This window comes from Pseudoalteromonas sp. TAP-3C (genome assembly GCF_059888565.1).
This window is the reverse complement of sequence record NZ_CM187618.1, coordinates 1,960,832-2,076,174: the sequence shown is the minus strand read 5'-3', so window position 1 is coordinate 2,076,174 and position 115,343 is coordinate 1,960,832. Positions and strand designations below refer to the sequence as shown.

Sequence of the window (115,343 nt, the reverse complement as noted above, 5' to 3'; positions counted from 1 at the left end):
GGCAAATCTATCTATGAAAGGGCTGCGCTCGCAAACAGGTTGGCAACATGGGCCTGTAATTCGTTTACACATTGGTTTAGAAGATGTTGAAGATTTAATTGCCGACTTACAGCAAGCATTAGCAATCTATGAGCAACATTTATAATTAACTGCTTAAATTACATTCTTTGTTACAAAGCCTGCCTCTGAGTAGGCTTTTTTTGCTAGCAATTCAACGCATTTACACTTAGTGTTGTTAAATAACACTTATTGTAGAGCATAAACAACGTCATTAAGGATAGTCAATGGCAACACCATTATCAATGAACGTAGGGCGCTTAACTCAAATTGCGGGTTTTGAGCTGGTACGACTGTTTTTAACTAAACGAGGGCTTATTGCACTGGCAGCTTTTGCGCTCGTGTGGCTTGTTATTTTACGTTACCCCATAGGGCAGGCTGTTGGCATAATCAGCTCGCCAGATTTTGCACAAATAGCCCGTGATATTTCTGGCTCTATCGGATTAAGCAAGTTACTTGATTGGCCTGAAGCCGAATTTGCTATGTATTGGCTTATTGCTTTGTATAGTTTTCCAGTTTTTAGCTTATTTATTTGTAGTGACCAAACAGTGGGCGACAGAGAGCGCGGTACGTTAAGGTTTTTATCATTGCGCTCAACCCGTTTTGAAATACTCTTTGGTCGGTTTTTAGGGCAATTAGCGGTATTGACCTGTTTAGTTGGCATCACACTGGTAGCGACATTGGCGGTGCTTGGGATTCGCGATCCGAGCTTACTTGCCGGTGGCGTTGGTCGTGCTATTTCAATATTTTTAATCCTTATTGTTACTTTTACACCGTTTGTTGCCTTAATGAGTTTAATTAATACTTTTGCACGCTCGTCTCGTTTATCAATCGTATTAGCCATTTTATATTTTACAGCGGGTGGCATTATTGTTGGTTTGCTTAAGTGGCAAGTGCCCGCATTAAGTGTGCTTGATTATTTATTCCCAGGTGTGCAAATAGAGTTATTAGCTGGACAAAACTTACCGTTATTGAACGCATTCGCTATTCCTCTTGTGCAAACAGCGGTGTTACTTGCAGTTGCTCAACGTATTTTTGCAAGGAGCTCACTATGAAATCAATAATAACAGGGCGTAATTTAAGTAAATCGTATGGCTCAAAACTGGCTCTTAATAATGTGAATTTTGAAATTCAAAAAGGCGCGCCAGTTGCCCTTGTTGGCCCTAATGGTGCAGGGAAAACCACTTTATTTAGTTTGCTGTGTGGCTATATCGCACCTAGCATGGGTGAGCTTGAAATACTTGGCCACAAATCAGGCAGCGCTGCTTTATTCAATAAAGTGAGCGCGTTGCCACAAGATGCGCAGCTCGACCCGCGTTTTAATATAGATAAGCAACTTAGTTTTTATGCCAAGCTACAAGGCATGAGTACTAAACAAAGCCAAGTAGAGGCACTGCGTGTTCTTGATTTAGTTGGCCTTAGCGAAATTGCAAAAAATCGTGCAGGGGATTTATCTCATGGTATGCGTAAACGTGTCACTATTGCGCAAGCATTAATAGGCGAGCCACAAATAGTGATGCTCGATGAAGCAACCGCCGGGCTTGATCCTATTCATGCCAGAGAAGTGCGCGAGCTGGTATCTCAGTTAAGTGAGCAGGCAACGTTTATTTTAAGTTCTCATGATTTAACTGAGCTTGAGCGCTTATGCTCACACGTGCTGCATTTAGATAAAGGTGTATTGAGCGAACATCAAACTAAAGCAGTGAATACCGATAAGCACTTTTATACATTAATGCTCAGCGAAGCGTATCAAAATGTGGAGCAACAAATTCAAGCCGTTGAGGGTGTGAGCCGCGTTTATATGAGTCAACACAAAGAGTACGTGATTGAGTATCAACCAACCAGTGAACCACTCGATGTAGCACTATTGCAATTTTGCCACCAACATAATTGGCACTATAGGCAACTAGTAAATGGACACACTTTAGAGAATCAAATATTTAAACAGGAGATAACATAAATGATGTTTATCGAATAATCAGCCAGTATTCATTATAAAAACCATCCAAAATAGCCTATAAATAAAAGTAATTGTTTACAGCTTGTTGCAATTACTTTAATGTAAATGACTTCAACACTTTCTTACAATTTCCCTAACAAATACAATTGCTTGGTTCAGTTTTCGTTCAGTTTCACGGCGTTAGCATACCCCCACTTTAGCAATGTAGTTAAAGTACAAAAACAATGTACATAGGGATGTTTCATAATGAAAAAATTAGCAATTATTATTTCAGGTATTTTATTATCAAGTGCTGCACACGCTGCTGATAGTTATCAATCAATTAGTAACCTTGGTTACAAAGACAGTGATAACAACGACACAGTTAGCGTAGACTCAACTTATTACTTTTCTCCAAAGAGCACACTAGGTCCATACGACCAATTCGAATACATCAACAAGCAAAGCAATGTGTTTGGCAACTATGCTGACGATGATTTTGGTGATGTAACAGCTATTGGTGGCGAGTATTTCGTTGAAAACTTTGTGGTTGGTGCAGATTATGAAAATGATGACTTTGGTTCTAACAACGAGTCTTACGCATTTTCTGCTGGTTACTTCTTCAACCCAGACTTACTTGCAAAAGTAAGATTTGTTAATACGGACGGTGACGATAATTACACATTATTTTCATTAGCATACAACCATATGCTAAATGCTACAGATTACGTTGGCGTTACCGTTGAATCAGATGATGACTTTGATTACCGTTCAGTAGCGGCTAAATACTTTGTTGATTTACAGCAAGGTAACTACTTAACTGTAGAAGGTACATTTTTAAGCCTTGAAGAAACAGATGATCAATGGAACGTTGAAACAAACTACTATTTCTCTAAAGCGACGTCAGTATTTGCTACATACGACAAGCAAGATACTTACAGTTTTGGTGCTCAGCACTTCATCAATAAAAACATTGGTGTAAAAGTGGGTTACGAAAACAACGCTGATGACTCTGACTACGATGCTTACTTTGCAAATATGCGTTTTCAGTTTTAATTAAGCGTTTAATCGCATAAATTAAAATCAGTTAAGTAATAAAAAGCCCACATTTTGTGGGCTTTTTGCTGTGTGTAAAAAATCAGTAGTTGCACTTCTGTTTTAGTTGAAATGCAATATGCTCGTCATTTAATAGCACTCACCTGACTACCCATTGTATTTAAATTAAGATCGGTCATAATTAAATCAATGTTTTTATAACTGTAAAAAGGAATGTGCTCATGTCAGTATTTATTATATTACTGGTTGTGGTGGTTGTGGTGTTTGCGATTAAAGATATTCGCCTTAATTTAATTACTCGACCTACCTTTAAGATGTTTAAAAAAGTATTACCCCCATTATCGCAAACTGAGCGAGAAGCAATGGAAGCGGGGGATGTTTGGTGGGATGGCGAGCTATTTAGTGGTGAGCCTGATTGGCAAAAGTTACATAATTACCCGCGCCCACAATTAAGCGAAAAAGAAACAGCCTTTATTGAAAATCAAGTTGAAACATTATTAGCGATGCTTGATGACTATAAAATAGTACAAAAAGATAAAGACTTACCCAAAGAAGTGTGGGACTTTTTAAAAACCGAAGGCTTTTTTGCGATGATCATCCCCGAAAAATTTGGGGGATTAGAGTTTTCAGCCATTGCAAACTCGACGATAGTGTCAAAAATCGCTACCAAAAGTTTAACGGCCGCGGTAACAGTCATGGTACCTAATAGCTTAGGCCCAGGTGAGTTACTTTTGCATTATGGCACCACAGAGCAACAAAACCGCTGGTTACCTAGCCTTGCAAAAGGGGATGATGTGCCTTGTTTTGCATTAACTGGCCCTGAGGCTGGCTCAGATGCAGGTAGCATCCCCGACTCTGGTGTAGTTTGCAAAGGTGAACACAATGGTGAAGAGGTGTTGGGACTTCGTTTGAATTGGTCAAAACGCTACATTACTCTAGCACCTGTTGCGACTGTGCTTGGCCTTGCATTTAAAATGTACGATCCGGATGGATTGCTTGGTGATGAAAAAGAGCTTGGTATAACCTGCGCACTTATTCCTACCGATCATCCGGGTGTTCAAACTGGTGAGCGTCATTATCCACTCAACATGGCGTTTATGAATGGCACAACTTATGGTAAAGATGTATTTATTCCACTTGATTGGATCATTGGTGGCGTGCAAGGCGCAGGGCGTGGTTGGCGAATGTTGGTTGAATGTTTAAGTGCCGGTCGTGGTATTTCCTTACCGGCATTAAGTGCTGCAACAGGGCATTTAGCCGCTAGAATGACCTCGGCTTATACCCTTGTACGCCAACAGTTTGGTGTATCGATTGGCCAGTTTGAAGGGGTACAGGAGGGATTAGCACGTATTGGCGGCCTTACTTACGCGCTTGAAGCGTGTCGTTTAATGACCGCCGGTGCTATTGATTTAAAACTCAGTCCATCGGTAGTGACCGCCATTGCAAAATACCACATGACTGAAATGGGACGAACGGTAATGAATGATGCGATGGACATTCATGCTGGTAAAGGCATTCAGATTGGCCCTAATAACTATTTGGCTCATGGCTATATGGGCATTCCTGTTTCAATTACCGTTGAAGGGGCTAATATTCTTACTCGTAATTTGATGATATTTGGCCAAGGCGCGACCCGTTGCCACCCTTTTGTGTTAAAAGAAATGGAAGCGGCGGCCATGGAAGACGATGATGCGGCACTTGAGCAATTTGACGGCTTATTAATGAAGCACATTGTATTTGCTTTGAGCAATGCAAGTATGGCTTTAGTACACGGTTTAACTCGTAGCCATTTTGCCAAAGCGCCCGTATGCGGAGAAACCGCAGCGTATTATAAACAGTTAGGTAGAATGAGCCGAGGGCTTGCGTTTACTACCGATGTTGCAATGCTTATGCTCGGTGGCGAGCTTAAGCGTAAAGAGATGATATCAGCGCGTTTAGGCGATGTATTAAGTCATCTTTATATTGCATCCACGGTGTTGAAGCGTTTTGAAGATGAGGGGCGCCAGCAGGCTGATTTGCCTTTCGTTAAATATGCAATAGAGACATCACTGTATGAAATAGGCCAAGCATTTGATGGTTTCTTTAAAAACTTTTCTAACCCAGTAGTTAACTTTGCGCTTAAACGCATTGTGTTTCCGTTGGGAAATCATTACCACAAACCCAGTGATGCAATTTCACAACGTATTTGTGAGCACATGACTCAACCGGGTGTATTTAGAAATAGGCTTACTCATTTGTGTTACGTCGATGAGAATGCTGGAACAGGAATAATGGAAAATGCCTTTTTAGCTATGCACGACATGCATGATCAATTTAAACAACTAAAACAATGGCAACGAAAAGGCAAAGTACCTGCCACTTATGATATTGAACATGCGGTTACCTACGCCCTTGAGTACGAGCTATTAACTAAGCTCGATGCTGAAGCGATGCAGCATGCTAACAAATTACGAATGCAGGCTATTGCGGTTGATAACTTTAAACCTGAAGACATTTAACACGGTTTTACAGTAAAAAGAAGATAGCAATAAAAAAGCCTTAAACTTATAATTTAAGGCTTTTTATTGCATCAATTTATTCTTTTGAGGTACTTGCAGATAAAAAATTAATCTTGATTAGCGTCCGTAAGGGTCTGCTACAATTTTATCTATATACCACTTGCCCTTCACTTTTTGCATTTCTACGGTGCGATAATCATCAATTTTTTTACCATTAAAGTATCCTGTAAATACAATATTTATTTTAGCATGATCACCATACTGCTCGCGTAAACTTGCATTGGTCATATCAACTTCCATAATGACTTCATCATATTGTAGATTTATAAGACTGCGGGCAAATTGTTTTGCCGTACCATATGATTTCATTATGCGAGCTAATTTTGGGGTTGCGAAGTTGCTTGCTTTCTCTAGGTTGTGCTGATTGTAGAGTGCGTCAAAATACACTGTCGCGGTATCGCCGGGGCGATCATTGTTGATGTACTGCTCTTTTGGTTTAGTATTTTCATTACAGCCAAGGATAAAAACGCTAAAAATGAGCACAAAAGTGATTAGAATTGATTTCATATTTTATCAGGTTGATTACACATCTATAAAGTGTGTGATGTAATAGAGCAGAAGTAAAGGGTGTAGCACTAAATAAGCGTTAACGTATTAAAAAAACTATAAAAAAGGATGTTAAAAAACATCCTTTTTACAGGGGAGTTTTATTACTGAACAAGTTCTTGCTCAGTAAATTCTTCATCAAACATAGGGCTTGATAAATAGCGTTCTGTGGCACTAGGTAAAATGACCACAATGTTTTTATCTGCATTTTCAGGTCGTTCTGCTATTCGTTTTGCTGCAACCACCGCTGCTCCCGATGAAATACCGACTAAAATCCCTTCTTTTTTCATCAGCTCATGACACATTGCGATACATTCTTCATTAGATACTTGTTCTACACCATCAATTAATGAAAGGTCTAAATTACCAGGAATAAAACCTGCACCAATGCCTTGTATTTTATGTGGCCCAGGTTTTACTTCTTCACCAGCAAGTGTTTGGCTGATAACCGGTGAATTACTTGGCTCTACGGCTATTGACTGTACATTAAGGCCTTTTTCGTTTTTAAGGTAACGACTAACGCCTGTAATAGTACCGCCGGTGCCAACACCTGCTACAAAGAAATCGATCTTGCCATCCAGTGCATTAAAAATTTCAGGGCCTGTTGTTTCAAAATGAATTTTAGGATTTGCAGGATTTTCAAATTGTTGTAACAAAATAAACTTTTCAGGATCGCCTGCTTGAATCTCTTTTGCTTTAGCAATGGCACCATTCATGCCTTTAGCGCCGTCTGTTAGCACTAAATTTGCGCCAAGTGCTTTTAATAGTTTACGACGTTCTAAGCTCATAGTATTGGGCATGGTAAGTGTTAACTTGTAGCCACGAGAGGCAGCAACAAACGCCAATGCAATACCGGTATTGCCTGATGTAGGCTCTATAAGCTCTTTGTCTTTGGTAAGTTGACCTGATTTTTCAGCTTCCCAAATCATCGATGCACCAATGCGGCATTTAATACTAAAGCTTGGATTACGTGATTCAACTTTAGCGTATACATTCCCACCTGTAACACGGTTAAGTTTTACCAGCGGTGTGTTACCGATGCTTAGTGAGTTATCTTCAAAAATAGTAGACATAATGTTCCTTAAGGTACAATCTGATCAACACGTTAACAGCTATTATGTTAACTTTATACAGCCTACTTTACTGCGAGATAAAAAAAGTTAAAGTAAGCTTTGGCTATAACATATATTAATTACGCTTATAACGGATTAACCTAAAAATACAAACTGCTAATTTTTTAGTTATTAAAACCGTAGGTTCGAACTAGTTCAGTTTATTGAGTTGCACATATTACTCGTTATTTTTATCTAGTCCTTATTTGAACTAATCATAGTTACAAACTAGTTATTTGTTGGATAATTGTGCAAATGAACTGAGGTTGAACAGTTTTATGACACAAACTATTCAAAACATGATAAAAACACATTATTCAAATTCAACAAAGTAATTACCATGAAGTTAATCTTAAAATTAATTGCCGGTATTGTGGCCGGTATTTTAGTAGGACTCTACATTCCCTTAACTGGCGTTGAGCTTTTATACACAGTAAAAGAACTTATAGGCCAACTTATCAGTTTTACAATTCCGTTGATTATTTTGTTTTTTATTACCTCGGGCATTGCAGGTTTACCTAAAGGATCAGGCCATTTATTGGGTAAAACGGTTGGCTTTGCATATGGCTCAACAATTATTGCTGGAACCCTAGCCTTCCTGTTAGTGACTGCGGTTATTCCGCTTTTAAGTGGTGGTATTTCATTTGAAGCCGAAGTGGCTAGTGAAGTAGGCAGCTTTATTGATATAGAAATCCCACCATTAATGGGTGTAATGACTGCGTTAGTAACTGCATTTGTATTTGGGATTGGTATAAGCCAGCTTGGCTTAGAAACACTAAAAAACGTATCAGATCAAGGTCGTGATATTATTGATGGTTTATTAGCGAAAGTGATTATTCCACTATTGCCGTTTTATATTGCAGGCGTATTCGCTGAAATGACGGTGGCTGGCACAGTGGTTGATACATTACATGCATTTGGCGTCGTACTTATTGCTGCATTAGTTATGCATTGGCTATGGTTAAGTGTATTATATATTGTCTCAGGTTTATTACTTAAGCGTAACCCAATTGAACTAATAAAAAACATGTTACCTGCGTATTTTACTGCGCTTGGGACTATGTCAAGTGCGGCAACCATTCCAGTGTCGTTACAATCGAGTAAAGCAAATAACGTTAAAGAAGATGTAGCCAACTTTACTGTGCCTTTGTGTGCCACGATACATTTATCGGGTTCAACAATTACCATTGTTACTTGTGCTATGGCCGTGATGTTTTTATCGCCTAGTATGGAAGTGCCTTCGCTTATTGCGATGCTGCCATTCATTATGATGCTAGGTGTGGTGATGATTGCGGCCCCAGGTGCGCCCGGTGGCGCGGTAATGTCGGCATTAGGTTTACTTACCAGCATGCTTGGTTTCAATGAAGGCGCAGTGGCATTGATGATTGCACTTTATCTAGCTCAAGATAGCTTTGGAACAGCGTGTAATGTAACCGGAGATGGTATCATTGCTTTATGGGTAGACCGTTTTAGTGAAAAAGCGTCAGCATAAATCACTGGGGCGTATTTACCTGCTAGAGGTAAATGCGCTTTTAATCATATCGGTCATGCTGACCAACGATGAAACCCTAATAGTGTTATGGTTTCGTATTATCTATGCTAATGTTAAAAATTAATTTTGTTAACTTGCATCTTATTAGGCTAATGAGGGTGTTCCATTGATTAATGTACTTTTAGTTGATGACCATGAACTTGTGCGTACAGGGATCAGACGTATTTTAGATGATATACGTGGTTTTAAAGTGGTAGGTGAGGCTAAAACAGGCGAAGAGGCTGTTCAGTTTTGTCGTCAGCATGCGCCAAATATAGTCTTAATGGACATGAACATGCCAGGTATGGGCGGGCTTGAGGCAACTAAGAAGATTTGCCGTTATTGTCCTGATGTTAAAATTATTGTGCTTACCGTAAATTGCGAAGACCCGTTTCCGAGTAAAGTAATGCAAATTGGTGCCCAAGGTTTTTTAACCAAAGGCGCAGGCTCCGATGAGATGGTTCGCGCTATTCGTTGCGTTCATGCAGGGCAACGTTATATTGCTCCAGAAATAGCCCAACAAATAGCACTTGCCCAGGTAACCGGTAGAACTGATGAAAATCCATTCCAAAGTTTATCTGAACGCGAATTACAAATTATGCTGATGATCACCAAAGGTGAAAAAGTACAAAACATTGCTGAGCGCTTAAACTTAAGTTCTAAAACTGTCAACAGCTACCGCTACCGTATGTTTGAAAAGCTTAATGTAGGGGGGGACGTAGAACTTACGCATTTAGCAATACGTTATAAAATGATTGATATAGATATTTCTTACTAGTCGGTGTTTATGTCTGAATTTGATTATCCCCGGTTTTTAAAAACATTATCGAGTGAGCCTGGAGTTTACCGCATGCTCGATAATGACAACCAAGTAATCTATGTCGGTAAAGCAAAGAGTTTAAAAAAACGGGTCAGTAGTTACTTTCGTAGTAATATTACCGACAGTAAAACCCGCGTTTTAGTCAGTAATATTTGTAATATTGAAGTCACACTTACTAATACAGAAACAGAAGCGTTATTGCTTGAAAACAATCTCATAAAAAAATATCAGCCACGTTACAATATTTTGTTACGTGATGATAAGTCGTACCCATACATATTACTCACTAATCATAAGCATCCTCGCTTAGCCTTTCACCGAGGTAGCAGAAAAGTAAAAGGCGAATATTTTGGCCCTTTTCCTAGTGCAGGTGCCGTGTCAGAAAGCTTGCGTTTAATGCAAAAAATATTTCCGGTACGCCAATGTGAAGATGCTTATTATCGTGCGCGCAGCCGCCCATGCTTGCAGTATCAATTAAAACGTTGCTCTGCGCCATGTGTAAGCAAAGTTTCTGAAGATGAATATGCTCAGCAAGTTGACTATGTACGTAAATTTTTAACGGGTAAATCCCATGAAGTAATAGCCGATCTTATTGCTAAAATGGAAAAAGCCAGCGAACAACTTCATTTTGAGCTCGCCGCTAAAGTGCGCGACCAAATTATGCTATTGCGTAAAATGCAGGAACAGCAATCTATCTCAGGTAACTTTGCTGAAATGGATGTTGTTGGTTTTGCCCATCTAAACGGGTTAAATGGCATTCATTTATTAATGATCCGCGATCATAAAGTGCTGGGTAGTAAAACTTATTTTCCAAAGGTGCCTAAAGACTCACAGGAGCAAGAAATTCTTACCTCTTTTTTAGGTCAGTATTATTTAGCACCTGGGGCAACAGGACGTATTGCCAAAGAAATTATATTACCGTTTGCCATCGAAGAAAGTGAGGCGCTTAGTGAAGCACTTACGCAGATTAGTGAACGTAAAGTATCATTGAAAGTTGTTACCCGCGGTGAGCGAGCGCAGTACTTACAGTTAGCCAATAAAAATGCACTAAATAGCATTACAGTAAAACAGAGTACGCAAGATTCGATAAACAAGCGTTATGCACAGTTAAAAGCCACTTTACGGCTTGATGATATTAACCGTATGGAATGTTTTGACATCAGCCACACCATGGGCGAAAACACCGTAGCCAGTTGTGTTGTATTTGATTCTCAAGGTCCCAACAACAAAGAGTATCGCCGCTATAATGTGACCGGTATCACTGGGGGGGATGATTATGCGGCCATGGAATTTGCACTAAACAAACGTTACAACAAGTTAGTGGATGAAGATAAAATTCCCGATGTTATTTTTATTGATGGTGGCAAAGGGCAATTAGGTAGAGCAGAGCAGTATTTTGAAAATTGGTCGCATGCTAAAATGCCGTTATTAGTTGGGGTTGCAAAAGGGACTAGTCGTAAGCCTGGCCTTGAAACTTTACTTATTGACGGCGGGCGTAAAACAATTCCTATGGATTCTGATGCGCCAGCGCTGCATTTAATTCAGCATATTCGTGATGAATCACATCGCTTTGCTATTGCTGGGCACCGTAATAAGCGCCAAAAACAACGAACTCAGTCGTTATTAGAAGAAATAGATGGCGTTGGATCAAAACGCCGACAAATATTATTAAAATATTTAGGGGGCATGCAAGGCGTAAAAGCTGCTAATATAGAACAGTTAAAGAAAGTTCCTGGGATCAGTCCTGACATGGCTGAGAAGATATTTAACCATTTGCATGACAAGGGCTAGCCCTATATGCGAATACAAAAAAAAGACATATCCAAGTAGTTATGTGGAATATTCCAAACACACTCACAACGTTTAGACTCTTTCTTATCCCCATTTTTTTGGTGATATTTTATATGCCTTATTCATGGGCATTTTTTGTTGCCGCCTTTATTTTTTGGTTGGCTTCAATTACTGACATACTCGACGGCTACCTAGCCCGCAAACTTGAACAGTCAACGCCTTTTGGTGCATTTTTAGACCCTGTTGCTGATAAAGTGATGGTGTGTGCTGCATTAGTTGCTTTATCAGAGCATTATCAATCTTTGTATATGACTATTCCCGCGCTCATTATTATAAGCCGTGAAATTGTTATTTCAGCGCTACGTGAATGGATGGCTGAGCAAGGTAAGCGCGGCAATGTAGCTGTGTCTGATATGGGTAAGTTAAAGACAGCGGCGCAAATGCTAGCCATCATTGGTTTGATTTGGCAGTACGATAGCTGGATGATGTATTTAAGCTATGGCTTACTTTATATAGCAACCTTTTTAACGCTTAGTTCTATGGTGCAATATTTACGTGCAGCATGGGAAGAATTGACCAAAAATTGATTGTAAACGTCTAATAACGCACCATTTTAGATAAAAAATAATCAAACAGTTCAAAACTAGCATTTTTTGTGTTGACGCGTTTAATAATCTCTGTAGAATGCGTCCGTGTTGAAAGGGCATAGCTCTGAAGATAAACATAAAGCGGCACTAGCTCAGTTGGTAGAGCGCGACCTTGCCAAGGTCGAGGTCACGAGTTCGAGCCTCGTGTGCCGCTCCAATTTATTTTTAAGTTAACCTAGTATTGAGGCGGAATGGCAGAGTGGCCATGCACCGGATTGCAAATCCGTTTACCCCGGTTCGACTCCGGGTTCCGCCTCCAAATAATTACTCCACACGCTTTAATTAGCAAACTCGATGCCCGAGTGGTGGAATTGGTAGACACAAGGGATTTAAAATCCCTCGACTAACAAGTCGTGCCGGTTCAAGTCCGGCCTCGGGCACCACTTTGTGGTTTAACTGCATACACCAATATGTATTTTTTAAAAATTTTAGAATTAATATGATGCGGCACTAGCTCAGTTGCCAGAACGTTTTACCGCGACATGGTCGCGCACCAACGTACAAATTACTGACATAGTTTTTATGCGGCACTAGCTCAGTTGCCAGAACGTTTTACCGCGACATGGTCGCGCACCAACGTACAAATTACTGACATAGTTTTTATGCGGCACTAGCTCAGTTGCCAGAACGTTTTACCGCGACATGGTCGCGCACCAACGTACAAATTACTGACATGGTTTTTATGCGGCACTAGCTCAGTTGGTAGAGCGCGACCTTGCCAAGGTCGAGGTCACGAGTTCGAGCCTCGTGTGCCGCTCCATATTAGTTTTATCCACTTGCTTTAATTAGCAAACTCGATGCCCGAGTGGTGGAATTGGTAGACACAAGGGATTTAAAATCCCTCGACTAACAAGTCGTGCCGGTTCAAGTCCGGCCTCGGGCACCACTTTTAATTAATAAACCAAATTAATTAAAAGACGGTAAGAAATTCTTTGTTGAAAAGAATTATATCTAATCATGCGGCACTAGCTCAGTTGCCAGAACGTTTTACCGCGACATGGTCGCGCACCAACGTACAAATTACTGACATAGTTTTTATGCGGCACTAGCTCAGTTGCCAGAACGTTTTACCGCGACATGGTCGCGCACCAACGTACAAATTACTGACATGGTTTTTATGCGGCACTAGCTCAGTTGGTAGAGCGCGACCTTGCCAAGGTCGAGGTCACGAGTTCGAGCCTCGTGTGCCGCTCCAAATTATTTGATACCTTTAGGCGGAATGGCAGAGTGGCCATGCACCGGATTGCAAATCCGTTTACCCCGGTTCGACTCCGGGTTCCGCCTCCAAATAATTACTCCACACGCTTTAATTAGCAAACTCGATGCCCGAGTGGTGGAATTGGTAGACACAAGGGATTTAAAATCCCTCGACTAACAAGTCGTGCCGGTTCAAGTCCGGCCTCGGGCACCACTTCATACCTTTCCTGCAATTTCCAATCAGACTACTGTTATATTAAAATTCTTAATAATAAAAATTCACCATCACTTTATTACTTGCAATAAATCACTTCGTTTTTTAAACCACAAATTCTCGCAACTCTGTTCCAAAAGCTCATATATGCTTAGCTCATAAATATACTTGTTTGAACACCGCAAGCTAAATGCATCGGTATGGTCCTTAGATAATAAATTATACATAAGTAAACCCTGTAACAAGATTTTAGCTGATGATGGTGCCTGTACTTTCTTATTTGAATAAACCAAAATCAGCATACAGATATTTGTACTAACGCCATTAAAAAGCCAAAAGGTTTATTAATAACGTTTATGTTACTGCTTAGATAATTACTTACAGGGGTACTATGTGGCTAATGTGCTTAATAGAGGCTCAATTAGGTGAGTGCTGTTATTAGTTATATGCAGACGAGGCTAACACAATAAAAAACCCGAAATGGCTATGGCCGTTTCGGGTTTTTAACTTAAATAACTTTAAAGTTATTTGTGCCAAATACCTTTTGGAATGGTTTTATTAAGCTTGTCGTTCTTGCTTGGATCAAACGTCGGTAATTTTCCAGCGCGGCGCTGAGCGTTATAGTCCTTGGCAAGCCATACCACAACACCAGAGAGCATAAATAAAGCAATCACGTTTACTATCGCCATTAGGCCCATAGATACATCCGCTAAGGTCCACACGAGTGGTAATTCACCAAGTGCACCAAACATCACCATACCTAATACTAATAGTCTAAAGATCAACATACCCGATGCATGATTATGCTCTAAGAATAATAAGTTCGTTTCAGCATAAGAGTAGTTAGCTACAATTGATGTAAAAGCAAAAAACAAAATAGCGACTGCAACGAATATTGCGCCCCAACTGCCTACATGTTCTTCAAGAGCTGCTTGAGTTAATGCTATACCAGTAACATCGGAGCCTGATACTAACTGGTCCGATAATAATATAAGGGCGGCGGTTGCACTACAAATAATAATAGTATCAACAAATACACCTAGCATTTGTACATAACCCTGAGAGGCAGGGTGAGGAGGGTTTGGTGTTGCCGTTGCTGCAGCATTAGCGGCACTACCCATACCAGCTTCGTTTGAGAACAGTCCGCGCTTGATCCCTTGGATCATCGCTTGCATTACCCCATAACCAATTGCACCGGCACCGGCTTGTTCAATACCAAAAGCACTTCTAATTACATGCATAAACACATCAGGTAATTCAGTATAATTTGCAGCACATATATACAGTGCGACGACAAGATAAGCCGCAGCCATAAACGGCACCGCTAATTCAGCAAATCGAGAAATGGTTTTTAGACCACCGAATATAATAATGCCGGAACCAATAACAAGCGCTATACCTACTATATAGTTAGGAATACCGAAGGCAACTTCAAAAGCTGCAGCGATAGAGTTTGACTGCACAGCGTTAAAAACTAAACCAAAGGCTAAAATTAAACACAGTGAGAATACGACACCCATCCAACGCTTGCCAAGCCCGTATTCCATATAATAAGCAGGACCACCACGAAAGTTACCTTCTTCATCGCGTATTTTATATGCCTGAGCCAATGTACTTTCGGCAAAACTGGTTGCCATACCTATTAAAGCAATTAGCCACATCCAAAAAATAGCACCTGCACCACCTAAGTATAACGCAACTGCTACACCCGCCATATTACCCGTGCCAACACGGGCTGCTAAAGATGTACAAAATGCTTGGAAAGAAGAAATGCCGCCTTCAGAGCCTTGACGACTTTTAAACATTACTTTGATCATGTGCGGGAACTGTACAAATTGAATAAATCCAAGACGTATTGTAAAAAATAGCCCTGCTGCTATTAATAAGTACACTAAAATATGACCCCATAAGAGACCACTTATACTATTTATTATATCTGTCATGTGTGTTGCCTAGTGAACGTGTTGTAAATATGCGGCGCAAGTTACCACAAGCACGGTAAATAGTTTAGTAAACAACGTAAAAAAAAGAGTTATCCACAGGGTTTTGTGGGTAACATGTGTGTCTGGGTGGGGTATCTTTGGGGTAAAAATTAAATGCAAAAAAGCGTTTAAAAACGCTTGCGTTAAAATTGATTCGCCCTATAATGCGTCCCCACTGAGACGGCAGAGCAGGCAACGCTTAAGCTGCACAAGCTAATCAGTTAGTCGAGTAAAACTTGAGTTTAGAATTTTTCGGAAATTTTAATTTAAGTGTTGACAAAAAAAGTGGAAAGCGTAATATGCGCAGCCCTAGCGAGATAAAGTTTAACGCTTTAATCGCAGCGCTCTTTAACAATATAAAGCAATCATCTGTGTGGGCACTCGTACAGATTGAGTTCTAACAGCCAAACTTAGTTTACTAAGTAAGGCAAAAAATTTAGAGTCTCAATGTGTTTTCTCGAAAGAGAAACTGAGTGACCAACAGAAGTAACTTATTTATAAGTTGCTTCGGCACAGTCAATTCAATATCGAAAGATATTAAATAAATTCAGAATTCATTGAGCAGTCTCATCTCTTAATTGAGTGGGAAGAAAAAACTTTTAATTGAAGAGTTTGATCATGGCTCAGATTGAACGCTGGCGGCAGGCCTAACACATGCAAGTCGAGCGGTAACATTTCTAGCTTGCTAGAAGATGACGAGCGGCGGACGGGTGAGTAATGCTTGGGAACATGCCTTGAGGTGGGGGACAACAGTTGGAAACGACTGCTAATACCGCATAATGTCTACGGACCAAAGGGGGCTTCGGCTCTCGCCTTTAGATTGGCCCAAGTGGGATTAGCTAGTTGGTGAGGTAATGGCTCACCAAGGCGACGATCCCTAGCTGGTTTGAGAGGATGATCAGCCACACTGGGACTGAGACACGGCCCAGACTCCTACGGGAGGCAGCAGTGGGGAATATTGCACAATGGGCGCAAGCCTGATGCAGCCATGCCGCGTGTGTGAAGAAGGCCTTCGGGTTGTAAAGCACTTTCAGTCAGGAGGAAAGGGTGTGAGTTAATACCTTACATCTGTGACGTTACTGACAGAAGAAGCACCGGCTAACTCCGTGCCAGCAGCCGCGGTAATACGGAGGGTGCGAGCGTTAATCGGAATTACTGGGCGTAAAGCGTACGCAGGCGGTTTGTTAAGCGAGATGTGAAAGCCCCGGGCTCAACCTGGGAACTGCATTTCGAACTGGCAAACTAGAGTGTGATAGAGGGTGGTAGAATTTCAGGTGTAGCGGTGAAATGCGTAGAGATCTGAAGGAATACCGATGGCGAAGGCAGCCACCTGGGTCAACACTGACGCTCATGTACGAAAGCGTGGGGAGCAAACAGGATTAGATACCCTGGTAGTCCACGCCGTAAACGATGTCTACTAGAAGCTCGGAGCCTCGGTTCTGTTTTTCAAAGCTAACGCATTAAGTAGACCGCCTGGGGAGTACGGCCGCAAGGTTAAAACTCAAATGAATTGACGGGGGCCCGCACAAGCGGTGGAGCATGTGGTTTAATTCGATGCAACGCGAAGAACCTTACCTACACTTGACATACTCAAAAGGCGAAAGAGATTTTGCTGTGCCTTCGGGAATTGAGATACAGGTGCTGCATGGCTGTCGTCAGCTCGTGTTGTGAGATGTTGGGTTAAGTCCCGCAACGAGCGCAACCCCTATCCTTAGTTGCTAGCAGGTAATGCTGAGAACTCTAAGGAGACTGCCGGTGATAAACCGGAGGAAGGTGGGGACGACGTCAAGTCATCATGGCCCTTACGTGTAGGGCTACACACGTGCTACAATGGCGCATACAGAGTGCTGCGAACCTGCGAAGGTAAGCGAATCACTTAAAGTGCGTCGTAGTCCGGATTGGAGTCTGCAACTCGACTCCATGAAGTCGGAATCGCTAGTAATCGCGTATCAGAATGACGCGGTGAATACGTTCCCGGGCCTTGTACACACCGCCCGTCACACCATGGGAGTGGGTTGCTCCAGAAGTAGATAGTCTAACCTTAGGGAGGACGTTTACCACGGAGTGATTCATGACTGGGGTGAAGTCGTAACAAGGTAGCCCTAGGGGAACCTGGGGCTGGATCACCTCCTTATACGATTTAGAACTTATTTGTTCGTAGTGTCCACACAGATGAATGTTTATAAATCTCGCTGCGCGATGCGAAGCAGATTTTATTGCTCTTTAAAAATTTGGAAAAGCTGATAATAAAATTCGTATGAATGACATTTGTTATTTGTACAGAGTTTTCAAAAGTAAAAAACAATGATAGCAGTATCATTCAGTGCCATTTAATAAACGTTTACGTTTGTTGATTGGTATCTACTTTAGTATTCAATATTAACTTCTGGCGAAGTTAAACTGTCACAAAACAAAGACCCGTTTGGGTTGTATGGTTAAGTGACTAAGCGTACACGGTGGATGCCTTGGCAGTTGGAGGCGATGAAGGACGTATTAACTTGCGATAAGCCTAGTCAAGCTAGTAAAAAGCACTTGAGACTAGGATTTCCGAATGGGGAAACCCACCTGCTTGCAGGTATCGTTAACTGAATACATAGGTTAACGAAGCGAACGCGGAGAACTGAAACATCTAAGTACCCGTAGGAAAAGAAATCAACCGAGATTCCGAGAGTAGCGGCGAGCGAAATCGGAACAGCCCTTAAGCTAATTATGTGTTAATGGAAGGTCGCTGGAAAGCGCCACGATACAGGGTGATAGTCCCGTACATGAAAACGCATTTTAAGTGAAATCGAGTAGGTCGGAGCACGTGAAACTTTGACTGAATATAGGTGGACCATCATCTAAGGCTAAATACTCCCAACTGACCGATAGTGAACCAGTACCGTGAGGGAAAGGCGAAAAGAACCCCTGTGAGGGGAGTGAAATAGAACCTGAAACCGTGTACGTACAAGCAGTAGGAGCCTACTTGTTAGGTGACTGCGTACCTTTTGTATAATGGGTCAGCGACTTATATTTTGTAGCGAGGTTAACCGATTAGGGAAGCCGTAGGGAAACCGAGTCTTAACTGGGCGAATAGTTGCAAGGTATAGACCCGAAACCCGGTGATCTAGCCATGGGCAGGTTGAAGATTGAGTAACATCAATTGGAGGACCGAACCCACTAACGTTGAAAAGTTAGGGGATGACCTGTGGTTAGGAGTGAAAGGCTAATCAAACCGGGAGATAGCTGGTTCTCCCCGAAATCTATTTAGGTAGAGCCTCGGACGAATACTTACGGGGGTAGAGCACTGTTAAGGCTAGGGGGTCATCCCGACTTACCAACCCTTTGCAAACTCCGAATACCGTAAAGTACTATCCGGGAGACACACGGCGGGTGCTAACGTCCGTCGTGAAGAGGGAAACAACCCAGACCGCCAGCTAAGGTCCCCAAGTCATAGTTAAGTGGGAAACGATGTGGAAAGGCCCAGACAGCCAGGAGGTTGGCTTAGAAGCAGCCATCCTTTAAAGAAAGCGTAATAGCTCACTGGTCGAGTCGGTCTGCGCGGAAGATGTAACGGGGCTAAACTATGCACCGAAGCTGCGGATTTGAGCATACCACCCAAGCTATTTTGATTAACGTTGACAGCGCGAAGCGCCCAGCGTTCAAGCGTCACCTAAACGTGAGTCGATGATGATAGAGATAGTTTCGGGGTATGCTCAAGTGGTAGGGGAGCGTTCTGTAAGCGGTTGAAGGTGTGCCGGGAGGCATGCTGGACGTATCAGAAGTGCGAATGCTGACATGAGTAACGATAATGCGGGTGAAAAACCCGCACGCCGGAAGACCAAGGGTTCCTATCCCATGTTAATCAGGGTAGGGTAAGTCGACCCCTAAGGCGAGGCCGAAAGGCGTAGTCGATGGGAAACGGATTAATATTTCCGTACTTGGTATAATTGCGATGGGGGGACGGAGCAGGCTAAGCAAGCATGGCGTTGGTAGTCCATGTGAAAGTGAGTAGGGCGTTTGTTTAGGTAAATCCGGACAAACATTAAACCTGAGACACGAGACGAGTCACTACGGTGATGAAGTTGCTGATGCCATACTTCCAGGAAAAGCCTCTAAGCTTCAGATTATACCGAATCGTACCCCAAACCGACACAGGTGGTCAGGTAGAGAATACTAAGGCGCTTGAGAGAACTCGGGTGAAGGAACTAGGCAAAATCGTACCGTAACTTCGGGAGAAGGTACGCTCCGATTGGTGACGGGACTTGCTCCCTGAGCTAATTGGAGCCGCAGTGACCAGGTGGCTGGGACTGTTTATTAAAAACACAGCACTGTGCAAAATCGCAAGATGACGTATACGGTGTGACACCTGCCCGGTGCCGGAAGGTTAATTGATGGGGTTATCTTCGGAGAAGCTCTTGATCGAAGCCCCGGTAAACGGCGGCCGTAACTATAACGGTCCTAAGGTAGCGAAATTCCTTGTCGGGTAAGTTCCGACCTGCACGAATGGTGTAACCATGGCCACGCTGTCTCCACCCGAGACTCAGTGAAATTGAAATCGCAGTGAAGATGCTGTGTACCCGCGGCTAGACGGAAAGACCCCGTGAACCTTTACTACAGCTTGGCACTGAACATTGAACCTACATGTGTAGGATAGGTGGGAGACTAAGAAGCAGAGACGCTAGTTTTTGTGGAGTCGACCTTGAAATACCACCCTTGTAGTTTTGATGTTCTAACGTTGGCCCCTGAATCGGGGTTACGGACAGTGCCTGGTGGGTAGTTTGACTGGGGCGGTCTCCTCCCAAAGAGTAACGGAGGAGCACGAAGGTTGGCTAAGTACGGTCGGACATCGTACGGTTAGTGTAATGGTAGAAGCCAGCTTAACTGCGAGACAGACACGTCGAGCAGGTACGAAAGTAGGTCATAGTGATCCGGTGGTTCTGAATGGAAGGGCCATCGCTCAACGGATAAAAGGTACTCCGGGGATAACAGGCTGATACCGCCCAAGAGTTCATATCGACGGCGGTGTTTGGCACCTCGATGTCGGCTCATCACATCCTGGGGCTGAAGTCGGTCCCAAGGGTATGGCTGTTCGCCATTTAAAGTGGTACGCGAGCTGGGTTTAGAACGTCGTGAGACAGTTCGGTCCCTATCTGCCGTGGGCGTTTGAGAATTGAGAGGGGTTGCTCCTAGTACGAGAGGACCGGAGTGAACGAACCGCTGGTGTTCGGGTTGTCATGCCAATGGCATTGCCCGGTAGCTACGTTCGGAACTGATAAGCGCTGAAAGCATCTAAGCGCGAAGCAGGCCTCGAGATGAGTTCTCACTAGACTTTTAAAGTCTCTGAAGGGCCGTTGAAGACTACAACGTTGATAGGCAAGGTGTGGAAGCATGGTGACATGTTAAGCTAACTTGTACTAATTACCCGTGAGGCTTAACCATACAACGCCAAACGCGTTTTATGTGATAGTGAAACAAGCGAAGAAGTTAATATAACTAAAGTAGATTTACTAGCAGCTGCAAGCGATAAGCTTTCAGCGGTAAGAAAACAATTATCAGCATTTTCAAATTTTAATTAATTGGCTCGAAAGAGCGGATTAATACCAAATTTGCTTGGTGACAATAGCGTTTTGGACCCACCTGATTCCATGCCGAACTCAGTAGTGAAACGAAACAGCGCCGATGATAGTGTAGCATTTGCTATGTGAAAGTAGGACATTGCCAGGCTCCAAATAAGAGAAACCCGTTACAGCAATGTGACGGGTTTTTTGTTGTCTGGAATAAAGTAAACACACCAGGCCAAGAGCCCATGCCTAACTCAGTAATATAATTTTGCTTTGTGAGTGTCTTTGATTTAGGATCAAAACAGTTTAAAACCAAGAATGATTCGCCTGTGTATAGATTATTAATTAGCGCCTTATCGATTTTCTTTTGTGCTTTTGTATCAGCGGTTGAAGTGACTGATTTATATCAAGATATTTTAGTTGTAGATGATAAATCCCGTGATGTACGTTTAGATGCTAGCCGCAAAGCACTACTTAACGTATTAGTAAAAGTGAGTGGTAATAAAAATGCAGATGAAAATCAACTGGCGCAACAACGTACTAAAGACATATCTGACTATATGCTGAAATTTGAATATGATGAACGCATAAATGGAAAGCTCAAATTACTTGTCAAATTTGAGGCACGTAAGATTGATGCGCTTATCAAAGAATTAAACTTGCCTTTGTGGGGCGCTCAACGTCCACTCGTTGCTATTTGGCTCGGTATCGAAAATAACAAGCAACGTGAACTTGTTACGCAAGAAAGTTACCCTCAGCTAGAACAGCTCATTTATGATAAAGCGAGTCGAAGAGGTTTACCCATTATAGTGCCTTTACTGGATTTACAAGACCGTCGTTTGGTTGGAGTTCCTGAAGTTTGGGGTAACTTTTCCGAACCAGTAGAAGAGGCATCTAGACGCTATAGTGCCGAAAAAAGTATCACGGCTAGGATGTATCAAGAGTTTAACTCAGATAATTGGGTATTGGATTGGCGCTTCACAAATGATGATCTTTTTGAATCTAATCGTATTACTGGTGGTAGGCAACAAATTGTTGCGCAAATGATTGACAATCTTGCCCAAGGTCTTGCCAGTGAATATGCAATAGATCCAAATGCCTATTATGAACAACGTACTGCTAATTTAACCTTAAAAGGCACAGATAGTTTTGTTGATATTGAACTAGCTAAGCGTCGATTACTAAATCTAAGTGTCGTCACCAACGCCGTTATTTTAAGGAAAACACCTGATTTAACCGAGTTTGAGCTAACGCATACGGGAACCGTGAACGACCTTAAAAAAGCCCTTGGACTAGACAGTGCCTTTAAGAATTACATTGATCCTCGTGATTTTTATCATATTGTTGATGAGCAAAGCTTAGAGTATCAATGGGTTGAAAATTAATGTCATCTCAAGAGCCAATGCAAATGGCGTTACCGGTTACGTTACCAGATGATGAAACATTTGCCTCTTATTTTGGGGGAGAAGATTCATTAGAGGTAAATCATCTTAAAGATAGCTTTTCTAAGCTTGCTCATTCTTTTCAGTATACTTATTTATGTGGTTTAGGAGATTCAGGAAAGTCTCACTTATTATATGCCACCTGTATTCAAGCCCAAGAGCGTGGTTTATCCAATATGTTACTTTCAATGCGTGAGGTTATTCATTTTGGCCCGATGGTTTTAGATGGCCTTGAAGCATTAGATGTACTATGTATTGATGATGTTCATTTAGTGGCGGGCAATGATGCTTGGGAAAAGGCGTTATTTAATTTTTTTAATCGCTTTAATGAACCCAATAAAATGTTGGTAGTGACCGCTGATTTACTGCCAAATATGCTTAATATTAGTTTGCCCGATTTAGAATCGCGTTTAAAGTGGGGCACGACGTTTCAAATTCGCTCTATGAGTGATGATGATAAAGCACAAGCGCTGGTTAAGCGTGCGAATATGCGTGGGCTTGAGTTAACTGATGAGTGTGCGCGATTTTTATTAACGCGTTTAAGTCGTGATATGCGCGCTTTATTAGACGTATTAGACAAATTAGATCATGCATCCATGGCTGCACAACGAAAATTGACTATTCCTTTTATAAAATCAACGCTAAAGCTCTAGTAGGTCTAGAATCTAGACCCTGCTTTCAGTTATCATTAGCTAACTAAATTGTAATCACCTTCTGTGAAAGATCAGGTATCGAATGAACTTAGAAAACATATTAGCGCAAGCACTTGAGGCGGTGGCCAGTGCCAGTGAAATCGCGCAGCTAGAAGAGATCAGGGTTAACTATCTTGGTAAAAAAGGCGAAATTACCAGCTTACTTAAAACGTTAGGTAAAATTGCTGCTGAAGAACGTAAAGAAGCAGGCCAAGTAATTAACCAAGCTAAGCAAGACGTGCAAGTTGCGATTAATGACAAACGTGAATTGTTAGCAAGTAAAGCATTAGAAGAAAAATTAGCAGCAGAAACAGTCGATGTGACTTTACCAGGTCGTGTTATGCCATCGGGTGGTTTACACCCGGTTACTCGCACTATTGAGCGCATAGAAAGCTTTTTTGGTGAACTTGGTTTTGCCGTTAAATCAGGTCCTGAGGTTGAAGATGACTTTCATAACTTTGATGCATTGAATATTCCAGAGCATCACCCAGCTCGCGCCGATCACGATACCTTTTACTTTAATCCTAAGCTGGTACTGCGTACTCAAACCAGTGGTGTACAAATTCGAACTATGGAAACTGAGCAACCGCCACTGCGTATTATTTCGCCAGGGCGTGTATACCGTAACGATTACGACCAAACACACACCCCAATGTTCCATCAGGTGGAAGGGTTGATGGTTGATACTGATGTAAGCTTCACTGAGCTTAAAGGTATTTTACATGACTTTTTACGTAACTTTTTTGAAGAAGACATGGAAATTCGTTTTCGTCCTTCATTCTTCCCATTTACTGAGCCTTCAGCCGAAGTGGACGTGATGGGTAAAGACGGTAAATGGTTAGAAGTATTAGGTTGCGGCATGGTTCATCCTAACGTACTTAAGTCTGTAGGCATCGATCCTGAAAAATACACCGGTTTTGCTTTTGGTATGGGTGTTGAGCGCTTAACCATGTTGCGTTACGGCGTAAATGATTTACGTGCGTTTTTCGAAAATGACTTAAAATTCCTAAACCAGTTCCGTTAAGAGTGAAGAGATAAAATGAAATTTAGTGAAAAGTGGTTAAGAGAGTGGGTAAACCCTGCAATTGATACGCAAGCTCTTTCGGAACAGCTTTCAATGGCTGGTTTAGAAGTAGATAGCGTTGAGCCGGCAGCCGCCAAATTTAATGGCGTTGTGGTAGGAGAAGTGATTGAGTGTGGCCAGCACCCTGATGCAGATAAACTACGTGTAACAAAAATTAATATCGGTGGCGATGAGCTACTGGATATCGTATGTGGTGCACCAAATTGCCGCCAAGGTATTAAAGTTGCAGTTGCCACTGTTGGCGCAGTGTTACCGGGTGATTTTAAAATTAAAAAAGCCAAACTTCGCGGTCAGCCTTCAAACGGCATGTTATGTGCATTTGATGAGCTAGGTATTAGTGAAGAAGGCGATGGCATTATGGAATTGCCACTTGATGCACCTATTGGTACCGATTTACGCGAATATTTAGCGCTTGATGACAACATCATTGACGTAGATTTAACGCCTAACCGTGGCGACTGTTTAGGTATTAAAGGGCTTGCCCGTGAAGTCGGCGTCCTGAACAGTATTGACGTAAATACATTAAGCATTCCAGCGGTAACCCCGACAATTGAAGACAAAGTATCAATTGAGTTGGTTAACGATGATGCCTGTCCTCGTTATTTAGGGCGTGTTATTAAGGGCATTAACTTAGCCGCTGAAACGCCTTTATGGATGGTTGAAAAGCTACGTCGCAGTGGTGTACGTTCAATTGATCCGGTTGTTGATGTTACTAACTTCGTATTGTTAGAGCTTGGCCACCCAATGCATGCATTTGATTTAAATGCCATTGAGGGTGGAATTAAAGTACGTAGTGCAACCCCTGGTGAAGAGCTGGTTTTACTCGATGGTAATACCGCGAAGTTAAATGAATCGACATTAGTGATTGCCGATCATCACAAAGCGCTAGCCATTGCCGGTATTTTTGGCGGTGAGCAATCAGGTGTTACTGAAAAAAAAACTGATATCTTATTAGAAAGCGCATTTTTCAATCCGGTGGCCATTGCAGGGCAAGCACGCAGCTATGGTTTGCACACTGATGCATCTCATCGCTATGAGCGCGGCGTAGACTTTGCACTACAACACGATGCAATGGAGCGCGCTACAGCACTGCTGCTGGAGATTGTAGGTGGTAACGCAGGTCCAATCGTTGAAGCGGTTGCTGCAGATAAACTACCAAAAGTAACAGAAGTGCGTTTACGTCGTTCTCGTCTAGACCGTGTTATTGGCCATCACATTGACGATGCGAAAGTAACCGATATTCTTACGCGTTTAGGGCTAGATGTTAAATTTGAAAATGCTAGCTGGAGCGCTGATGTGCCAAGTTACCGTTTTGATATTCGCATTGAAGAAGACTTAATCGAAGAAGTGGCTCGTGTATACGGTTATAATAGCATTCCGAATGTGGCACCGACGGCAAAGCTTAAAATGACCACGCATGATGAGTCAACCGTTGCACTGAGCCGTTTTCGTAATGCGCTAGTTACGCGTGGTTATCAAGAAGCCATTACTTACAGTTTTGTTGATCCTAAAGCGCAAGCTATTTTACATCCAGAGTGTAACGCATTGGTATTGCCGCACCCAATTTCCATCGAAATGTCAGCGATGCGTGTAAGTTTAATGCCGGGTTTATTAGCCTCTGTTGCCTATAACCAAAACCGCCAGCAACCACGTATTCGCTTATTTGAACACGGCCTTAAGTTTATCAGCGATGAAAGCGCAGAAAATGGCGTGTATCAAGTGCCGGTCATTGGTGGTGTTATTACTGGGCTTGCGCATGGTGAGCATTGGATTGAAGAAAAACGACACGTTGATTTTTATGATTTAAAAGGGGATGTTGAAGCGTTACTTGCAATCACCAACGATGTTAACCGCTTTGAAATTAAAGCTGAGCAATCAGATGGCCTTCATCCTGGGCAGTCAGCTGTAATTTATGTTGATGGTAAAAAAGTAGGTTTCTTTGGTGCATTACACCCTCAGGCGCAAAAATTATTAGATATCAATAATGCTGCTTTTGTGTTTGAAATTGAAATGTCGGCGTTAGAAAAAAGAAATTTACCGCAGGCTGTTGGGGTGTCTAAATTCCCATCAAATCGCCGCGACATCGCGATTTTAGTGCAAGACAGCGTTAAAGTTGGTGATATTTTAAACGTCATCGGAAAAGTTGGCGGAAATCAATTGGTTGACCTAAACTTATTCGATGTGTATAAGGGCAAAGGTATTGAGCCAAATTATAAGAGTTTGGCGATTGCTCTAACACTGCAAGCGGTTGATAGAACACTCGAAGAGAAAGATATCAATCAGGTAGTTGATAACGTGGTGGCCGCACTGGCCGAACAGTTTAATGCATCGTTGAGGGACTAGATATGGCGCTTACTAAAGCCGACATAGCTGAACACCTATTTGAAAAGCTCGGGATCAATAAAAAAGATGCCAAAGATTTAGTTGAGGCGTTTTTTGAAGAAATCCGCTCAGCGCTCGAAAAAGGCGAGCAGATTAAGCTCTCTGGATTTGGTAACTTTGATCTTCGAGACAAAAAAGAAAGACCGGGACGTAATCCGAAAACGGGAGAAGATATTCCCATTTCAGCACGTCGCGTAGTCACCTTTAGACCGGGGCAAAAGTTAAAAACCCGTGTTGAAGTAGGCACAAGCAAAAAATAAATAAAAAGGCAGCGAAAGCTGCCTTTTTTGTATCCGCAGTATTATTCTTGCGTAAACTTTAGTCTCTAACAGTAGAGAATAAAATGAGATTAAATTAGAATACCCCTGCCCGAAAGAATGCATTGCTCTCAAAATTCGATACATTCTTAGGCTATCCGTTCAAAATTGTTTAATTAGGTAAAAAAAATGACCTCATCTCACGAGTTAGAATACACAAGTAGCTGGCAAGAGCGCCAAGATTACGCTGAAAGTATGCAACCAATTATTGGTAAACTGTACCGAAATCGTGGTATTGAAATTGCGGTTTACGGCCGTCCATTAGTAAATGCAAGCACTATTGATATTATCAAGTCTCATAAATCAGTGGCACAATTTGAAGGGTCTAAACTTCGTTTACGTGAAAGTTTCCCGTTTTTAGAAGCTATCAGTAAAATGGAATTACATTCTGCCCGTATCGATATCGGTAAATTAGCATACAGCTATTTATACACAGATGCAGCGAATGGCCGCACAGTAGAAGAGTTCGTTAAAGATGAGCTTGCTGAAATTGTTGACTCTGAGCCTAAAGCCCCACGTGATGTAGTCCTTTACGGTTTTGGCCGTATTGGTCGCTTATTAGCGCGTTTACTAATTGAAAAGTCAGGCCCTTATGCCGATTTAAACCTGCGCGCTATTGTGGTGCGTGGTGGTAAAGATGGCGACTTAGAAAAACGTGCAAGCTTATTGCGTCGTGATTCTATTCATGGCCCTTTTAATGGTTCTATCACCATCGATAAAGAGCGTAACGCAATTAAAGCAAATGGTAGCTACATTCAAGTTATTTATGCTAACTCGCCAAGCGAAGTTGATTACAGCGCGTACGGCATTGAAAACGCACTAGTTGTTGATAACACAGGTATTTGGAAAGATGAAGCCGGCCTTGGTCAACATTTAGAGTCTAAAGGGGCTGCAAAAGTATTATTAACAGCGCCCGCTAAAGGCAATATTAAAAATATTGTTTACGGGGTAAATAACCACGATATTAAATCTGAAGACAAAATCGTCTGTGCTGCAAGCTGTACAACTAATGCAATTACACCCACACTTAAAGCATTAAACGATCAGTTTGGTATTAAGAATGGCCATGTTGAAACGGTTCACTCATATACTAATGACCAAAACTTAATTGATAACTACCACAAAGCGGAACGTCGTGGTCGTGCTGCAGCATTGAACATGGTTATCACTGAAACAGGTGCAGCGAAAGCGGTTGCGAAAGCATTACCAGAGCTGGAAGGTAAACTAACAGGTAACGCAATCCGTGTGCCTACACCTAACGTATCGTTAGCTATTTTAAACCTTAATCTTGAAAAGAGTACAACGGTTGAAGAGCTTAATGCGTTTTTACGTGAAACCGCACTTCACTCAGACCTGCGTGATCAAATTGATTACACAGCATCAACTGAAATCGTATCAACCGATTTAGTGGGGAGTCGTTACGCAGGGGTTATTGATTCTCAAGCAACGATTGTTGATGACAACCGTGTTGTACTTTACGTATGGTACGACAATGAGTTTGGTTATAGTTGTCAGGTAGTTCGCTGTATGCGCGATATGGCAGAAGTCTCATTCCCAAGTTTACCGCGATAAACACATGAGTAATTAAAAAAGCCAGCACTTGCTGGCTTTTTTAGGCCTGAATATTTTTAAAGTGTAGCGGTTATGGTACGATTTATTGAATTGGGTACGTTTTTTTGCATTTTAATATGCATTAACATGTATTTACCTCTTGGCTAAGCCTTTTAGCCAAAGCACGCAGTTAACTAATAGGTTTATTGTAATGAAAATTAGTAGCAATTTCGACAGTGGTAATATTAAAGTTATTGAAGCCACCGATCCGTTAAATATTCAGTTAGAAATTAATAAAGATCATCAGTCTGAGTTTTACCAGTGGTTTCACTTTCGCCTTGAAACAACACCTTATCAACTACACCAGTTAAATATCAATAATCTTGATAAGTCTGCATACCCAGATGGCTGGGTAGACTACCAAGCTGTTGCTTCATACGACCGTCAAACATGGTTCCGTGTTCCGTCTTCGTATGAAAATGGCACACTAAAATTTGAACTTGAGCCAGAGTGCAGCAGTGTTTATTTTGCCTACTTTGCTCCTTATAGCTACGACCGTCACTTAGATTTATTAGCCTGGGCACAAAGCCAAGAAATTTGCCAACTAGAAACGCTTGGGCAAACGCTTGATGGGCGCGATATGAGCGTGCTTAAAATTGGTCAACCAAGTGAAGATAAAAAAATCATTTGGATCACTGCGCGTCAACACCCTGGTGAAACAATGGCTCAGTGGTTTGTAGAGGGCTTATTACATAAACTACTTGATGATGAAGACCCACATGCTGCCGCATTACTATCCAAAGCGGTATTCTACATCGCACCGAACATGAACCCAGATGGCAGTGTACGCGGTCACTTACGTACTAATGCTAAAGGGGTTAATTTAAACCGTGAATGGCAAACACCCAGCATGGAAAACAGCCCCGAAGTTTACTTAGTGCTTAATAAAATGCGCGAAGTAGGTCTAGACATGCACCTAGACATTCATGGTGATGAGGCGATTCCATATAACTTTGTTGCCGGTAGTGAAGGCATACCAAGCTATGATGCACGCTTAAAAGCCCTAGAAGACAGCTTTAAAGCCGCGCTTTTAACTATTACGCCTGAGTTTCAAGTTGAGCATGGCTACGATAAAGACGAGCCAGGTAAAGCTAACTTAACTGTCGGTTCATCAGCGACGGCAGAAGAATTTAAAGCACTTACTTACACAGTTGAAATGCCATTTAAAGATAATAATGACTTACCTGATCCAGATTATGGTTGGTCAGATTGCCGTTCATACCAATTTGGACAAGATACTTTAGCGGCTATTGTTAATGTTGTAGACAACTTAAGATAAAACGCTCGTTTCAAAGGGTATCAATCACATTGATGCCCTTTTTATTTTAGGCTAAACCGGCCGTACCAAAAAATAAAAATTACATACCCATCAGAACGCTAAATGTTTTCAAAACATTTTCTTGGTTTATTCAATACCGTATAGTTTAAATCAATCTGTATTAGTTAAATGCCGCCCTAATTTATAGTTTTGAAAATTAACTGTTAACAAGGCTGGGTACTTAAGTTAATATCGATTAAACAATAAGAAAAGCGAAAAAGATTAATTCCTTATTTCGTAAAGCTTATGACTCGTATTCTGAGTAAAGAGTATAGTGATTAAAAATAATAAATATAACTATGAGGATATTCATGGAAGCTTTTGTAAGCGCCGTTAATGATGTTGTTTGGAGTAATGCACTCATCTATTTATGCCTTGGCGCAGGCTTATTTTACTCAATACTAACTCGATTTGCACAAGTTCGGCATTTTAAAGAAATGTGTAAGTTGTTGTTTAGCCCTAATACCTCGGATTCTGGAATATCATCGTTTCAAGCCCTAGCTGTATCATTATCTGGACGAGTTGGTGTCGGTAATATAGCAGGTGTAGCTGCTGCAATTGGTTTTGGAGGGCCTGGTGCAATATTTTGGATGTGGATTGTTGCTTTTTTAGGTGCAAGTACCGCTTTCGCAGAGTCAACTCTTGGGCAAATTTATAAAGTAGAAGAGGATGGCCAATATCGCGGTGGTCCCGCATATTATTTTGACCGTTGTTTAGGGCAAAAATGGCTGGCTGTTTTATTTGCTATCTCGGCAATTATAGCCTGTGGTGTTTTCTTACCTGGCGTACAAGCAAATGCTGTAGGTAATGCATTCACTCAAGTATTTGGTGATGGCACTATGGTCTCTACCAGTTTTGGAGAGGTTGGCAGTTTTAAACTTGTTGCGCTGGCTATTATTCTTATTGTTTTAGCGTTTATTATATTTGGTGGCATAAAGCGCATTGCTAACTTTACACAAATTGTAGTGCCATTTATGGCGCTTGGTTACATAGTACTGGCCTTAATTATCGTATTTTTAAATATTGATAAAGTACCCGATATTTTTTCTATGATTATTAGTGATGCATTTACAGCTCAGGCAGGCTTTGGTGCCGCAATAGGCTGGGGTGTTAAACGCGGAATATACTCAAACGAAGCGGGCCAAGGTACAGGGCCTCATGCAGCAGCAGCAGCAGAAGTTGATCACCCTGCGCAGCAAGGTTTAGTGCAAGCTTTTTCTGTTTATGTTGATACACTTTTTGTATGTACAGCAACGGCATTAATGATTTTAATAACGCAGCAATATAACGTAGTAGGTGAATTGCCTGCAGGTCAATTTATTGTACAACATGTCGATGCAGCAACAGAAGTGGGCTCCGCGGCATTCACTCAAATGGCATTGTTTAGTGTATTTGGTGGCCTTGGGGAAGCGTTTGTAGGTATTGCATTATTCTTCTTTGCTTTTACCACAATACTTGCTTATTACTTTATTGCAGAGACGAATATTGCGTACCTAAATCGCTACTTTAAAGGAAGCATTCCGCTTGTTGTGGTAAAGTTTGTCATTATGTTTATGGTGGCTTACGGCATGGTAAATAACTCAGGCTATATTTGGAGCATTGGAGACATAGGCGTTGGTTTAATGGCGTGGATAAACATATTAGGTATATTAGCTATTTTCTTTGTCGCTAAACCGGCCTTAACATGTTTGAGCGATTACGAAGACCAAAAACGCAAAGGCGGGCCTATTACTTTCGATCCTGTAAAATTAGGCATTAAAAACGCCACTTTTTGGGAAAAACGCCTCGCTAAACAACAAAATAATGAGTGATAAATCTTAAATAAAAAATAAGCTAAATTCTTTTTATCCGTGTTAGGTATTAGGCGCAATTCAAAAAAGACAAAGAGCGACAAAACAAGTACAATAGGAAGCGCCGCAAGGCGCTTTTTTTATGCGTAGTATGGAGAGAGATGTATGGCGATTATTCGTTGCCCAAAATGTGCAAAATCAATTTCAGACAAACATGCGCAGTGCCCGCATTGCCAAAGTAACGTAGCTGAATTAAATGCCGAGCAAGTTCAACAACTTCGACGGGAGCAGCGAATTAAAAAGCAGCAAATGTTTATGAACCACTCCTTTTTAGCGTTGATCTTATTTTTAGGTGGTATCTTTTGTTTGTACTTTTTACAGCCTCAAGAAAAAACACTTCATTGGTATGCATATACCTCGGCCATTGGCATTGGCTGTATTTGGTATCTTATCAACCGTATTATTTTAGTGACTCTGAAAAAGAAAAAATGACATGAATATTGATAACTTAGTACAAAATATTACTCCAGAATTATTTGAGCGCCTGCAATATGGTGCATCAACCGGAAAGTGGCCTGATGGTACACCTTTATCGGATGAACAAAAGCAACAAACAGTACAGCTAGTGATGTTGTACCAAGCAAAAGTAACACAATCAAACGAGCAGTTTACCATTGGTGCAAATGGAGAAATGATCCAAAAAACCAAAGCGCAACTACAAAAAGAGTTCAAATCAGACAACGAAATAGCTAGGTTCAGTGAAAATGATCTTTAAACACCTGTTTACACCAAAATGGAAACACCCAAAGCAACAAGTTCGTCTCGATGCGATAGAAAAGCTTGATGTGGCCAACGACATGACGATTCTAAGCACCTTAGCCCTAGAAGATTCATCGGCTGAGATTCGTCGTAAAGCATTGCAAAAAGTAAACGATTTACCGCTTTGGTGGAAAGCTTACAAGCAAGATAATGCATTAAAAGATGTGGCTGAGCAGCAAATATCGTCTGCGATATTAAACAGTGAAAGTACCTTATCGGCACAGATTAAAAGTGAATATATTGAACGTTTTGCGCCAATAAAAACGCTTGAAAAACTCGCATTTGCAGAAAAAGAGCTGCAAGTAAGAGTAAAGTTATTAAAGCGTTTAGCTAATCCTAAGCTAATTGAAAAAGCCTTTAAAGAAGCCAATGAAGAGCTACAAAAACAATTAGTTGACCTAGTAATTACACACCAACTAACAAAAACGCTCATAAAGCATGCCCAAGGAGAAACCAAGGCAGTCCTTGAAGCTCACCTTGAAAACGAGCGTTTAGCGCTTGAAATGCCCTCACAAGTTGAAAATGCAACCCGCGTTATTTTGGCAAAGCTTAATGCGCTGCGTGATAAAAATAATTACGCCATTGTTAACTCACAGGCCGCTGAGTTAATGGCGCAGTGGCAAGCTGTTGAATTAAAATGGCTAAGTGAAGAGCATGTAAAAACCCTTGATGCGAAGTATATTTTAATCACAGATAAACTCGATGCACATCTTGCGACGTTAAAAGCGCAACATGAAATACAGCAACAACGTTTAGCTCAGCAACAGCGTCAAATATTGGCATTGGCAACATTAGAAGCATTGAGTGAAGAAATTGAGAATGCGTTACAGCTAGGATTAGAAACGCCAGAGCAAATTCAGCAAGACTGGCTTGATGCAAAAGTGACGCAAGCAAAAGACACACTAGCTAAAACAGAGCTGGTAACCGATCAGCAATCAAAGCAGATCACGAATAAGTTAGCGCATTTATTCTTACACGTTGCTAAGCTACCAGAGCTCACAGCGGCTATTAAAGAATATAAAATTGCTTACAATACGCTGTGCGAAATAAAACCTGCAGAGCAACTGAGTGATTACGATCAACAACTAAGCGCATTTAATCATACGTTCAAAGCCGCGCGTAGTCACCTCAATGTACTTAGTCACGACTTGCAAATGTCATTTAACATTGAGCTAAATGCCCATAAAAAGCAGTTTTTAGCAGTTATGAGTGAACTGACTAAGCCGCTTGAAAAAAACCAAAGCCAAGCTAAACGTAAAGCACGAGATGTGAAACGTTTAATTGAAGAAGGGCGCTTTAACGTTGCCTTTGGTGTATTTAAAGGCTTTGAAGAGCTATTTAATTCACTAACTGAAAAATACCAACAACCGTTGGTTAATTTAAAAGCCGATTTAGAAGCGCAATTAGCCGATGCCAAAGATTGGCAAAAGTATGCAGCAGCACCTAAACGCGCTGCATTACTAGAAGAAGTGACGCTGTTAGTTGATGAGCCTTGTACAGATCCACAACAGCGCGCTGATCAAGTTAAAACGTTGCGTAAACGTTGGAATGAACTCGGACGCCTTGATACTGAACAAGAAAAACAGCAAGGTAATGCGTTTGATGAAAAAATTGAACTTTTATTTGCTCCTTGCCGCAGTTATTTTGCTGAGCAAGAAGTGCAGCGTGAAGCCGCAAAAGCAGAGCGCGAGCAACTAATAGCGCAAATGCATGCACTGCACTTACAAGCAGCAGACGATGCTGATTTAGATTGGAAACAACTTGAAAGCAATTATAACCGCTTGCAAAAAGCATGGCGAACTGTTGGCAAAGTCGACCCCAAAACCTATCGCGTGTTAAATGAGCGTTATAAGGCACAGCAGCAATTGGTTGTTTCTTCACTCAACGCCTTTCATAAAGGCAACGCCGCACTCAAAAATGAACTTGTCGAGCAAGCAGAGCAGTTATCACAAAGTGATAACCTAGCAGAGGTGTGTCAGCAGTTAAAGCAGTTACAGCAACAATGGCAAACCATAGGCTTTGCAGGCTTAAAAGCTGAAAACGCATTGTGGCAAAAGTTTCGTCAGTTTAATGATGCAACATTCACTAAACGCAGCGAAGAGTTTGAACAGCAAAAACGTCAGCAAAGTGAATCAGATAAGCAGGCATCAGCTGAACTTAATGAGCTTGAAGCGGTATTGAATGAGGTTGAAGGTAAAGCTCAATTACTTGACTTGCAAACCAAAGTTAATGGTTACACGCCATTTAAATCGTTAGCGCCTAAAGTATCTGCTTTATTGTCAGCGATAGATGAAAAATTGACAGGGGTAGCTGCTAAAAATGAGCAAGCTAATTTAAATGCTTTATTTGTTGCGCTTGAGAATAATGAGCCGCTGCCGAGCCAGTTTACTGGTGCAGTTACAACATCATTAAGTACCGAGCAGTTATTAACGCGCATGGAAATCCTAGCAAGCGTTAGTTCGCACAACTCAGCGCAAAGAATGGTAGAACAAGTTGCTATGCTCGATGATAAACACCGTGGTGACCACGCTGATTTAAATTATTACCTAAAGCAATTAATAGCACTCAGCGAAGGTTCAGTCACAGCTGACACACTAGCAAGGTTAAATGTTATTTTTGCGATAAAGTAAGCGCAATGACTTTTATCAACAAAATGAAAAAACCGCTACAAAACAGCGGTTTTTTTATTATTTAACCCATCGGGTTACTTACTGCCAATACCATTAACCAATAGGGTTTTGCATGAAAATTATTGTTTTTATTTCACTATTATTTTTAACTGCCTGTAACAGCACTCAGGGTATTTCTGTTTATTCATTCACAAATTCAGAAGTTGAATCATTACTAAACAAAGAATTACCTAAATTAAGTGAAAAAGTTAGCCTTATGGGCTTACCGGTCCAGTTTGATGTAAATGATTTAAGCGCTGACGAATCCCCACAAAATAAAAATTAATGGTAGACTCTCATGATTATTTGTGATCAAATTTTTTCACTATAAAAAAACTCACTCATAATCATGAAAGCCACCGAAATATTACACAAAGATATTGCCATTGCCTACCCTGAAATTCATAAAACACGTTTAAATACAGTCTTTACGTTTGTTAACTCAGGCTTGCGTGACCAGCGCGTTACTGTCACTTACCTAGGCCGCGGATTAAAATCATTTTCTAATACCGATAAAAAACATGATATTAAACGCGCAGACCGTTTGATTGGTAATGCTAACCTGCATCAAGAACGTCTTTGTTTCTATGAACATATGACCGAATGCTTAGTAGGCCAGCAACAACACCCACTTATTATCGTTGACTGGTCACCTATTAATGGCGGCGAAATATTTCAAGTGCTCAGGGCAAGCATACCAATGGGGGGAAGAGCGTTAACGCTCTATGAAAAAGTGTATCCTGAAAGCGAATTAAATACCGAAGCGGCTCATCAACACTTACTCGATAGCTTGGCACAGTGTTTACCTGCAGATTGTCAGCCTATTATTTTATCTGATGCTATTTTTAGAACGCCATGGTTTAAAGCCATAGAAGATAAAGGCTGGTATTGGCTTGGGCGCGTCAGAGGCAATGTGACCTTATCTAGCGACCTTGAGACATGGCGAAATTGTAAATCATGGTTTGAGCAAGCAACAGATAAACCACACCTTCTGACACAGATTTACTACGGAAAAACAGTTCGTTTCGCGTGCCAAGGTGTTTTGTTTAGAGGGAAAAACAAGGGACGTAAAAAAATCAAAAAACGGGGTGGGCAATCTCAATGTACAACGGTTAAATACCAACAACAAAAGGCCAAAGAGCCTTGGCTACTTGTGTTTAATTTACCTACACAATTTACAGATAAGCCTCAACGGATTGTGACTTTATATAAACAACGTATGCAAATAGAAGAAAGTTTCAGAGACACTAAGAATGCAAAACTTGGCATTAGTTTAGCCTTTGCAAATTCAAGAAGCGCAGAAAGGTTTGATAATTTATTGCTCATAGCGGCGTTAATGTTGTTTGTCTTATGGTGCATAGGGTACACCGTGTCGGCACAACAAGGGGATGCGGCATTACAAGCGAATACAGAGAAAAAACGACGAGTATTGTCCTATATTTATCTTGGCAAAGAAGTGGTTGATGATCCTAGGTATGAGCCTGATGGGCAGTTCATTATTTATGTGTATAGCCAGTTGTCACTTCTGACTATACAAATTGATAATTTAGGCTAAATTCGTGGGGATCTCTCAGATTTAAGCGTTAATATTGGCCCTGATAACAGTGATTATGTTGTGTTAGGTGCAGATTCGAGCGCTGAGATCAATGCATTTTCATTAAAATACCCCGTGCGTTTAAAGTTGCAAATACAAGGCACGCCTTTTTATGACAGCGAGAAAAAAGCAGTATTTTTGCGTAATGTTAAGTTACTCGGTTCACGTGTTGATGCCGGTGGTTTTAAAGGTAATATAGGTTTATTAGATAACGAGGCCATGGAGGTAATGAACGCATTCTTAGCGGTTAATCCCGTTTATAAGTTAAACATGAACGATCCTAAAATGGCATTATTAAGTAACTTACCACTGGATTTAAAAGTGGTCGAAGGCGCTATTAAGCTTGTGCCACGCTTATAGTGTAGATCCAACGGCGGGTATAAAGCGTATAAATTGTTTTTTATATTAATAAATTAGGTTAATTATGGCTAATGAGCGATCCGTTCCCACATCTCGACTTTCACGCTTTGCTAAATTAAGCTCATTAGCCACCGGCGTTGCCACCAATATGCTAGTAGGCGGCGCTAAAAGTGCGCTTTCTGGTAAAGGCTGGGATAATAAAAGCTTGTTATTACAACCTAAAAATATTGAAAACTTAGCCACTCAACTGTCGCATTTGCGCGGTGCCGCAATGAAGCTTGGGCAATTGCTTTCAATGGATGCAGGCGACTTACTGACGCCTGAACTGGCGCAGTTACTTTCTTTATTACGCGCTGATGCCAACCCGATGCCACATAAGCAATTGGTGAGCGTGCTAAAAGAGCAATGGGGTGATGACTGGCTATCACGTTTTTCGCATATTGAGCTTAGACCGTTTGCAGCGGCATCTATTGGTCAGGTTCATTTAGCCTATAAAGAAAATGGCGCGCAGCTGGCGGTTAAAGTTCAATACCCGGGGATCGCAAAAAGTGTCGTGAGCGACGTAGATAACGTGATCACGTTACTTACTTTATCGCGATTATTACCTAAAGAGCTGGATATTAAGCCCTTAGTAGCAGAGGCGAAGGCACAGCTATTAGCCGAGGCCGACTACACATTAGAAGCTGGGTATTTAGCGCGTTACAAAAACCTGCTAGCAGATAACGCGCATTTTAAAGTCCCTAGTGTGTATCTTCAGCATAGCACTGGGCAAGTGCTCACCATGGAGTATGTAGATGCCAAGCCTATCGAGGGCATTTCCTATTTACCACAATCAGAGCGAAGTCGGGTTGCTGAGCAACTGATTGATCTATTTTTTAAAGAAATGTTTGTCTTTAATTTAATTCAAACCGATCCTAACTTTGCAAACTTTCATTACCAACCTGAATCACAAAAAATAGTGTTATTTGATTTTGGTGCCACACGAGAAATTACCCCAGCGCTAAGTGGCGCCTATTTAGCTTTATTTAAAGCCGGTAGCAATAACGATAGAGAGGGTGTGCTAACTTCCGCCACCGCTATTGGTTATTTTAAAGATTCCCTCAAAGACAGTTACAAAGAAAAAGTGATTGATCTATTTTTAATGGCTTGCGAGCCGCTGCGTTATAACGGTGAGTTTGATTTTAAAAATAGTGAACTTGCGAGCAAAATGAAGGATGCTGGTTTAGCGTTAAGTGCACAGTCGCAGCAATGGCATACCCCTCCCGTGGACGCGTTATTTATTCACCGTAAATTGGCAGGTTTATATTTAATAGCCGCGCGGCTAGAGGCAAAAATAGATATTAAGACGTTGTTTAGTCATTATTAATTCTTAGCACAAGTAAAGCATTTAAGTGAGCAGCTCAAAGATGAAAACGACTACCTTACCGCCGAGCTGAATGAGGGTTGGCAAGATTCAGGACTTGTTGGCCGCAGTGATGTATTTCAGCGTATGTTAGCTCAAATACAGTTAGTCAGTGAAACCGACAGTACAGTCCTCATACTTGGTGAAAATGGCACCGGAAAAGAGCTGGTGGCGCGTAATTTACATCGACTTAGCAAACGCAGCGGGCAGGCATTTATAAAACTAAATTACTACGAGTACTGCAAGAGCGGGAATTTGAGCGTGTAGGGAGCAGTCAAACCATAAAGGTCGATATTCGTATTAAAGAATACTTAATATCCGTCACTATTACGTAAGTAGCATGAAGTTTGATATTAAAGAAGACATGATCATCAAGCCCCATAAAACGCAAGGGGCTATTTATATACGCGAGCAAAAAGGCTTAATTAAATACGCCAGTGAAAAACAAATGGCGGGGCAAAAAACCAATCCATTTAGGCTCAAGTTAGTGGGCTATGGCGCGTTAACTGCGCTGTTAATTATTGCTATGTTTGCTTGGATGCTACAACGTACGCCTATTGAAGCCTCAGTACTTAGAGACCGAAATGCACTGTATCGGGTAAACTACGAAGGCTTAGTGGAAAATCCTTACACGCTTACTATTATTAACAAAACTCAGCAACCATTGCATTATTCTATTTCAATTAGTGGGTTAGAAGGCGCGAACTTGCAAAGTCCTAACACCGTGCTGGTGGAGCCAGGGGGAATGAAAAATGTGCCGGTAACGGTTACTGCCGATGGTTACGACTTAGAGCGCAAGGTAAGTAAGTTAAGTTTTGTGATCACCGCACAAGAGGACAATAGCATTTCAATTACTAAAGACAGTCAGTTTTATAAAAACTAGCCCATTCGGTTTTTTGTTGGTTATACCTCGGTCGTGTAATTGATTTACTCGGCTGAGGTCAGCTGACTTTTTATAAATGCTTTAGCGCTTGGTAAGTCATTAAACAAGCAGTCTTGTAAATGAGTATCGCGACCTGAGCTGTGCATAATACGTTGCAGTTGTCTTATGGCTATGGGAGAGCTCAGTACAAAAGCACTGATCAGACAATTATTAGCCCCCATAGTTTGACTAACATCGATCATATTTTTTTCAGCATCAGGAGTGGCAGCAATCACCTGTGGAGAGTGACTAATATAACCCCAAGGTAGATGCTTAAACGGTTCAATGGTGTTTAATAAAGCGGCTTTAAAATGATTTAATAACTGAGGGTTTAAGTTTCCCTCAAATTGAGCAATAACTATATCATCCTCAACGCGCAGGCTGTAGCTGCCGTAGTTATTTTTAAATTTCACTAGCCGCTCCTTTGATCCACACCTAGCTAAGTGCTGTAAATAAGATAAGTAGTTTACTTATTAATAATATAATCTAACGCGCCTGTGATTGCCGCAACTTGTGCCAATATACACTCTTCAGGATTGGCTGTAGCGCTATCGGGGTAAACTTCAGTGGTTGTAACGTAAGAGGCGTCTGAAAACCCCATACATAAACCTAACTCTCTCGCTGCATAATTTATAACCCCAAATTGCGTTTGAGGAACACCAATTAATTGCTGGTTTTCATCGCTAGGGGCTATATGTGTTACTTTTTCAACTTGACCAATAATGGCTTTTTGAAAGTTAGGTTCTGGTTTATTGCTATCAGCCACTAAATAAAAGCCATCAGGAATGTTCCAGTTGGTGTTTACTTTGCCTTCGCGCGCCGCGAGTGCAGGTCTAAATTCACTGTTATCTGAGTCGGTTGTTTCATGTAAATCGATATGCGCGATTAAATCAGTATTTAAAGATTGTACGTAATCCATTACCGAGGCCGACTCTTGCGCTGGGCTGCCTGCATAAAAAGAGCGATTAGGGTCAACCGCATCTGGGTTCCAACGGTTAATGGTTTCATAGCCCCATGGGCTAATACAGGGGGTAATCACAATGTTAAAGTGCTCAGCGTACTTATTTGCCAGTGTTTTAGCGAACCTTAAAGCGCCATGTACACCACTGGTTTCATAGCCATGCACGCCACCCGTAATTAGCACTGTGGCTTTGCTTGCATCAAAATTAGCGGTTTTTAACGCATACAAAGGGTAGTTACCCGCAGCATAATTAAGCTCACCGTATTGCTGTACTTCTAAGTTGTTTTTTAGTTCATCAATTAATGTGACGACTTCTTGCTGGTAGCTGCGCTTAACTTTTTGTGCCTCAAGCCATTGAATTTTATTGTTATTGTTCCAATTCTCACCAGGTGTACCAATTGGGTAACTGCTGTTGTTCATATTTAACCTTTACGTTGAATTATGCTTTAGGCTGTATAAGCACCTAAAGCATAATGACGAAAATAAAACATCAGCTTAACGCTGACTGAAATAGTGCGCAAGTAATTACGTTGCACAGCTTTTGTTACATAAAGGTGATTATACTCGCTTATTCAAACACTTCTTTTATAACTGCATGGGTGTTTTGCACCATTAATATCGTTAGCGGCGTCGCCTTGAAGGAAAGGGTTGTAAAAAGCCAGTAACTCCCCCGATGCACAATTTAAGTCAGTACCGTCAAAATTGGCCAGCGTACCGTCTGAACATAGCTCGCCTGTTATCGCGCCATGAAACTGGTAACGATTATAAACCCCTGCAATCGCTTCTTGCTCTGAACGTGAGCGAGAGAAGGTTACTCCAGATCCCCAGCCCCAATCACCCATTTCACCACTTAGACTACTCACCAAGCGAAAGTTTTTCGTTTCTACTTCCACCGTTCTTGGGGCATTAAAGCGGGCATCAAATGCAAAGCCATACACTTCTCGACCACTTTGGGTATCAAATGGGTCAATGTAGAGTTGATCTAATAAATCATTACTACCATCGGCATTATCGTAAATAAATAACGCGTCTTCTAAAACGTACGGGCCATCGTCGTCATTAATTTGGTTAATAGGTGAGGGCGATGAATACGCTTTTGCCTTGGTCTGGCTGTAGAAAAAGTCAGTATGCCATTGCATACCACCAAGTTCACTATTAAACATAAAGCCGGTTGAAAGGCTTTCAAATGGCGTGTCTAGGTAATCATCTTGGTTAGGGTAATACGCACAAATTTGTTCACCTAATTCAGTAGTAACTAATTCGGTTTTGCAGTTTGGTGATGGAAGTTCGTTACCATCTCGGCTACTGAAATAATAAAGATTAGGTGAGTTTTCAAGTTTAGGTAAATACGAGTAACCACCCATTAGAGAGGGAGAGGCCGTGTAATTACGATCGGTCGCTTTAAAAGCGTTACGGTTATATATATCAGCAAATACCGTTAAATTACTGTCGCCTATTTTTGTACCATATACTAAGTTTAATTGTTTTTTACTTTCGTCATGCTGATCAAAGCTATCGGCAAACGAAGTATTGATTTCAGCGCCTTCAAAATCATCTTTTAAAATATAGTTAATAACTCCCGCTACCGCATCAGCACCATAAACGGCAGATGCACCAGTGGCTAAAATATCAATGCGTTCAATGGCAGCCAGTGGAATAGAGTTCACATCGACAAAGTTTTCAGTGCCCGCAGCAAATGAGCTTGGCGCTACTCGGCGGCCATTTATTAATGTAAGCGTTGCTGAAGGCCCCATACCTCTGAGGCTGGCTGCAGATTGACCCGCAGGTGTCGAGGTAGACGTACCGCCACTTTCAGAGGTTGAAAATGTGCCGCTTCCGCCTTTAAAAACAGATAAATCTTTGAGTAATTCATGAATGGTATTAGCGCCAGAGCGTTTGATTGCATCTTGGTCTAGGACGGTTAATGGGATAGTTCCCTCAAGATCAACGCCTTTTAAGCGAGATCCTGTTATTTCTACTCGTTCAATGTTGGTGTCGGTGTTGGTTTCTTGTGCATATGCAAAAGTGATCGGGTTCAGTAAAGTGCTTACTGTGGCCGCAATTGTTAGTTGACGAAACATCTTAAATACCTTTTGTCTTTTTAAGCGCACAAAAATATATAAACAGATCTGTGGCTTTTAATTTTTATATTGTTAGACAGGGCAATGGTGAAATGACACTAAGCCCCTCACTGTGAAAGAGTGAGGTGGTGGGCTACTCGTCAAACCACTCCGAAAGGTAGTGAGGTGAGTAGAAATATGTTGTAAGCAAACGTGCTTTTTTAAACATAATTCTCATTCCAAAAGGTTTTTGACAAAGCCAGCAAAGGGATGCTAGCTTACTTGCGTTTTAAAGTTCCTTTTTTTTTAGCAAGCGAGAGACGCTCTCGCAAGTTATTTTTTATAATTTTTACATGAGTGTAACATAATGGAACGAATATATTTACCAAACAAACGGTTAGCTAAGTCACGTACAATAACGGCTATTTTTTCACTTTTTATTGCTTTTTCGCTGCAGTTAAGCGCAAAAGAACCTAAACAAACCTTAGTGTTAGTCGGCGGTGCACTCACAACATGTGCCAGTTTAAGTCCTAAAAATTGTGACAAAAACACACAAATTTCGGGTAAACTTCATACTGTCTTTGCGCTTTCTCACGCTAAAATTAGTCAAATAAAGCAACAATGGCCAAGTAAAAATACCCAAGCTAAAGACAAAACTATTAAAAATTTAACAACAATGCAGGCTAATTCATCATCCACATTGTCAAAAAAAGAGCTGTTATGGTTATGGCGCGATATTGATAGTAAACAGCTTAATAGTTTAACGGATCAAGAATACAATTTTGTAATAGATATGCTTGAAGTAGCGCAAAATCAGAGCGACAACACGCGACTAAAAGAGCAGGTTAATACCGCACTTAATAGCGAATCCGCCGCGACAGATATTTTGCAATTTATATCGGGCAGTTTAAAAGTAAAAAGTACTAACCCGAGCATACTAGCCATTACCGCCTCAAGTAGAGACCCTTATGAATCTGCTGATTTTTACGAAGGATTACTAAGCTTCCCTAATGTAAATTCACAATGGCTTGCATTAACCCCTGCGCTTGCTAAAGCAATAACTACTAATAAATGTGATGATTTAAACACGCTTAGGCACTCTGAAATGGGGCTATATCAACGTGAACATATTTACCCTGATCGCACTAAAGCAGAATATTTGCTGTGTAAAAACGGCACAGACGCTCTAGTGCAGCTAATCAAAAATAGTACCGGTGTTATGTTTAATGGCGGCGATCAAAGCTTAACGCGCAAGGTATTGTTTGATGAAAATAATCAGCCATATCCATGGACACAAGCACTGCAATCTCGCCCTGTTGTTGTAGGAACAAGTGCAGGCACCGCGGTGCAAAGTGGCGGGCAAGCGCACGGTGGTAATATGGTTATGATCACTAATGGCACAAGTTTATCGGCATTGAAAGAAGGTGCGCAAGCCATCGATGCACCCAGTGAACGCTCAAACAGCGATAGTTTAACTTATAACCGCTTTGGGGGTTTAGGCACATTTAGTTACGGTGTACTCGATACACACTTTAGCGAGCGAAACCGTACATTAAGATTAGGCACTTTGCTCGACAGCCTTAATGCAAGCCAAGCTCAACCCGCCTTTGGTTTTGGTGTAGACGAAACCACCGCCTTAGTGGTGATTAAATCTGAATCAGGGAATTTAATGACCGTAATTGGTAAAAGTGGTGTGGTGATGGTTAAATCAACAGGGCAAGCTCAGGCTGAAACTAAAACTAAAACCTACAGTTACTCTTACTGGCCTGCTGGCAGTGTGATTAATATTAAAAATAACGATTTCACCCTAAATGAGCGCAGTATTAGCCAAGCATTGCCAGCAATTAAAATACCGCCTTTACCGGTTCAGCGCTTTGGCAGTATTTTAACGGATGCCAAATTGCGCTCTTTAACGCAAGCCATGTGCTTGAGCCAAGAACAAACAGCTGTTGGCCAGCAAGATGAGTTTATTATTAGTTTATCAACCAAGCCTGAGTCGGCTTATCACCGTATAAGTACCGCGCAGTATGGCTGTGCGGTGAGTAATTTAGAAATTGCAGTGAGTACCTTTTAAATTAAAGCCACACTCACTTAGTGTGGCTTTTTAGTTTGATAATTCCAATTTTTACTATTGCTTATATTCGAGCTGATATAAGTTTGAGAATTGACGTTTATGGACTTCAAATAAATACGCTCTTAACTGTTCTCTACCGCGATGGATGTATTTTATCTTAGCGGCAGTACCAAATTCAGACTCTCTAACAGGTTCTATGTCTAACGAGACAGCAACTTTATTGGGTAGGATAAATTGCATATTTTGCAGTTCACCGAGTTTACTGTGTATTGATGTGGGTTTTAAAAAAATACCTGTGCTTGATATAGATTCAATGCAAAAACCTTGGCTTTGAATATTTAATTCACTTAACCGCCAGCTGCGTCGAATACCCTTAGTATCAATAACCTCAGGGGCCTCTAACACAGTGTTAAAATGGCCTAATTCATCGGTTTTAAATTGAAGTGGAAACCACAGTTGGTAATGAGCTACTTCTGCTAATAAAGTTAATTTAGCTTGCCCAAGTAAATGCGCAATACCATCTGGTATTGATGTTTGTACTGTTAGTTTTGTTTCATTAATTAATGCTGTACTTTGACTAGGTTCAAACAACCCAGATAAAAAGTTAATTTCTTCGTCAGACAAATCCATGTATTTTCCTTAATACGTAAATCGTAGATTCTATTCCTTACAAGGTTACTGACCAATGAATGACCAGTTTATTATTTTGTAAGACACGGTGGTTTAAGTTTTTACTGTGTGCTGTAAAATAACCGCATATTATTTACAGACTCGCGATTGCGAGCAAAACACAGAGCAGCCTTAATGGATAAAAAACTCACCGCAATTGACACCCTAGCTGAACTTGAAAACTTCTTACTCCAAGTTGAAAATGGTGGACTAGGTTTAAGCGGCGTAGCAGGCGTAGGTATGGCAACGAACAATGCCGACGGTAGCCGCTTTGTCGCCGTGTTTGATGACAAACAACAACTTTTATTAGCCCGTGAAATTACCGAAGACGTATTTCAAAATGGCCAAGATAGGGTACGCAACGGCGTAGGGCGCAAGCATTAACACGTTTCTACACATTGAAAGTATCTAAAGGATTAGCGCTAAGGTGAAATCATGACTATTCAGCAGTTATCAGGTTATTATTAGCATGGGCTTTATTGCTATCGCACTTTGCTTTTTAGTGCTTCTAATAGCCTGACCCTCTATCGAAAAGACTTTAAAAATGCCGATCTCAGTACTGCGTCTACTCTAGTGTGTTACTTGTTTCCTGACGGTATGGTAGCGCTTGAAGATAAACTAAAGCATGATGTAGTTATTAATAAAATCACCATTGTGAGTAACACCTTCGCTTTACCTTCATACAAACCAACTAGAGTGATAAAACTAAAAGATTTTTACCAAACACCTATTTACGTATACCACTGGCAACCAAAGTAAACTTTAGCTGAAGTATTAATACAAACAACAGCAGCTTTGTCGCGGAGTTTAATCACAAACTGCCACTTTTATAGAAGGCTAAATAACCAAAAAGTTTTAAAAGTGCTATTTTATTTTAGAAAGCGATTAAGAGCGATAACTTTGTTTTGAGAAATTATGATGTATGAAGACAAGATTTGACCTTGAGGGATTTTAGAAAGCGATTAAGAGCGATAACTTTGTTTTGAGAAATTATGATGTATGAAGACAAGATTTGACCTTGAGGGATTAATATTTAAATAAATTAAATGGTCGGTATGGAGAGATTCGAACTCTCGACCCCTGCCACCCCATAAAAATAAAGATTAGATTTAAGTAGAAATAAGTAGCTACAAGTAGAACTGAGTCTTAATTTAACTATTTGTTATAATTGCTTTAAATTTGATTTATGAGTGTGAGTTAGCTCTAAGTAGAATTAAGTAGTTGAATACGGGTGATGCTACATATATGCTGCATGTACTTTATGTTTAATATTTGGTGCTACATATGTCTGTCGTGAAAATGTTATTGACTGATTCGTTATTAAGCTCAGTTCCTGAACCTATTAAACGGATAAATGACACAAAGTTAAGTGGATTTCATGCACGTGTAGGTAAAACACAAAATGATAAAAAGCGTAAAATTGCACTTTACTTAAATTATCGTTTTGGTGGCATCAAAGGTAAACAGCGTAATTACCATTTAGGGTACTTTGGTGAGTGCGATTTAAAAGATGTTCGCAAGGAAGTTGAAAGTCTAAAAGGGCGAGTTGCTCTGGGTGAGGACGTATACGAAACAAAGCAGCTATCATTAAAGCAGCAGTTTATCGAAGATACATCACCAACCGTTGAAGAGCTCGCCCAAGAGTTTATCGCAAGAGACATTAAAGTTAACCGAAAAGACGTAGATCCTGTAATTAGAATGTTCAAAAAAGACATCTTGCCCTTTATTGGAAATTATAAACTCAAAGAGGTAACTCGGCGTGACATTCTAAATAAGGTGCTTGATCCAATAAAAGATCGGGGTTCAAATACCCAAGCTAATAAAACACTCTCTATTTTAAAACAAATGTTCGACTTCGGTGTTGAGCGAGATCTTATGCAGGGCAATCCTGTTAGCACAGTGAAAAAGAAAAGCGTAGGTGGTCTTGAAAAGTCGCGAACCAGAGCACTAGAGTTTGACGAAGTTATTCAAGTATTTGACCGCCTGCCAAAGCTAGGTATAAGCCAGCAAGTTATTTACGCACTAAAGTGTATAACTTTAACAGGTTGTCGGCCAATAGAGGTTACAGGCTATCAGGCGTCAACTAACTTGTCCGGTCGGCGTCAATTAGCTTGGCCGGTATTTGAATTTAATTTCATTGCTTGTTTTTTACGGTAGCTTTCACCTTGAATTTGATAGATATCACTGTGATGAACAAGTCTATCAATGGCTGCAACCGTCATCATGTTATCGCCGAATATGCTATCCCACTCGCTGAATGCTTGGTTTGATGTGATCAACATACTCCCTCGCTCATAACGATGTGCAATCAGCTCAAATAGTACCTGACTCTCACTATCATTCTTTTTCACATAGCCAATATCATCAAGTATAAGTAGTTCATACTTATCAAGCTTTTTAAGAGCGTCTGCTAAGCCTAACGTTTCTTTTGCTCGTTGTAACTCTTGAACTATAACAGTACTTGTACTGAACTTTACACGTACTGATTTTTCCAGTAGTGAGTAACCTATTGCACTCGCTAAGTGAGTTTTACCTAAGCCACTTGCACCGAACAACAAGATATTATGCCCTTGCCTAAGCCAATCAATCTGACTCACTTTTTGTTTGATTTGCAGTGGGGTGACGCCCTCTATTTCATCGAAATTATAGTGATGAAGTTGCTTACCTACGGGTAATTTACTGTCTTTAAGTAGCCTTTTTAATCGGCTTTCATGACGGTGATCCGCTTCAAGCTCACACAGCTCAGCAAGGAATAGCGCTGGTTCCCATTGCTCACTTACCGCCTTTTGAGCGAGCGCTTCCCAGTCTTTCGCTATGGCACTTAAGCGTAACTCTTTTAACAATATGGGTAAGCTTTGAATATTAGCCACGTGAGCCTCCAAGTAACGTATCATAATCACTAATTTGATGTTGTTGGCTTATTATATTTGGGATATTAACCGTGCTAGAGCCAAACTTTTTTCGACACATATCAATCGAGACACGTTGGCCTTGCTCATGACTTCTAAGAACATATCGGCCAAGGGATTGTTCGCACTCATAGTTATGAGCAAGTAATAATAGCTCAACCATATAACGACAATCTTTGTCGCTAACATGCACTTTGGTGAGCTGCTTCCACAGTAAACTGAAGTCACCCTCAGGAATTAAGTCTTCGCGTAGCTGTGAATACTTAAACGCATTTGGCTTTTTTGCTAATGAATGGATCACATGTCTATAGTCAACGGCGCGTGAGCGCTGATGATCTTGTGCATAGACTCTTGGCAGCGTATCAGTGAGCTCATGCCCTAGAAATAAATCAAGTCGGCTATCATATATATGCACCAATAACCGGTGAGCGATCAGCCTTGAAGGCACTGTATAGGTAACTCGCTTTACGCTGATAGTACTGCTAGATGTGACTTTAACGTATTGTTCGCTGAAGTCATTAGTACGACGCTTAGGTAGAGCGCTTAAGTGTGCTCGCTCTTCGTCAAACCGTGTTTTACATTGGCGATTGATTTTTGCGACAATGAGATCGAGAAATGATTGGTACTCGTTAATTGTCGCGAAATCGCGACTACCTCGTAGTCGTAATTGTTGATCGACCTTTTGCTTCAAGTGACTATGCGCGACTTCTATGGCCCCATTCTCATGAGCAACTCCTTTGTTGTTTCGTGTTGCTATAACGTCATAATGTTTACACAGTTTTTGATAACGCTCGGTTAACGTTTCCTGCTCAAAATGATTATTAAATGCAGCACTTAAACTATCGGTTCGGTGCGTTTTTGGCACACCACCACTGCGCCAAAACGCATTCTGCAACCCCGAAGATAATGACTCAAAGCTTTCACCAGCAAAGACGACTTGGGCGTATGTCCAGCCGCTAAACACTAATTTGTAATGAAAAAGCTTATGCTCAAATATCTCTGAAGCAATGGTTATACCAAGCTTATTCATCCACGTATAATCCGATATCCCCATAAATCCTGGCATATATTTTTGACGAAAGATAACCTCTTGCTCAGGTCCTTGTGTTGCTAACCACTTCTTAACTCGACGTTGTAATGTGCGTAAATGATTATGGCCAAAGGTACCTGGCATAACTGAATCAAGGTGGTCTAATAAAGTGATGGGCCGTAGTGCGGGATCTGCTTTGAGTAATGGGACTAAGTGCTCTTCAAACACACCATTAAATGGGTCTTTACGCGTTCGATAAGCCCTAGGCTGCTTTAAGGTTGTATGTTGCCCTGACTCAATACGCCTAGCGGTACGCTCTGACATACCCGCTTGGGCAGCAGCAGTTGTTTGTTTATGATCCTTACGATAAGACATATATAAATTAACCTGTTGTTTGGTTATGGATTTTCCAGACATATCTATCCCTGTTGAATTGATATATCTGAAGCTTACCAAAACCGGTCAACCTAGTTGTCGCGAACCGGCCAAGTTAATTGTCGCCTAATAACAGGCGCACAGTGGCAAGAATTTGATTTTGATAAAATGATATGGACAATCCCAGCCGAGCGCGTAAAACAAAACAAAGGTAAGCGCTCAATTCTGCGCGTATATTGACAGTTATGCTAATTGATCGCTGTTGCTGATATTCCATGGCAGCAGCGCGTCGATTTGCTCTACCGTTTCGGCATAAGGTAACTTGGTTAGCAAGTCATGAAGATACTGATAGGGCTCAAGGTTATTAAGTTTGGCACTTTCTACAATGCTGTAACACACCGCACTGGCATGGGCACCCTGTGGGGTGTCGGCAAACAGCCAGGCTTTGCGCCCAACCACGAACGGCCGAATGGCATTTTCGGCTAAGATATTGCTGATGCGCAGTTCGCCACAGGTGCAGTAAACCGTCAGCTTTTTCCATTGGTTCAACATGTAGTGAATGGCCTTGCCCGTTAAGCTGTCTTTGGGCACTTTGTTCACGTTGGTATCGAGGAACGCTTTGATGTCATTTAATATCGGCACGCTATTTTGTTGCCGATACGCTTTGATGTGCTCAGTCGTGAAGTCAGTTTGTTTCTCGCTTAGGTCTTTGATCTGGCGCTCAATGTTGTAGAGTTTTTTAATCAAGGCGAGTACCACGGCAGCCTTGCCGACTTTGTTGGTTTTTTTCTTTGGCGCAGCGTCGAAGGCATCTTTAAATTTACGCCGTGCATGGTCCATGCAGCCCACGCTAATGAGACTATATTTTTTACACGCAGGACTGTACCCCGAATAACCATCGGTTTGCAGATACCCTTTAAAGCCCTCGAGTAACGTCAGCGGTACTTGGCCGCTACGCGACGGGTCGTAGTCATACAACACGCTTTGTTGCCCCGGCAAACCGCCAAGGGAAACCCACATGTATTTATCAGCGGTCGCGGCTTTGCCGGGCTCCTTCAATACTTGTAACGGCGTTTCATCCATCGCTATCAGGTTGCCTTCATGTTGTTTGTCGCGCATCAGGTTGATGATGGGCAGCAGCACTTTGGCCGATTTTATCACGTAATTGGCCAAGGTGGCGCGGGAGATGTTGCCACCATAGCGCGCGAGCTGCTTTTCAATACGAAACAAGGGTAAACCATCCACGTATTTAGCCGCAATGGCATGGGCGATTAAGCTTATACTGCCCATAGCGCCTTTGATGGGGTGTTTCGGCAGTGCAGCCGCCACGATTTTCTGGCTTTCTTCGCCTTGCCCGAACACCGCTTTTTCCTGCATGTATTCCAATACGCGAATTTTAGCGGGGATAATATCTAATTCTTCTTTAACCTTGGCGAAGAAGGTGCTTTTAGCGCCGGTTTTTTCTTCATCAGTAAGGTATAAGAAGATTTGTTCACGCGGTAAATCAGCCGCGAACGGTTTACGGCCACGTGGTGTAGAGGGGGCTTTTTTATTCGTGTTAGTGGCCAGCGTTTCGTCTTGCTCATGAGCAATCACATCAGGGTCGGTGACTAACTCGGCTTCATCAAACAACAAGAACTGCCCTTGGCCGATTTTTTCACTGCTGGGGGCAAAGCGTTTTAATTTGAGGTGGCGCACCACTTCTTCTAAGATTTTGATGCGCTCAGACTGTTGTGTATTCACACGGACTTGCTCTGCTAACTGAGCACGAAGCAACTCAATTTCAGTTAGATTTTTAGAAGAGGAAGTCACGATACAAATAGCCTTTAACGCCTTATTTTAACTGGGCTTATTGTATCAAAGTAGGCTGTTTTTGTCGCTAAAAAACTGACTCAAATTGCAATTTTTTATGGGGTTTCATCAGGTTAATATCATAGCCATCGAGTAACCAATTAAGTTGTTGCCCCGTTAAGTTCACCAGCTCATCAGGGCGCTTGGGCCACTTAAATTTATCCTCAGCTAACGCTTTGTAATACAGTACAAAGCCATTATCTTCCCAGAATACGCATTTGATTTTGTTACGCTGTTTATTGGTGAATGCATACAGCTCACCACTAAACGGGTTGTGGCCTAATTCTGCTTCAATGAGCGTACTTAAGCCGCGATGAGACTTGCGAAAATCAATCGGCTCACAATATAAAAACACGCGCGGTAAATGGGCGGCAGGTCGCAGAGTCGGTTGCATCAGCGTAGGTACTCCAACAATTGCGCCGCAACCGCCGCGTTCATGGCATCGATGCCACCCAGTACAACGCCGTTGGGGAGGGTGATACAAAGCGATGATGCGCTCTCAGGCACCGCTGCCAACTGAGCCACGGCAAATCCTGACGGGCGAGTAAGCTGTACATCATTGCGCTTGGCTAATTTGCACTTCCAATAACTAAATTGATTTTGGTCGAGCTCGTGAGTACGGCAATAGTGTGCTTGCGAGCCGCCGGTTTGTTGCCATGCATCGATATGATGCTGCCAATGTTGAGTATGTGACATATTGAAACCTCGATAAGTAATGACTGACGTCATTATCAAGGCTCAGATTAAATTTGGAATAACGCGGAGTAATGAGCGCTTACAACAAAGATGGCGAACGAACCCATAAAGTACCGATTACTCAAAATATGGTTATTTTGCTTGATGAGTTACGGGCAACATTTGGCTATCTCAATTCTAAATATGTATTTCCGAGTACAACAACTAATAAATCAGGCCCAGGTGAGCAGCCTATTGATAGGCATTCATTATCGCGCTCCATTAGCCGTAAATTAGAACAATTGGGAGTCCCAAAATTCGTACCTCACGATTTAAGAAGAACAGTCGCTACTCGCTTAGGTGATACTGATATTGGAACAGATCCAATAGTGATTGAAAAAATACTGAATCATCAATTGCAAGGAGTGCAGGGCGTTTATAATATGCAGGAGTATATGGAAAAAAGACGTAGGGCTATAATTGCTTGGGGAAATAAATTAAATAGCAGGATTTAATCGATTTTTATAAATTGCTGTACTAATTAACAGTGATAGATAAGCGATTTTAATTTGCAATTTTAATCTTTTCGTAGTTTAATTACATTGAGGTTTACATATATGTTAACTGGAGCTCTTGGGATGAAGTGTGTCTAATAATTTAAGTGTAAAGTATAAAGGTCCTGTTTTTACAATAGTCCACTGTGATGGTGCGATTGACAGTTTTAGGAAAGCGCTACAAAGTGTTACTCCACATAAAAAACAGCAATCAATAACAAGAGCCATGATTCAGTTAATAGAGCGCTTAGCTGAAGGGAAAAGATTATCAGCTGAGAATTTTCCGCCAGAAGGTAACCTTCCAAAGTCGTCAGGAAAGTTTTATGCTTTTAAGAAGTTACCGATAAGAGCCTATTGTTGGCAGTCTAAGAAACAGGCAGGTACATACTTTATTAGTCACTATACGTATAAAGACAAAGCAAAATTACTCCAAAAAGATATAGATAAAGTACATGCCAATTGGAGAGTTAAAGAGGATTGATTATGAGTGCAAAAAATATGTTTTATTCTTCAGAAATTACTTTTAGTAATGCTGAAGAGCGTGCTTATGCCCGAGAAAACCTTGTTTTTAACGTTACGGAAGATTTATTGTTGATGTTAGAGGATTTAGATATAAGTAAATCTGAATTGGCTAAGCGGTTAGGAAAGTCAAAGTCTTATGTTTCGCAGGTTCTAAGTGGCTCTAGAAATATGACCCTAGGCTCCTTTTCTGATATTTGCTATGCGTTAGGCTTCAAACCTGAAATTAAAATCCCTGTAAAAGAATTTAAAAATGATCTTCCATCTTGGCAGGTCTCTGAAAAGCCTAAATTAGTTAAAAAAGTAACCCATATAAGAGATTCTAAGAACATTCAAGAGGTTGGATCTAAGTCTTTATGGTCAAATGTTAGATTAAAGGTTGCATGCTAAAATGACTCCAGAGCTAAAAAACTGTGTTAACAAGCTTGAAATTCAATCTGTAATTCTTAAAAGTCTTCTAGTACAACTTAGAGATGACATGGATGCAGAAGTATTTGATGATGCATGCATTGAGCATCCTCAAGAGATTAGGGTTTTAAAATTAATCCGACAATTTCAAAGAGAGGAAGATGATACTTGGTTTTACCGCCTACACACAGTTATAGGGATTAGGTTCATTTCAGAAGAAGATACACAAAAAGAAAGCTCCGATGACTCAATTGAGCCGATTTTAGAAGTGCGTGCTGAGTTTGTTGCACAATACGAATCATCATGTGAATTATCAGATGATGGATTGAGCCAATTTGGTGAGAAACATGTTTTCTATCATGTATGGCCATATTGGCGAGAAATACTTCAATCATCTTGTGCTAGGCTTGGAGTACCTCCGCTTATGATTTCTCCCTTAAGAGTTTGATAAATAAGACACGATTATGAACGTTTAAAATTACATTTTTATTTGTAATATTACACGTAAACAGGCTTTTTATCGTTTACGTGTAAAATCTAAATGAAGACTTCAGAAACTCATGCTTTGTTTTGGTCATGTCGTAAGTTATTTGAAGTTTTCTTCATATTATATTATGCAAACTGTCTCAGTTTTTAAGGACGCTTCACAGGCTTTTATTTCCTCTGATTGCCAATGTTGTATATCTGATTTTGCTGTACACCCAGCATCCTCGATAAGTAGAGTTTCTTCTTCACACAGCAATAAAACCGCGTTTTTCTCTTGAATAACGATTTTTAACTGATAATCTTTAAATACTTCCAGTTTGGCTTTATCGTTTCTTAATGCGTCTAATAGTAGTTTCTGTGGATCAGTATAAGTTTCAGAACTAAACTTCAATGTTCCATCAACAGCTGCGGAAATATCTTTTAATTGTGAGGCAAGGTCAGCCATTTTTTCAGGGTCATGAGCATTAGCTGAGCTAGAGCAGCCCACAGATAAAATAATTGTTATAATTAAAAAAATGTATTTCATTTTAAATACTCCACGCTGTTAGATTTCCATTTTCGTCTTTGCCGTTGTCTAAGTTCCAATTGTAAATCTGGGTGCATTGTTCATCATTAAAAACAGCATTTGCAATAATTAATATAAAATATTTAATATTTTCAATCGCCAAATCAAATACTTCATCATAGTGCATCACCCCTTTAGGAGTATTAAGGTTTTCTATAAAGTTATAATCAATTTCATCCTGCCTAGGGTATAGAAGGCCATTCTCAGCCGCAACGTGTCTTGCCCAAGGGAAAAGCCTGTAGCCTTCTTCAGCATTATTTACAACTAATTGAAAACCGCTGTGCCAAATATCAAAATTTGGTGCGGTTGAATGAGCATATTCACTATGTATACTAGTTAAAGCGTGACTCCAAATTTTCTTTATATCATCATCGAGGCAATTATCTTGACTTGTACATGAACCAATGTTTAGCTCAACTCGATCAGCCAGACCAATTTCCCCAAGATTTAGCCTAGGCCAGATAAATGAATCTTGGTTCATTTCGCATGTTCTGTGTGCTGCCTGGTTATGTTCATATAAGCCAACTTTTAGTTCGACTACAGGATGTATAGTTATATCTGCTGCTACATGCGACATATAGCCACAAAGCCATGCAAAGCATTTTTCTTTTGCAAGCCCTTCAAGACTTTTGCAATATTTTACCGCCTCTTTAATTACATCTCCTGTATTTTGATAATGCATTAAATCAGCCCATTTATTTTGTTCTGAATTGCCAACAGCGAGATAAGGATAATCAGGTGACACGCAACCTAATTCAATATACTTTTGGTTTGTACTTAAAATTAATTTTGCTTGGTTTGGAATATCCATTTTTGAAAGGGCGTTGTTATCAGTTGCTAAATTAGCAGCTGTTATATGTGCGAATGCACCAGGCATGAGTAAGTCCTTATACTAAATCTTTAATGTATTAATAACTTACAATAGTGCAATAATTAGTCAAGTGGTTAAGAGGAATTTACTTGAGATAAACCTCAGTAATCTCAGTCCTAAATGTCCCACCTCTTATTTAACGGCTTCTAAAGCCACTTAACATTTAAACCTACCTAGCATCAGTTCATCTAATTAAGTTTTCATAGCCATTGTGTATCCGTAACATGTCTTCAGGTTTTAGACAAAATTACACTTTTTCGATTAAGTGGAAGTGCAAATATTTATCAATAATGCCTTCCAAAATATTTGTTTAAGCTACACTCATAAGTGAGGGACTTCCTCTTAATTGAAAGGATAACGATTATGGCTCTTAAACCTGGACCGAAACCAATTGCTGATTCAACTGGCAAACCTGATAAACGTAGACGTGATAATAAAAATACTCCAGGGAACACCCCTGGATTAAAACCTAGTAAATCATCAAAGAAATAGATAAGACTTGAAATTAAAGCTATCTTCACGGTAGCTTTAATTTAACGTAAATACACCTCAGTGATTTCAGGTCTAAAATGCCCCATCTCCTGTGACACGGTCCCTAAGGCCGTTTTATATTTAAAACTGAGAGATCCCCACGAATTTAGCCTAAATTATCAATTTGTATAGTCAGAAGTGACAACTGGCTATACACATAAATAATGAACTGCCCATCAGGCTCATACCTAGGATCATCAACCACTTCTTTGCCAAGATAAATATAGGACAATACTCGTCGTTTTTTCTCTGTATTCGCTTGTAATGCCGCATCCCCTTGTTGTGCCGACACGGTGTACCCTATGCACCATAAGACAAACAACATTAACGCCGCTATGAGCAATAAATTATCAAACCTTTCTGCGCTTCTTGAATTTGCAAAGGCTAAACTAATGCCAAGTTTTGCATTCTTAGTGTCTCTGAAACTTTCTTCTATTTGCATACGTTGTTTATATAAAGTCACAATCCGTTGAGGCTTATCTGTAAATTGTGTAGGTAAATTAAACACAAGTAGCCAAGGCTCTTTGGCCTTTTGTTGTTGGTATTTAACCGTTGTACATTGAGATTGCCCACCCCGTTTTTTGATTTTTTTACGTCCCTTGTTTTTCCCTCTAAACAAAACACCTTGGCACGCGAAACGAACTGTTTTTCCGTAGTAAATCTGTGTCAGAAGGTGTGGTTTATCTGTTGCTTGCTCAAACCATGATTTACAATTTCGCCATGTCTCAAGGTCGCTAGATAAGGTCACATTGCCTCTGACGCGCCCAAGCCAATACCAGCCTTTATCTTCTATGGCTTTAAACCATGGCGTTCTAAAAATAGCATCAGATAAAATAATAGGCTGACAATCTGCAGGTAAACACTGTGCCAAGCTATCGAGTAAGTGTTGATGAGCCGCTTCGGTATTTAATTCGCTTTCAGGATACACTTTTTCATAGAGCGTTAACGCTCTTCCCCCCATTGGTATGCTTGCCCTGAGCACTTGAAATATTTCGCCGCCATTAATAGGTGACCAGTCAACGATAATAAGTGGGTGTTGTTGCTGGCCTACTAAGCATTCGGTCATATGTTCATAGAAACAAAGACGTTCTTGATGCAGGTTAGCATTACCAATCAAACGGTCTGCGCGTTTAATATCATGTTTTTTATCGGTATTAGAAAATGATTTTAATCCGCGGCCTAGGTAAGTGACAGTAACGCGCTGGTCACGCAAGCCTGAGTTAACAAACGTAAAGACTGTATTTAAACGTGTTTTATGAATTTCAGGGTAGGCAATGGCAATATCTTTGTGTAATATTTCGGTGGCTTTCATGATTATGAGTGAGTTTTTTTATAGTGAAAAAATTTGATCACAAATAATCATGAGAGTCTACCATTAATTTTTATTTTGTGGGGATTCGTCAGTATTTAAAACCTAACGCATTAAGCTCAACCATTCTTTCTTGAGCGTAGCTATGCCTGAGGCCGTGTGCGCCAGTTGAAAAGAGTAAGGTGCGGTTAGAGGCCTTAGAAAAAGAATCAGACCATTTTTTTCCACCACCAATATCATAATGCTGCAAATAGTTAATTTCTCTATCGGTGACTGTGATAGGTTGCTTGAGCTTTTTAGCTTCTAATTGAACAACAAGGTGGTTTGGTATTAATATATGGCGTATCAAGCCGCCTTTACCTGCTACAGTGTATAACTCACCACTTCGGCCCTGCCATTTCGAATCTAGGGCTGGGCGGTTATTTGGCGGTCTTTCACTTGCTTTAGAGAGTGTTAATAGTTCATGGGCTCTCAAGCCTGCGGCGTAAGCAAGTTGTGTTGCTAGTTCGTGTTTAACAGTTTGTCGTTGAGAGATGGCGTTAGCTTGTTCAGGTGTGTATGCACGCGAACGTTTTATTTCTTCTAATAACGACTTTACTCTGTAAAGAGTCTGTTTTGGTTGTAATTTGCCATTGAAGTGCATCATAGCTTGTATTGCTTGGCGTTCCATATCCAGTGATTTTTGACCCACTATTTCTTTTCGGTAATCTAAATAATTGAGAGCTTGCTCGATGGTCATTGCCTGAATACCGTTTATGCCAATATCTTTAGCCCAAGAGGCAACGGTGTTAAGTGATTGCTCGTAGTTTCTGGCAGTTCCAAGAGACTTTATAAGCTTACTTTTTGTAAGCCCTTTTATGACATTGTGTGCTTGAGTTTTAGGTTTCGCAAATTTAGCCATGTTTTTTAATCCATCTTTGAATTGTTGACCAATGAGCATTGATACCTTTGCGCTTTAGCCAGCGCTGAAGCTCGACAATGTTAGAACCTTGTTTGTATATTTCTATTAGCTCGAATTTATGTTTATCAAGCTTAGATGCTTTTTTGCGGTTTCCAGCGATTAGCTTGCTTTCAAATTTAAGTTTTTGGACTTCGGCTTGTGCATCGAATTTCATGGTATGACTCCAGTCGTATTAAGGTTGTAAGATTGACTGGCAATAAAGCTCAGCGGCACTTAAGCCTATTCGCCCCTGTTTTTCGCACATGCGAAAGGCTCGGACTGATCTCGCCTGATTATTAACCTCATTTCTACGTGTTGTCAGCAGCTGGAGTGCGCCGTTTTTGATTGGTTACTACCTTTAGAAAGATAGTATTTACTTCGTTACTACGTGTTGAAGGCAGCAGAATAGCGCCTGTTTTTTTCTAGCTCGTTAGAGCTTTAGTAACAATAAGATTACCACTTTAGAAATATTTTTCAATCTGCAAATAAAACCTGCGTATAAGAGTATGAATGTTTTGTCCCCCGCTATGTGTAAGCCGATTTTCGGCTTCGACATAGCGGGGGATAGGGGCGAAGCCCCAATGTTTAAAGAGAGGCTATTGCTCATGATGCCTCTATTAAAATTGGTTTTAAATTAATTACTAAACAACAGCATAAATTGAAAGTTTATTACACCAAGGTTACTTGCATTGGTTGTTAAGCACTTTTACACTAATCATTTTACTGGCGTAATTAAATGACTAAATACGAGACTGATTCTATTGAAGCACAATATCAGCTAGGGTCTAAAAAACTAGTTTTAGCGAACAAGTTAGCGATTGTTGATGCAGCAGAGATGGATGATGTTGAGGCTATCCTTTTAGTTAAACTATATGAAAAAATATTTACAACGCCAGATTCAGAAGATGACGTTTTTTCTTTTCAAAATGTTGCTAATTGGCACAGGCAACGGCTAGGTAATGTATATGAGTGGGCAGGTAAAATAAGAAGCGTTGATATGGGCAAAGGTGGATTTCAGTTTATGTCGCCTCTGCAAATTGAAAGGCATATTAGCGTATTTGAAGATGAGTATTTATCTCGATTTAATAACTTACCAGAAATGACCGATGAAGAGCTTGTGTCATTTTTAGCTCAGAGCCATGTTGAGTTTATTCTAATTCACCCATTTCGTGAGGGAAACGGCAGGATAAGCCGTCTGTTAATGGACTTTTTGTGTAGCAAAGCTGGCAAAGGAACGCTTGATTATAGCTTGTGGGATGAGCATAAAGACTTTTACATTAAGTCAATTCAAGCGGGTGTAAACAGAGATTACCAACACATTGAAAGGCTTGTGAGAGATATAATTAAATAGCGAGTGAAAGAGACTCATATTTAAGTTTATTTGCTTTTAACCTCTTCTCGATTGTTTTAACTGTTGCGCCAGTTTCAATAGCAGTTGAACTAGCAACAGATCTCAAAATCATACTTTTCGTGATTTTTTTCTTATCTTTACTCATTATTACCACCTCGAATAAATCGCCTACATTTAATTCTACACCTAGAGCCTTATGTTATCAATTAACGTTATAAGTTTTATGATTAAGAATTATAGCGGCTAAATTATCCTCTTCGCAGTAAAAAAAAGCTGTTGGTACTTCTAAGACTTTAGCTAGTGCCCGCACTGTTTGAAAGTCGGGTGAGTGTACGCCTTTTTCGTATTGATTCATTCTAGGCGACGCCGCGAACTGATCCATGCCTGCCAGTATTCCTAGTTTTTTTTGCGAAAGTCCTTTTGCTAGTCTTGCCTCTTTTAGCCGTTTTGGAAACGGTGAACCATCATTCGTTTTCATTATATTTAATTCTTAACTTGAAAACTAAGAGTTTCTTAGCTTTAATGCAAGTACGATACTAAGGAATACTTAGATAGAAACGGGTGAAACAAATGTTGTGGAAAGCAGTTAAGTTTATAGGAGCCGTTACGGTTGATATTTTGCTGGATGTTGATGATAAGTCTGAGCAAGATAAGTTCATTGATGAATACAATGATGGAACTGGAAATGTAGATCATTGTGGTGATAGTTACACAGAGCAAGAAGCGCGTGACGTTCATAGCCGTGGTGAATTCTACAAATAGTTTTGACAGTTGCTTTTTTAAGTGCAATTGTTAGATGGGTTTTTACAAAAAATACAGGCTACGCAGTTGAAAAGCTGCGTAGTTTTTTTATGATTAATTTTACCAGTATTAATTGATAATAATTAGATCGAAATAAGGGGATATATGTTTACTGGGAAGTATGAGAATACGATTAATTCAATCAGCCAAGTTATCAAATTTTGCTTTCAATTATGTATCTTTTTTGGAGCAGTAATTACTATATTCTATTGTGGTTACATTGATTATTATCCAACAGGTCTAACTCTAGGTGATACTCTCTTTTTTATCGTTGCTTCACTAGCATTTGCGTTTGTTTACACATTGATATTTTTAGTTCTTTTATCTACGGGGATAACTATTTCACCATTCTTAAGGTGGGTTCAGCCGTTAATTATATGGATGATAACTATCGTTTTTAAGCTTAAAAAGAGAAATGTAATTATAAAAAAAATAGATTTTCCTTTAGTAAGTGGAAGTTACTCGATTTTTGCTTTAATTGGGGTGATTTTCCTCCTTCTAATAAGCTCTATGATAGCTAAAGATCCGTACAAGGCTTTCACTATGTTTTTTTCTAGCTTAGGAATGGGGATGTTTTTTGGAATGCTACATACAAAGCCAAGATTAAAGGTTTATAAAGAAGGTTGGGCTAAAAAAGTAAAAGTCGGCATATTTTTATTAGCTTATTTAGTTCCCTTACTTATGATTGAAGCTAGAGATAGCTTTTTAAATCAGTCAATGCAATTGATTGGAGTTAGATCAGAGCAGAATGTAATTCAGTTAACTAAACGGCATACCAATTTTTTGTCATCCAATGGGGTGAAATATTTGAGCAAGACAAATAGTGGAGAAGGTTTGTACGATAATGTAACTATTTTATTTCGAGGTATAGGTGCTAATACGGTCATTAAACTACAAGGCTTTACTACCATAGTTCCTTCGAAAGATATTATTATCGGAAAAGCGAAAGAAGCTTGATTTCAAACTCTAAGTAATTTAAATTTATAAATAAGCATATGTTATATGCTTATTTATAACGCGAAGAAATTTCCCTATTTAATTAAGTTCAGAACATTCTACTTCTCACTTTCACAGTGAAAAAACAGGCGCTTACGGGCTGCCTTCAATACGTAACGAGGTACATACACGTTTGTGTATGTAATTAAGCCATATCTATGTGGCGCATTTCTTCGCTTCTTTAACGTATTGGAGATTGTTATGCCTGGATATATTACCGCTCAACAAGCAGCTGCTTATTTAAGCTGTTCTACTCAACATATTTATAATATTCGTAATAAAAGTAAAGCCGCTTTAAAAGCGGGGGATCACCAGTTAGCTAAAAAACTTTCGCCTGAAAGTATTAAGTTAGGTAACAAATTACTATTTGAAAAGTCGACTTTAGATGCTTGGCTTCGCAAATATGGTGACCGCACATAGCTTACTAATATTGCAGGCATAGCAAATTAAACTTCTTGCCTGCCATGTTGATTACTTTTGACATAGGTATTTTTATTATGAATTCAGCATTACAGCCATTAGTGGTTGAGAATAAGTGTGCTCAGTTGCTTTTAACACAAAGATTATTTCAAACCACATCACCTAGAACACTTAGTGCAGATATAAAACATGAAGCACGTTATCGGTATGGTGATTTAGCGTTAAAAACTCATAAATATATTCAAATAAACCCTAAAAACATCGTGTTTTGGTTGGTTTTTGACATTGATGATGAAAACACTTTTAGCTGGGAAGATAAGTTATTACCGCCACCGAATATAATTGTAAGTGGCTTAGACCGAGCTGATAGCTCTAAAGTAGTTGGTGGCGCGCATCTATTTTATGCAGTTCAATTTGTACCTTCATCAAATGCATCGCGTGAAAAACCAGTCAGGTTTTTAGATGATGTAAAAAAGGGGATGACATTACAATTAGGCGCTGAGTCGCGAAACTGTATGGTATTTCATGAGCTTAGATTCATAGCATACGAACGTATTAATTATGCGAAAGAGAATTAGACATATGAACAATGGGAAAGTCATTTATTTAATATTGCTCAGTCTTGTAATGAGTTCAGTTCGTCAGATCTTCCTAAAACCCACTCATTAGATCTCTCAGAATTGAAAGGGATTGTTAAGAGTGTGGCTAATTTCACTTGGTTTAAATATAGCTCGTCAAATAACCGTGGGAGAGCTGGACTATTTTTACTGCAAATTAAAATCTTAACTAAAAAACTTGCTCAACATCAGGGGGCTAAGTTTACACACAAAGCACGTAGAACAAACACAGAGGAAAAAATTACTAGAGCAATAACGAAGATACAAAGTGAAGGGAAAAAGCCTTCACAGGTACTTATAGCCAACGAAATAGGAATGACTCGACAAGCTGTTGCTAAATATAAACATCTACTAGAAATATGTTAATTATGCTGCACGTCAGGGTATTAGGAAATAAGATAGGGCATGATGTTACATATTAAAGTTATTTATCTAATAACTACTTATGAACGAGCTGAATTAGCTGTAAGTAGTGAAGCTACATATATGCTACATGTATTAATAATATTTAGTGTGTGTAGCAATATGTATTTTATTTAAATTGTAAGTACTTAATATTTAAATAAATTAATTGGTCGGTATGGAGAGATTCGAACTCTCGACCCCTGCCACCCCATGACAGTGCGCTACCAAGCTGCGCCACATACCGACTTCGAACATAATAGTACGTGTATTTTAAAAAAAATCAATAAGCATTTGTTTGTTTGGATGTTTATTGCACAAGCTTATAAAATAAAGCGCCCATATAGAGTATTTTGCACCAATTTATTGTTTATTTAACCACTGTTTGATCGTGTCATACATTTCATCTCGTAGTATTGGTTGCGCAGTTTTGTTAGGGTGTAAGTTATCGTTTTGCATCAATTCGCTTTTGCCGGCTACTTTAAGCACAAAAAATGGCATTAAATACGAGTTTGTGGCTTGGCTCACGCTTGCAAAACTATCGGTAAACATTTTACTGTAGCGAGGGCCATAGTTAGGTGGAATATATATTTCCATAAGCGCTGTTTTTGCACTGGCGGCTTGGCTTTTTTCAATTAAAGCGGTTAAGTTTTCTTGCATTTTAGTAACAGGAAAACCGCGTAAACCGTCATTGGCGCCAAGCTCTATGAGTACATGAGTTGGTTGATATTGCTTAAGTAATGCGTCTAATCTGCGCAGGGCACCACCGGTGGTTTCGCCACTAATACTGGCATTAACAAGGTTGATATTGCGTTGCTCGTCATCGTACTTGTTTTGCAACAACTGCACCCAGCCTTGTTCTTGTTTAAGTCCGTAGGCTGCGCTTAAACTGTCACCAAGTATTAAAATCGTGTTGTTAGCTGCCGCGTGTAGTGGGTTAATAACTAAAAATAAAATGAATACACAACGTAGGATTGAATGAGTCATATGTCAGCGCTTTCTCAGTTAAATATAATTCAGGTAAATGGTTTGTCTAAAGTGGTGTCCACCTTTGAAGGTGAGTTGCCCATCCTCAGCGACATTAGCTTTAATGTCAAGCATGGTGAGTCTGTGGCTGTTGTTGGTACTTCGGGTTCCGGTAAATCCACGTTGTTGAGTTTATTGGCAGGGCTTGATACCGCCAGTAGTGGGGAAGTGATGCTAGATGGCGAGCCTCTGCATAAATTAGATGAAGAGGCGCGCGCAGTACTTAGAGCCGCTAAAGTGGGGTTTGTGTTTCAGTCATTTATGCTAGTACAAAGCTTAACTGCACTTGAAAACGTGATGTTGCCCGCTGAGCTTGCAGGTAAAAATGACGCGAAAGAGCAAGCACTTGCGTTACTTGAAAAAGTAGGATTAAGCCACCGTATAGGGCATTACCCGTCTCAGTTATCAGGTGGTGAGCAACAGCGTGTTGCTATTGCCCGTGCGTTTGTAGGTTCACCTAAAATATTATTTGCCGATGAACCATCAGCTAACCTCGATAGTAAAAACGGCCACATGATTGAGTCGTTACTATTTGATTTAAATAAACAAAATGGAACTACGCTTATTTTAGTCACCCACGATGAAGCTTTAGCGCAAAAATGTGAGCGCATCATTCAAATAGAGGCGGGGGAGCTGGTACATAACTCAACTGAGGATATGGCAAATGTGGGCTAAATTAGCGCTTAAATTATTTTTTCGTGAGTTTCGCCGTGGTGAACTAACGGTAATAAGTGCAGCCATTGCCTTGGCGGTGTTAACGGTTTTAACTCTATCTATGGTGACTGAGCGAATCGGTGAGAGCATTGCTCAAAAAAGCAGTGCGTTTATTGCCGCCGACAGAGTATTAGCCAGTAATCATGCCATTGATACCGCTTACATTACTCAGGCAGAGCAACAAAATCTTAAAACGGCACAAATGCTTTACTTCGATACTATGCTGTTTGCTAATGACAAAATGCAATTTAGCTCGGTAAAAGCGGCTTCAAATGGGTATCCGCTTAAAGGAGAGTTAAAAGTTAAATCAAGCTTAAATGCCCAAACAGAGGTTGCTCCTAGCGGGCCAGCGCCCGGGAATGTGTGGTTAAGTGAATCCGTTTTTTACAGCTTAAATATAAATGTGGGGGATCAAGTAGAGCTTGGCGCGGCGTTATTTAATGTTGAAAAAGTGATTGTAGAAGAGCCCGATGCACCGTTCAACGTGTTCTCCAGTAGCCGCAGGGTACTCATAAACATTGACGATGTGGCAAAAACCGAAGTTATCCAGCCAGGCAGTCGGGTGTTTTATCGCCAGTTGTACGCAGGTGACGAAAGCGATATAAACAGCTTTTACGAATGGCTTAAACCACAGCTCAAAGAAAACCAAAATTGGTATGGGGTTAAAGACCGTCAATCACCTATTTCAAATAGTTTAAACAGAGCCGAAAGCTTTTTATTACTAGCCGGTTTGCTGGGGATTATTTTAGCAGCGGTAGCCATTGCAGTGTCGGCTAAACGTTACTGCGAGCGCCAATACGACCCAGTCGCGATGATGAAAACCTTAGGTGGCAGTCGTGATATGATCCGCAAAATTTACCTTATGCACTTATTAATGGTGTGCACTATGGCGGTTATTGTTGGTCTTGCTGTCGGCTATGGCTTGCAAGAAATTGCGACCAGTTATTTGGCAAAAAGTATGGGAGCTGAATTGCCCATGGCCGGTTTTAAACCTTGGCTGGTTGCTATTAGCACAGGGGTTATTTGTGCGGTGATGTTTTCTATTAAGCCTTTGTTAGATTTATTTGATATTCCGCCACTGAGAGTATTACGACGCAATTTGGGCGATCGCCTTGCGGTAAGTAAAATTCATTTAGGACTTAGTGCGTTCACAGTATTTTTATTAATGTGGCTATTTAGCAATAATATAAAAATTACGCTTATTTTATTTGTATCTACACTGGCCTTGATTGCTGTACTGTTTTTAATTTCCAAACTTATTTTTGGTGGTGGCCGAAAACTAGGTTTAAAGCCCGGTAACAGTTGGTCGTTGGCTATTGCGTCTATTCAAAAGCGTGCTAACGTTAATGCGGTGCAGTTAATTAGTTTCTCGTTAGCGATTAAATTACTGTTGTTTTTAATTGTGCTTAAAAACGACATTATTTCAGATTGGCAGTCACAACTCCCCAGCGATGCACCTAATGCATTTTTGGTCAACATTACGCAAAACGAGCTTGAGCCAGTAAACGAGTACTTAGCACAAAAAGGTATTCAGGTGTCTGAGTTTTACCCGACTATTCGTGGGCGAGTAAACGCGGTTAATGGTGAAGCCGTTGCGCGGGAAGTATCGCTACAAGACAACGAGAAAAAAGACGAAGAAGCCCGCTCAGGCATTGGTCGTGAGCTTAATTTAACCTGGCTTGAAGATGTACCCGCTCAAAATGACATAATTGATGGTAAATGGTTTGGTAACGGGGCTGTTGCAGAAGCATCACTAGAAGAGTCTATGCTAGAACGTCTTGACGTTAAACTGGGCGATACCCTGACGTTTTTAATTGGTGCACAATCATTCGACGCTAAAATAACCAGTGTGCGTAAAGTAAATTGGGCCACGCTTAAACCCAATTTTTTTATAATTTTAAGTCCCGATGTACTCAGTGACTTTCCAGCAACGTATATTTCATCGGTACGCATTGAGCCAGAGCAAAAACGTGATTTTAGCCAGTTATTACGTACTTACCCAACCATTACAGCGATTGATGTAGATAACTTTGTTAAGCAAATTCAATCAACCATTGAACAGGTATCGTTAGCAATAGGTTTTGTATTGGCGATTGTGGTGTTGTGTGGTGCACTCGTATTAATATCGCAGGTACAAGCAAGCTTAGGTGAGCGTATGCAAGAAATTGTGATACTGCGTACTTTAGGCGCTAAAAGCCGGTTAATAAAAAATGCTACTTTATATGAGTTTTTATTACTCGGTGGTTTGGCCGGCCTAGTGGCTGCATTTTTTAGTGACCTTGCACTGTTAATTGTACAGCAACAAATGTTTGATTTAGCCGGTAAGCTGCATCCTAATATTTGGATTATAGGCCCTGTTGCGGGTGGCGTATTTGTAGCAGGCTTGGGCTATTTTATGATTGCCCGAACGCTTAAACAAAATACTCAGGGGTTAGTGCGTGCTTTAGGTTAAATTTAAAATAATAGACTGCTAAATGCCTGCTTTTTAAGTGGGCATTTTTGTTTTTGCTTTGTACTGGTAATTTATACAGTGCTCTGGCATTATTAGCATTATTAATAAATAACCATTATGAGAGTACTGTTTGGCGATAATTTTAGGGATCGATCCTGGCTCGCGTTTAACCGGTTATGGTGTGGTTGCGCATCAAGGTGCTAAGTTTACCTACTTGGGCAGTGGCTGCATTAAATTAGCCGATCACGATTTTCCTATTCGGCTTAAACTGATTTACCAAGGTATTACGCAGTTAATAGAACAGTTTTCGCCTGAAACCTTTGCCATAGAAAAAGTATTTATGGCGCACAACCCCGACTCTGCATTAAAGCTTGGTCAAGCCCGTGGTGCTGCTATTGTTGGCGCATCTATGGCCGACTTACCCGTATTTGAATACTCAGCACGGCAAATAAAGCAAGCCGTTGTGGGCAACGGCGCTGCAGATAAATCGCAAGTGCAGCATATGGTTAAAAACATACTAAAATTGCCGCTTACGCCGCAAGCAGATGCGGCTGATGCGCTCGCGATTGCCATTTGCCATGCCCACTCTGAACAAAACTTAATAAAACTAGCGGGTAGTGCAAGTAAAACCGTTAGAGGACGTCTAAGGAAATAACAATGATAGGTCGCTTAAATGGCGTGTTAGTTGAAAAGCAGCCCCCAGAAATATTATTAGAAGTGAGTGGCGTTGGCTACGAAGTACAAATGCCAATGACCTGTTTTTATGATTTGCCTAAAGTGGGTGACAACGTCATTGTGTATACCCATTTTGTAGTGCGCGAAGACGCGCAGTTACTCTTTGGTTTTAACAACAAAACAGAGCGTGCCTTATTTAGAGAGCTGTTAAAAGCCAATGGAGTTGGCCCTAAATTAGGCCTCGCTATTTTGTCGGGCATGTCGGCGCAGCAGTTTGTAAGTTGTGTGAATAATGAAGATGCCACCGCCTTGGTTAAATTACCTGGAGTGGGTAAAAAAACGGCAGAGCGCTTAGTGCTCGAAATGAAAGACCGATTAAAAAATTGGGATAATGACTTATTTACCCCCTATAGTGACAGTGCTGTTATACAGCCTGCTTACGATGCAACCATAGCTAATAATGCCACCGATGATGCGGTTTCAGCGTTAATGGCGCTCGGTTATAAATTGCCACAAGCGCAAAAAGCAGTAAAATCAGTAAGTAAACCCGATATGTCGACCGAGGTTCTAATTAAAGAATCTTTAAAATCAATGCTGTGAGTAAATTATGATCGAAGCTGATCGCTTAATAGATGCTGCTGAAAAAACCAACGAAGACACTATAGATCGTGCTATCAGGCCAAAATTATTGGCTGATTACCGTGGCCAGCCGCATGTTAAGCAACAAATGGAAATATTTATTGAAGCCGCGCGCAGTCGCAGCGAGGCATTGGATCATTTATTAATATTTGGCCCGCCGGGCTTAGGTAAAACGACACTTGCCAATATTGTGGCTAATGAATTAAATGTAAATATTAAAACCACCTCAGGCCCTGTACTTGAAAAAGCGGGAGATTTAGCTGCACTGCTTACTAACCTTGAAGAAGGCGATGTGCTTTTTATTGATGAAATACACCGCTTAAGCCCGCAAGTAGAAGAAATACTTTACCCAGCAATGGAAGATTATCAGCTTGATATTATGATAGGAGAAGGCCCTGCAGCACGCTCTATCAAGCTTGATTTACCCGCGTTTACTTTAATTGGTGCAACTACACGTGCGGGATCGTTAACGTCACCACTGCGCGATCGCTTTGGCATAGTGCAGCGTTTAGAGTTTTATTCAGTCGAAGACTTAGCCTTTATTGTGGCCCGTTCTGCACATTACCTTAATTTACAAATTTGCAGTGATGGCGCGGTTGAAATTGCCAAGCGTTCGCGTGGTACACCGCGTATAGCCAACAGATTATTGCGCCGTGTGCGCGATTACACCCAAGTTAAATCCGATGGTACGGTCAATGCCCAAGTTGCTCAACAAGCACTTGAAATGATAGATGTAGATAAAAGCGGCTTTGATTATATGGACAGAAAATATTTACTGGCCATTATTGAAAAGTTTATGGGCGGGCCCGTTGGCCTTGATAATATTGCAGCAGCAATAGGCGAGGAAAAAGAAACCATAGAAGATGTTATAGAACCGTTTTTAATTCAACAAGGGTTTATTCAACGTACGCCACGCGGTCGCATTGTTTCTGATAACGCCTACCATCACTTTGGCTTGCTACCCAAGCAAGACTAATTAGAAAGCTTCTTAAATACTAAAGCCACGGTCCTTTTAATGACAGTGGCTTTTTACTTTGCCCATAATTCACCAAGCGTTAAGACATACCAGGCTATTGTGCGCCGACTAAGTTAAAGGCATTTAATAAATTGCAGGCAAAAAAAACCCGCAAAAAATGCGGGCAAACAACAAGTTTAAGGAAGTAATCTAGGGAACTACGTTTTACTTGTTGAGGTCATAACCTCAGAAGTAAAAAAATAATACGAAGTAAATCATATTACAAAGAACTGGACTTAATGAAATAGCTTTCATTTAATGCTCAAGCTCGGTATGGCAAAATAATACCGAAATGAGGTAGTTTGTTCAAACTAGAAAATTTATATTTTCAGATTAAAAAAACTAATGGCGGGGCTTTACTGTCTTTACTTAATGTTGCATGTTAATTAATCATTAATTCCATAAGTTAATGAAATGCTTTGTTTATGTATATTAACTTATTAACGCTCGGTATTAGTTTTACTATTACGTCAACGTAAGTATATGTGATTATGAGTGCCTATGCATTATTTTTGAATAAACAGTAGTTAAGTAATAAATTTTGAGGAAAGTTGTCTTTTTAACGTTTTTTGTTGTCTATTCACAGTAATATCGTTGTCAGCAAGAAATACACTCGATACACTAGCCGAACTTTAATGGTAGCTAATGTGTTACGAAGTTACCTTGCTCAAATAAATCAATTTGATGTTTTTTAATTATTTTAGGAGTTTAACGTGGGATCAGGGCTTAATTTTTTAGATCTAATTCTAGAAGCCAGTTTGCTTGTGCAATTAGTAATGCTAGCGTTGGTTGCTATGTCGGTTATGTCATGGGCTATTATTTTTCAGCGTAAAAAAGCCATTTCTGATGCTTTAGCGAATGCCAAAAAATTTGAGCAACGTTTTTGGTCTGGCGTTGACCTAAGTAAATTGTATAACGAAATTTCATCTCGCAGTGGTCAATCATCTGGAATTGAAGCGCTATTTACCTCAGGATTTAAAGAGTTTGCACGCCATAAAAAAAATACCTTTCAAAGTGCAGGTATTGTTATGGAAGGTACACATCGCTCAATGCGAGTCGCGCTTTCTCGTGAAATAGAAAAATTAGAATCTAGCCTGTCGTTTTTAGCAACCGTCGGCTCAATTAGTCCGTATATCGGTTTATTTGGTACTGTATGGGGTATTATGAATGCCTTCATCGCGTTAGGTGAGGTAAAGCAAGCCACCTTGCAAATGGTAGCACCCGGTATAGCAGAAGCACTAATTGCGACTGCAATGGGTTTATTTGCAGCTATTCCCGCTGTTATTGCCTATAACCGATTTGCAAACAGTGTTGAAAAAATAGAAACTCATTATATTAACTTTACGGAAGAATTTGCTAATATATTACACCGTCAAGCAGCTACCCAAATAGAGGCTCAAGCGAATGTACCAGCGTAAAAAGCGTCGCCCAGTCGCAGAAATTAATGTAGTACCCTACATTGATGTTATGTTGGTGTTGCTTATTATATTTATGGCTACTGCACCGTTAATCACTCATGGTGTAAAAGTAGACCTACCAAAAATGCAAGAGTCAGACTTAGTTGATACCAAAGATACACCGCCGATTATTGCCTCTATAGATGCCGATGGTAAATATTATGTGAGCATAGGCACCGATCCTGAAGAGCCAATGGAAGCACTTGATGTAGCAGCCGTGATCAAACTTCAATTAATGAAAAATCCTGATGTGCCGGTAATGATAAAAGGCTCAGGGAAAGTGTCGTATCAAGAAGTGTTGCTGTTGATGGACTTTTTAAAAAGCGCAGGCGTACCGTCGGTAGGACTAATGACCGAATCCTTTGAGGGGACTAAGTAGTCATATGAACACGTCGTTAATCAAATCAATATTACTGCATTTAGTGTTAGGGGGCTTATTGTATGCATCCGCAAACATTCATCCATCTAAACCTAAAGTAATGGAAGTGACGCTTAATGCAGCCATTCCTGAGCCAGAAAATGCCGTGTCTGCAGTTACTGTTGATCAAAAGCAGGTTGAGCAAAAAATTGCTGAATTGCGAAAAAAAGAAGACGATAGAAAGCGCGCTGAAGACAAACGCATTCGTGATTTAGAACGCCGTGCAGCAGAAGCTCGTAAGCAAAGCGAATCAGAAGCAAGACGCATTAAAAAGCTTGAGCAGCAGCGCAAAGCTAAAGAAAAAGAAACTGCCGAAGCACAAGTCCAAGCTAAAAAAGCCCGCGAAATAGCACAACGCGAGCGAGCAAAAGCCAAGCAAGCAGAAAAACAAAAGCAAGAATCTGAAAATGCAGCTAAAGCGGCGGCCGATAAACGCAAAGCAGAAGAAGCCGCACTGAAAAAAGCAGAAGAAGCGCGTAAAAAACGTGCTGAAGAGGCAGAGCGCCGGCGCCAGCAAGCATTACAAGAGCAAATATTGCAAGAGCAACTTGCTAAAGAGCAGGCAGCACGTAATAAAATACGTCAACAACAAGTAGTGAGTGAGGTTGATAAATACCGTGCATTAATTATGGCGCGTATTCAACAAAACTTACTAATAGATGAGAAAATGAAAAACCAGCAATGCCGCATTAATCTGCGTCTTGGGTTTAATGGCTTAGTAACACAAGTTAAATCGTTAGGCGGTGATAAGTTAGTGTGTGAGGCTGCATTAAGAGCAGTTCGCATGGCCGACACATTACCGGTATCTAAAGATAAAGACGTATTCGAGCAACTAAAGAATATTAATATAACCATCGCGCCAGAGTTTTAAGGGATGACATGTTTAACAAAATTAAAATAGCCTGTTTAGTGTTAATATTAGGATTTCAGGGCGTTGCACATGCAGCGCTTGAAATAGTTATTACTGAAGGTATAGACGGCGCAAGACCGATTGCAATTGTGCCATTTAAATACCAAGGTATTGGCCCTATTCCACAGCAACTAAGTAATGTAATTGCTGCCGATTTAATGCGCAGTGGTAAGTTTAAGCCTGTTAGTGTATCGCAAATGCCACAGCAGCCACACAAAGACGGCGATATTGATTATGGCGCTTGGGTTAACCAAGGTGTAGAAGCGGTGTTAGTCGGTGAGGTAGAGCAGCAAACTAACGGGCGTTATTTAGTACGTTATGAGTTAGTTGATGTTATTCGCGGCCAAATTACCGGTGGTGAAACACAAATGATGAGTAACGGTAAACTGATTCAAAACCAAGATCACATTTTAGAGGCGCGCCAAAGTGTTATTAGCGAAACTGGCTTTCGTCGATACTCACACCGCATCAGTGATGTTATTTATGAAAAATTAACGGGTGAAAAAGGCGCATTTTTAACAAAAATAGCCTATGTTATTGTACGTGACACCGATGAAAAGCCTTATCAGTTAGTGGTTGCTGACTACGATGGCTTTAACGAGCAAGTATTATTGCGCTCAAAAGAGCCATTAATGTCGCCTAACTGGTCACCTGATGGCACTAAATTAGCTTATGTAACGTTTGAAAATCGCCAAAGCCAAATTTACATTCAAGACATTTATACTGGTAAACGTGAACTCATCACAAGTTACAAAGGCATCAATGGTGCGCCGCAGTTCTCGCCAGATGGTAAAAAGTTACTGTTGGTGCTTTCTAAAGATAAAACAGGTGCAACCGAGGTTTACCTACTAGATTTACTAACACGTAAAGAGACGCGGTTAACACGCCATCGCAGTATTGATACCGAACCTTCGTGGTACCCAAATGGTGAAGATATAGTATTTACCTCTGAAAGGGGTGGTAATGCTCAGATTTATAAGTTAAATTTAAAAACTGGCAGATCTCAAAGATTAACCTTTGACGGTGACATGAACCTTGCGGGCTCTATTTCGCCAGATGGAAAAGAATTAGTGATGGTAAACCGTACTAACGGACAGTATCATCTTGCTAAGAGAGAGTTGGCTACAGGTGCGTTTCAAGTTTTAACTCGAACTCGCCTTGACGAATCACCGAGCATAGCGCCAAATGGCTCGATGATTATATACAGCACACTCCATAATAATAAACAGGTACTTGCGCTAGTATCGATGGACGGCCGTTTTAAAGCACGTTTACCTGTGCTTGATGGACAAGTAAAGGCACCGGCTTGGTCGCCATATTTACAGTAATAATTGCTGGTTTACTCAAAATAGGAATCTACTCAATGCAACTTAACAAAATACTTAAAGGCCTGCTAATTGCTGTGCCAGTAATGACACTAGCAGCGTGTAGCTCATCTTCAGATATCGACGAAAATGCAGCTAACCAGTCTAACCAAACAACTGTTGGTCAAACAACTGATACAGTTGAAGTAGCAACAATGACGCCAGAGCAACAAGCAGAAGAGCAACTTCGTCAAAAATACGAAGCACTTCGTCAAGAGCAAATCATCTACTTTGATTTCGATAAGGCGACGGTTGAAAGTAAATATACAGATCTTCTTCGTGCACATGCCGAGTTTTTAGTTAAAAATCCTTCAGTTAAAGTGTTAATTGAAGGCCACGCAGATGAGCGCGGTACGCCAGAGTATAATATTGCCCTTGGTGAACACCGTGGACAAGCCGTTGAAAAATATCTACAAAGCTTAGGTGTTTCTCAAAGCCAAATGTCAGTAGTTAGCTACGGTGAAGAAAAACCGATGGTTAAGACTCGCAATGAAGAAGCTTTCGCAAAAAACCGCCGTGCGGTACTCGTTTACTAATTAAGAGATATTATGAAGCCGAAAATTATTTTGGCAGCCATGATATTGAGCGGGAGCACCCAAATTTTGGCTGCTCCCGCTCCTGTTTCAGAAGCTGCAAATTCACAGTCGAGTATTGAAAAGCGTTTAGCAACGCTTGAAAATATAATGCAACAACGTAACTTTTTACAAGTAGAGTTACAGCAACAGCTTAACTTATTACAAGATGAAGTGAGCCAAATTCGAGGTGTAACTGAAGAGCAAAGTTATAAACTTGAAAAAGTACTACAGCGCCAACGCGAGCTTTATCAAGAAATAGAAAACCGTGTTAGTCAAGCGTATGCTAAGCCGTCTACAACAGATTACACGCAGCCAAGTAGCGAACAGAGCTTTAGTAGTGACTTATCTGAAAACGAAGCATACGAACGTGCTGTTGCGCTTATAATGAAAGATAAACGCTATGATCAAGCTATTCCAGAATTTCAAGCGTTCTTAACAACGTATCCAAATTCTGTGTATACCTCAAATGCCCATTATTGGCTGGGGCAACTATTAACGATTAAGAATGACGGCGTAAAAGCGGCTGAGCATTTTAAAATAGTTGTTAACGAATTTCCTAATTCAAATAAACGCCCTGATGCGATGTTAAAACTTGGCACACTTTTACAAGATCAAGGTTTAAAGGCTGATGCACAAAAAACGCTCAATGAGCTAATCAATCAGTACCCAAGTACAACAGCTGCTAAATTAGCCACAGAGCGCCTATCAAAATAAAAGTTGATGCTTGATTAGACTGCTTTTTGTCATAAGCGGTCTAAATTTGCTCAACTAAACATAAAAACTAAAAAAAAGAGACAATTTCGGTTGCACTCATTTTATAAATAAGTATTATAAGCGCCCGCAGCAAACGAATGGTATCCCCACTCAAAATGCGACAAAAAGAGCGGGTCATTAGCTCAGTTGGTAGAGCAGTTGACTTTTAATCAATTGGTCGATGGTTCAAATCCATCATGACCCACCATTTTATTGTTAATATAATATGGTCTTTAATCGGCGGATTTACGTAGAGTTTTGATAAAACATAGAGCGGGTCATTAGCTCAGTTGGTAGAGCAGTTGACTTTTAATCAATTGGTCGATGGTTCAAATCCATCATGACCCACCATTGTTAGTCAGAATGGTTTCAATCGGCGGATTTACGTAAAGTACTAATAAAAAATAAAGCGGGTCATTAGCTCAGTTGGTAGAGCAGTTGACTTTTAATCAATTGGTCGATGGTTCAAATCCATCATGACCCACCATTTTTTATTAAATTAGTTATAATCGGCGGATTTACGCAGCCTTACTTTTTAAGTAAACCAGAGCGGGTCATTAGCTCAGTTGGTAGAGCAGTTGACTTTTAATCAATTGGTCGATGGTTCAAATCCATCATGACCCACCACTTTTTATTAAAGTGGTTATGATCGGCGGATTTACGCAAAGTATTAATAAATTATAGAGTGGGTCATTAGCTCAGTTGGTAGAGCAGTTGACTTTTAATCAATTGGTCGATGGTTCAAATCCATCATGACCCACCATCTTTTATTACATTAGTTATAATCGGCGGATTTACGCAGCCTTACTTTTAAGTAAACCAGAGCGGGTCATTAGCTCAGTTGGTAGAGCAGTTGACTTTTAATCAATTGGTCGATGGTTCAAATCCATCATGACCCACCACTTCTGGTACAGCTTTCCTCAAATAAAATATTTCTTAGCATATCCTCTATTTTTATTTATAAACCGACTTATTACACCGCTATTATTTAGTGTTGGTTTCTCGTATAATTTGCGCCACTAATTGCACTGTAAATAAAGTGGTCGAGAACATGAGTTTAGCTCAAACTATTATGCCTGAAGGTTATATTTTTCCTCCTAAGCCGGCACCGTTAACACAAGACGAAAAAGGCGAATATAAAGCGCGTATAAAACAATTACTGCAACAGAAAAATGCAGTCCTTGTTGCTCATTACTACACTGATCCTGAAATTCAAGCCCTTGCTGAAGAAACCGGCGGCTGTGTAGCCGACTCACTGGAAATGGCCCGCTTTGGCGCTAGGCATCAAGCCGATATAATTATCGTCGCGGGTGTACGTTTTATGGGGGAAACCGCTAAAATTTTAACGCCTAACAAAACCGTAGTTATGCCAACCCTTGAAGCAACCTGCTCGCTAGACATTGGCTGCCCAGTGGATGAGTTTTCAGCGTTTTGCGACCAACACCCAGATCGAAAAGTGGTGGTATATGCCAACACCTCTACAGCCGTAAAAGCGCGCGCTGATTGGATTGTAACTTCATCGTGTGCACTTGAAATAGTTGAGCACTTAGATGAGCAAGGTGAAAAAATTATTTGGGGCCCTGATAAACACTTAGGTGCGTATATCCAAAAAAATACCGGTGCCGACATGATCATGTGGAACGGCGCATGTATCGTGCATGATGAATTTAAAACCAAAGCTCTAAAAGACTTTAAAGTACTGCATCCCGATGCGGGCGTATTGGTACACCCAGAATCACCGGCTGAAATTGTTGAGCTTGCCGATGCCGTTGGCTCTACTAGCCAGCTAATTAAAGCGGCGCAAACAATGAGCAACAAAAAGTTTATTGTCGCTACCGATCGCGGTATTTTTTATAAAATGCAGCAACTATGCCCTGAAAAGGAGTTTTTTGAAGCGCCAACGGCCGGAGAAGGTGCTACCTGTAAAACTTGCGCTCACTGCCCATGGATGGCAATGAACGGCTTACAAGCAATCGAGGAAGCCTTAATTGATGCCAGCGGCAAAGAAGTATTTGTCGATATGGACTTACGCGAAGGCGCACTTAAATCATTAAACCGCATGCTTGACTTTACAGCCAACATGGCAAAATAATAAAACGACTAACATGTTATTATTAATAAAAAGGTTACTGAGGCTCAGTAACCTTTTTTGTGCTTAAAATAGTTATAATGTTTGATTAGTGAGCAGTTAAAAGCCAGATATTAAAAAGGCCTTGCACCAAGCAAGTGTATTTCATACTATAGCGCGCTGTTGCAGTGCAACATTGTGGAGAGGTGGCTGAGTGGCTGAAGGCGCACGCCTGGAAAGTGTGTTTAGGTTAATCCCTAACGAGGGTTCGAATCCCTCTCTCTCCACCATTATTCTATATCAGGACGTCTCAAGGCGTCTTTTTTGTGCCTGTAATAAATTAAAATCAATGAGTTGGCTATTTTTGACAAGTGACGTGATTTTGTTATTTTTGTTGGGTGGCGTAGCTTCGCCATTTAACCAACCTACACCCATATTATAAACGTAGGTTGGATAAGCCGAAGGCGTCATCCGACGATGTTGGATAAGGTAAAGGCGTCATCCGACGATGTTGGATAAGCCAAAGGTGTTGAATAAGCTTAAGATGAAACACTTTAAGGTTTATAATAGCTAATTCATAGGGTTAAAACACGTTATACACCTGCGTAATAAAAGCATAACGCCGCCAACAAGTGATTTTGTACTTGATATAAAAGAAGACGAAAATCAAATTAAAGAAACCGACAGGCTGACAAAAATAGTCTCTATCGATTATCAAATATATCGCCAAGAGGTTGAAAAAACACTCACCCCGTTATTTGAAACCGACAGCGTACTTAAAAAAATTCGCAACGGCGAACAAGTCACCGAAGCCGACTTAGCGCAATTAAGCTCGTTAGTGCATACACAAAACCCAAGTGTAGATTTAAATACATTAAAAGCTGACGAATCCCCACAAAATAAAAATTAATGGTAGACTCTCATGATTATTTGTGATCAAATTTTTTCACTATAAAAAAACTCACTCATAATCATGAAAGCCACCGAAATATTACACAAAGATATTGCCATTGCCTACCCTGAAATTCATAAAACACGTTTAAATACAGTCTTTACGTTTGTTAACTCAGGCTTGCGTGATCAGCGCGTTACTGTCACTTACCTAGGCCGCGGATTAAAATCATTTTCTAATACCGATAAAAAACATGATATTAAACGCGCAGACCGTTTGATTGGTAATGCTAACCTGCATCAAGAACGTCTTTGTTTCTATGAACATATGACCGAATGCTTAGTAGGCCAGCAACAACACCCACTTATTATCGTTGACTGGTCACCTATTAATGGCGGCGAAATATTTCAAGTGCTCAGGGCAAGCATACCAATGGGGGGAAGAGCGTTAACGCTCTATGAAAAAGTGTATCCTGAAAGCGAATTAAATACCGAAGCGGCTCATCAACACTTACTCGATAGCTTGGCACAGTGTTTACCTGCAGATTGTCAGCCTATTATTTTATCTGATGCTATTTTTAGAACGCCATGGTTTAAAGCCATAGAAGATAAAGGCTGGTATTGGCTTGGGCGCGTCAGAGGCAATGTGACCTTATCTAGCGACCTTGAGACATGGCGAAATTGTAAATCATGGTTTGAGCAAGCAACAGGTAAACCACACCTTCTGACACATATTTACTACGGAAAAACAGTTCGTTTCGCGTGCCAAGGTGTTTTGTTTAGAGGGAAAAACAAGGGACGTAAAAAAATCAAAAAACGGGGTGGGCAATCTCAATGTACAACGGTTAAATACCAACAACAAAAGGCCAAAGAGCCTTGGCTACTTGTGTTTAATTTACCTACACAATTTACAGATAAGCCTCAACGGATTGTGACTTTATATAAACAACGTATGCAAATAGAAGAAAGTTTCAGAGACACTAAGAATGCAAAACTTGGCATTAGTTTAGCCTTTGCAAATTCAAGAAGCGCAGAAAGGTTTGATAATTTATTGCTCATAGCGGCGTTAATGTTGTTTGTCTTATGGTGCATAGGGTACACCGTGTCGGCACAACAAGGGGATGCGGCATTACAAGCGAATACAGAGAAAAAACGACGAGTATTGTCCTATATTTATCTTGGCAAAGAAGTGGTTGATGATCCTAGGTATGAGCCTGATGGGCAGTTCATTATTTATGTGTATAGCCAGTTGTCACTTCTGACTATACAAATTGATAATTTAGGCTAAATTCGTGGGGATCTCTCAGCATTAAAAGAGTTTTTTCCCGAATCAACCGCGACGCTTGATAAAATATTGCGTACCATAGTCGGTATGGATAAAAACGCCATAGAGCAGAGCTTTACCACCTTTGTGCAGCAAATACACACCCATGTAAATGCCAAGCAACAACGCTTTATTGGTATGTTAAAAAACCACCTAATTCGCCACGGCGCAATTGAAATAGCCCAGCTTTACGAGGCACCTTTTACCCAAATACACGACATGGGGCTAGACGGCGTATTTAGCCAGCAACAAGCCGACGTAATAGAGCAGTTTATTAAGCAGTTTGATGTAGAATTGGGCGATAAAACCCAATCAGTTGAAAAACAGGTGAGGCTGTAAATGGCTAATCAAGTAGAAGTGTTTCAAAATGAAGATGGCAGCCTACAGTTAGCAGTGCAAGTGCAGCAAGAAAGTATCTGGTTGTCGCAATCTCAGCTTGCTGAGCTGTTTAAGACATCAACCGACAACATTAGCTTACACTTAAAAAATATATATCAATCGGCTGAGCTTGACGAGAGCTCAACTACCGAGGATTTCTCGGTAGTTCGTCAAGAAGGCAAGCGACAAGTTAAGCGTAGGCTTAAACACTACAACCTTGATGCAATCATATCTGTGGGCTATCGCGTTAACTCAACCCAAGCAACGCGCTTTCGCCAATGGGCGACTAAAACGTTAAAGCAGCATTTATTAAAAGGCTACACCTTAAATCAAGAGCGATTAACACAAAATGCAACAGAGCTAGCTAACGCATTACAACTCGTTAAACGTATTGCTGTTTTGCCACAAAACAGTGAGTTTGGTGCAGGGCTAGTAGATATAATTGCCAGTTACACGCAAACCTTCTTATGGCTACAACAGTATGATGAAGGACTGCTTAATTCTCCTAAACGGCCAATTTAGAACCCCGCGGCACATAATACGCGCCATGGTAGAAATGATGGACCCAGACGTTACCAGTCAAATTTGTGACCCATCAATCGGCACCGATGGCTTTTTATCGGTGAGTTACGAATACCTATTGCAAAAATACACATCAACCGAGGGCATCGACCGCGAGCCAGTGCTTGATGTAAATGGCAACGTGTAATGTGACGACAGCGGCAAACCGCTTGAAAACTTGCTCTACTCAGGTGATTTAATAACCCCAGCGCAGCGCAGCCACATAGATACAAATATGTTCAACGGCTTTGATTTTGACGCCACTATGCTACGCGTAGCCGCTATGAACCTAGTAATGCACGGCATTAAACAACCGGGCATTCATTATCAAGATACCCTAAGCCAAAACTTTAAAGAGCACTACCCGCAAAAGGCCAAAGAAGGCTTTGACATAATACTCGCCAACCCGCCATTTAAAGGCAGCCTAGACGAAGAAGACGTATGCCCTGAGTTATTACGCAAAGTAAAAACCAAAAAAACCGAGTTGCTATTTGTGGCCCTGATTGAGCGCATGCTAAAAATAGGCGGGCAGTCGGCCACTATCGTGCCTGATGGCGTACTCTTTGGCTCATCAAAAGCGCACGTACAACTGCGCCAAATGCTGGTGGAAAACAACCAGCTAGAAGCGGTAATTTCACTGCCAAGCGGCGTGTTTAAACCCTACGCCGGTGTTTCAACCGCCATACTTATATTCACCAAAGGCGGCAGCACCGACCACGTATGGTTTTACGACGTACAAGCCGATGGCTTTAGCCTTGACGATAAGCGCACCCCAATAAAAGCCAACGACTTACCCGATCTAATAGCACAGTACAAACAATACGTAGGTCGGAAAAGCGCCGTGGGCGCGCCTTCCGACGAAAAGCCCGACGAAAAGCTTTCCGACAATAAAGCTGCCAATATAAATGCGTCAACCAAAACAAATGCATTAAATACATGGCAAGACAAAACCCAAAAAGCGTTCCTCGTCAGTAAAGATGAAATTATCGCTAATAAATACGACCTTTCAATAAACCGCTACAAAGAAGTGGTGTATGAAGAAGAAAGCTAAGATCCGCCAAAAGAGATTTTAGGTAAACTAGTGAGCTTAGAAAATGAAATACTGGCTGATCTAAAAGAGCTGGAGGGGATGTTGTGAGTTGGCCGGTTGTTAAGTTAAGTGAAATAGCTGAGATTAACCCTAGATTACCTAAAAATATTGACGAGGCCCAACTGGTCACATTTTTACCAATGGCATCGATTTCAGAGCAAGGTCAAATTCTAGCGCAAGAAAAACGAATTTTGGGTGAAACTCGAAAAGGCTTTACCTATTTTGAAAAAGGTGACGTTGTAATAGCTAAAATTACTCCATGCTTTGAAAATGGTAAGGCCGCGTTTCTTGATAATCTAGAAACTCAAATAGGTTTTGGTACAACAGAGTTTCATGTAATTAGAGCCAATATAGAAAAGCTTGATGGTAAGTATTTATTTTATTTGGTTTGGAATAAAAGGTTTCGTCATTTAGGTGAGCGAAATATGTCTGGTAGTGCTGGTCAAGAAAGGGTTCCTTCAGATTTTTTGAAGGATTTAAAAATCCCATTACCACCACTAGATGAGCAAAAACGCATTGCCGCGATTTTAGATAAAGCTGATGCCATCCGCCGCAAACGCCAACAAGCCATTAAACTCGCCGACGACTTCCTACGCAGCGTCTTCCTAGACATGTTTGGCGATCCTGTGACTAACCCAAAGGGGTGGGAAGTTAAATCATGGAAAGATGCATTAAGTATTGTTAATGGAAAAAATCAAAAAGCAGTGTTATCAAAAAATGGTGCATACCCAATCATGGGCTCCGGCGGAGAAATGGGACGAGCATCAGATTATTTAACACCAAGAAATAGTGTAATTATTGGTCGTAAAGGTAATATAAATAAACCAATTCTAGTCAAAGAAAATTTTTGGAATGTAGATACAGCATTTGGTTTAGTACCTGAACCGTCGATACTATCATTTAATTATTTATATTGGTTTTGTAAGTTCTTCGATTTTGAACGATTAAATAAAGCAGTAACGATCCCGAGTTTAACTAAAGTCGATTTATTGCAAATCTCTATTCCACTGCCAGGTATTTCTAAGCAAATTAGATTCGATCAAATAGTAAATCAAATAGAGTTAATTATTAGTAAAAATATTCATTCATCGCAAAGCGCTAACGATATTTTTAACTCACTAAGCCAAAAAGCCTTTGCAGGCGAGTTATAACCTATTTATAAAAATAAGAACAAGGATGTTAAATGACCGGACGTGAATTAACCAATAACATAACCGAAAATGAAGTTTTAAAACAAGCCGCTGACTTACGGCTGAACGTCGGGTATATTTTGTGTTTGTTCGTGTTTTGCGGGCGTGGTTTTGTTATGTATGTTTGTTTGTTGGGTGGCGTGGCTTCGCCACTTAACCAACCTACGTTTTTTACATGGAGGTTTTGTGCGGTATCGTCGAAATTATCAAGCGGGTGGGACGTATTTTTTCACTGTTAATTTGCTGGATCGTAATAAATCATTATTGGTTGATCACATTGATTTATTGCGTGAATCTGTGCGCTGGGTGAAAAAACATAAACCTTTTTATATTGATGCGTGGGTTGTATTACCTGATCATATGCATGCAGTGTTAACTTTACCCGAGGGTGATTGCGATTATTCGGGGCGTTGGCGTGAAATAAAAAAGCGTTTTTCTAAGACGCTGCCAAAAAAAGAATACTTGTCAGATGCACGCATTCATAAAAATGAACGAGGCATTTGGCAACGTCGTTTTTGGGAGCATACCATTGCTGATGAGCGTGATTATTGGCACCATGTAAATTATGTACATTTTAACCCTCTTTAGCATGGTTTGGTTGAGCGTGTTGTTGATTGGCCTTATTCAAGTTTTCATAACGCGGTTGCAGCAGGCATTTATAACCGCAACTGGTGTGGTAACAATTAAACAATAAGCATCATAAACGTAGGTTGGATAAGCCGCAGGCGCCATCCGACGATGTTGGATAAGTCAGAGGCGCCATCCGACGATGTTAGAGTGTAATTTAGCCTTTTTGGTATGACATTAAAATTGTGTTTATATGTCACAGTTTATTGGTTAATGATAAGGTCGAATGCTGGGTTGTTTGTGGCTTATTTTTTCGGGTGGCGTGGCTTCGCCACTTAACCGACCTACGTTTGGTGTGTAAAAAAGCTTGATAACGATATTGTTATCAAGCTTTCTTATAGCTGCTTGTTATTCAACCGTTGCGGTTAAACCACGGCGTTTTAATAACGCTGAGGTGTCTGGCTCTTGGCCTCTGAATGCTTTATACGATTGCATAAGGTCACGTGAGTTACCAACTTCTAAAATTTCTTTGCGGTATTTGTCGCCTAGTTCGCGTTTTAGACCGCCTTGCTCTTGTACATAAGCAAATGCATCGGCTGCAAGTATTTCACTCCACATGTAGGCATAGTAGCCTGCTGAGTAACCGCCGCCCATAGAATGAGAGAAAAACGCTGACTTATAACGAGGTGGTACAAATGGCACGTTAACACCATGCTTTGTTAGTACATTTTGCTCAAATTCTTCAATATCTTGTTGTGGCGCATCTGCCGGTAATGAATGCCACTCCATATCGAGTAAAGCAGCTGATACGTATTCTAGGGTATCAAAACCTTGGTTAAAGCTACGTGACTGAATTACTTTTTCAAGTAACTGCTCTGGAATGGGTTCGCTGGTTTTGTAATGTTTAGCGTAGTTTGCAATCACTTCTGGGTGCATTGCCCAATCTTCTTCAAACGTTGATGGAAACTCAACAAAGTCTCTTGAAACTGATGTACCAGATAGCGTTGGAAATTTTACTTTAGAAAGCATGCCGTGCAAGCCATGCCCCATTTCATGAAATATAGTGGTTGTTTCATCATAGCTGATAAGTGTTGGCTCACCTTCTGCGCCTTTTTGAATGTTCATCACATTAACAACTACAGGCTTTTGAGCATGTAAACCAGATTGCTTAACAAACGAGCTCATCCATGCGCCGCCACGTTTACCTTCGCGGGCAAAGTAATCGGCAAAGAAAATAGCTAAGCTTTCACCGTTTGCATCAAACACTTCATAGGCTTTTACATCTGGGTGATACACAGGTAAATCGGTACGTGGTTTAAATGTAATGCCGTATAAACGATTCATAGTAAAGAATACACCGTATTCTAATACACGGTTAAACTCAAAGTATTCTTTTACTGCATTTTCATCAAGGTTGTATTTATCTTGGCGTACTTGTTCGGCGTAATATAGCCAATCCCATGGTTGTAGCTCAAACTGCTCACCTGATGCATTAATTTTTTCCTGAATATCGGCGGCTTCTGCTGCTACATTTTGCGTTAGCCTTGGCACCATGCTGGCAAACATATCAAATACGGCTTGTGGTTTTTTAGCCATTTGCGATTCTAAACCAAAATCAGCCCAGCTGTCGTAGCCTAGTAGTTTTGCTTTTTGTGCTCTTAATTGCACCAGTTGTGCAACAATGTCACGGTTACTAAATTCGCCATCAAGTGCACGCTCAGAAGATGCACGCCATACTTTTTCACGTAAATCACGGTTTTTTAACGATGCTAAAACAGGCTGACGAGTGGTATTGGTAATTTTAATTAAATACTGTCCCTCGTGGCCCGCTTCTGTTGCGGCGTTAGCAAATTGTTCGATTTGACCTGCTGATAAGCCAGCTAACTCTTTCTTGTCCTTAACGAGAATAACGTTACTTTTGCTCAGTGCTAATAAGTTTTGTGAGAACTTGGTCGTTAAGCTCGAAAGTGAAGAGTTTATATCACGTATTTGTTGTTTTTGTTCGTCGTTAAGTTTAGCGCCCGAACGAACAAATCGTTTGTAGTACACATCGAGTAAGCGTGATTCAAGCTTTGTTAATTCTAATGACTCTGTTTTTTCATGAAGAGCGGCTACTTTTTTAAATAACGCATCATTTAGATAAATGTTGTCATTATGAGCCGCTAATTTAGGTGCTAGCTCTTTTTGTAGCTCACGGCGCTCTGGGTTTGAACTAGAACCTGCAAGGTTGTAAAAAATGCTGCTGGTGCGCGTTAGCAGTTCACCACTTTGCTCAAGTGCCACAATGGTGTTTTCAAAAGTGGCGGAGGCTTTGTTATCAATAATTGATTGTACCTGCGCCATTTGCTCTTCCATACCTTGATTAAAAGCAGGTAAAAAGTGCTCATCTTTAATGACATCAAAATTTGGTGTTTCGTATTGCAATGTACTTTTTGTTAATAATGGGTTTTTAGCGTGTTGAGCATGTGTTGACACAGTTTGTTGTGTAGTTTGTTGTGTGCTATTTGTATTCGGCTCAGAGCAGCCCGAAAGTAAAAACGCAGAGCTTATTGCTGTGGCGATTAAAGTTTTCATAGATACGTTCTCTTTTTGTTGTAACGTGTAATGACTTAAAATTGTTAGCTTAAGAATACGTTGACTTAAAAGTAACTATACTTAGGTTGCGATAAAGTTGTAGTTAACTGCGATGAGTTATTTAGAGATAGCCTACCTTTTTATGCAATGGTTATAAAGTAGGCTTTAAAGTAATGTGAGGGAAATATTCAGGGCAAACGGGTTGATTTTATACAGTTAGCCCAACGGTTAGCACTTTCATCATATAAACATTATCCCAACCCGCTTTCAAGCGCTTGCTTTTCACTCCAACCTTTGCACTTTTTTCGTTCTTCAATAGATTAAGTGCTATTTTATTAATTAACGCGATGTTTTGAGCTGCATACCCACTGCGTAAACGGTTTTGGTCTTCATTAAAGCTAACGTCGAGTTGCCAATGTAATTTATTCTCCACATGCCAATGACTACGGATAGCATCAGCAATAAATGCAGCGTCTTTATCTTTATGGCTACTAAGATAATACCGCTTCTCATTCGAACTTACACCATTTACCTCTCGTGTTGAGCATATTACGGCAATACTTTTTAAGCTTTTCCATCGTGGATGTCGTGCTACCAACCAATCTACTTCTGTCGTTAACCAAACCTCTCTATTTTCTATTCGCCCGTGATCACCATTTAGTGAACGATGCACGCTGTGTGGGATATTTTTAAATTGCGTGTTGAGCTGGGTATCTAAATGTAGTTTAACGTCATTATAAATCTCCCCTTGATTCCCCTTAAGTCCAAGCACATAGTTACCCTCGTTAGAGATTATTTGCTCACCGATTTTATACTGGCATCCCATGGCATCTGTTGTAATTGTTGCTCCTTTTATGTCAAGGAGCTCAAGCAAAATGGGGATAGCGGTTATTTCATTCGATTTATCAGCAACCTTAACTTGTCCTAAACAAAAATTATTCTCAACAGACCATGCACTGACTAAGTGAGTTGCGGGCATACCTGAGGCTTTATCTAATGTACGGCGCATTACTTTACCATCCAGAGCAATCACTCCTTCTTTATTCTTACTTATTTCAGTGACCCATTTGGTAAATGCGCTATTAAATTCAGTTGGGTTGAGGCGATTGAGTACGTCATTAAAAGTGTCATGACTAGGAATACCATTTTTCAGGTCTAAAAATTTCCGTAACCACTTTACTTTTGACTTTCCGTATTCTTCTATCTCGTTAAAATTATTGCAACCGCTGATAATAGCGCAAATAGCGATACTCAGAATATTAATAAGTGGATGGCGGACACTGGCAGAGTTTCTTGGATCGGTTAGTTGATTAAAAGCTTGGCTGATAGTCGTTTCTTTCATGTTTCGTACAGGCAAAGACTATTATAAACCACGATCATTAGGATCGGTCAAATGATCAAAAAGTACTTGTATGTTTTTTACCCGTTTGCCCTGGGGGAATATTACAAACCATTTCATTCTAAAATGGCTTTAAGTTTTAATATTTATTTTGTTTTGCGCCAAGCTGCGATTGAAATTCATCAGGAAATAAAATGGTGCCGTCGTCGTCTTCAGTAGGGAACACTGCAATTAGTAAATCATCTTCTTCAAGGCCTGGCGTCCAGCGGCTAAACCAATCGCTTATTGGGATTGCTTTTGGAGTGCAGCCTTGCCATTCGCCCGTTGCCCAAGCTTGTGCAAACTCGCGGGTTGGCCACACGGGTACACAATCGTCGTCTTCGTTAGTGAGCATGACGCAGCCGTCGTCATCGTTTAAAATCCACACTTGCTTATATTGCTGCACGGTGTCGTATAAATAGGCGAGTCGTTTTTTTGCACCAAGGCCTAAAATTTCATCGTGTTGCTTTGATAGATTGTCAGTGGTCATTTTTGGCTCTCTTTCACTGTGAAATATACAACAGCAGGTTTATGCTGCGTTTTAAAATAAAATTCAGCTAATGGCTGCTAGTAATTCATTGGCTAATTGATTGAGTGCTTCAGGGTCTTGATTTGTTAATGCGTAAGTGCGTAAACCATAAATACCCATAACACAAAATCGTGCCAGCTCAATAGCGCTACGGTCACTGGTAATTTCTTTATTATCAATTGCTTTTTGTAGTTGCTGTGCAAAAGCGTGCTCGTAGGCGTTTAAATTAGTACGCAGTACTTGGCAAATTTGCGCATCATTACCTTCCACCTCGCTAATGCTTTTTGTGAGCAAGCATACTTTGGTTGCCTCGCCGTCAATGCATTCTTGCACAATGATATTAAGGTATTGTTTCAGCGTATCTAAAATACGGTCGCTTTGCTCAAACAGGGCGGTAAATTGATTATTACGATCGGTTTGATATTGCTCAGTTGCGGCTAAAAATAACCCTTTTTTATTGCCAAATGCACCATATAACGAACCTGGATGCAAATGGGTAGCTTGAGTAAGCTTTTGCATGCTGGTTTTTGCATAACCATGAAGCATAAACATGGCCATGGCTTGGCGAAGAACAAACTCTTTATCAAATTCCGCAGTTCTCATAATAACTCTTTTGGTTAGTCGCGATCCGAACTCTCAACAATAATCCTACCTTAAGCTGAGCTCAGGTAAAGCAGTTTACGCAATCTTGAGCAAAGTTTCAAAATTATACTTGAATATTCATTCAAATGCCCTTATCTTGAACGTATATTCAAGATAAGGATCAAATATAATGTCGATTAACTTACTTTCACCATTTAAATTAAACAACAGCATTGAAATGCAAAACCGTGTACTTATGGCGCCCTTAACCCGCTGTATGGCAGATGACAATTTAGTACCCACTCAAGCAATGGTAGATTACTACGCGCGTCGTGCTGATGTAGGCTTAATTATAAGTGAAGCAATTATTATTCGTGCCGACTCGCAAGGGTATCCAAACACGCCAGGGTTATTTACCAGTGAGCAAATTCAAGGTTGGAAAAAAGTAACCGACGCCGTTCATGCAAATGGCGGAAAAATGTTTGCACAACTTTGGCATGTTGGCCGTGTAGCGCACCCTCACTTTTTTGGTGGAGACGTGTTGGCACCCTCTGCGATTAGAGTTGATGGAACGGTTCCGCGTATGCGCGATTTGACTTATGTTACGCCAAAGCCAGTGACTAAAGATGACATTAAAAGCTTAGTGGCTGATTATGCTAAAGCGGCAGAGAATGCGATGGAAGCGGGTTTTGATGGCATCGAAATTCACGGTGCAAACGGTTACTTAATTGATCAATTTTTACATTATGCGGCTAATGAACGTGAAGACGATTACGGCCAAACGCCAGCAAACATGTCACGTTTTGCACTAGAAGTAACCGATGCAGTTATTGACGTGGTGGGTAACGAGCGCACTGCAATGCGTTTGTCACCGGGTGGCTATTTTAATATGAGTGAAGATAGCCGAGATAAAGCCGTGTTTGATTACTTATTACCTGAGCTTGAAAAGCGTAAATTAGCCTATTTACACGGCGGTATTTTTGACGACAGCATGCGTTTTGACTCACTTGAAGGTAAATCAACGTCTGAATTTTTACGTGCAGGCTACAAAGGTACGTTAGTGGGTGTAGGTAGTTACCGCTTTGAAAGTGCGAAACAGGCCATCAATAACAATCAGTTTGATTTAATAGCTATTGGTCGTCCACTCATTGCCAACCCAGACTATATAAGCAGAATTAAAAATGGCGAAGAGCTCGTTGAATATGACGGCGAAATGCTGGCAAAATTGTTTTAAAGGCTAATTTATAGCTTATAAGCAGGCATTCATGCGTAATGATGAGTGCCTTTTTTTTGATATTTTTTTGTCATAATTTACTCATATTTGTTTAACCTCACTGTCAATAAAATTCACCCTAGTTGTCATAGTTAAAAAATACACTGTCCCCGTTTTAATAATCATCTCTATAACTAAAACCAAACGGGACAACAATGTACGCTTTAACAAATAAATCAATTTTGAGTGCGGCAATCGCCTTGGCTTTATCAACATCTGCTTATGCGAATAACAATGAAATAGAAGAAGTCACTGTGGTTGCAAAGCCTACAAGCTACGCAAGTAATGTAATTGAACCGGCTATGATGGAGCAACAAAGCTCGGTATCGAGTGTGTTGTCAGTAATTGATAACCTGCCTGGTATTAGCATAAATGAAGGCGATGCATTTGGCGGCGATGATTGGTCTACCACTATTACTATGCGTGGTTTTAGTATTGACGGTAACCAGCAACAATTAGGTATGACGATTGATGGTATACCTAATGGCGGCTCTAACTATGGTGGTGGTGCTAAAGCAAACCGTTACCTAGACAGTGAAAACTTAGCCACTGTTGAAGTAGGCCAAGGCACTTCAAATATTGGCTCTGCATCGCTTGAGGCATTAGGCGGTACGTTTAACTTTGTTAGTAAAGAGCCAAGCCATGAAAAAGGCACCACATTTGCCTATACAGTAGGCGATCATAACGCTAGTCGCTATTTTATTAAGCAAGAAACCGGCACTATTTTTAATAATACCCAAGCGTATGTGAGCTATTCACAAACCGATACCAGTCGTTGGATTGGTGATGGCAGTAATGGCGGTAAAGATAATCAGCACATTGAAGCAAAATTTGTTTCTGAGTTTGATAGGTTAACGCTCACGGGTCGTGTGTCGTACGATGATGTAAGCGAAACAAATTATAACAGTGTCAGTGTAGAGCAGTTTGAACAAAACCCAGATTGGGACCACTTAACATGGAATTGGACAGGGGTGCCGCATTTTGACCAAATGTTTGCAGAAGGTTGGGGCACACACCGCGAAAACACCTTAGGCTATTTAAAGTTTGAATACGCTATTTCGCCAACCGCGTTGTTAACAATAAATCCTTATTATCACAAAAACTCAGGCCGTGGTGATTGGATCCCACCTTATTTAGCAGACCCAGTTGATGGTAACGGTAATTCAACCACTCAGGGCGGAAGTAATGCAGGCAGTTACGGTTTTACTGACAGCCAAGGTAATCCACTTACACCTAATGCAAACTGTACAGAAACGCTTAGCTGGCCATGGGATTCGGGTACAGAGCTAAACCCTGCGTGTTATTCAAGTTCGGCAACACCTGTTATGTCTTATCGCCATACGCACTATAAAAAAGATCGTCTAGGTGTATTAGCTAACTACCAAGTAACATTGGGTATGCATGATATAGAAGCGGGTTTTTGGTTCGAACGCTCAGAACGTGATAAGTCACGTGATTGGCACAAAGTGATTGATGCTCGCGTATATCATCATTTTGATAGTACGCCATATTGGGTGCAGTTTAACAATACTTTTGAAATGGATACATTTAAGTGGTACGTGCAAGATTCAATAACATTTGCAGACTTTACCTTAAACTTAGGTGCACAGCAGTATTTAGTCGAGTTAGACAAAACAGACCATTTTGTAGCGAGTAATTCAAACAAGGTAAACAGTGACTCAGATGTGCTGTTTAGTTTAGGGGGCCTGTATCAACTCAACAACAATACTGAGTTATTTGCCAGCTTTAGCGAAAACTTTTCAGCAATTAAAGACGGTATATTAGAAACCGGTGGTTCAGTACTTGACAACATAGAGCCCGAAACAGCAGAAAACATTGATTTTGGCGTACGTTATAAAGCGGATCGTTTAAGTTTAACCGCCACAGCCTACTCAATTACCTTTGATAATCGCATTACCTTTATTGCCCCAGGTAGCAGCTCTGATGGCATTGACTACACAATAGGCACTGACGGTTCATACGTTAACGTTGGCGGGATTGACTCAAAAGGTTTAGAGTTGTCAGCAAGTTATATGTTGACCAATGAGTGGAATATTTACACGTCGTACACTAATAACAGTTCTGAATATGCCTCTAACGATCCTGCCGCTTATAATGCAAAGGGCGAAATATTAACAGACGGTGACGGCAACAATGTATCTCCTAGCTTTAAAGCCGGTGATAACGTGATTGATGCACCAAGCGATATGTTTGTGCTTTCGACTGATTATTACAGTGGTGACTTCCGCTTTGGTATTTCAGCTAAATACACTGGTGAGCGCGAAGGGGCGTTTTTAGATGAGCAAACTCGTGCACGTAGTAAAGTTGATAGTTACACCGTGATTGATATTAATGCAGGTTATGCGGCGCAAGTAGACGCTGGGCCATTTAAGTCAATTGATATTGCGTTTGCAGTCACTAATGTTACCGATAAGCGCTACTTAGCGGGTGGCACAGGCAATGGTAGCACCTACTACATAGGCGGGCCGCGCACAGCAGCACTGACATTTACTGCTAACTTTTAAGCGGTAATAAAAAAGTAACAACGAAAGCTCATCTTTGATGGGCTTTTTGCTATTTATATAGGTGAAAAATGAAAACATTAATCAAACTAAATTTACTAGGCATAGTGTTACTTACGAGCCAATTGGCAGTTGCAGCGCAAAATGTGGTGTTAGTCACGCTTGATGGTGTGCGCTGGCAAGAAGTGTTTTACGGCGCGGATGCTAATTTGATCAACAACCCTGAGTTTGTTAAACGCAGCGAACAGCTTAAGGCCGAGTTTTGGCATGACGACCGTAAACAGCGCCAACAATTATTAATGCCTTTTATAACGCAAACGGTGGCTAAACAAGGGGCAATTATTGGCGACAGAAATAATGGCTCAAAGATGTCGGTGAGTAATCCGTGGTATTTTTCATACCCAGGCTACAATGAGATTTTAACGGGGTTTGTTGATGAGGGAATTAATAGTAACGACAAAATTTTAAACCCCAATAAAACCATGTTAGAACTGCTTGAGCAACAGCCTGATTATAAACACAAAACGGCACTTTTTGGCAGCTGGGATGTTTTCCCGTTTATTGTTAATGACAAGCGCAGTGGTGTGTATGTCAATGCCGGCTTTATGCCAATCACTGAAGATGTATCAAACGATGCGACACTGTTAAATGCAATGCAAAATGAGATCCCAAGCCCTTGGCACAATGTCCGTTTTGATAGTTTTACCTACCGTTTTGCCAAAGCGTATATGTTGGCGAAAAAGCCAAAGCTACTGGTGATAAGCTTAGGTGAAACCGATGATTTTGCGCATGATGGTGCTTACGATCACTACCTAAAGTCAGCTAAGCAAAGTGATGCTTTCATCAAAGACTTATGGCAAACCATTCAAACAACGCAGGGCTATAAAAATAACACTACGCTTATTATCACCACAGATCATGGCCGTGGCAGTCACGCTAAAGATTGGCAGCATCACAGTTCAAAACAAGCATTAGCAAACTCAGCACAAGGGCGCAAAGCGTTTCCTGAAGGCATAATTGGTTCTGAACATATTTGGTTTGCAGCAATGGGGCCTGCCATTAAAACCACTGGTTTAGTGACAACCCAAACCGAGCTTAAACAAGCGCAAGTTGCTGCTACAGTATTAACCGCACTGGGTGAAGAGCCGCAAACGATAAACCCTAAAATGGCACCTGCAATCAATGAGGTGCTAAAATGAAGCGGCTATTTCCAAGCGCTATGGTCGCAATAACGTTACTCATAAGCCTATTAATGAGTTTTACGGCGTTAAGTTCAGCAGAAAATATAACTGCGCCGCAAAAAATACTGTTTGGCTCCTGCGGTCATCAAGATAAAGCTATTGCCATTTTTGATGTGATTAATGAAGAAAATGCCGATTTGTTTATTTTTTTAGGGGATAACATTTACGGTGACACTAACGATATGCAAGTCCTTGCTAATAAATATCATAAGCTAGGGGCAAAACCGGGCTTTAAAACACTCCAAGCAAGTACGCCCATAATAGCGATGTGGGATGATCACGACTTTGGCCAAAACGATGCGGGTAAAGAATACCCACACAAAGAAGCATCGCGGCAAATTATGCTCGATTTTTTTGATGAGCCAAAAGCATCGATTAGGCGTACTCGCCCCGATGGTATTTATACCTCGTATACGTATGGAGAGGGCAAGCAAACAATACAGGTGATCATGCCAGATTTACGTTGGAACCGTGATGCACTTAATCATGTTAGCAAAGCCGACTATTACACTAAGCGTAAAGCAAATAATCAAGGCCCATACAGTCCAACAGCGGTAAAAGGCGCATCAATGCTCGGTAAGGCGCAGTGGCAATGGCTTGAACAGGAGCTTAAAAAGCCTGCAGCAATAAAACTGATCAGTTCAAGTTTGCAGTTACTGCCTGATTTTACTGGCTGGGAGTCATGGGCTAATTTTCCGGAGGATAGAAACCGTTTATTTGCACTGATCAAAAAGCACCGTGTAAATGGGGTGATTATTATCAGTGGCGATACTCACTGGGGAGAAATTTCAAAATACAGCGCTAACCTAGACTACCCATTAATTGAAATGACTAGTTCAGGATTAACTGAAAAGTGGAAAGACGTCAGTCCTAATAAACACCGTGTTGGGCAATTTACCCATGAGGTGAACTACGGCGATTTAAGCATTGATTGGCAGCAAGCTGATCCGGCTATTTCATTGCAGCTTAAAGGCATTGATGGCAAAACCATAATGCAAAGCCAATTTAGTTTATCGAGCATTAGCCCGTATAAATAAAATGCTCACGCACAGAGTAAATGTTGCTCTGTGCGTGTGAAATTCAAGCTAAGCACCTGATTTATTAACGCCAATTAACCACTTTGTCTACCCCTGTAATTGAAAATATCTTACACTGGCTTTATCTCAAGCAAGGACAGTGTCGTATGCTCAATATTATTCAATCAAACCGGATGGAAGCCCTGCAAGCGCAGTTTCATCAGCTGTTAAAGTTAAATCCCTTACCCAGTGTGTTTGACAAAGAAGTGGTGCTGGTACAATCGCCAGGGATGTCGCAGTGGCTCAAAATTGGTTTGAGTGAACAACTGGGTATTGCTGCGCAGGTAGACTTTCCATTGCCATCGAGCTTTATTTGGCAGCTTTATCAGCAGTTATTACCTAATGTACCGAAAGAGTCGGCGTTTAATAAACCGAACCTTGCTTGGAAACTGTTTGCTATATTACCTACTTGCATTGATGAACCACTGTACTTACCACTTAAAACTTATTTAGCGGGCGATACCGACGGCCAAAAAACCTTTGCCTTGTGTGAAAAAATTGCCGACGTATATGACCAATACTTAATGTATCGGCCGCACTGGATAGCAACCTGGGACAGCGGCGTTGATAAACTCGACGACGTAGATATAAGCATCGCGCCATGGCAGCCAGACCTGTGGCGGCGTATTGTTGAACACAGTAAAGCGCTTGGCCAAAGCCAATTTCATCGCGCTAATATGCAAGGTAAATTACTCAGCGCGCTTGCATCAATGGACGCAAGTTTATTACCTAAGCGGATTAATTTATTTGGTATTTCTGCCATAGCCAGCTCACAACTTGAGGTATTTGCAGCTTTAAGCCAAAAAACAGAGGTTAACTTATTCTTTTTTAACCCCAGCGAGCATTATTGGGGTGATGTTGTCGATGAAAAAACCGCAGCAAAAATCGCCGCTAAATATGCCATTAAACCTTTACTAGACGCGCATTCTAAACCCGAGCAAGATTACTACTTTATTGGTAACCCGCTGCTATCGTCGTGGGGTAAACTCGGCCGCGATTACTTTGAGCAACTAGTACAACTTGAGGCCAGCTGGCTAGATGGTTTTATTGATGTGTTTGACGACAGCTTACTGGGCCAAATTCAAAGTGAGATTTATCAACTTGCCTTTAAAGGCGAGTCGCTTACCGATAACAAAGCTTGGTTTATCAACGATGAAGGTAAATTGCCAGTAAGCTGTGACGATACCAGCATTACCCTCAGCGATTGCCATACGCCACTTCGAGAAGTAGAGCGCCTACATGACTATTTGCTTAATTTATTTAATCAAAACCCAATGCTTACCCCCAAAGATATTATCGTGATGATGCCTGATGTAGGCACTTACAGCCCCTACATAGAGGCGGTATTTGGTGGCGCACAAGGCAGCCGATTTATTCCCTATGCGTTGGCCGATTTAGCCATTGAACAAGAAAAACCTGTGCTTAGCTCGTTTGCAAGTCTTGCCAATTTACCGTTTTCGCGCTTTGGTGTGTCAGACATTCTCGACTTATTACAAGTGAGCCAAATAGCCGAAAAATTCAGTGTTGAAGCCCATGAATACGAGCAAATTCAGTATTGGCTGGAACGTGTTGGGGTTAAATGGGGCATAAATGCAGAGCATAAAAGCAGTTTTGATTTACCCGCTATTGAGCTCAATACTTGGCAACATGGTTTAAATCGCTTACTACTTGGCATTGCCCAGCGCGACGAACAATGCCCATTTAATGGTATTTATAGCGCCGATGAAGTTGAGGGCATGGCGCTTGATACACTCAATAAATTAGTGCACTTTATTGATGTATTACAATCCTTTAAAGAGCAGCTAACGCCGGATGACACATTGACCAATAAAGCCGCTATTATGGCAAATTTGCTAAGCGAAATTTATGAAAGCGACAGCGACGATAGCTGGGATTTATTAGTGCTGCAAAACGTGCTGGATGAGCTGAAAAAGCACCACGATAATGGCGATTACAGTCAAGCCGTGTCGCAGCGCATTGTTAGCTATTTAGTCAAACAAGGCATACAAGAAAAAGGCGTAGGGCAGCGTTTTTTAGTCGGCCAAGTGAATTTTTGTACACTCATGCCTATGCGCGCAGTGCCATTTAAAGTGGTGTGTATGCTTGGCCTTAACGATGCCGACTACCCACGTACCGTGCAGCCGATTGGTTTTGACTTAGTGCCGTATTCTAAAAAACAAAAAGGTGACCGATCACGTAAACTCGATGATCGCTACTTGTTTTTAGAGGCACTGCTCAGCGCCCGCGATAATTTATATATGAGTTATATCGGCCGCTCGTGTTTTGATAACCAACCGCGCATGCCATCAACCTTGGTGAGTGAGTTATTAGAATACATTGGCCGTAGTTTTGCATACGCTGAGGGCGATAAAAAATTACCAGAGAGCTTAATTAATCAGCAGCATTTACAGCCCTTTAATAGCCAGTATTATAAACCTGACCCCGCTCACACTTTGCAAAGTAATCACAGCTACAACCCAATTTGGTTACCTACTGCGCCAATAATGCCAGAGCCTGTCACTGCGCTTGCCGTCACTGCGCCAGAGCAGCTTGATCTTGATGTGTTTATTCGCAGTGTCTGTCATGCCCAAGAGAGCTTTTATCAACAAAGTTTAGGTTTGCGCTTACCGCAATTCAATGAAGTGGCAAAAGACGAAGAACCATTTAGTTTAGATGCACTAACACGTTACTTTTACCTCGATGAAATACTGCAAGCGAATATTAACCAACAACCGCTCAGCACTGCACAAATACTGCAGCGCGGCGATTTACCGCAAGCTAATGTGGGCGACATTATTTATGACAGTATGCAGCACCGCGTTGACGCATTGGCAGGGCAAGTGAAAGAACAAATAAAAGGCGGCAAAAGTGAACCCATTGAGGTTAAGTTAACCCTTGAAAACACCCAAGTAGAAGGCTGGCTAAACCAAGCGTACTTGCAAAAGCAAGTGTTTTACCGCAGTGCCAGCATTAAAGCCAAAGATCTGATCAAGGGCTTTATTTATCACTTAGCAGCGCAAAGCATGCAGCAACACGTTGAAACTTTACTACTTGGTCTTGATAAACAAATTAGCTTTGCGCCACTGAGTAAAGCAGATGCTGATGCGCTGTTAGCCGACTGGTTTGAATTGTATAAAGCGTTACGACAAGCGCCGGTGGCGTTTTTTCCGGTTAGTGGTTATGAATACATTAAAAGCGGCGGTGATATAAACAAAGCCATGAGTAAATTTAGCCCGCAATATATAGGCCGAGGCGAGGGGGAAGACCCCTATATTCGCTTAACCGTGCAGTCGCTTAACGATTGCCAAGACGAATTTATAAAATGGAGCGAGCAATTGCTAGCGCCATTATTTGCTCACGCCAAGGAGAGTGACTATGCAAGCGCTTAACCCACTCACTATGCCACTAACGGGGCAAAGTCTGATTGAAGCCAGTGCCGGTACGGGTAAAACGTATACCATTACGGGTTTGTATTTACGTTACCTTTTAGGTATGCAAATACCGGGCGAACTTAATACTCCGTTAAGCGTAGAGCAAATTTTAGTGGTGACCTTTACCGATGCCGCCACCCAAGAAATTAAAGACCGAGTGCGCAGCCGTATTATTGCCGCCCGCGATGCCTTGCTTGGTCAAGACCCCGATGATGAGCTGATAAGCAGCGTAATTGCTGCAATTGACGATAAACACCGCGCCTTTGATTTACTCGATGCGGCAGCCAAGTCGATGGATGAAGCGGCTATTTTTACTATTCATGGTTTTTGTCAGCGGATGCTTAAACAGCATGCGTTTGAATCTGGCGTGGCGTTTAATTTAGAATTTATTCTCGATGAGCGGGATATTCTGCTTGAGACCATTAAAGATTTTTGGCGTGCCTTTGTATACCCGCTCGATAAAGAAAAAACCGATGCCATAGTAAACGTGTTTGCCGCGCCAGAGCAATTGTTCTCGCAGGTGTCGAGTATTTTAAACAAAGGCAGTGCGCACATTACACCACAAATAAAGTTAGATGACGTGTGGCAAGCCCGTGAGCAATATTTAGCAAAAGTCCCCAGTTTTAAACAGGCCTGCTTAGAAAGTGAGTTTATTGCGGCGATTAAAAATTCTGGGCTGAGCGGCTCCAAAACACCGGCGCGAAAAGGCAGCTTGCAGGCGCTGGAGGAGTTTTGTCTAGGTGATGAGGCCTTTTTTGAGTTTGGTACCAGCAAGTATTCGTTTGCGGTGTGGGGCAGTGATAGTCTCAGCGATGCCAGCAATTATAAAAAAAATCAGCCGTTATTTAGTCACCCGCTGATCACTGAATTTGATGAACTCGCAGCACTCACTGCAACTGTAAATCAAGGCTTAGCGATTGCCATTGTGCAACATGCGGCAAGCTGGGTAAAAACCGCCATTGTTAAGCGTAAGCAAGAGCAAAGTGTGATCACTCCTGACGACTTACTCACTAATTTATACACTGCGTTAAATAGCGAGCAAGGTGATACATTAGCGCAAAAAATAGCGCAATTGTTTCCGGTGGCGATGATTGACGAGTTTCAAGATACCGATCCCATTCAGTACGGCATTTTTAGTAAAATTTATGCTCAAGAAAATACCACGCTTGCCATGATTGGTGACCCAAAACAGGCTATTTATGGCTTTAGGGGCGCGGATATTTTTACTTATATTGGTGCAAAAAAAGCGGTTATTAATGAGCAGCAATTTACCTTAGGCACTAACTTTCGTTCCAGCAGCGATGTAGTACAAAGCGTAAACAGTTTATTTGGCAAACACGCTAATAGCTTTATTTATAATGATGCGATCCCATTTAACCCAGTTGCAGCAAAAGGTAAAAAAGCCGATAAATCATTTTTAATTGATGGACAACCAGCCACCGCGTTTGAGTTTAATGTGTTTGTGGATGAAGCCAGCGATGAAAAAAATAAGCCGACTAGTAAAGGCTTTGGTCAGCAACAGTTAGCCCAGTATTTTGCAAATAAAATAGTCACTTTGCAGGTTCAAGCAGCCCAAGGTCGCGCTTGTATTGGTACAACAGTGATTACTGCTGCCGATATTTGTATTTTGGTGCGCGACCGTGTTGAAGCACAAATAATGAAAAAAGCCCTTAGCGAGGCGCATATTGCCAGCGTGTATTTGTCTCGTGACAGCGTATTTAATCAACAGTTAAGCCACCATTTACTCAATTTTTTAACTGCGTTACACGGCCAATATGACGAGTCGTTACTGCGCGGCGTATTAGCAGGGCCGTTATTTTGCCTCAGCTATAACGCCATTTATGCATTACATGAAGACGAAACCCAATGGCAGCAGTATTTAACCTTTTTTGCCACCTTAAGCGAAATTTGGCACAAACAAGGTGCCATGGCGATGATGGAGCATTTACTTAGCCATAACCAGCTCAGTGCTAAATGGCAGGGTTTAGGCTATAACGTTGAACGTTGGCTAACCGACTTCAGGCATTTAGCTGAAATACTACAACAAAAACAAATTGAGCTGGAAGGCACGCTGCGATTATTACGTTGGTTTGCACAACAGGTGAGCCAGCAAGACAGCGAAACCGTGCAAGTTCGCCTAGAAAGTGATGCGAACTTAGTTAAAATAGTGACGATGCATGCCTCAAAAGGGCTTGAATATCCGCTGGTGTTTATGCCGTTTGCCAGTGGCTTTCGTGAAACGAAAGACGCGCTTTATCATCAAGATGGCAAACTGATTTATGATTTAAGTAAAAGTGAAGATGCACTAGAAAAAGCCCAACAAGAACGCCTAGCGGAAGACTTACGGTTATTGTATGTTGCATTGACCCGTGCTGTGCATTTTTGTGCCATTGGTTTGTATAACCTTGGTCAAGGGCAAAGTAGCCGCTTAGCAATACAAAGTAGCTCGTTAGGGCATGTATTATTTGCAGGCTTAGATATTACCAGCAGTCAGGTTTGGCGTGAGCATTTACAGGCGTTTTGTGCTGAAAACTCTACAATGGCATATCAACAGTTTACCTCAGATCAACTTGCTGAGCAGGGCGTATTAACCTTTACTAGCAGCCTTGACACCAGTGAACCACTTACTGTAAACCAAGTTAATGCCCGTATTGAACGCAATTGGCGCGCCACCAGCTTTAGTGCGCTGAGTTTTAAAAAGCACACCGATCATATAGAGCCTGGGCGCAGTGATGAAGATCACGAAAAAGATGAATTTGCCGCCCAGCAAGACGAAGTGCTTTCGCCATATAGCTTCCCTAAAGGCGCAAAACCAGGCAGTTGTTTACATGAAATTTTTGAGCAACTTGATTTTACCCAGCCTGAGTTTCACCCCGTTAATGCAGAGCAAAACTTAGCGGCCGTTGTTGAGCGCAGTTTAAAAAAATACCACATTAGCGAGCAGTGGCAAGCCATGACTGAGCAATGGGTGCTTGATGCACTTAATTGCCCATTGAACGAACAAGGCTTAAGCCTTGGCGTGTTAACCCCGCAGCAATGTATAGTGGAGATGGAATTTAATCTGCCCCTGAGTCACTTATCAGCCAAGCAATTAAATGCGGTGCTAGTTAAAGAGTTTGCTTTTAATCAAAGCCGGTTGGATTTTTATGATGTAAAAGGCCTGCTGAAAGGTTTTGTCGATTTAATCTTTTGCTATGACGATCAGTATTATATTTTAGATTACAAATCAAACTACTTAGGTAGCCAAGCAAGTGACTATGAACAAGATGCCCTTGAGCAAGCAATGACTAGTCATCAGTATCATTTACAGTACTTAATTTATACCGTGGCGCTGCATAGATTATTAAAACAACGGCTGCCTAATTACAACATAGAGCAACATTTAGGTGGCGTGTATTACACCTTTTTACGCGGCATGAGTGAAGGTAAGGGCGTGTATTTTAAAAAGCTAACCACAGCGCAAGTGCTGACTTTAGATAACTTGTTTAGTGAAGGAACCATGTTATGAACGCGCCACAACAAAGCAGCCCTATAATAGTGCCATTACTGGATTATCTACTCAGTGAAAACCGCGTGCGCATGGTTGATATAAAGCTGGCGGAATTACTCTGCGAGCAACAGCATGATGATGTTTTTTACCTGATTTTATTGCTCAGCAATGCCCAGCAAAGCCAACATAGTTGCTTAACATTGAAGGCGCTTGATTGGCAAAACCCGTTTAATTTACGCCAAGCAGAGTTTAGCCCGTTGGCGCTGAGTGTACCAGATTGCTTAAGTCCATTTAGTGAGGGCTTTAGCACCGAGCAGGCACTTGTTTGCTTACAAAATCATGCCAGTGTTGGCGCTGATAAACCCTTATTGTTATTTGATAACCGACTGTACTTTGCTCGCCTTGCCGGCTACGAGCATACCCTTGCACAACGTTTATTACAGATGAGCCAGCAAACGGTAACCATTGATAATCAGGCACTGGCGCAGCTGCTTGAACGCTACTTTCCAACGGAGCAAACCGGCAGCCAAACCGACAACATTAATTCGCAAAAAATTGACTGGCAAAAAGTAGCCTGTGCAATGGCCGCCACTAAAGGCTTTAGTGTGATCACCGGCGGCCCTGGCACAGGTAAAACCACGACGGTCACTAAGTTGTTAGCGATATTGCAGTCACTTTATCAACATGCCCCTTTGAGTATTAAGCTGGTGGCACCAACCGGTAAAGCCGCAGCACGATTGAGTGAATCAATACTGGGTGCAAAAGACAAACTCACCAGTATTCCCGAGCACATTAAAACCTTGATACCGCAAAGTGCCCAAACGATTCACCGTTTGCTCGGGGTTAAACCGTTTACCAATAAATTTAGGCATTCAACTGCCAATCCATTGCATGTTGATTTGTTGATCATTGATGAAGCCTCCATGGTTGATTTATCCTTGATGGCAAAACTCATTGAAGCATTGCCAGCTCACGCCCGACTTATTTTATTGGGCGATAAAGACCAACTTGCTTCGGTAGATACCGGCAGTGTAATGAGCGACTTGTGCCAAGGCTTAGTGCTTGGTCAAACGCCACGTTATTCTGATGCGCGCTGCGCTGAACTGAATCAGCTGTGTTTTAATGGCGCTGATAAGCTGCAAAGCAGCCCGAGTGATTTTAAACTTGCCGATTGCATTGCATTTTTACAACACAGCTATCGCTTTGATGCCAAAAGCGGTATCGGCCAATTAGCACAAGCGGTGAATACCAATAACAGTGGTAAGCTCAATTACGTAGAGCAAGAGGTAAACAGCGGCGTATTTAAAGACGTGATTTTTGATTATGACTTAGTCAGCCAACCACTTGATAAACTAGTGCAAAGTGCCGTAAATAAATACGCCGAGTATCTGCAATTAATTGCCCAGCAAGCAAGCAGTGCTGCGGTGCATAAAGCGTTTGCCAGCTATCAATTACTCGCGGCCGTGCGTGAAGGTGATTATGGCGTAAATAACTTAAATCACCGCATTGAAAAGCAACTTGCGCAACAAGGCTTAATAACCCTCAATCCTTACCAGCGCCATTACGTTGGCATGCCAATAATGATTGCGCAAAACGATTACCAGCTAAAATTATTCAATGGTGATATTGGAATTTTAATGCTCGATGAAAACGGCCAATTAAAAGCGGTATTTATCGACGAGCAAGGCAATGAACGGGCATTTTCACCAGCGCGATTGCCCGCCCACGACAAAGTGTATGTTATGACTATTCATAAATCACAAGGCTCTGAATTTAACTACACCGCCATGGTACTGCCACCGGCAAACCAAGCAACCGCAGGCATCAACCGCCAATTGGTCTACACCGGCATCACCCGTGCCAAAAACACCTTCGAGCTTGTGGCTGATAAAAAAGTGTTGTTAATGGCAATGAATAAATCAGTCAGCCGCGCATCAGGGTTGTATGAGAGGTTGGTGGAGTTATAAGTTTTAAGCGGTAAGTTTAGCTCGGTATTAAATTTATCATGTAGGAACTCGCTTTAGCTGTGATTGTTCTATTTATATGTAGGACGTGCTTTAGCGCGTGAAATTGTGAAATAGTCATTAGTACAACCACTTGTGTGGTACCTTTTTTGCAGTAATATTAAATATCTCTTACGGCACGAGGAATTTAAATATGAATGTTTCAAATGTAAGGTATAACGATTCCATTACGACAGCAACTAACGGCAATAAAATGCCGACAGAACATCAGTCCGTAGAAAAAAGTATAAAGCAAAATGATTTACAACCTACAAAGATTGATATGAGAAACATATCAATCGATGAGATTAATTCATTAATTAAATCAGGGGAAAGTGCTTTACTTGATGTGGTTCCATTCATACCACTAAATGTTCTTCAACAATATAATAATGATCCAGAGCAAGTAGGTAAAATTAGAGTGGATTTAATTGGGCAAGTCGAAAAATCCATAGAATTTAAAAAAAGTATTGGTGAAAATACTGACTTTTTAGCTGGGGTTTTAAATAATTTTAAAGATCTTGACAGTAAAGAGGTAAATGGAAAGGTTGATATCTTAGTATAATACGATGAACCTTAACTCCGTCGATAAGTACTAATGTTCTTTTTGGCTGCTTTTTAAACTGTCGACATCAATAAACCAACTCACCAATACTCGCTCTGATGTCTGCCATGGTGATAAATAATTTGTTATCTGCGTCTTTGAATGGGGTGAAGCCGTATTTTTCATAGAAATTCTCAGCACCGTCTTTTGCGTCAACGACGACGATAGGAAAGGCTATTGTTTCACTTGCTATTAATAGTTTTTTAAGTGCATTAACTAACAGCCATTCACCGAAACCTTGGCCTTTATATCTATGATCAACCGCTAAACGTGCAATTAAACCACCCGAAGTTACACTGTGATGCTTTTTTTGTAGTTTAACGGGTAAATCCTGAATATTAATTGGTGTCATTGTTAATGTATAAAAACCAATAATGTGTTCAGGGCATTGTTTATCTTCAAGAACAAATGTACGCGTATTGTCTTTCTTAGCTTGTTGGCTAGCCATAACTTTTAAGTAATTGTTGAGTGCGATAATACCGCAGTCAAAACGGTTTCGGTTATGTTTAGCTTTATCTAATTGGACAGTATCCATTATTGAGCCTTATCTATATAGCGTGCAGCGGCTTTTTGTAATTTACTATTTGCTTTGGCTGGTTGGTCTAACGCAGCCATTAAAGTCATAGTATCTTGCTCACTTAATTGTAGGGCACGCTCACGTTCCATAATGGTTTTTGCTTTTTCTACCGCAGCACTAAGCACAAATGAATTAATACTAGGCATACCAGCAATAGCGGCAGCTTGTGATAGTAGTTCTTGTGTATCAATATCTACACGCGCTGTAATTCGAGGTAATGCAGTAGTCATAATAATCTCCATTCAGTGTCAAAGTAGCACAAACGGATTGTAGTATAATTTTTATGCGCCTACAAATTATGTGTCATTATGGCACATAGTTGGTACAACGAATAGGAGCTGAATTTGCATTTACTTGCCTGAAAATCCCACAATAAAATTGAACCAAAATTGGAACATAGCCGATCGTTCAGGGGCAGGTGGCTTTGGTGCTCGAAGCATTACAGCTGTAGTGTGGAATGAACATCAATCACCGATCATAATTAGCATCTACATAGCGCAAACTGAGGTATCAATGAATGAACGCAATGAGGCGATCGCTAAACTAGGGAACTCCATTTTTAAAGTTTATACATCGCAGTCTCGTTGATAAAGCTAAGGTTGAGGTCTTTCATGGATAAAGAATAAAACCTGATGATCCTGACATAATAGCTAAACCATTGAATCAAAATAGCAACTCGGCTAAGGTTGAGACATCAAAAAAATATAAACGAGCAACCTTTAGGCTCGTTATAGCGGGAGTAGGGTACAGGTGGATATTGAAGTTGTTTTGGTAAGCGCGTTTACAGTTAATGGCAAAGGTGGTAACCCTGCGGGCGTTGTCTTTAGCTGGCTTTTCATATCAAGAAATTTCCCATGTTATTGGTATTGAAAGTAATATACTTGAAAGCACACACTTACCGATTGAAGCTATTTCCACAGGGCTCGCTGATGTGATTATCCCGGTTCCTCGTGGCTATTTAGATACAATAGAGCCAAACGATCAACGTATTGCTGACTTTTGCAAGCAGCATAACCTTGTTGGTTTTCATGTTTTTGAGCTTTGTGAATTACAAAGCAAACGTACAGCAAGCTGCCGTAATTTTGCTCCCTTGTTTGGTATGTCTGAAGAGTCAGCCACAGGGAGTTCTTGTGGTGCTTTAGCCTGTTATCTTAGTAAACATCTTACTGATTTAGGTACTAAATACGTTTTTGAACAAGGCAGGGCTATGAATTGTCATTCAATTATTATGGCATCAGTTGAGTCCACTAATTCAACAATAAGTAGTGTAAAAGTGGGTGGTTTTGCTAATAGAATTGGTACAGTGTTAATAACCGTTTAGCACATCCTGGCTTAACTTTGGTAACAAACAATAGTGTTCTTTGACAGTTTTATGCCTGTGCCTTTGATTTTGGCTTTTCGATACCAACCACATTAAAAATTGCCATGATAGATAGTGATTGTTTTAACGCATTTAATGCGGGTCTTGTGCCTAGTATGTAAATTGCTGCCGTTAATAATACGCAGTACAGTGGTGATGCACTTAAAGATGCAGTGACGGATGCTAAAGGCTCAACAGCGCCAATTAAGCTATTGGTGAAAAACTTTGATCAGTACAGTGAAATCCAGATTGATTATCATGATGGCCTTAAATACCCTCATCTTGAGCGCATTGAAGGAAAACCAGATTACTTATCGCAGCTACTTGCTAAGCGATAAAATAAATTCGCTTAGTTTTATCAATACTTTTAAGTATACCCACAGAGTGTGGGTATATTTATTTTATGCCAACCGATTATGATTTTGCATATACGCTAGGGTCTGTTTACCTTTGCGGATTAAAATTCGTTCAAACTAGGGGCGATTTAATCGCGGCGCGAGGTTTGTAACCTAGTGGGCTAAGTAAAAACCGAGCAACAAAGAGTTAATCGCCCCTAGGCAGAACCCTTCGGGCAGCGCCTGTTTAGCATTGATGCTGCGTTATCGCCTATTTATGGGGAATAACCACACCACATAGGCTCTGCCTTGCCTAAACACCAAACAGGCTGCTGCAAATTTAACCTTGAAAGGTAAACAGACCCTAGTGTGCTGGTTATTTTTTCATTGCAAAATAATCTACAACTAACTGGGTCATCGCATTGACACCGAGTTGCAATGCTTTTTCGTCAGCAAAAAATTGAGGTGAATGATTACTTGCGGTCGTTTTTGGATCTTGACCTTGCGGTGTTACGCCTAAAAAGAAAAATAGCCCAGGGGTTTCAAGTGCATAATAACTAAAGTCTTCAGCACCAGTTATCAGCGGGGTAGTAATAATATTTTCATTCCCTGCGACACGCGCAAGCGTTGGGGTCATTTTTTGTGTTAGTGCAATATCATTCACGGTTACAGGGTAGCCGTGGTTTATATGCACATCGGCTTTTGCTCCGGCAGATTCTGCGACTAATTCAGCGGTTTTCGCCAAGCGTTCTTTTATATCTGCACGCATTGTTTGATCAAAGGTGCGAATAGTACCAATTAACTCAACACTGTCAGGAATAATATTTGAACGTACACCGCCATTAATCGCCCCAAAAGAAATAACAGAAGGCGCTTTGGTTACATCAACTTGGCGAGAGGCGATAGTTTGAGTTGCCATTATGATTTGTGATGAAGCAACAATAGGATCAACCCCGTTCCAAGGGCGCGAACCATGGGTTTGACGGCCTGTTACGTTAATTGTAAACGAGTCTGAGCTTGCCATTAACGGCCCATCTCGAAAGCCAATTTGCCCTGTGTTTAATGAGTTAGTAACGTGTAAGCCAAAAATAGCCTCAGGCTTTTTCTTAAATAGCCCTTCTTTTAGCATTAGCTCAGCACCGCCTTCTTCTCCTTCAGGCGCACCTTCTTCAGCTGGCTGAAATATAAACAGCACCTCGCCTGCTAATTGATCTTTTATTTTTACCAGCGACTCTGCTGTGGCCATTAAAATAGCAACATGATTATCATGGCCGCAGGCATGCATCACTCCTACCTTTTCACCACGATAGGTTGAAGTTTGTTTAGAAGCAAAAGGCAAGTCAACTTGCTCTGTTACAGGTAAGGCATCCATATCGGCACGCAATGCGATTAAAGGGCCTTTTTTACCGCCGCTTAATTTAGCCACAACACCAGTGTGAGCAACGCCTGTTTGTACTTCAAGGCCCAGTGATTTTAAGTGCTCAGTAATGTATTTGGCGGTTTCAAACTCACGGTTACTGAGCTCCGGATATTGATGTAAATGACGACGCCATGTAATGACTTTTTTACTTACGCTGTTAGTTGCTTGCTCAACTTGGGTGCTAAGACTAGTTGCAAAGCTGGGTGCTGAAATAGCGGTTAATAAAAGACTACAGTAAATTGTTTTTCTTAACATAAGGCTTCCTTGGTTTACATATATGTTTACAAATAATCTACCCGATTAAGTTAACAAAAGGTAGCGTATTGTGATAATTGGCTAAAAAGTTTCCGGACTAAATTTTTAAGCAATAAGATTTTTGTATTAATCATGCAAAGACAATTACTGCTATGTGGCTATATAGATTGTAATGATTGTTAATATTATTTATCAACTTTTAAACTGCTTGATATAAGCCTAATTTTATTTAGTTGTTTCGTCGTATTTTTGCAAGCTTTTATTGCCCAATATGCTTATGTAATGGCAAAATATTGCGCTTTTTGAAATTATTAACAATACTGGTTTGTGCTATCGCAATATGAGTAGCCAGTTGGCCAAAGGGCTCGTGCATCTTAGTAACCTCATTAAGGATTAATATGAAAAGTACACACCTATTTAAACGACCGTATTTATTTATGGCATTTATTAGTTTGTTAGTTAGTTTTTCTGCCGTTAGTAAAGAGTATAAAGTGATTTTAATTCATGGCTTACAGGTATCACAGCTTACTAATAAAGCAGCCAGTGATGTGGTAAATGATGGCCAAAGCTATTGGCAGTCTTATTGGGTAAATCGCGCAGATGAGCGTATTGATTGGCCTGCCTATGAGCGAGTCGAAGGAAAAATCACTACCGATTGGGTGTGGCCAAAATTACAGCAGCTATCGCGTTCAAATTTATGTGAGCTGGGCTGTGTATTTGTTACCCATTCAACCGGTGATTTAATTGCCCGATATATTATAGATAATCAAGAGAACTGGCTTGAAAACGCGGGCTTAAAACCACTTAATATTGTTGCCACTTTTGATTTAGCCGGTGCAGGTGGAGGCAGTGAATTAGCTGATTTAGCCGTAAGTACATTAACAGGTGCATCGTGGAACTTTGCAGTAGATGCTGCGCTTAGGTGGTGGCTTGGCAGTGAAGTAAATGAAGCGGTGGGCGTATTACATGATTTAAAAGTTAATAACGCACGCAAAATTGCACCGTTACCTGATACGCGAACGCCACGTTTACGTTTTGTTGCTGATGGTAACGCTTACTTAGGTTTAACGGCTGGTTTTTTACGCGGTAACGATGACTCAGTCGTTGCTACTCATTCATCTTGTGGTGCAAGCTCGGTGAACTCATTTGGTAGCTGTAGCGCCAATATTGACACTAACGGGCATTTAAAATCGCAAGGTAATGCAGTGAATAGCTTTATGCCATATCATTATCCTTTAATGATGACTAACAGTTACAGTCATAACGAAATTCAACAAGCGCAGCGCCAAGGTAATGTAACGGTTGCCATGAATAATATTAATGTAGCAGGGGATACATTAGGGTTTGAAACCGTGGATGAAACCACAGGTAGTTGGTTTTGGAAAAAACAATACCGTTACGTAAAAGACTCTAATAACACCAGTGCATCGGCACTTATATATAATGTGATCCCATAAATGTGATTTTGCGTGCGGCTTTTATGCCGCATGCTTTTATAGGATAAATAACAATGAAAAAATCCTACGTGATCGCTTTAGTGATTGTTGTTGCCAGCTTGGTGTGGTTTTTAGGGCAAGGCAATGCCAGTTACTCTAGCGCGCAAATAACAGCGAAAGACAATAAAAAAACGCCTGAGATTACCACTGCGTCTGTAAACTCAAAGATGCCAGATGCTAAGCCACCCCTAACAAAAACACCGCCAAGTGAGCCGCATGAGTTTAATGAAGATTTAGCAAAAGCCGCATCTATGGTGGCGCAGCAATATCAACAGAGTTTAGCATTTCCGCCTTATTCACAGCCCTTAACACTCAACGATGAAGACCGGCTTAAGCCAAACCAGTTTTTCCCAGTTAGCAGCCCGATTGATGAGCATGAGCAAGGAGGGGAGTTAACAGTCAGCTTGTCTCAATATCATTATGTGTATCCACAAGCGATTAAATTGACCGTCAGCGCACAAAAATTAGGTAAAGCACTAGTGACACTCAGTGATACCGATACCAAGCAGCCGTTAAAAATACACAGCGGGGTTGCCCGTGATAATGAGTTAGCAGTGACTTTTCAAGCTGAGAAAGACTATCCACGAAATTTACAATTATTAGTTGAGGCCGATATAGCCGGAAAAATGATTCCTGTGGTGGCACAAATACAATATATGCCACCCAGTGCCACCCTTACTAGCTTTGAAAATGCTTATCCAATTAATGAAAACATGATAGTGCCTGCTAACTTAACGGTTGAGAAAAGTGGGCTATACCGTTTAAGAGCTAACTTATACAGTGGCACCTCGCCATTGGCGCATTTGGTGGCTAAAGCACGTTTAAGTGAGGGCAGTCAGCAAATTGACTTTAAAGCCCATTGGTCTGTTTTGCCAAAGCATACAGCTAAGCTACGGTTAAGCGATTTTGTTATTGAACGTATGTCGCCAAGCCCGAGTGAGCTAAATAGCTTTGGCAACAGTGAAGAGAGTGAGTTTATTATTGATGATTTTGCTTACGATAGCTTGCAGCAACTGCCTTATCAGGCGAATAAACAAGAGATGCAAAGTTTGCAGTTTTTACAAGAATTAGCAAAAGGTTAGCAAGGGCCTTAGGGATTCATGGGTGTGTAGGTTACTACACACCTATAAAAAATTAGCTTAGATTAATAGTAACAACATCCGCTGAGTCGGTTTCGTCCTGCTCAACAGTCGCGGGTGCTTTGTGTATATCTGGTTGATCTAGCGCGATATAGCCACCGTCAATCACGTCACCCGTTTGCAAATTAGTAAAATCAAATAGTTGATTATCAGCTAAATGCGAAGGCACGACATTTTGCATGGCGGTAAAAATACTTTCTATACGCCCTGGGTGGTCTTTATTCCATTGTTCTAGCATATTTTTAGTGTGCTTACGTTGTAAGTTTTCTTGTGAGCCACATAAATTACACGGAATAATAGGGTAGCCTTGGCTAAACGCATATTTGCTTATATCGGCTTCTTTACAATAAGCCAATGGGCGAATAACCATATGTTCACCGTTATCGCTCATAAGTTTAGCTGGCATACTTTTTAGTTTGCCGCCGTAAAACATATTTAAAAATAGGGTTTCTATCATGTCATCACGGTGATGGCCGAGCGCAATTTTAGTGGCACCTAGCTCTTTAGCGGTACGGTATAAAATACCTCGGCGCAAGCGAGAGCAAAGTGAACAAGTTGTTTTACCCTCAGGAATGATATCGGTAACAATACTGTAAGTGTCTTCTTCTACAATTTTGTATTCAATATTTAAATTATCTAGATACTCAGGCAGTACATGCTCAGGAAAGCCCGGTTGTTTTTGGTCAAGATTAACCGCAAAAAGCGCAAATTTAATAGGGGCAACACGTTGTAAGTGTTGCAGCATGTCGAGCATAGTGTAGCTGTCTTTGCCACCCGATAAACACACCATAATACGGTCACCTTCTTCTATCATGTTAAAGTCCATGACGGCTTGACCAGTGAGGCGACGTAAACGCTTTTGAAGCTTATTTAAGTTGTGTTGTGCTTTGGCTTGAGCAGAATGAGACATTACGCCCCCCTATGTAACAGCTTGGCAAAATTAATTGCTAAAAATAAAGGGGCGCATTATATGCCATATGTAATAACACAGCTATAGCAAACGTTAACTTTCTGCCAGTGGGCTTATATAGCCATCGGGCTTAAGTGCCAGTACATCGCAATCGAGGCTGTCTATAACATGCTCCGCAGTGTTACCTACTAATGCAGCACTTAAACCGGTGCGGCCAACAGTACCAATAACCACTAACTCACTATTTAAACGTTTAGCGACATCGGGGATTACATCTTCTGGTAAGCCTTCTTCAATAAAGCATTGTTCAGAGGTTAAGTTAAACTCATTGGCTAATTCATTCGTCGCCTCGTGGTGGTGCTTCTTAACTGATTCGTTATACAGTCCAGGATTAAACTCTGGGATCTCTATAGCTATATTAACGGGCGTTGCTGGGTAAGCGTTAACTAAATTAAGTTTAGCGCCAGCTAAATCACATAAAAATTGTGCATCTTTTATAATGCGTTTATTAAGTGAAAGATGCTGCTCGTTTTCACTTACCGCATTTACGGCAGCTAGAATGTTCCCGTGTGCAGGCCATGTCATGTCTTTTACAAACAAGACCGGTGTTGGACATTTTCTGACTAAATGCCAGTCGGTTGGGGTAAAAATAACTGATTTAAGCGTACCATGTTGATGAGTACCTTTTATAACGAGATCAAATTTATCATTAATAACGGTATTAATAATCGCTTCGTAAGGGCGATTGTGCCAAATGACTTGGGTATCAATATTCATATTTTGATAAGGAGAAACAAGATCTTTTAACCACAGCTCTCGATCTTTGAGGACGGCTTTACGCATTGCTTCACGTTCATCCTTTGAGAGCATGGTTGTCATCTCATAAGAAAAGTCATAAACCGTCATAAATGCGGTAATACTTGCACCTGACTTTTTGGCTAAATCTATTGAACGTGCGAGGGCATTTTGATCATCTTTAGTTGGGTCAATAACCGCGATAATACGTTTAATCGTTTCCATTGTGCTACTCCATTCACTTAATAGTTATACACTGAGTGTAACGCAAATACACAACAGTTAAAGGAGTAGCACTAAGATTATTGTTCTATATCAAGAAATAAAATTTCTTTAATTTAAACACCCTTTATAATAAAACACGATGAAGGTATTAAGTGCTTTACACAAGTTTAATTATTTTCACGCTTTATTGAAGAGTTGGCTTCTACAGTGAATCCACTCGTTTTTTTCACAAAGCCCACTTCAGGTAGTAAGTTATAAACGTTATCTTTAATCGTAGAAAACAGATAGCTTTTTCCACCTCTACTGAATAAGTTAATAAGATACCAATATTTTTTTTCGGGGTAAACAGTCATGTCAACGTCAATAAAGTGATTGTTATTGATATAAATGCCTCTTACGTATTTATCATCTATGAGCTCGTCGGCTACATCTGACTGTATTCTAATGCCTCCCTTAGAACGTAGCACAGTGTTGTGAGTAAAATAAATATTTCCCCAGTTAAAAGGCTCCGTCACACTTCTTGGTTTATTTGGGTAAGCATTGAGGATAAACTTTTCATTGTCTATAAAGGTATTAGCAATAATTTTTACGTAAGAGTAATAAGTAATTTCTATTGCAGTGCCTTTGGTATTTTTGAACGTGTTATATCTTACTAGAACCTTTGATACAGGTTTAACCGTGGCAAACTTCAAAGATCCCTTTAAACCCTCAAAAATATTATTTTCAACGGTAATATCATGCGTACCTCCATAGTTATTATTCCACGGGTGAGTAGTTGTTACTTGTGTGACATTTTCAAAGTAATTATTACGAATATCAATTCTGAAAGAATTAATTGGCGTATCGCGAGATGATAAGTGAGAAGATGTTGCTCTTATGGCTGCATCGCCAAAATCATAAAAATGATTATGTTTAATTGAAATATCTTCGGAGCCTGCAAAAAGGATACCTTGCTCACCCCAAGCATAATTAATTTTGTCTGTCGTTAACCCTTTAAAAATAAAACCATTAATTTCTATGAAACGTGAATTATAAAAGGATAAAATATACTCTCCTTCAAATTGGTCACATTTTTTTAATACAACGCCAGCATCAGCGGTAATAGCAATGTTATTAAGATTTCTAACAATAATAGCTGAACATATATCGTAAACTCCGGGTTTATCTATCCTAAGCTCGAAATTTTCTGCAGTATTTAATATTAATTCTTTTAATGCTTGTGAATCATCAACGCCATCATTTGGGATCATCGAGCTTGATACTTGGATACTAAAAGATAAGGTAATAAATACGAATAAAAGTTTAGGCATAAGATTGTCCTTCTATGTAAAAGTTAAATAGGACACAGCTGTTTTGGTATTTGAAGTATTGCGTTTTGTATTAAAAGATTGTGCTAGAAAAATAATTAATCATCAGTTTTTAAAAATAAAGGATTAATACCGCTACTCATAGTGTTAGTAGAGATAGAGCATAATTGCAATAATTACGCTCCAATTCAGGGTAGGATTAATTTTAAAATGAGAAGCTATTATTAACGCGGTTTTACAATCGCAGCAGTTTTAGCAAGTGCGTCATTATCTAAAATAGTAATAAATTTACCATCTACTTTAATTAAGTCGGCTTTTTGAAAACGACTTAATAAACGACTAATGGTTTCAACCGTTAAACCTAGGTAGTTGCCTATTTCTCCGCGTGTCATAGTGAAGCGAAATTCCTTACGTGAAAAACCACGTTCACCAAAACGCTCAGACAAGTTATAGATAAAGCTAGCTAATCGCTCTTGCGCTGATTTTTTATTGAGCAGTAATAGCATTTCTTGGTCGTAGGTTATTTCACTACTCATTAAGCGCATTATTTGCTGGCGTAATTTAGGTAACTTACCAGCGAGTTCATCAAGGGTTTCAAAGGGAATTTCACACACCATGGAAGTTTCTAGCGCTTGAGAAAAACTTTGATGTTGCATTTTATTAATAGCGTCAAAGCCAACAAGATCGCCAGCTAAATGAAAGCCGGTAATTTGTTCATCGCCTTGCTCAGATAAAGTGTATGATTTAAACGACCCTGAACGGACCGCATAAATTGAATTTAATGGGGCACCCGATTCAAATAAGTAATCACCTTTGTGTAATGGTTTTTTTCGCTCAATGATGTCATCAAGTTTATCCATTTCTTGACCATTTAAAGAAAATGGCAAACATAACTGGCTAATACTGCAATTATTACAGCTAATAGCACAATTACTTTTAGCACTACTTTGAGAAAAATCCATAAGTTCAATCCGTTAAATTTTTATGCACAACATTTGCTAATGTTAATGCACTAGCTTGTCTGTTGCAATGATAAGCAGGTAGATACCATACCAAATAAGCACACTGCCAAGGGTTATTCGTGTCCATGGATGGTTAAAAAGTGTATTTAACTTTTGCGCGGCCATACCTAGAGTGATCATGGCAGGAAATGTACCTAATGCAAACGCGAGCATCACTAAAGCGCCGTTAATGGCATTACCACTGGTCATCGCCCACGTGAGTGCAGAATAGACTAAACCGCATGGCAACCAGCCCCATAGCGCACCGTAGCCAAGGGCTTTTAAAGGTGAGTCAATCGGCATTAAATATTTATTAAGTTTAATTAAGTGTTGCCAAATGAGCGTTTTACCGAGTTTTTCAAGCCACTGTAATGTAGCGGCTAAACGCATAATATACACACCAACCAGTAGCATAAAAATACCGGCTAAAAATGACAAAAATAATGAAAAGGCTGAATTTTGCGTAGCAAATTGACTACTAATACCAGCAACAAGGGCACCGGCTAACATATAACTTAAAGCTCTGCCGCTATTATAAGCGAGTGAATATAACCACGTTTGGGGTTTATTACTGGCCAATTGCAATGAGCTGGCTATACCACCACACATTGCAATGCAATGGCCACTGCCAATTAACCCCATTAAAAAGGCGCTGACAAAAATAGGATCAATCATTACTTTTATTATGCTGCTCTTTGTCGTCTTCAAACAAGATACTGTGGCCTTGTTTGTTTAAATCAGAGAATTGTTCACCTTTTACTGCCCAAAAAAATACGCCAATGGCAATTAATACAAACAAGATAGCGATGGGGACTAAAATATAAATTATGCTCATAACTTTAATAGCCTTAGTGAATTACATATCACAATAATAGAGCTGGTAGACATACCAATAACAGCCATCCATGGGGCAACTAAGCCCATCGCAGCAAGCGGTAATATAGAGCCATTATATAATAAAGAAAGCGTTAGATTTTGCTTAAC

96 protein-coding genes, 16 tRNA genes, 3 rRNA genes and 8 pseudogenes (2 of these 123 running past the window's edge) are annotated in these 115,343 nt (G+C 40.7%); 88 read left to right on the top strand and 35 right to left on the bottom strand.

Going from position 1 to position 115,343, the window contains the following annotated elements; translation table 11 throughout:
- The 5 genes from AC6H44_RS09780 to AC6H44_RS09760 form a co-directional block, all read left to right on the top strand.
- Positions 1 to 145, top strand: the final stretch of a protein-coding gene (locus AC6H44_RS09780; protein ID WP_500735259.1) for a cystathionine beta-lyase. Its footprint begins 1,034 nt before the window's first position; the window shows 145 of its 1,179 coding nt (coding positions 1,035-1,179); its start codon lies beyond the left edge, outside the window; it ends in the stop codon at positions 143 to 145.
- Positions 146 to 284: 139 nt separating this feature from the next.
- Complete coding sequence (locus tag AC6H44_RS09775; protein ID WP_500735258.1) at positions 285 to 1,112, top strand: ABC transporter permease subunit; 828 nt, start codon at positions 285 to 287, stop codon at positions 1,110 to 1,112.
- A complete protein-coding gene (locus AC6H44_RS09770; RefSeq protein WP_500735257.1) occupies positions 1,109 to 2,017 on the top strand; it encodes an ABC transporter ATP-binding protein in 909 nt (302 codons plus the stop codon). Before AC6H44_RS09775 ends, AC6H44_RS09770 begins: the two co-directional genes overlap by 4 nt.
- 246 nt (positions 2,018 to 2,263) lie before the next feature.
- Positions 2,264 to 3,052 (top strand): putative porin, encoded by a 789-nt coding sequence (locus AC6H44_RS09765; RefSeq protein ID WP_500735256.1) that lies wholly within the window; start codon positions 2,264 to 2,266, stop codon positions 3,050 to 3,052.
- A 221-nt stretch (positions 3,053 to 3,273) separates the two neighbouring features.
- Entirely contained in the window at positions 3,274 to 5,550 is a 2,277-nt protein-coding gene (locus AC6H44_RS09760) for an acyl-CoA dehydrogenase (RefSeq protein WP_500735255.1), read from the top strand.
- Between the two features lie 117 nt (positions 5,551 to 5,667).
- On the opposite strand, the gene AC6H44_RS09755 is transcribed toward AC6H44_RS09760, so the two are convergent.
- Both AC6H44_RS09755 and cysK read right to left on the bottom strand, forming a co-directional pair.
- Positions 5,668 to 6,117: a hypothetical protein gene (locus AC6H44_RS09755; RefSeq protein ID WP_500735254.1), complete on the bottom strand. Its 450-nt coding sequence runs from the start codon at positions 6,115 to 6,117 to the stop codon at positions 5,668 to 5,670.
- A 143-nt stretch (positions 6,118 to 6,260) separates the two neighbouring features.
- The gene (gene cysK / locus AC6H44_RS09750; protein WP_500735253.1) at positions 6,261 to 7,229 is read right to left on the bottom strand and encodes a cysteine synthase A; all 969 of its coding nucleotides are present in this window, start codon (positions 7,227 to 7,229) and stop codon (positions 6,261 to 6,263) included.
- 379 nt (positions 7,230 to 7,608) lie between these two features.
- Here cysK and AC6H44_RS09745 point away from each other — a divergent pair, with 379 nt between their 5' ends.
- From AC6H44_RS09745 to AC6H44_RS09690, 12 genes are all read left to right on the top strand, one after another.
- Positions 7,609 to 8,760, top strand: a complete 1,152-nt coding sequence (locus tag AC6H44_RS09745) for a dicarboxylate/amino acid:cation symporter (protein ID WP_500735252.1) — start codon at positions 7,609 to 7,611, stop codon at positions 8,758 to 8,760.
- A gap of 166 nt (positions 8,761 to 8,926) precedes the next feature.
- The gene (gene uvrY / locus AC6H44_RS09740) at positions 8,927 to 9,577 is read left to right on the top strand and encodes a UvrY/SirA/GacA family response regulator transcription factor (RefSeq protein WP_500735251.1); all 651 of its coding nucleotides are present in this window, start codon (positions 8,927 to 8,929) and stop codon (positions 9,575 to 9,577) included.
- 9 nt (positions 9,578 to 9,586) lie between these two features.
- Positions 9,587 to 11,410 carry an excinuclease ABC subunit UvrC gene (uvrC, locus tag AC6H44_RS09735; RefSeq protein ID WP_500735250.1) on the top strand — a complete coding sequence of 608 codons (1,824 nt, stop codon included), beginning with the start codon at positions 9,587 to 9,589 and terminating at the stop codon, positions 11,408 to 11,410.
- Between the two features lie 41 nt (positions 11,411 to 11,451).
- A complete protein-coding gene (gene pgsA, locus AC6H44_RS09730) occupies positions 11,452 to 11,997 on the top strand; it encodes a CDP-diacylglycerol--glycerol-3-phosphate 3-phosphatidyltransferase (protein ID WP_500735249.1) in 546 nt (181 codons plus the stop codon).
- A gap of 141 nt (positions 11,998 to 12,138) precedes the next feature.
- Positions 12,139 to 12,214, top strand: a tRNA-Gly gene (locus AC6H44_RS09725).
- Positions 12,215 to 12,242: 28 nt separating this feature from the next.
- Positions 12,243 to 12,316 (top strand) — tRNA-Cys (locus tag AC6H44_RS09720).
- Between the two features lie 37 nt (positions 12,317 to 12,353).
- Positions 12,354 to 12,440 (top strand) — tRNA-Leu (locus tag AC6H44_RS09715).
- A 301-nt stretch (positions 12,441 to 12,741) separates the two neighbouring features.
- Positions 12,742 to 12,817 (top strand) — tRNA-Gly (locus AC6H44_RS09710).
- Positions 12,818 to 12,856: 39 nt separating this feature from the next.
- Positions 12,857 to 12,943, top strand: a tRNA-Leu gene (locus AC6H44_RS09705).
- 233 nt (positions 12,944 to 13,176) lie between these two features.
- Positions 13,177 to 13,252, top strand: a tRNA-Gly gene (locus AC6H44_RS09700).
- A gap of 18 nt (positions 13,253 to 13,270) precedes the next feature.
- Positions 13,271 to 13,344 (top strand) — tRNA-Cys (locus AC6H44_RS09695).
- A gap of 37 nt (positions 13,345 to 13,381) precedes the next feature.
- A tRNA-Leu gene (locus tag AC6H44_RS09690) sits at positions 13,382 to 13,468 on the top strand.
- A 524-nt stretch (positions 13,469 to 13,992) separates the two neighbouring features.
- Here the strand turns inward: AC6H44_RS09690 and AC6H44_RS09685 are convergent.
- A complete protein-coding gene (locus AC6H44_RS09685; RefSeq protein WP_500735248.1) occupies positions 13,993 to 15,411 on the bottom strand; it encodes an alanine/glycine:cation symporter family protein in 1,419 nt (472 codons plus the stop codon).
- Between the two features lie 639 nt (positions 15,412 to 16,050).
- On the opposite strand from AC6H44_RS09685, the gene AC6H44_RS09680 reads away from it, so the two are divergent.
- The 20 genes and pseudogenes from AC6H44_RS09680 to AC6H44_RS09585 all read left to right on the top strand — a co-directional run.
- Positions 16,051 to 17,584, top strand: a 16S ribosomal RNA gene (locus AC6H44_RS09680).
- Positions 17,585 to 17,883: 299 nt separating this feature from the next.
- Positions 17,884 to 20,871: ribosomal RNA gene (locus AC6H44_RS09675) — 23S ribosomal RNA — on the top strand.
- A gap of 170 nt (positions 20,872 to 21,041) precedes the next feature.
- Positions 21,042 to 21,156: ribosomal RNA gene (gene rrf / locus AC6H44_RS09670) — 5S ribosomal RNA — on the top strand.
- The 16S, 23S and 5S rRNA genes sit together here, the layout of an rRNA operon.
- A gap of 166 nt (positions 21,157 to 21,322) precedes the next feature.
- Complete coding sequence (locus tag AC6H44_RS09665; RefSeq protein WP_500735247.1) at positions 21,323 to 22,378, top strand: DUF8605 domain-containing protein; 1,056 nt, start codon at positions 21,323 to 21,325, stop codon at positions 22,376 to 22,378.
- Complete coding sequence (gene hda / locus AC6H44_RS09660; RefSeq protein ID WP_500735246.1) at positions 22,378 to 23,088, top strand: DnaA inactivator Hda; 711 nt, start codon at positions 22,378 to 22,380, stop codon at positions 23,086 to 23,088. Before AC6H44_RS09665 ends, hda begins: the two co-directional genes overlap by 1 nt.
- A gap of 82 nt (positions 23,089 to 23,170) precedes the next feature.
- Positions 23,171 to 24,151, top strand: coding sequence for a phenylalanine--tRNA ligase subunit alpha (gene pheS / locus AC6H44_RS09655; protein WP_500735245.1), 981 nt, complete (start codon positions 23,171 to 23,173; stop codon positions 24,149 to 24,151).
- A gap of 15 nt (positions 24,152 to 24,166) precedes the next feature.
- Complete coding sequence (gene pheT / locus AC6H44_RS09650; protein WP_500735244.1) at positions 24,167 to 26,554, top strand: phenylalanine--tRNA ligase subunit beta; 2,388 nt, start codon at positions 24,167 to 24,169, stop codon at positions 26,552 to 26,554.
- Positions 26,555 to 26,556: 2 nt separating this feature from the next.
- A complete protein-coding gene (gene ihfA, locus AC6H44_RS09645) occupies positions 26,557 to 26,853 on the top strand; it encodes an integration host factor subunit alpha (RefSeq protein ID WP_008114070.1) in 297 nt (98 codons plus the stop codon).
- Between the two features lie 186 nt (positions 26,854 to 27,039).
- Positions 27,040 to 28,482, top strand: a complete 1,443-nt coding sequence (locus AC6H44_RS09640) for a glyceraldehyde-3-phosphate dehydrogenase (RefSeq protein ID WP_500735243.1) — start codon at positions 27,040 to 27,042, stop codon at positions 28,480 to 28,482.
- A 190-nt stretch (positions 28,483 to 28,672) separates the two neighbouring features.
- Positions 28,673 to 29,800 carry a M14 family metallopeptidase gene (locus AC6H44_RS09635; RefSeq protein WP_500735242.1) on the top strand — a complete coding sequence of 376 codons (1,128 nt, stop codon included), beginning with the start codon at positions 28,673 to 28,675 and terminating at the stop codon, positions 29,798 to 29,800.
- A 350-nt stretch (positions 29,801 to 30,150) separates the two neighbouring features.
- Positions 30,151 to 31,650, top strand: coding sequence for an alanine/glycine:cation symporter family protein (locus tag AC6H44_RS09630; protein ID WP_500735241.1), 1,500 nt, complete (start codon positions 30,151 to 30,153; stop codon positions 31,648 to 31,650).
- Between the two features lie 144 nt (positions 31,651 to 31,794).
- Positions 31,795 to 32,121, top strand: coding sequence for a hypothetical protein (locus tag AC6H44_RS09625; protein WP_500735240.1), 327 nt, complete (start codon positions 31,795 to 31,797; stop codon positions 32,119 to 32,121).
- Position 32,122: 1 nt separating this feature from the next.
- Positions 32,123 to 32,404 carry a YeaC family protein gene (locus tag AC6H44_RS09620; RefSeq protein ID WP_500735239.1) on the top strand — a complete coding sequence of 94 codons (282 nt, stop codon included), beginning with the start codon at positions 32,123 to 32,125 and terminating at the stop codon, positions 32,402 to 32,404.
- Positions 32,394 to 35,078 carry a DUF349 domain-containing protein gene (locus tag AC6H44_RS09615; RefSeq protein WP_500735238.1) on the top strand — a complete coding sequence of 895 codons (2,685 nt, stop codon included), beginning with the start codon at positions 32,394 to 32,396 and terminating at the stop codon, positions 35,076 to 35,078. Before AC6H44_RS09620 ends, AC6H44_RS09615 begins: the two co-directional genes overlap by 11 nt.
- Positions 35,079 to 35,190: 112 nt before the next feature.
- Positions 35,191 to 35,400: pseudogene (locus tag AC6H44_RS09610) on the top strand (DUF1439 domain-containing protein); the annotation flags it as partial.
- Positions 35,401 to 35,466: 66 nt separating this feature from the next.
- Positions 35,467 to 36,672 (top strand): IS4 family transposase, encoded by a 1,206-nt coding sequence (locus AC6H44_RS09605; protein ID WP_500735106.1) that lies wholly within the window; start codon positions 35,467 to 35,469, stop codon positions 36,670 to 36,672.
- A gap of 9 nt (positions 36,673 to 36,681) precedes the next feature.
- Positions 36,682 to 37,071, top strand: a pseudogene (locus tag AC6H44_RS09600) (YceB family lipoprotein); the annotation flags it as partial.
- 64 nt (positions 37,072 to 37,135) lie between these two features.
- Positions 37,136 to 38,437 (top strand): ABC1 kinase family protein, encoded by a 1,302-nt coding sequence (locus AC6H44_RS09595; protein ID WP_500735237.1) that lies wholly within the window; start codon positions 37,136 to 37,138, stop codon positions 38,435 to 38,437.
- A 3-nt stretch (positions 38,438 to 38,440) separates the two neighbouring features.
- Positions 38,441 to 38,775, top strand: a pseudogene (locus AC6H44_RS09590) (sigma 54-interacting transcriptional regulator); the annotation flags it as partial.
- A gap of 110 nt (positions 38,776 to 38,885) precedes the next feature.
- A pseudogene (locus tag AC6H44_RS09585) lies at positions 38,886 to 39,356 on the top strand (FixG Ig-like domain-containing protein); the annotation flags it as partial.
- A 44-nt stretch (positions 39,357 to 39,400) separates the two neighbouring features.
- Here AC6H44_RS09585 and AC6H44_RS09580 read toward each other — a convergent pair.
- The 3 genes and pseudogenes from AC6H44_RS09580 to AC6H44_RS09570 form a co-directional block, all read right to left on the bottom strand.
- Positions 39,401 to 39,808 (bottom strand): hypothetical protein, encoded by a 408-nt coding sequence (locus tag AC6H44_RS09580; RefSeq protein WP_500735236.1) that lies wholly within the window; start codon positions 39,806 to 39,808, stop codon positions 39,401 to 39,403.
- Positions 39,809 to 39,861: 53 nt separating this feature from the next.
- Positions 39,862 to 40,776: a M14 family metallopeptidase gene (locus AC6H44_RS09575; protein WP_500735235.1), complete on the bottom strand. Its 915-nt coding sequence runs from the start codon at positions 40,774 to 40,776 to the stop codon at positions 39,862 to 39,864.
- A 197-nt stretch (positions 40,777 to 40,973) separates the two neighbouring features.
- A pseudogene (locus AC6H44_RS09570) lies at positions 40,974 to 42,437 on the bottom strand (TonB-dependent receptor plug domain-containing protein); the annotation flags it as partial.
- Positions 42,438 to 42,783: 346 nt separating this feature from the next.
- Between AC6H44_RS09570 and AC6H44_RS09565 the strand changes: the two are divergent.
- Positions 42,784 to 44,490 (top strand): cyanophycinase, encoded by a 1,707-nt coding sequence (locus AC6H44_RS09565; protein WP_500735234.1) that lies wholly within the window; start codon positions 42,784 to 42,786, stop codon positions 44,488 to 44,490.
- A gap of 54 nt (positions 44,491 to 44,544) precedes the next feature.
- Here the strand turns inward: AC6H44_RS09565 and AC6H44_RS09560 are convergent, their stop codons facing one another.
- Positions 44,545 to 45,120: a hypothetical protein gene (locus tag AC6H44_RS09560; RefSeq protein ID WP_500735233.1), complete on the bottom strand. Its 576-nt coding sequence runs from the start codon at positions 45,118 to 45,120 to the stop codon at positions 44,545 to 44,547.
- Positions 45,121 to 45,294: 174 nt separating this feature from the next.
- On the opposite strand from AC6H44_RS09560, the gene AC6H44_RS09555 reads away from it, so the two are divergent.
- On the top strand, positions 45,295 to 45,543 hold the full coding sequence (locus AC6H44_RS09555; protein ID WP_500735232.1) for a hypothetical protein: 249 nt from the start codon (positions 45,295 to 45,297) through the stop codon (positions 45,541 to 45,543).
- A gap of 900 nt (positions 45,544 to 46,443) precedes the next feature.
- Positions 46,444 to 47,316, top strand: a complete 873-nt coding sequence (locus tag AC6H44_RS09550) for a phage integrase central domain-containing protein (RefSeq protein ID WP_500735231.1) — start codon at positions 46,444 to 46,446, stop codon at positions 47,314 to 47,316.
- Here the strand turns inward: AC6H44_RS09550 and istB are convergent.
- The 5 genes from istB to tnpA form a co-directional block, all read right to left on the bottom strand.
- Positions 47,262 to 48,029, bottom strand: a complete 768-nt coding sequence (gene istB / locus AC6H44_RS09545; RefSeq protein ID WP_500735230.1) for an IS21-like element helper ATPase IstB — start codon at positions 48,027 to 48,029, stop codon at positions 47,262 to 47,264. The two genes, AC6H44_RS09550 and istB, sit on opposite strands and share 55 nt — an antisense overlap.
- The gene (gene istA / locus AC6H44_RS09540; RefSeq protein ID WP_500735229.1) at positions 48,022 to 49,515 is read right to left on the bottom strand and encodes an IS21 family transposase; all 1,494 of its coding nucleotides are present in this window, start codon (positions 49,513 to 49,515) and stop codon (positions 48,022 to 48,024) included. Before istA ends, istB begins: the two co-directional genes overlap by 8 nt.
- A 201-nt stretch (positions 49,516 to 49,716) precedes the next feature.
- Positions 49,717 to 51,285 carry an IS66 family transposase gene (tnpC, locus tag AC6H44_RS09535; RefSeq protein WP_500735228.1) on the bottom strand — a complete coding sequence of 523 codons (1,569 nt, stop codon included), beginning with the start codon at positions 51,283 to 51,285 and terminating at the stop codon, positions 49,717 to 49,719.
- A gap of 67 nt (positions 51,286 to 51,352) precedes the next feature.
- Entirely contained in the window at positions 51,353 to 51,718 is a 366-nt protein-coding gene (gene tnpB, locus AC6H44_RS09530) for an IS66 family insertion sequence element accessory protein TnpB (RefSeq protein ID WP_024608491.1), read from the bottom strand.
- Complete coding sequence (gene tnpA / locus AC6H44_RS09525) at positions 51,718 to 52,020, bottom strand: IS66 family insertion sequence element accessory protein TnpA (protein ID WP_500735227.1); 303 nt, start codon at positions 52,018 to 52,020, stop codon at positions 51,718 to 51,720. Before tnpA ends, tnpB begins: the two co-directional genes overlap by 1 nt.
- A gap of 71 nt (positions 52,021 to 52,091) precedes the next feature.
- On the opposite strand from tnpA, the gene AC6H44_RS09520 reads away from it, so the two are divergent.
- The 4 genes from AC6H44_RS09520 to AC6H44_RS09505 all read left to right on the top strand — a co-directional run bounded on the left by AC6H44_RS09520 (position 52,092) and on the right by AC6H44_RS09505 (position 53,928).
- Positions 52,092 to 52,514 carry a tyrosine-type recombinase/integrase gene (locus tag AC6H44_RS09520; protein ID WP_500735226.1) on the top strand — a complete coding sequence of 141 codons (423 nt, stop codon included), beginning with the start codon at positions 52,092 to 52,094 and terminating at the stop codon, positions 52,512 to 52,514.
- A gap of 130 nt (positions 52,515 to 52,644) precedes the next feature.
- The gene (locus AC6H44_RS09515) at positions 52,645 to 53,034 is read left to right on the top strand and encodes a hypothetical protein (RefSeq protein ID WP_500735225.1); all 390 of its coding nucleotides are present in this window, start codon (positions 52,645 to 52,647) and stop codon (positions 53,032 to 53,034) included.
- 2 nt (positions 53,035 to 53,036) lie between these two features.
- The gene (locus AC6H44_RS09510) at positions 53,037 to 53,462 is read left to right on the top strand and encodes a helix-turn-helix domain-containing protein (protein ID WP_500735224.1); all 426 of its coding nucleotides are present in this window, start codon (positions 53,037 to 53,039) and stop codon (positions 53,460 to 53,462) included.
- 1 nt (position 53,463) lies between these two features.
- Positions 53,464 to 53,928 carry a hypothetical protein gene (locus tag AC6H44_RS09505; RefSeq protein WP_500735223.1) on the top strand — a complete coding sequence of 155 codons (465 nt, stop codon included), beginning with the start codon at positions 53,464 to 53,466 and terminating at the stop codon, positions 53,926 to 53,928.
- 159 nt (positions 53,929 to 54,087) lie between these two features.
- Here the strand turns inward: AC6H44_RS09505 and AC6H44_RS09500 are convergent, their stop codons facing one another.
- From AC6H44_RS09500 to AC6H44_RS09480, 5 genes are all read right to left on the bottom strand, one after another.
- Complete coding sequence (locus AC6H44_RS09500; RefSeq protein ID WP_500735222.1) at positions 54,088 to 54,492, bottom strand: hypothetical protein; 405 nt, start codon at positions 54,490 to 54,492, stop codon at positions 54,088 to 54,090.
- Between the two features lies 1 nt (position 54,493).
- Positions 54,494 to 55,408, bottom strand: coding sequence for a zinc dependent phospholipase C family protein (locus AC6H44_RS09495; protein ID WP_500735221.1), 915 nt, complete (start codon positions 55,406 to 55,408; stop codon positions 54,494 to 54,496).
- A 631-nt stretch (positions 55,409 to 56,039) separates the two neighbouring features.
- The gene (locus tag AC6H44_RS09490) at positions 56,040 to 57,245 is read right to left on the bottom strand and encodes an IS4 family transposase (RefSeq protein ID WP_500735106.1); all 1,206 of its coding nucleotides are present in this window, start codon (positions 57,243 to 57,245) and stop codon (positions 56,040 to 56,042) included.
- An 88-nt stretch (positions 57,246 to 57,333) separates the two neighbouring features.
- Complete coding sequence (locus AC6H44_RS09485) at positions 57,334 to 58,143, bottom strand: site-specific integrase (protein ID WP_500735220.1); 810 nt, start codon at positions 58,141 to 58,143, stop codon at positions 57,334 to 57,336.
- Entirely contained in the window at positions 58,136 to 58,357 is a 222-nt protein-coding gene (locus AC6H44_RS09480; RefSeq protein WP_500735219.1) for a hypothetical protein, read from the bottom strand. The genes AC6H44_RS09485 and AC6H44_RS09480 overlap by 8 nt, the downstream gene beginning before the upstream one ends.
- A gap of 561 nt (positions 58,358 to 58,918) precedes the next feature.
- Between AC6H44_RS09480 and AC6H44_RS09475 the strand changes: the two genes are divergently transcribed.
- Positions 58,919 to 59,533 (top strand): Fic/DOC family protein, encoded by a 615-nt coding sequence (locus AC6H44_RS09475; protein ID WP_500735218.1) that lies wholly within the window; start codon positions 58,919 to 58,921, stop codon positions 59,531 to 59,533.
- Here AC6H44_RS09475 and AC6H44_RS09470 read toward each other — a convergent pair.
- Both AC6H44_RS09470 and AC6H44_RS09465 read right to left on the bottom strand, forming a co-directional pair.
- On the bottom strand, positions 59,526 to 59,678 hold the full coding sequence (locus AC6H44_RS09470) for a hypothetical protein (protein WP_165722308.1): 153 nt from the start codon (positions 59,676 to 59,678) through the stop codon (positions 59,526 to 59,528). The two genes, AC6H44_RS09475 and AC6H44_RS09470, sit on opposite strands and share 8 nt — an antisense overlap.
- Positions 59,679 to 59,735: 57 nt before the next feature.
- Positions 59,736 to 60,011: a helix-turn-helix domain-containing protein gene (locus AC6H44_RS09465; RefSeq protein ID WP_165722306.1), complete on the bottom strand. Its 276-nt coding sequence runs from the start codon at positions 60,009 to 60,011 to the stop codon at positions 59,736 to 59,738.
- A 92-nt stretch (positions 60,012 to 60,103) separates the two neighbouring features.
- On the opposite strand from AC6H44_RS09465, the gene AC6H44_RS09460 reads away from it, so the two are divergent.
- From AC6H44_RS09460 to AC6H44_RS09440, 5 genes are all read left to right on the top strand, one after another.
- On the top strand, positions 60,104 to 60,295 hold the full coding sequence (locus tag AC6H44_RS09460; RefSeq protein ID WP_058549637.1) for a hypothetical protein: 192 nt from the start codon (positions 60,104 to 60,106) through the stop codon (positions 60,293 to 60,295).
- Between the two features lie 144 nt (positions 60,296 to 60,439).
- The gene (locus AC6H44_RS09455) at positions 60,440 to 61,291 is read left to right on the top strand and encodes a hypothetical protein (RefSeq protein ID WP_500735217.1); all 852 of its coding nucleotides are present in this window, start codon (positions 60,440 to 60,442) and stop codon (positions 61,289 to 61,291) included.
- Between the two features lie 240 nt (positions 61,292 to 61,531).
- Complete coding sequence (locus tag AC6H44_RS09450; protein ID WP_500735216.1) at positions 61,532 to 61,750, top strand: helix-turn-helix domain-containing protein; 219 nt, start codon at positions 61,532 to 61,534, stop codon at positions 61,748 to 61,750.
- A gap of 77 nt (positions 61,751 to 61,827) precedes the next feature.
- Complete coding sequence (locus tag AC6H44_RS09445) at positions 61,828 to 62,328, top strand: replication initiation protein (protein ID WP_500735215.1); 501 nt, start codon at positions 61,828 to 61,830, stop codon at positions 62,326 to 62,328.
- Between the two features lie 123 nt (positions 62,329 to 62,451).
- Positions 62,452 to 62,733, top strand: a complete 282-nt coding sequence (locus AC6H44_RS09440; protein ID WP_500735214.1) for a hypothetical protein — start codon at positions 62,452 to 62,454, stop codon at positions 62,731 to 62,733.
- A 206-nt stretch (positions 62,734 to 62,939) separates the two neighbouring features.
- Here the strand turns inward: AC6H44_RS09440 and AC6H44_RS09435 are convergent.
- Together AC6H44_RS09435 and AC6H44_RS09430 are read right to left on the bottom strand one after the other, a co-directional pair.
- Positions 62,940 to 63,016: transfer RNA gene (locus AC6H44_RS09435), tRNA-Pro, on the bottom strand.
- A 116-nt stretch (positions 63,017 to 63,132) separates the two neighbouring features.
- A complete protein-coding gene (locus tag AC6H44_RS09430; protein WP_500735213.1) occupies positions 63,133 to 63,756 on the bottom strand; it encodes an arylesterase in 624 nt (207 codons plus the stop codon).
- Between AC6H44_RS09430 and AC6H44_RS09425 the strand changes: the two genes are divergently transcribed.
- From AC6H44_RS09425 to AC6H44_RS09305, 25 genes and pseudogenes are all read left to right on the top strand, one after another.
- Positions 63,757 to 64,470, top strand: coding sequence for an ABC transporter ATP-binding protein (locus AC6H44_RS09425; protein WP_500738417.1), 714 nt, complete (start codon positions 63,757 to 63,759; stop codon positions 64,468 to 64,470).
- Positions 64,460 to 66,961 carry an ABC transporter permease gene (locus tag AC6H44_RS09420; protein ID WP_500735212.1) on the top strand — a complete coding sequence of 834 codons (2,502 nt, stop codon included), beginning with the start codon at positions 64,460 to 64,462 and terminating at the stop codon, positions 66,959 to 66,961. The genes AC6H44_RS09425 and AC6H44_RS09420 overlap by 11 nt, the downstream gene beginning before the upstream one ends.
- 130 nt (positions 66,962 to 67,091) lie before the next feature.
- Positions 67,092 to 67,616, top strand: coding sequence for a crossover junction endodeoxyribonuclease RuvC (ruvC, locus tag AC6H44_RS09415; RefSeq protein ID WP_500735211.1), 525 nt, complete (start codon positions 67,092 to 67,094; stop codon positions 67,614 to 67,616).
- Positions 67,617 to 67,618: 2 nt separating this feature from the next.
- Complete coding sequence (gene ruvA / locus AC6H44_RS09410; RefSeq protein ID WP_500735210.1) at positions 67,619 to 68,236, top strand: Holliday junction branch migration protein RuvA; 618 nt, start codon at positions 67,619 to 67,621, stop codon at positions 68,234 to 68,236.
- 7 nt (positions 68,237 to 68,243) lie between these two features.
- Positions 68,244 to 69,251: a Holliday junction branch migration DNA helicase RuvB gene (ruvB, locus tag AC6H44_RS09405; RefSeq protein ID WP_500735209.1), complete on the top strand. Its 1,008-nt coding sequence runs from the start codon at positions 68,244 to 68,246 to the stop codon at positions 69,249 to 69,251.
- Between the two features lie 752 nt (positions 69,252 to 70,003).
- The gene (gene tolQ, locus AC6H44_RS09400) at positions 70,004 to 70,708 is read left to right on the top strand and encodes a protein TolQ (protein WP_500735208.1); all 705 of its coding nucleotides are present in this window, start codon (positions 70,004 to 70,006) and stop codon (positions 70,706 to 70,708) included.
- Positions 70,695 to 71,126, top strand: a complete 432-nt coding sequence (gene tolR, locus AC6H44_RS09395; protein ID WP_500735207.1) for a protein TolR — start codon at positions 70,695 to 70,697, stop codon at positions 71,124 to 71,126. The genes tolQ and tolR overlap by 14 nt, the downstream gene beginning before the upstream one ends.
- Before the next feature lie 4 nt (positions 71,127 to 71,130).
- Positions 71,131 to 72,036, top strand: coding sequence for a cell envelope integrity protein TolA (gene tolA, locus AC6H44_RS09390; RefSeq protein WP_500735206.1), 906 nt, complete (start codon positions 71,131 to 71,133; stop codon positions 72,034 to 72,036).
- An 8-nt stretch (positions 72,037 to 72,044) separates the two neighbouring features.
- Positions 72,045 to 73,403: a Tol-Pal system beta propeller repeat protein TolB gene (gene tolB, locus AC6H44_RS09385; RefSeq protein WP_500735205.1), complete on the top strand. Its 1,359-nt coding sequence runs from the start codon at positions 72,045 to 72,047 to the stop codon at positions 73,401 to 73,403.
- A gap of 35 nt (positions 73,404 to 73,438) precedes the next feature.
- Positions 73,439 to 73,975 carry a peptidoglycan-associated lipoprotein Pal gene (gene pal / locus AC6H44_RS09380; protein ID WP_500735204.1) on the top strand — a complete coding sequence of 179 codons (537 nt, stop codon included), beginning with the start codon at positions 73,439 to 73,441 and terminating at the stop codon, positions 73,973 to 73,975.
- Between the two features lie 12 nt (positions 73,976 to 73,987).
- Positions 73,988 to 74,728: a tol-pal system protein YbgF gene (gene ybgF, locus AC6H44_RS09375; protein WP_500735203.1), complete on the top strand. Its 741-nt coding sequence runs from the start codon at positions 73,988 to 73,990 to the stop codon at positions 74,726 to 74,728.
- A 171-nt stretch (positions 74,729 to 74,899) separates the two neighbouring features.
- A tRNA-Lys gene (locus AC6H44_RS09370) sits at positions 74,900 to 74,975 on the top strand.
- Positions 74,976 to 75,042: 67 nt separating this feature from the next.
- Positions 75,043 to 75,118: transfer RNA gene (locus AC6H44_RS09365), tRNA-Lys, on the top strand.
- 60 nt (positions 75,119 to 75,178) lie between these two features.
- A tRNA-Lys gene (locus AC6H44_RS09360) sits at positions 75,179 to 75,254 on the top strand.
- A 64-nt stretch (positions 75,255 to 75,318) separates the two neighbouring features.
- Positions 75,319 to 75,394, top strand: a tRNA-Lys gene (locus tag AC6H44_RS09355).
- A 60-nt stretch (positions 75,395 to 75,454) separates the two neighbouring features.
- A tRNA-Lys gene (locus AC6H44_RS09350) sits at positions 75,455 to 75,530 on the top strand.
- A gap of 63 nt (positions 75,531 to 75,593) precedes the next feature.
- Positions 75,594 to 75,669 (top strand) — tRNA-Lys (locus tag AC6H44_RS09345).
- Positions 75,670 to 75,818: 149 nt separating this feature from the next.
- Positions 75,819 to 76,859 (top strand): quinolinate synthase NadA, encoded by a 1,041-nt coding sequence (gene nadA / locus AC6H44_RS09340; protein WP_500735202.1) that lies wholly within the window; start codon positions 75,819 to 75,821, stop codon positions 76,857 to 76,859.
- 176 nt (positions 76,860 to 77,035) lie between these two features.
- Positions 77,036 to 77,125, top strand: a tRNA-Ser gene (locus tag AC6H44_RS09335).
- 683 nt (positions 77,126 to 77,808) lie between these two features.
- Positions 77,809 to 79,014: an IS4 family transposase gene (locus AC6H44_RS09330; protein WP_500735201.1), complete on the top strand. Its 1,206-nt coding sequence runs from the start codon at positions 77,809 to 77,811 to the stop codon at positions 79,012 to 79,014.
- Positions 79,015 to 79,389 carry a type I restriction-modification enzyme R subunit C-terminal domain-containing protein gene (locus AC6H44_RS09325; protein WP_500738416.1) on the top strand — a complete coding sequence of 125 codons (375 nt, stop codon included), beginning with the start codon at positions 79,015 to 79,017 and terminating at the stop codon, positions 79,387 to 79,389.
- Positions 79,390 to 79,950 (top strand): virulence RhuM family protein, encoded by a 561-nt coding sequence (locus AC6H44_RS09320; protein WP_500735200.1) that lies wholly within the window; start codon positions 79,390 to 79,392, stop codon positions 79,948 to 79,950. It abuts the gene before it with no gap.
- Positions 79,910 to 81,040: pseudogene (locus AC6H44_RS09315) on the top strand (HsdM family class I SAM-dependent methyltransferase). The gene AC6H44_RS09320 and the pseudogene AC6H44_RS09315 overlap by 41 nt, the downstream one beginning before the upstream one ends.
- A gap of 83 nt (positions 81,041 to 81,123) precedes the next feature.
- Positions 81,124 to 82,230 (top strand): restriction endonuclease subunit S, encoded by a 1,107-nt coding sequence (locus AC6H44_RS09310; RefSeq protein ID WP_500735199.1) that lies wholly within the window; start codon positions 81,124 to 81,126, stop codon positions 82,228 to 82,230.
- A gap of 225 nt (positions 82,231 to 82,455) precedes the next feature.
- A pseudogene (locus AC6H44_RS09305) lies at positions 82,456 to 82,956 on the top strand (REP-associated tyrosine transposase).
- A 288-nt stretch (positions 82,957 to 83,244) separates the two neighbouring features.
- On the opposite strand, the gene AC6H44_RS09300 reads toward AC6H44_RS09305, so the two are convergent.
- The 4 genes from AC6H44_RS09300 to AC6H44_RS09285 all read right to left on the bottom strand — a co-directional run bounded on the left by AC6H44_RS09300 (position 83,245) and on the right by AC6H44_RS09285 (position 87,920).
- Positions 83,245 to 85,410, bottom strand: coding sequence for a M3 family metallopeptidase (locus tag AC6H44_RS09300; protein WP_500735198.1), 2,166 nt, complete (start codon positions 85,408 to 85,410; stop codon positions 83,245 to 83,247).
- A gap of 208 nt (positions 85,411 to 85,618) precedes the next feature.
- Entirely contained in the window at positions 85,619 to 86,752 is a 1,134-nt protein-coding gene (locus tag AC6H44_RS09295) for an ISAs1 family transposase (RefSeq protein WP_500735197.1), read from the bottom strand.
- Between the two features lie 136 nt (positions 86,753 to 86,888).
- Positions 86,889 to 87,278 carry a DUF2750 domain-containing protein gene (locus AC6H44_RS09290; RefSeq protein ID WP_500735196.1) on the bottom strand — a complete coding sequence of 130 codons (390 nt, stop codon included), beginning with the start codon at positions 87,276 to 87,278 and terminating at the stop codon, positions 86,889 to 86,891.
- A 63-nt stretch (positions 87,279 to 87,341) separates the two neighbouring features.
- Positions 87,342 to 87,920: a TetR/AcrR family transcriptional regulator gene (locus tag AC6H44_RS09285; RefSeq protein ID WP_500735195.1), complete on the bottom strand. Its 579-nt coding sequence runs from the start codon at positions 87,918 to 87,920 to the stop codon at positions 87,342 to 87,344.
- Between the two features lie 169 nt (positions 87,921 to 88,089).
- Between AC6H44_RS09285 and AC6H44_RS09280 the strand changes: the two genes are divergently transcribed.
- From AC6H44_RS09280 to AC6H44_RS09245, 8 genes are all read left to right on the top strand, one after another.
- Positions 88,090 to 89,133, top strand: a complete 1,044-nt coding sequence (locus tag AC6H44_RS09280; RefSeq protein WP_500735194.1) for an alkene reductase — start codon at positions 88,090 to 88,092, stop codon at positions 89,131 to 89,133.
- Between the two features lie 194 nt (positions 89,134 to 89,327).
- Complete coding sequence (locus AC6H44_RS09275; protein WP_500735193.1) at positions 89,328 to 91,697, top strand: TonB-dependent receptor domain-containing protein; 2,370 nt, start codon at positions 89,328 to 89,330, stop codon at positions 91,695 to 91,697.
- Positions 91,698 to 91,765: 68 nt separating this feature from the next.
- Positions 91,766 to 92,893, top strand: coding sequence for an alkaline phosphatase family protein (locus AC6H44_RS09270; protein WP_500735192.1), 1,128 nt, complete (start codon positions 91,766 to 91,768; stop codon positions 92,891 to 92,893).
- Between the two features lie 53 nt (positions 92,894 to 92,946).
- On the top strand, positions 92,947 to 93,972 hold the full coding sequence (locus tag AC6H44_RS09265; RefSeq protein ID WP_500738415.1) for an alkaline phosphatase D family protein: 1,026 nt from the start codon (positions 92,947 to 92,949) through the stop codon (positions 93,970 to 93,972).
- A gap of 146 nt (positions 93,973 to 94,118) precedes the next feature.
- Positions 94,119 to 97,400: an exodeoxyribonuclease V subunit gamma gene (gene recC, locus AC6H44_RS09260; RefSeq protein ID WP_500735191.1), complete on the top strand. Its 3,282-nt coding sequence runs from the start codon at positions 94,119 to 94,121 to the stop codon at positions 97,398 to 97,400.
- Entirely contained in the window at positions 97,387 to 100,950 is a 3,564-nt protein-coding gene (gene recB, locus AC6H44_RS09255; RefSeq protein ID WP_500735190.1) for an exodeoxyribonuclease V subunit beta, read from the top strand. Before recC ends, recB begins: the two co-directional genes overlap by 14 nt.
- The gene (gene recD / locus AC6H44_RS09250; protein ID WP_500735189.1) at positions 100,947 to 102,899 is read left to right on the top strand and encodes an exodeoxyribonuclease V subunit alpha; all 1,953 of its coding nucleotides are present in this window, start codon (positions 100,947 to 100,949) and stop codon (positions 102,897 to 102,899) included. The genes recB and recD overlap by 4 nt, the downstream gene beginning before the upstream one ends.
- Positions 102,900 to 103,089: 190 nt before the next feature.
- Positions 103,090 to 103,500: a hypothetical protein gene (locus AC6H44_RS09245; RefSeq protein WP_500735188.1), complete on the top strand. Its 411-nt coding sequence runs from the start codon at positions 103,090 to 103,092 to the stop codon at positions 103,498 to 103,500.
- Positions 103,501 to 103,567: 67 nt separating this feature from the next.
- Here AC6H44_RS09245 and AC6H44_RS09240 read toward each other — a convergent pair whose 3' ends face one another.
- Positions 103,568 to 104,077 carry a GNAT family N-acetyltransferase gene (locus tag AC6H44_RS09240; protein WP_500738414.1) on the bottom strand — a complete coding sequence of 170 codons (510 nt, stop codon included), beginning with the start codon at positions 104,075 to 104,077 and terminating at the stop codon, positions 103,568 to 103,570.
- Positions 104,074 to 104,346 (bottom strand): type II toxin-antitoxin system TacA family antitoxin, encoded by a 273-nt coding sequence (locus AC6H44_RS09235; protein ID WP_500735187.1) that lies wholly within the window; start codon positions 104,344 to 104,346, stop codon positions 104,074 to 104,076. Before AC6H44_RS09235 ends, AC6H44_RS09240 begins: the two co-directional genes overlap by 4 nt.
- A gap of 148 nt (positions 104,347 to 104,494) precedes the next feature.
- On the opposite strand from AC6H44_RS09235, the pseudogene AC6H44_RS09230 reads away from it, so the two are divergent.
- From AC6H44_RS09230 to AC6H44_RS09220, 3 genes and pseudogenes are all read left to right on the top strand, one after another.
- Positions 104,495 to 104,704: pseudogene (locus AC6H44_RS09230) on the top strand (class A beta-lactamase); the annotation flags it as partial.
- Between the two features lie 202 nt (positions 104,705 to 104,906).
- Positions 104,907 to 105,437: a PhzF family phenazine biosynthesis protein gene (locus tag AC6H44_RS09225; RefSeq protein ID WP_500735186.1), complete on the top strand. Its 531-nt coding sequence runs from the start codon at positions 104,907 to 104,909 to the stop codon at positions 105,435 to 105,437.
- Positions 105,438 to 105,649: 212 nt separating this feature from the next.
- On the top strand, positions 105,650 to 105,814 hold the full coding sequence (locus AC6H44_RS09220; protein ID WP_500735185.1) for a hypothetical protein: 165 nt from the start codon (positions 105,650 to 105,652) through the stop codon (positions 105,812 to 105,814).
- A gap of 373 nt (positions 105,815 to 106,187) precedes the next feature.
- Here the strand turns inward: AC6H44_RS09220 and AC6H44_RS09215 are convergent, their stop codons facing one another.
- Positions 106,188 to 107,486 carry an amidohydrolase gene (locus AC6H44_RS09215; RefSeq protein ID WP_500735184.1) on the bottom strand — a complete coding sequence of 433 codons (1,299 nt, stop codon included), beginning with the start codon at positions 107,484 to 107,486 and terminating at the stop codon, positions 106,188 to 106,190.
- A 398-nt stretch (positions 107,487 to 107,884) separates the two neighbouring features.
- Here AC6H44_RS09215 and AC6H44_RS09210 point away from each other — a divergent pair, with 398 nt between their 5' ends.
- Both AC6H44_RS09210 and AC6H44_RS09205 read left to right on the top strand, forming a co-directional pair.
- Positions 107,885 to 108,943, top strand: a complete 1,059-nt coding sequence (locus AC6H44_RS09210; RefSeq protein WP_500735183.1) for a hypothetical protein — start codon at positions 107,885 to 107,887, stop codon at positions 108,941 to 108,943.
- Between the two features lie 53 nt (positions 108,944 to 108,996).
- Complete coding sequence (locus tag AC6H44_RS09205; RefSeq protein WP_500735182.1) at positions 108,997 to 110,064, top strand: hypothetical protein; 1,068 nt, start codon at positions 108,997 to 108,999, stop codon at positions 110,062 to 110,064.
- Positions 110,065 to 110,116: 52 nt separating this feature from the next.
- Here AC6H44_RS09205 and ttcA read toward each other — a convergent pair whose 3' ends face one another.
- The 7 genes from ttcA to AC6H44_RS09170 all read right to left on the bottom strand — a co-directional run.
- On the bottom strand, positions 110,117 to 111,031 hold the full coding sequence (ttcA, locus tag AC6H44_RS09200; RefSeq protein WP_500735181.1) for a tRNA 2-thiocytidine(32) synthetase TtcA: 915 nt from the start codon (positions 111,029 to 111,031) through the stop codon (positions 110,117 to 110,119).
- Between the two features lie 93 nt (positions 111,032 to 111,124).
- A complete protein-coding gene (gene uspE, locus AC6H44_RS09195) occupies positions 111,125 to 112,051 on the bottom strand; it encodes a universal stress protein UspE (RefSeq protein WP_500735180.1) in 927 nt (308 codons plus the stop codon).
- A gap of 167 nt (positions 112,052 to 112,218) precedes the next feature.
- Positions 112,219 to 113,361, bottom strand: coding sequence for a right-handed parallel beta-helix repeat-containing protein (locus AC6H44_RS09190; protein WP_500735179.1), 1,143 nt, complete (start codon positions 113,359 to 113,361; stop codon positions 112,219 to 112,221).
- Positions 113,362 to 113,582: 221 nt separating this feature from the next.
- A complete protein-coding gene (locus AC6H44_RS09185; protein WP_500735178.1) occupies positions 113,583 to 114,320 on the bottom strand; it encodes an FNR family transcription factor in 738 nt (245 codons plus the stop codon).
- Between the two features lie 42 nt (positions 114,321 to 114,362).
- Positions 114,363 to 115,034, bottom strand: coding sequence for a sulfite exporter TauE/SafE family protein (locus AC6H44_RS09180; protein ID WP_500735177.1), 672 nt, complete (start codon positions 115,032 to 115,034; stop codon positions 114,363 to 114,365).
- Entirely contained in the window at positions 115,027 to 115,194 is a 168-nt protein-coding gene (ccoS, locus tag AC6H44_RS09175) for a cbb3-type cytochrome oxidase assembly protein CcoS (RefSeq protein WP_008109812.1), read from the bottom strand. Before ccoS ends, AC6H44_RS09180 begins: the two co-directional genes overlap by 8 nt.
- Positions 115,191 to 115,343, bottom strand: partial view of a heavy metal translocating P-type ATPase gene (locus AC6H44_RS09170; protein WP_500735176.1) — the final stretch only. Its footprint extends 2,220 nt past the window's final position; 153 of the gene's 2,373 nt are visible here — the last part of the coding sequence; its start codon lies beyond the right edge, outside the window — the gene reads right to left on this strand; the stop codon is at positions 115,191 to 115,193. Before AC6H44_RS09170 ends, ccoS begins: the two co-directional genes overlap by 4 nt.

Coding starts and splice junctions, on each gene's coding strand:
- AC6H44_RS09775 (WP_500735258.1), top strand. CDS start 285: ATGGCAACACCATTATCAATGAACGTAGGGCGCTTAACTCAAATTGCG.
- AC6H44_RS09770 (WP_500735257.1), top strand. CDS start 1,109: ATGAAATCAATAATAACAGGGCGTAATTTAAGTAAATCGTATGGCTCA.
- AC6H44_RS09765 (WP_500735256.1), top strand. CDS start 2,264: ATGAAAAAATTAGCAATTATTATTTCAGGTATTTTATTATCAAGTGCT.
- AC6H44_RS09760 (WP_500735255.1), top strand. CDS start 3,274: ATGTCAGTATTTATTATATTACTGGTTGTGGTGGTTGTGGTGTTTGCG.
- AC6H44_RS09755 (WP_500735254.1), bottom strand. CDS start 6,117: ATGAAATCAATTCTAATCACTTTTGTGCTCATTTTTAGCGTTTTTATC.
- cysK (WP_500735253.1), bottom strand. CDS start 7,229: ATGTCTACTATTTTTGAAGATAACTCACTAAGCATCGGTAACACACCG.
- AC6H44_RS09745 (WP_500735252.1), top strand. CDS start 7,609: ATGAAGTTAATCTTAAAATTAATTGCCGGTATTGTGGCCGGTATTTTA.
- uvrC (WP_500735250.1), top strand. CDS start 9,587: ATGTCTGAATTTGATTATCCCCGGTTTTTAAAAACATTATCGAGTGAG.
- pgsA (WP_500735249.1), top strand. CDS start 11,452: ATGTGGAATATTCCAAACACACTCACAACGTTTAGACTCTTTCTTATC.
- AC6H44_RS09685 (WP_500735248.1), bottom strand. CDS start 15,411: ATGACAGATATAATAAATAGTATAAGTGGTCTCTTATGGGGTCATATT.
- hda (WP_500735246.1), top strand. CDS start 22,378: ATGTCATCTCAAGAGCCAATGCAAATGGCGTTACCGGTTACGTTACCA.
- pheS (WP_500735245.1), top strand. CDS start 23,171: ATGAACTTAGAAAACATATTAGCGCAAGCACTTGAGGCGGTGGCCAGT.
- pheT (WP_500735244.1), top strand. CDS start 24,167: ATGAAATTTAGTGAAAAGTGGTTAAGAGAGTGGGTAAACCCTGCAATT.
- ihfA (WP_008114070.1), top strand. CDS start 26,557: ATGGCGCTTACTAAAGCCGACATAGCTGAACACCTATTTGAAAAGCTC.
- AC6H44_RS09640 (WP_500735243.1), top strand. CDS start 27,040: ATGACCTCATCTCACGAGTTAGAATACACAAGTAGCTGGCAAGAGCGC.
- AC6H44_RS09635 (WP_500735242.1), top strand. CDS start 28,673: ATGAAAATTAGTAGCAATTTCGACAGTGGTAATATTAAAGTTATTGAA.
- AC6H44_RS09630 (WP_500735241.1), top strand. CDS start 30,151: ATGGAAGCTTTTGTAAGCGCCGTTAATGATGTTGTTTGGAGTAATGCA.
- AC6H44_RS09625 (WP_500735240.1), top strand. CDS start 31,795: ATGGCGATTATTCGTTGCCCAAAATGTGCAAAATCAATTTCAGACAAA.
- AC6H44_RS09620 (WP_500735239.1), top strand. CDS start 32,123: ATGAATATTGATAACTTAGTACAAAATATTACTCCAGAATTATTTGAG.
- AC6H44_RS09615 (WP_500735238.1), top strand. CDS start 32,394: ATGATCTTTAAACACCTGTTTACACCAAAATGGAAACACCCAAAGCAA.
- AC6H44_RS09605 (WP_500735106.1), top strand. CDS start 35,467: ATGAAAGCCACCGAAATATTACACAAAGATATTGCCATTGCCTACCCT.
- AC6H44_RS09595 (WP_500735237.1), top strand. CDS start 37,136: ATGGCTAATGAGCGATCCGTTCCCACATCTCGACTTTCACGCTTTGCT.
- AC6H44_RS09575 (WP_500735235.1), bottom strand. CDS start 40,776: ATGAACAACAGCAGTTACCCAATTGGTACACCTGGTGAGAATTGGAAC.
- AC6H44_RS09565 (WP_500735234.1), top strand. CDS start 42,784: ATGGAACGAATATATTTACCAAACAAACGGTTAGCTAAGTCACGTACA.
- AC6H44_RS09560 (WP_500735233.1), bottom strand. CDS start 45,120: ATGGATTTGTCTGACGAAGAAATTAACTTTTTATCTGGGTTGTTTGAA.
- AC6H44_RS09555 (WP_500735232.1), top strand. CDS start 45,295: ATGGATAAAAAACTCACCGCAATTGACACCCTAGCTGAACTTGAAAAC.
- AC6H44_RS09550 (WP_500735231.1), top strand. CDS start 46,444: ATGTCTGTCGTGAAAATGTTATTGACTGATTCGTTATTAAGCTCAGTT.
- istA (WP_500735229.1), bottom strand. CDS start 49,515: ATGTCTGGAAAATCCATAACCAAACAACAGGTTAATTTATATATGTCT.
- tnpB (WP_024608491.1), bottom strand. CDS start 51,718: ATGCAACCGACTCTGCGACCTGCCGCCCATTTACCGCGCGTGTTTTTA.
- tnpA (WP_500735227.1), bottom strand. CDS start 52,020: ATGTCACATACTCAACATTGGCAGCATCATATCGATGCATGGCAACAA.
- AC6H44_RS09520 (WP_500735226.1), top strand. CDS start 52,092: ATGAGCGCTTACAACAAAGATGGCGAACGAACCCATAAAGTACCGATT.
- AC6H44_RS09510 (WP_500735224.1), top strand. CDS start 53,037: ATGAGTGCAAAAAATATGTTTTATTCTTCAGAAATTACTTTTAGTAAT.
- AC6H44_RS09505 (WP_500735223.1), top strand. CDS start 53,464: ATGACTCCAGAGCTAAAAAACTGTGTTAACAAGCTTGAAATTCAATCT.
- AC6H44_RS09500 (WP_500735222.1), bottom strand. CDS start 54,492: ATGAAATACATTTTTTTAATTATAACAATTATTTTATCTGTGGGCTGC.
- AC6H44_RS09495 (WP_500735221.1), bottom strand. CDS start 55,408: ATGCCTGGTGCATTCGCACATATAACAGCTGCTAATTTAGCAACTGAT.
- AC6H44_RS09490 (WP_500735106.1), bottom strand. CDS start 57,245: ATGAAAGCCACCGAAATATTACACAAAGATATTGCCATTGCCTACCCT.
- AC6H44_RS09485 (WP_500735220.1), bottom strand. CDS start 58,143: ATGGCTAAATTTGCGAAACCTAAAACTCAAGCACACAATGTCATAAAA.
- AC6H44_RS09480 (WP_500735219.1), bottom strand. CDS start 58,357: ATGAAATTCGATGCACAAGCCGAAGTCCAAAAACTTAAATTTGAAAGC.
- AC6H44_RS09475 (WP_500735218.1), top strand. CDS start 58,919: ATGACTAAATACGAGACTGATTCTATTGAAGCACAATATCAGCTAGGG.
- AC6H44_RS09470 (WP_165722308.1), bottom strand. CDS start 59,678: ATGAGTAAAGATAAGAAAAAAATCACGAAAAGTATGATTTTGAGATCT.
- AC6H44_RS09465 (WP_165722306.1), bottom strand. CDS start 60,011: ATGAAAACGAATGATGGTTCACCGTTTCCAAAACGGCTAAAAGAGGCA.
- AC6H44_RS09460 (WP_058549637.1), top strand. CDS start 60,104: ATGTTGTGGAAAGCAGTTAAGTTTATAGGAGCCGTTACGGTTGATATT.
- AC6H44_RS09455 (WP_500735217.1), top strand. CDS start 60,440: ATGTTTACTGGGAAGTATGAGAATACGATTAATTCAATCAGCCAAGTT.
- AC6H44_RS09450 (WP_500735216.1), top strand. CDS start 61,532: ATGCCTGGATATATTACCGCTCAACAAGCAGCTGCTTATTTAAGCTGT.
- AC6H44_RS09445 (WP_500735215.1), top strand. CDS start 61,828: ATGAATTCAGCATTACAGCCATTAGTGGTTGAGAATAAGTGTGCTCAG.
- AC6H44_RS09430 (WP_500735213.1), bottom strand. CDS start 63,756: ATGACTCATTCAATCCTACGTTGTGTATTCATTTTATTTTTAGTTATT.
- AC6H44_RS09425 (WP_500738417.1), top strand. CDS start 63,757: ATGTCAGCGCTTTCTCAGTTAAATATAATTCAGGTAAATGGTTTGTCT.
- AC6H44_RS09420 (WP_500735212.1), top strand. CDS start 64,460: ATGTGGGCTAAATTAGCGCTTAAATTATTTTTTCGTGAGTTTCGCCGT.
- ruvA (WP_500735210.1), top strand. CDS start 67,619: ATGATAGGTCGCTTAAATGGCGTGTTAGTTGAAAAGCAGCCCCCAGAA.
- ruvB (WP_500735209.1), top strand. CDS start 68,244: ATGATCGAAGCTGATCGCTTAATAGATGCTGCTGAAAAAACCAACGAA.
- tolR (WP_500735207.1), top strand. CDS start 70,695: ATGTACCAGCGTAAAAAGCGTCGCCCAGTCGCAGAAATTAATGTAGTA.
- tolA (WP_500735206.1), top strand. CDS start 71,131: ATGAACACGTCGTTAATCAAATCAATATTACTGCATTTAGTGTTAGGG.
- tolB (WP_500735205.1), top strand. CDS start 72,045: ATGTTTAACAAAATTAAAATAGCCTGTTTAGTGTTAATATTAGGATTT.
- pal (WP_500735204.1), top strand. CDS start 73,439: ATGCAACTTAACAAAATACTTAAAGGCCTGCTAATTGCTGTGCCAGTA.
- ybgF (WP_500735203.1), top strand. CDS start 73,988: ATGAAGCCGAAAATTATTTTGGCAGCCATGATATTGAGCGGGAGCACC.
- nadA (WP_500735202.1), top strand. CDS start 75,819: ATGAGTTTAGCTCAAACTATTATGCCTGAAGGTTATATTTTTCCTCCT.
- AC6H44_RS09330 (WP_500735201.1), top strand. CDS start 77,809: ATGAAAGCCACCGAAATATTACACAAAGATATTGCCATTGCCTACCCT.
- AC6H44_RS09320 (WP_500735200.1), top strand. CDS start 79,390: ATGGCTAATCAAGTAGAAGTGTTTCAAAATGAAGATGGCAGCCTACAG.
- AC6H44_RS09300 (WP_500735198.1), bottom strand. CDS start 85,410: ATGAAAACTTTAATCGCCACAGCAATAAGCTCTGCGTTTTTACTTTCG.
- AC6H44_RS09295 (WP_500735197.1), bottom strand. CDS start 86,752: ATGAAAGAAACGACTATCAGCCAAGCTTTTAATCAACTAACCGATCCA.
- AC6H44_RS09290 (WP_500735196.1), bottom strand. CDS start 87,278: ATGACCACTGACAATCTATCAAAGCAACACGATGAAATTTTAGGCCTT.
- AC6H44_RS09285 (WP_500735195.1), bottom strand. CDS start 87,920: ATGAGAACTGCGGAATTTGATAAAGAGTTTGTTCTTCGCCAAGCCATG.
- AC6H44_RS09280 (WP_500735194.1), top strand. CDS start 88,090: ATGTCGATTAACTTACTTTCACCATTTAAATTAAACAACAGCATTGAA.
- AC6H44_RS09275 (WP_500735193.1), top strand. CDS start 89,328: ATGTACGCTTTAACAAATAAATCAATTTTGAGTGCGGCAATCGCCTTG.
- AC6H44_RS09270 (WP_500735192.1), top strand. CDS start 91,766: ATGAAAACATTAATCAAACTAAATTTACTAGGCATAGTGTTACTTACG.
- AC6H44_RS09265 (WP_500738415.1), top strand. CDS start 92,947: ATGAGTTTTACGGCGTTAAGTTCAGCAGAAAATATAACTGCGCCGCAA.
- recC (WP_500735191.1), top strand. CDS start 94,119: ATGCTCAATATTATTCAATCAAACCGGATGGAAGCCCTGCAAGCGCAG.
- recB (WP_500735190.1), top strand. CDS start 97,387: ATGCAAGCGCTTAACCCACTCACTATGCCACTAACGGGGCAAAGTCTG.
- recD (WP_500735189.1), top strand. CDS start 100,947: ATGAACGCGCCACAACAAAGCAGCCCTATAATAGTGCCATTACTGGAT.
- AC6H44_RS09245 (WP_500735188.1), top strand. CDS start 103,090: ATGAATGTTTCAAATGTAAGGTATAACGATTCCATTACGACAGCAACT.
- AC6H44_RS09235 (WP_500735187.1), bottom strand. CDS start 104,346: ATGACTACTGCATTACCTCGAATTACAGCGCGTGTAGATATTGATACA.
- AC6H44_RS09225 (WP_500735186.1), top strand. CDS start 104,907: ATGGCAAAGGTGGTAACCCTGCGGGCGTTGTCTTTAGCTGGCTTTTCA.
- AC6H44_RS09215 (WP_500735184.1), bottom strand. CDS start 107,486: ATGTTAAGAAAAACAATTTACTGTAGTCTTTTATTAACCGCTATTTCA.
- AC6H44_RS09210 (WP_500735183.1), top strand. CDS start 107,885: ATGAAAAGTACACACCTATTTAAACGACCGTATTTATTTATGGCATTT.
- AC6H44_RS09205 (WP_500735182.1), top strand. CDS start 108,997: ATGAAAAAATCCTACGTGATCGCTTTAGTGATTGTTGTTGCCAGCTTG.
- ttcA (WP_500735181.1), bottom strand. CDS start 111,031: ATGTCTCATTCTGCTCAAGCCAAAGCACAACACAACTTAAATAAGCTT.
- uspE (WP_500735180.1), bottom strand. CDS start 112,051: ATGGAAACGATTAAACGTATTATCGCGGTTATTGACCCAACTAAAGAT.
- AC6H44_RS09190 (WP_500735179.1), bottom strand. CDS start 113,361: ATGCCTAAACTTTTATTCGTATTTATTACCTTATCTTTTAGTATCCAA.
- AC6H44_RS09185 (WP_500735178.1), bottom strand. CDS start 114,320: ATGGATTTTTCTCAAAGTAGTGCTAAAAGTAATTGTGCTATTAGCTGT.
- AC6H44_RS09180 (WP_500735177.1), bottom strand. CDS start 115,034: ATGATTGATCCTATTTTTGTCAGCGCCTTTTTAATGGGGTTAATTGGC.
- ccoS (WP_008109812.1), bottom strand. CDS start 115,194: ATGAGCATAATTTATATTTTAGTCCCCATCGCTATCTTGTTTGTATTA.